The sequence below is a fragment of the Halomonas halodenitrificans DSM 735 genome (assembly GCF_000620045.1).
Lineage (GTDB): Bacteria > Pseudomonadota > Gammaproteobacteria > Pseudomonadales > Halomonadaceae > Halomonas > Halomonas halodenitrificans.
In genome coordinates this window covers 1-113,593 of record NZ_JHVH01000003.1, presented here as the reverse complement: position 1 = coordinate 113,593, position 113,593 = coordinate 1, and the positions used below count along the sequence as shown (strand labels likewise).

Below are 113,593 nucleotides of genomic sequence, written 5' to 3'. Positions count from 1 at the left end.
GATAAAGAACAGCAATTCCGAGATGGCAAATAGCCCCACGATGGCGATGATGAAATCCACCCCCTCGTAAAGCTCTAGCACGCCGAAGGTGTAGCGCTGCACACCGGTGTTATCGATGCCGACCGTCGCGATCATCAATCCGATACAGGCCGCTACCACCGTCTTCATGGGATTCTTGCCGGTAATGCCACCGAGGGTGGCGAAGGCCAGCAGAAACAGCGCGAAGTACTCGGCCGGCCCGAAGGTCAGCGCGAATCTTGCCAGCAGCGGCGCCAGCAGGATCAACCCGATAGTGGCGATCAGGCTACCGATAAAGGAGGCCACGGCGGAGATCGCCAACGCCTCGGAGGCCTTGCCCTGCCGGGCCATGGGATAGCCGTCCAGGCAGGTCATCATCGCCGGTTCATCGCCGGGAATATTGAGCAGAATCGAGGAGATGCGCCCACCATACATCGCCCCTGCGTACACCGACGTCAGCATGATCAATGCGGTCTCGGGTGCCAGGCCCAGGGTAAAGGCCAACGGGATCAGAATCGCGACCCCGTTGGCCGGCCCCAGACCCGGCAAGGCACCGATCAATGTTCCCAGGAAGGCTCCCAGCAACGCGAACATCAGGTTGTGTGGCGCGAGCGCTACTCCGAAGCCGTCAATCAAATAGCCGAGGGTCTCCATTAGCTCACCTCCAGAAACGCGAGCAGACCCAGCGGCAAGGCCAGATCCAGGGCAAAGGTAAACAGCACGAACACCACCACGCCGGAGGCCGCCCCGATGACAAAGGCGCGTACCGGGGCACTACCCATCCGCCAGCACAGGGTACCCACCGCCAATGTCGTGCTGAGGATAAAGCCCAGTGGTTGCAGCAGCGCGGCATAAAACACCAGCACCACCACGGCGATCACGAGCTCCAGGCCGGTGCGGCTCCACGGCCAGGCATTGTCGGGGTCGGGCCGCACGATGAGGTAGAGGCTGGAAAGGACCAGCACCGCCGAGAGCAACAGCGGGAAGGTCTCGGGCCCTACCGCCTCGCTGCCACCGAAGGGGACGGGTAACTGAGTGGCGCCCCAGCCGTACGCGACGGCCAGGGCGATCAGCAGGATGCCGAGGATGCGATCATTCATGGTGGTCACTGGATCAGCCCGATATCCTTGGAGAGTTGCTCGATATCCTCGACCTGTTCATGCACGAAGGTATCGAATTCCCCGGCCGTCATATGAAACGGCATCAGGCCATTGTTGACCATCAGCTCCTTCCACTCCTCGCTTTCATAGATGGTATCCATGGCATCGACCCAGTACTGGCGAGCCTCGTCGGAGACATCTGCCGGCATGTAGAAGCCGCGCCAGTTGGGGCCTACGGCATCGATTCCCTGCTCCATGGCGGTCGGGATATGATCGAACTCGCCGGGCAGCCTCTCCTCGGCAAGCACCGCAATGACCCTGAGGTCGCCGGACTCCATAAAGCCCTGGGCTTCGGAAATATCCCCGGTGAAGGCATCGACATGGCCGCCGACCACTTGCGTCATGGCCTCGCCGCCGTTGTTATAGGAGAGATAGGGAATACGCGGGAGCTCATCGACCCCGGCGGCATCGGCGGCGATCAGCACCTTGAGATGATCCCAGCCACCCTTGGCGCTACCACCGGCAAACTTGACGCTGCGCGGATCCTCATCGATGGCCTCCATCAATGCAGGGAGATCCTGAAATTCGGAATCGGCCGACACGGCAATCACGCCATAGTCGGCACCCAGCGCCCCGATCCAGTTGACCATGTCGGCGTTCATGCCCGGGAATTGCCCCTGGGCCAGGCGTGTGGTGGTGGCGGTCGAAGCCGCCACCAGTAGCTGGTCGTCGCCGGCACGCTTGCTCACCACATGGGCATAGGCCACGCCACCGCCGGCTCCGGCCATATTGAGGGTCTGGACGTTGCCAGGCACCAGCTCCAGGTCCTGCAGCACATTGCCCACGCTGCGGCAGGTGAAGTCCCAGCCACCCCCGGGGTCCGCGGGTGCGATGCACTCCACCTTGCCTTTCGGTTCAAAGGCCATGGCACTGCCCGCGCTGACGGTAAGCACGGCTACGGCAACCAGCCTGAGCGGCATCTTGATCGACATGGAAGGCGTCCTCTTTCTTGTATGACGTGTGGGCAAGAGTGAGCATCTTGCCGGTCGCTGGCTTCTGGCTTACAATTCTGTAAGGCAGAACTATATTCTCTACAACAGAAAGCTAGAGGTCACCGCACGGCGCGTCAATGCCGACCAGCCGAGTTGCGACTAAAGTTTAGACCGGGAATGATCCCCGGGAGGAGTCCCTGGAGTATGGCCCAAGATCGCGTGGAAGCCGTCGAGCGTGCCTTGACGGTGCTGGAGGCCTTCGACGCCGAGCGCCCCGCCATGAGCCTCGCCGACCTTGCCCAGGCCACGGGGTTCTACAAGAGCACCCTGCTGCGCCTGCTCGGCTCACTGGCCCGCTTCGACTATGTGCGCCGCGGAGCAGACGGCCTCTGGCAGCTGGGCGATAGCCCGAGACGCCTGGCACGGCGACAGAATCCCGGCCGGCTGCTGGCTATTCGCATCCAGCCTCTGCTCGACGAGATGGCGGAACACCTCGGCGAAACCGCCTCACTGCTGGAGCAGACCGGAACCCTGGTCGAATGTCGGCTGGTGGCCCTGCCGGCCACATCGCTACGTCACGACCTGCACCCCGGCATGAGCTGGCCCCTGGGCATGGCGGGTTCTCCCTGCCTAGTCTTTGCCGGGGGTATCATGGCTGCGAAGCCTCTGATCGATACCCCGGTCCAACCCCGGCAATGGCTGGCCCTATCCGGCCCCGAAGGGCGGCTGGACCCCACCGCAGCGAGCCGTGCCCTGGCCGATGCCCATCGCCGCCTGGGCGATGGCTCCTGGCAGCTCGGCGACGAGGTAATATCATGAAACTCCTGCTCGTGGAGGACGATGCCCTGCTGGCGGATTCACTGCTCGAGCTGTTGCGCGGCGGCGGGCATCGCGTCGAGCATCTGAACGATGGTGACACGGCACTGGCACGGCTGGCCTCTGCCGAACACGGCGTCGATCTCATTCTGCTCGACCTCAATCTTCCCGGCACCGGAGGCCTCGAGGTGCTTGAAGCCCTGCGCCAACATGATCCCGAGACGCCGGTACTGATATTGACCGCTCGCGGCGCCGTGGAGGACCGTGTGCGCGGCCTCGACCTGGGGGCCGACGACTACCTGGGCAAACCCTTTTCCCTGGATGAGCTGGAGGCACGTGTCCGGGCCCTGCTGCGCCGCCATTCACGTACCACCCGCCTGTCACTGGGGCCACTCGAACTGGACGTCACCACCCTTGGCTTTACTCTCGATGGCGACCCCTTTCCGCTCCCACCTCGCGAACAGCGGCTGCTGGCCTGCCTGCTTCGCCATGCCGGCGAACCGGTGGACAAGAGCCGTCTCGCCGAGCAGGCCTTTAGCGGCGAACCCATGGGCGACAACGCCATCGAGGTCTATGTCCACCGACTGCGCAAGCGTCTGCCCGCGGAACGACTGGCCCTCAGGACAGTGCGGGGTCTGGGCTACCTGCTGGAAGGTGATCCTTGAAGGCAGCCCACAGCCTTTACGGGCGCCTGCTTGGCTGGCTGACCCTGCCGCTGCTGACCCTCGGCGCCCTGCTGTTATTGCAGGCCTGGCTGGAGGCCCGGACCACGGCGGATCATGCCTATGATCGCCTGCTTGAAGCCGCCAGCCTGGCCATCGCCGAACAGGTGCAGCGCCAGGATGATCGCCTCTGGCTCGACCTGCCGCCTGCGGCCCTGGAGATGCTTGCCGGAGATGCCCAGGAGCGCGTCTTCTACAGCCTCAGCGACCAACAAGGGCGCCACATTACGGGCAATGCCAGACTGCCTCTACCCTCTGACAGGAGCGCCGCCGATGGCGGCCTCCTCTATCGCGATATCGACTGGCAGGGCCTGCGGCTGCGCCAGGGTATTCGCCGCTCGCGACTCGAGGGCTGGCAAAGCGGCGAGTCTTTCGACGTGAGCGTTGCCCACACCCGCGAAGGGCGCGATGCCCTACGCTTCGAGCTGCTGCGCGGCAACCTGGCGGGTATCCTGGGCATGGGGATGCTGGCGGTGGTGACTCTGCTGATGGCGCTGCGCGCCGCCTTGAGGCCGCTCACACGCTTGCGACACGCCATTCGTACGCGGGACCCACGGACCCTTGCCCCCCTGGACCTGGACCTACCCCGGGAACTGGCCGAGCTGCGCGAGACGCTCAATGGCCTGCTGTCGCGAATGCGTCGAGTACGCGCCAACCAGGAACGCTTTATCGGCGACGCCTCACACCAGCTTCGCACCCCCCTGGCCGGCATCTCGGCACGGGCCGAGCTGGCCCTGCGCCAGACGCAACCCGAGCGGTGGCGCGCCGCCCTGGAAACGATCCACTCTACCAGCGAGAACACCGCCCGGCTGGCCATGCAGCTGCTCTCACTGACGCGCCTGGCCAATCCCGAATACCGCCCCGAACTCATCCCCGTCGACCTCAACGACTGCGCGCGCCAGGCAGTCCGCGATCACTGGATGACCTGCCACCAGGCAGGCGTCGACCTGGGTGCCGACTGTCTGGCGTCTCCGGTTCATGTTGCGGCGGACTGGCAGCTCCAGGAGAGTCTGGCCAACCTTATCGACAACTCACGCCGCTATGGCGCTTCGCGTATCACCCTCGGCGTCATGACCCACCCTCCCCGGCTCGTTATCGAGGATGACGGCCCGGGCATCCCTGCCGATCAGCACCTGCTGGTATTGCGCCCCTTTCATCGCGGCCGAGACGACCATGAAGGCTCGGGGCTGGGGCTTGCCATCGCCGATGGCATTGCCCGCAACCACGGTGCACGCCTATCCCTTGGCGACAGCGCCATGGGCAGCAGCCTGCGGGTAGAAATACGCTTTCCGGAGGCTAGCCAATGAATCGCCACTCCCTCATCGACCAGATGCTCCTGGCGCTTCTTTGCCTGCTGCCGATCCATGCCATCGGCGGGCAGGCCCTGCACCTGCCCGCCGATGGCGACCCCGAACAGGCGCGCCCGCTGATCATTCATGCCGCCCTCGACCTGGCGCATGTGCGCCCGCTGCTCAACGCCTTCCACCGCCGCCATCCACGAGTCGATATCGTCTACCGAAACCTCACCACCCTGTCCCTGCACGAACGCTTCCTGGGCCGGCCGGAAGAGGTCGACGTAATGATCTCCTCGGCCATGCCCTGGCAGTTCGCACTGGCCAACGCCGGCCACGCCCGTCCCCTGGATGACGCTACCCTCGCCGACTGGCCGGCCTGGGCACACTGGCGTCGTGAGTTGATTGCCTTCACCTTCGAGCCCATCGTCATGGTGGTACACCGTGACCTCGCACAGATTGCTGCCACGCCGAACAATCATGGCGAACTGCTGGCGTTGCTTCTCGAACATCGTCAGGAGCTGAAGGGACGGGTGGCCAGCTATGACCCGATGCGAAGCGGCGCCGGTTATGCCTATGCCATGGAGGAGTCGCGACGCTCGCCGCGATATTGGGACCTGATAGCGGCCCTGGGTGGGGTCGATGCCCGCCTGATGGACACCACCGCCGAGATGCTCGATGGTCTCGAGGAGGGCCACTTGCTGATCGGCTATAACCTGTTGGGCAGCTACGCGGCTCCCATCGTCGAGGCCAACCCCGAGCTCACGCTGATCATTCCCGATGACTACGCGCTCGTGACCCGGCGACTGGCCTTCGTACCACGGCGAGCGCCACATCCGGATACAGCCACCTTGTTCATGGAGTATCTGATGAGCCGGCAGGGCCAGCGCACCCTGGCCGAGGAAACCTCACTGGGGGCGCTGCACCCCGCCCTGGAGGGCCCGGGAACCGCCACCGAACTGCGTGAACGGTTCGGTGATGCCCTGCACTCTCCCCGCCTGGGGCCCGGCCTGCTCGTCGGCCTCGACCGACTCAAGCGCCAGGCACTGCTGGCTCGCTTTCGACGCGAGTTTCAGCGCGAGTCCAGCGGTGTCATGGACGCCGAAACCGCCACGACCGCCGACTAGGGGCGATACCCGGTGGTCTCCCAACCGGTGGCGATGGCCTCGTAAGGGGCGAACCAGCCCAGGAGGTCATGCAGCGCCACCACGCCACCCACGATAATCAGGGTGGGCGGGTGCAGGCCACTCGCGGCGAGATCATCCGGCAGGCTCGCAAGGCTTCCGCGATGCACACGCTGGCGGGCAGTGGACCCCTGCTCGATCAGGGCCGCCGGCGTCGCCTCGGGTAGCCCATGAGCGACCAGCTGGTGGCAGATCTCGGGCAAACTGTGCAGCCCCATGTAGAACACCAGGGTCTGACCGGGGCTCGCCAGCGCCGGCCAGTCCAGGTCGGCGCTGCCGTTTTTCAGATGGCCGGTGATAAAGCGTACCGACTGGGCATGATCGCGGTGGGTCAGGGGAATGCCGGCATAGGCGGCACAACCCGAGGCCGCGGTGATGCCGGGTATCACCTCGAAGTCGACGCCCGCCGCCGCCAGCTTCTCGAGTTCCTCGCCGCCGCGACCGAAGATAAAGGGGTCGCCGCCCTTGAGGCGCACCACCCGCTTGCCCTGACGCGCCCAGTCGACCAGCGCCTGGTTGATCTCGGCCTGGGGCAGGCTATGGTCGGAGCGAGCCTTGCCGACATACAGGCGCCGCGCGGCGGGATTGGCCATGGCCAGCACCTCGGGGCTCACCAGGCGGTCGTGCAGAATCACCTCGGCCGCCTCGAGGCGCCGCAGCGCCTTGAGCGTCAGCAGTTCCGGGTCGCCGGGCCCGGCACCCACCAGGCTAACGGTACCGGCGGGCAGCGACGCCCGGCCACGAGGCGGTGGCAGCTCTTCTCTCATATGTCTAAATTACCCATAAAACACCTAAAATATATTCCATAAAGTAATTTAAGAAGGCGGCATTTTCTACTTCTCATTCCCTACAAGGTTATAACCCGCCCCACGACGCCGGCGAGTCATGGGGCGACCGGTCGCCGGGCGTCAGCCGCGCAGCGAACGCTTCAGGCGGGGGCTGCTCAGCTCTCCCACCAGGGTAATCACCACCAGCATGGCCAACAGCCAGGGCCAATGAACCCCGAACTCCACCTCGGCGATGCCGAGCGCATCAACGAAGATCACCAGAATGCCCAGCGGGCTGACATAGCGCACCATCAACAGCCACAGGGTATACCCGGGCGCGACCAGTCCCAGTTCTTCGCGCAGCAAGTCGGCACGCAGCACGAAACCGGCCAACAGGACCGTGCCCAGCCCCCCCAACGGCATCAGCCAGCGTGACGTCAGATAGTCGAGCCAGTCGAAGAGATGGCGCCCCGCCAGGGTCCAGTCGGCCCCGATGTTGAACGACAGCATCGCCAGGGTGCTGATCACCCACAGCAGGCTTCCCGCCCCCCAGGCCGCGGCACGCCGCGAGAGCCCGTGACGGTCACAGAGCCAGGAGACCGTGGCCTCCACCATGGATACCGAGGAGGTCAACGCCGCCATGGACAGCATGGTGAAGAACAGCACGCCAAACAGCGTGCCCAACGGCATGGCCTGGAAGGCCAGGGGCAGGCTCATGAAGATCAGGCCGGGCCCTTCGCCGGGGTCCATGCCGTTGGCGAAGATGGCCGGGAAGATCGCCAGTCCCGCCATCAGTGCCACCAGGGTATCGGCCACCGCCACCGTCAGGGCAGTACGCGCAATGGAGGCATCCGCCGGCAGATAGCTCCCATAGGTGAGAATGGCGCCGGAGGCCAGTGACAGCGTAAAGAAGGCATGCCCCAACGCCGCCAGCAGGCCCTCGCTGGAGAGTGAGCCGGCATCGAAGATAAACAGAAAGCCCAGGGCCTCGGCGAAGCCGCCCGAGAAAACGCCATAGACGATCAGTATCAACAGCATCACTACCATGCCCGGCATCATCCAGCCGACGCTTCTCTCGATGCCTCCCTGTACCCCCTTGCCGACGATGACCATGGTGATCACCGTCACCAGGGTGCTCCATAGCCCGAGATTCCAGGGGCTGGCATTGTTGGCCGCAAAGATCGCCACCATGTCGTCGACGCTGCCGGCCGCCAGGCCACCGCTGAGCATCTTCCCCAGATAGGAGAATGACCAGCCGGCCACGACCACATAGAAGCAGAGGATCAGGAAACCACACAGCATCGCCATCCAGCCGAGCAGCGACCAGGCGCCTGTCCTTCCCGATTCGGTGACCACCCGGCGTATCGCATCGACCGGACTACCACGGCCCCGCCGACCCAGCGCAATCTCGGCCATCATGACCGGCACCCCCACCGCCAGGATACAGGCCAGGTAGACCAGGACGAACGCGCCGCCGCCGTGTTCACCGGTCATGTAGGGGAACTTCCAGATATTGCCCAGGCCCACCGCCGAACCGGTAGCCGCCAGCACAAAGCCCCAGCGGCCCAGCCACTGGATACGGGGTTGCGTCGTTGTCATATCCTACTCGTTGCTAGAGGTATCGCTACCACGCCGCAAGGCAATGGCAAGGCGCTATATTGTGCCGAATTTTTCCGTCCCTGGCAGGCTCGGCTATGCTCTATACGCGAGACCATTGGACGCGGAGCCTGCCATGACCGGTGACCCTCGAATCAGCCCCATCGCCCTGCCCGACACCCGAGCACGCCGTGTGGTCGAGGCCCTGCTCGACGGCTCGGGCGTTGCTCTCAACGGCGATGCGCCGCATGACCTGCGAGTCTTTCATCCGGACCTTTTCTCCCGCGTGCTGCATCAGGGCACCCTGGGGCTCGGCGAGGCCTATATGGACGGCTGGTGGGAATGCGAGCGCCTCGACGAGATGGCCTTCCGGCTGTTGCGCCACGGCCTGGGTGAGCGCGCGCGCCCTCCCTCCGAACGCCTCATGTATCGCCTCCAGTCGGGCTTTCTCAACCTGCAGAGCAAGGCCCGCGCCTATATCGTCGGCGAGGCCCACTATGACCTGGGCAATGATCTCTTCGAGCGCATGCTCGACTCCACGATGTGCTACTCCTGTGGCTACTGGAAAAACGCCACGACCCTGGAAGACGCCCAGCGGGCGAAGCTGGAGCTGGCCTGCCGCAAGCTCGGCCTGGCCCCCGGCATGCGCGTGCTCGACATCGGCTGCGGCTGGGGCAGCTTCGCGGAGCATGCCGCGCGCCACCATGGCGTCGCGGTGACCGGCATCACGATCTCCAGGGAGCAGGCGGCACTGGCTCGGGAGCGGTGCGCAGGGCTTCCGGTATCCATCGAGATGATGGATTACCGCGACCTGACCGGCCGCTTCGATCGCATCGTCTCCATCGGCATGTTCGAGCATGTGGGCCACCGCAACTACCCGACCTACTTCGCCACCGTGGAGCGGCTGCTGGAAGCCGAAGGCCTCTTCCTGCTCCATACCATCGGTTCCAACCACTCCGAGATCAGCGCCGACCCCTGGGTCAACAAGTATATCTTTCCCAATGGCGTGCTCCCCTCGGCGATGCACACCGCGCGCGCCAGCGAGCCACACCTGCTGCTGGAGGACTGGCAGAACTTCGGCCCCGACTACGACCATACCCTGATGGCCTGGCTGGCGAACTTCGATGCCCACTGGCACGAGATCGCCGACCGCTATAACGAACGCACCCGTCGCATGTTCCGCTACTATCTCATGGTATGCGCCGGCGCCTTCCGGGCACGTCACCTGCAACTCTGGCAGATCGCCTTCTCGCGAGACCGCATGGAGCGCTACGACTCTCCGAGGTGATTGGCTGGGTCCAGGTGTTAATGGCCGAGCATTGGCATCGCGGCATCGAACAGACGGCTGAATCGAGAAGCAATACCCAACATAAACAGCTAAACTGAATATTCATCCATAAAGAAATGGCGCGCACCATGCTCGACGAGACCCTCCAGCGCCGCTTCGGCTACGCCGATTTTCGCCCCGGTCAGCGGCCGGTGGTCGAGGCGGTGATGGCCGGCCGCTCGGCGGCCGCCATCTTCCCCACCGGCTCGGGAAAGTCCCTCTGTTATCAGTTGCCCGCCCTGCACCTGCCGCACCTGACCCTGGTCATCTCTCCGCTGCTCGCACTGATGCAGGACCAGCTGGCCTTTCTCGAGCGCCACGGCATCAGGGCCGCCAGCATCGACTCCGGGCAGGGCCGCGAGGAGGCCGCCGCCGTGATGGCGGGGGTCGAGCGTGGCGAGATTCGCATCCTCATGATCTCGGTGGAACGCCTCAAGAACGAGCGTTTCCGAGCCTTTATACGCCGGGTGCCGATTTCCCTGATGGTGGTCGACGAGGCCCACTGTATCTCCGAGTGGGGCCACAACTTCCGTCCCGACTACCTGAAGCTGCCCGACTACCAGCGTGAATTCGCCATTCCCCAGGCATTGCTGCTCACCGCCACGGCCACCCCCCGGGTAATCGCGGATATGCGCGAGCGCTTCAGCATCGCGGCGCAGGACGTCACCACTACCGGTTTCTATCGCGACAACCTGGAGCTCACCGTGGCCCCGGTTCCCACAGAGTCGCGGCCACATGCCCTGGCGACCTGGCTGAGGCAGCAACGCGACGAGATGGCCCCCTCTCCCACCATCGTCTACGTCACCCTGCAACAGACCGCCGAGCGCCTGGCCGCCTATCTGAACAAGGCCGGCATCGGCGCCACTGCCTATCACGCCGGCCTGGGCGCCGAGAAGCGCGAGGCGATCCAACGCGATTTCATGGCCGGCCACAACGACTGCATCGTCGCCACCATCGCCTTCGGCATGGGCATCGACAAGGCGGATATCCGCGCCGTTGTGCACTACGACCTGCCCAAGTCGATCGAGAACTATAGCCAGGAAATTGGTCGAGCCGGGCGCGACGGCAAGCCCTCCCGCTGCCTGATGCTGGCCGGCCGCGACACCCTCGGCGTGCTGGAAACCTTTGTCTATGGCGACACCCCGGAGCACCACGGCATCCGGCGAGTCCTCGATGAGCTACAGGCCGGCGGGACGCGCTGGGAGCTGACGCTCAACGCCCTCTCCCTGCACGCCAACATCCGCCCGCTCCCCCTCAAGACCCTGCTGGTACAGCTGGAGCTGCGCGGCATCATTCGTCCGCGCCACGCCTATTTCGCCGACTACCGCTTCAAGCTGCTGTGCGACCCCGAGGAGCTGGTGACCCGCTTCCAGGGCGAACGCCAGGCGTTTGTCCGAGCGATCCTCGATGCGTCAAACAAGGCGCGTACCTGGTATGACCTGGACTTCCCCCGCCTCGAGGCGCTGGGCCAGGAGCGTGGCCTGGATACGACCCGCGGCCGGGTGATCACCGCCCTGGATTACTTCGTCGACAAGGGCTGGCTCGAGCTCCAGAGCCGCCAGCTCACCGAGGTCTACGAGGTACTGACGCCGGATGTCGACCCAGGCGCGCTAAGCGATGAGCTCCATGACGACTTCCGCGCCAAGGAAGCCGCCGAGATCGACAGGCTGCATGCCATGCTTGGGCTCTTTGAGAGCGAAAGCTGCCTGAGCCGACGCCTGGCCGGCTGGTTCGGAGACGACCGCGCCCCCGAGCATTGCGGCCACTGCTCGGCCTGCCGTGGCCAGCCGGCCCGGCTTCCCCAGGGGGCCGAGCGCGCCCCGCTAACGGCCCGACACCCTGATGAATGGCTGGGCCCGTTTCACCAGAGCCTGGCCCACCAGGGGGATGGCCACCCCCCGACACCCGATCTGCTGGCACGCTTCCTGTGCGGCATCACCACGCCGTTGTTCACCCGGATCAAGGCCAGACAACTGCCGGGATTCGGCGCCCTCGAGGGCTATCCCTACCGGGAGGTGCGCGAGTGGGTCGCGAAACACGCGGCTTGACGCCCCGTTCGGGGTGCACGACCTTGCATCATGTACCCATCCTTTCCAGGAGGTGACACCGTGAGCCAACTCTCCCAACAGGCCTGTGAGGCCTGCCGCCTCGATGCCCCCAGCGTTACCGAGACGGAGCGCAAGGAGCTCGGCGCGGAGGTGCCCGAGTGGCAGATCGTCGAGCGCAGTGGCATCATGAAGCTCGAGCGGGCCTTCACCTTTCCCGACTTCCAGCAGGCGCTGGCCTTCACCCAGCGCGTCGGCGAGATCGCCGAACAGGCGGATCACCACCCGGCACTGCTGACCGAATGGGGCAAGGTCACCGTGACCTGGTGGTCACACAAGATCCAGGGCCTGCACCGCAACGACTTCATTCTTGCCGCCAGAACCGACGAGGTAGCGAAATAAATGTTCGAACACATTGAGCGGGTTCCCGGGGACGCCATCCTCGGTCTGATCGAGGCCTTCAAGAAGGACACCAATCCCCAGAAGGTCGATCTCGGCGTCGGCGTCTACAAGGACGCTCAGGGCAACACCCCGGTGATGCGCGCCGTCAAGGAAGCCGAGGCCCTGCTGCTCAAGAACGAGACCACCAAGACCTACATCGGCTCCCATGGCGCGCCGGCGTATGGCGCGGTCATCCTGCCCACGGTGCTGGGCGAGGGGTCGCCGGTACTCGAAGCCGGCCGCGCCAGCGCCACTCAGTCACCCGGCGGCACCGGCGCCCTGCGCCTGGCGGCGGATTTCGTCGCCAAGAAACTGCCCGGCAAGGGCATCTGGGTCTCCGACCCCACCTGGCCCAACCATCACGGTATCTTTACCGCCGCCGGCATCGAGATCCACAAGTACCCCTACGTGGATGCCGAGAACCGCCTGGATTTCGACGGCATGCTCACGGCACTCAAGCAGATTCCCGAAGGGGATGTCGTCGTCCTCCACGCCTGCTGCCACAATCCCACCGGCTTCGACCTCTCCCGTGAACAGTGGCAAGTAGTGCTCGAGGTGCTCCGTGAGCGCCGCCTGCTCCCCCTGGTCGATTTCGCCTACCAGGGCTTCGGCGAGGGCCTGGACGAGGATGCCTACGGCGTACGCCTGCTGGCCGAGAACCTCGACGAGGTGATGATCACCAGCTCCTGCTCCAAGAACTTCGGGATCTACTGCGAGCGCACCGGCTGCCTCATCATGGTCGCCAAGGACGCCGAGCAGATGGAGAACGTGCGCTCGCAGATCGCCATCGTGGCCCGTGAAAACTACTCCAACCCGCCGGCCCACGGCGGCGCCATCGTCAGCGAGATCCTGCACTCCGCCGAGCTTGCCGCCAGCTGGCGCGAGGAACTGACCGAGATGCGCGACCGCATCAACACCCTGCGTCGTGACTTTGTCGAGGCGCTCAAGCCCTACGGGCTGGACCAGAAGTATGCCTGCGTGGCCGAGCAGCGTGGCATGTTCAGCTACACCGGCCTGACGCCCGAGCAGGTCGACCGCCTGCGTGACGAGTTCGGCATCTACATGGTGCGCTCCGGCCGCGCCAACGTCGCCGGCTTCTCCCACGAGAACCTGCCGTACCTCGCCAAGGCGATCGCGGCGGTCAACTGACCCACGCCTCACTCGCCAATCCAGACGCCCGGGCCCTGCCCGGGCGTCTGCGTTTGGGGTAGACTCGACGCCATTGCCGCCGGTGCCCGGGGCGCCGCGTGGCGTCCCGGGAACGGCCGGACTTGACCAGTCAGTCAACTCCAGGCGAGACGGTCCTCTGGCCCTGTTCTCCTCACTCGACAACCAAGAGGCTCTCCCATGGCGGCTCCCTCCGGGCACTCCCCTGTGCATTACCCCTGGTACAAGAAGGAAGACACGGACGCCTTCTTCGCCCTGTTCCAGAACAATATCGCCAACTTCGTGATCATCGCGATCACCATGCTGGGCATGGGCTTCCCCGCATCGATCGTTTTCGGCCAGGTATTGCCCGGCGCCGCCGTGGCGGTGATGGCGGGCAACTTCTATTACGCCTGGAGCGCGGCGCGCCTGGCGCGCAGGGAGAACCGGGTAGATGTCACCGCCCTCTCCTACGGCATCTCGACGCCCGTGATGTTCGTCTTCCTGTTCGGCGTGCTGCTGCCCGCCAAGCAGCTCACCGGCGATGCCCAGCTGGCCTGGAAGGTGGCGGTGGCGGCGTGCTTTATCAGCGGCGCCATCGAGGCGGCAATCAGCCTGATCGGTCGCTGGGTCCAGCATCATCTGCCCAGGGCAGCCATGCTGGGTGCCGTCGCGGGGGTGGCACTGACGTTCATCGCCGGAGAGATGCTGTTCAAGACCCTGGAGATGCCGGTGATCGGCTTGCTGGTGCTGGCGATCATTATCGTGGGCCTGGTCGCCCGCGTGGCCATGCCCTTCCGGCTGCCGACCTCCCTGTTCGCCATCCTGGTGGGCACCGCCATGGCCTACCTGATCGGTGACGCCGGTGGTGAACGCTTCAGCGATGCCTTTACCCACCTGGGTTTCTACCCGCTGTTACCCAACCTCGCCTGGTTCGAGGGCCTGGGACTGCTGTTTACCGGCATGCTGGCGGTGCTGACCGTGGTGCTGCCGATCACGCTGTATAATGCCATCGAGACCATGAACAACGTCGAGGCCATGGAGGCCGCCGGCGACAAGTATGACGTGCGCGAATGCCAGGCGGTGGACGGCGTGGGCACCATGATCGGCGCCCTGTTCGGGGGTGTTTTTCCCACCACCGTCTATATCGCCACCGTGGGAGCCAAGTGGATGGGCGCCGGACGCGGCTACAGCATTCTCAATGGCGTGGTCTACGCCGTGGCCACGATGTTCGGCCTGATCGCCGCCCTGGCCGCCATCATCCCGGTCTCGGTAGTCGCCCCGATTCTGGTGTTTGTCGGCATGTCGATGATCGCCACCGCCTTCCAGTCCAACGATACTCGCTACTACCCGGCGGTGGCACTGGCCATGCTGCCCTATTTCGCCAACTATGTGATGACCCGCTTCAACCGCGCCGCCGAGGAGACGGTAACCGGCATCTCGGCCGGCGTGGTTCCCCTGGGTCAGGGCGCCATGTTCACGGCGATCCTCCTGGGCGCCATGACCGTGGCGGTCATCGACCATCACTTCCGTCGCGCCGCCACCTTCGCCGCCGTGGCCGCAGGCTTCTCCTTCGTGGGGCTGATGCACGCACCGAAACTCGCCATCAATGCGGCGGGCGACTACACCCTTGGCTATCTGGTGATGGGTGTGCTGTTTCTCTACTTCGCCTGGCAGGAGCAGCGCCAGTCGGCGATCACCTCCGCCACCCGGCTAGGCTAGGCGGCATCACGGCCGCCGTATACGACTCGCCCCGCCAGATGGCGGGGCGAGTCGTGGGTGTCTGCCGGGTTCGTCGGCGAGGCGTTACTTCCAGAAGTCGCGAATCGACGCGACCCCCTGGGCTCCGACCGCGCGCGCATGATTGGCATCGTGGCGGGTCATGCCGCCCAGCGCGAAGACGGGCATGACGGCGCGCTCCACCAGTTCCTGAAAGTCGTGCCAGCCCACGGGCGGCACATCGGGATGCGACGGCGTGGTGCGCAGCGGTGAGAGGGTCACGAAATCACAGCCGAGCCTGCCCGCCTGAACCAGCTGATCTCGATTGTGGGTGGAAGCAGAAAGCCACTTCCCCTCGGCAATGGGGCGACGCTCAAGCTGCATCAAGCGCTCACTGGTCAGATGGATACCATCGGCATCTACCGCCTCGAGCCACTCGGGGTCGGCGTTGAGTATCAGGCGCGCGCCGAACTGCCGACAGCGAGTCAATGCGGCCTCCGCACGAGCCAGATAGGCGGCATCATCCAGCTGCTTGGCACGCAGCTGCACCAGGCGCACACCGTCTTCCCTCAACGCTCGCTCGAGACGCTCATCGAATCGCTCCGGATCCTCCTCCTCGCCGGTAATCAGATACTCGGTGGGCAGCATTACCGCGCGCAGGATGGGCAGATTGGCCGCCGGGAAGGGATAGTTGATCAGCTCCTTCATCGGCACCCAGCGCACTGCCTGACCCTCGCGACCGAAGGGCTCGCCGGAAAAGTCATGAACTTGCCATACATCGAGCAGGATATGCTTGTCGGGATACTCATGATGGATGCGGATCAACGGCTGGGCACGCCGAATCTCCACACCGAGTTCCTCATGGAGCTCACGCTGGAGCCCCCCCAACCCTGTTTCATAGGGTGCCAGCTTGCCACCGGGAAATTCCCAGAGCCCGCCATGATCGACATTGCTGGGGCGACGAGCGATCAATACCTCACCGCCGTCGGCGCTGATAATGGCCGCCGCCGCCACATGCACCCGTCTCTTCACCATTGCGTTCATCTACCCTTCCAACCTTTCCGCGCACGACGGCGCGGGATCTGTGTCTGACCGTATCATTCGGAGCTGACGCTAATGCCGACTAGCTGCGATAATCGGCGTTGATGCTGATATAGTCGTGGGAGAGGTCATTGGTCCACACCGTGGCGCTCTCCTCCCCGCGACCAAGCGTGATGCGAATGGCGATCTCCTCGCGTGCCATCACCGCGCTACCCGCCTCTTCGATATAGCTCGGGGCGCGGCTGCCGCCCTCCACGATCCGCACCTCGTCCAGATCGATGGTCACCCGCGAGACATCGAAGTCGGCCACCGGCGCGCGGCCTACTGCCGCGAGTATCCGCCCCCAGTTGGCATCCGAGGCATAAAGCGCCGTCTTGACCAGAGGCGAGTTCGCGACGGTAAAGGCCACATCCAACGCTTCCTGCCGACTGCTGGCACCGTCGACCCGCAGCGCCACGAACTTGGTGGCCCCCTCTCCATCACGAATGATCGACTGGGCCAGCTCCGTCATCACCCGCTGCAGGCCGTTGCGAAAGAGGGTCAACGCCTCTTCTCCTTCAATGGCCGGGCCACGCCGAGTGCTGATCAACATGCAGGCATCGTTGGTGGAGGTATCCCCGTCCACGGTAATACAGTTGAAGGAGCGCTCCACCGTCTCCTGCAGCACTCTGTCGAGCGTCTCCTGTTCGAGGCTGGCATCGGTGGCCACAAAGGCCAGCATGGTCGCCATGTTCGGCTGAATCATGCCCGAGCCCTTGGCGATACCATTGATAACGACCCTTTGCCCGGCGATCTCCAGGGCGACACTCGCCCCCTTGGGGCGAGTGTCGGTCGTCAGAATCCCCTCGCCTGCCCGATGCCAGGCGTCGGCGCCATCATCCAGGCTGTCCAGCGCGGCAGGCAGACCCGCCAGCAGTCTCTCCATGGGCAACGGCTCACCGATCACACCGGTGGAAAACGGCAACACGCTCTGGGCCTTCACACCGGCCAGGCGAGCCAGCTCGGCGCAGCTGTCGCGAGCATCGCGAAGCCCCGGATCACCGGTACCGGCATTGGCATTGCCGGTATTGATCACCAGGTAGCGAGGTGTTTCACCGCTTGCCAGGTGCTCACGAGCCACCGTCACCGGAGCCGCACAGAAGGCATTGCGGGTGAAGGTTCCCGCCATCCGGGCACCTTCGGGACTCTCGATCACCACCAGGTCTCGGCGGCCGGACTTCTTGATTCCCGCCATGGCGGTTCCCAGCCGAAGGCCGGGGATCGCCGACATGGCGGGAAAACTTGTATCACCCACTGCCATCGCGTCATCTCCTCTGGGTTGGGCGCCGGCCACGTTCAGCTCAGCTTGCCACAGCACTGCTTGTACTTCTTGCCTGACCCACAGGGACAGGGATCGTTGCGCCCTACCTTGGGCCCTTCGCGACGCACCGGACGCCCATCGGCTCCCGGCGCGGGTGCCATCGCCTCCGTGTCATCCGCGGTGGTGTCAGGCTCTTCATGGCGGCTCGCCGCGGTCGCCTTTTCGCGCTCCAGGGTTTCACGGCGCTGACGCTCCAGCTCCTCGACCTCTTCGGGGCGCCGCACCTGCACATGGCTCAGGATACGCGTCACGTCGGCCTTGATATTGGCGAGCAGGTTCTGGAACAGCTCGAAGGCCTCACGCTTGTATTCCTGCTTGGGGTTCTTCTGGGCATAGCCCCGCAGATGGATCCCCCGGCGAAGGTGGTCCATGGACTGAAGGTGCTCCTTCCAGCGGGTATCCAGCACCTGCAGCATCGCCTGCTTCTCGAAGCGGCGCATCAGCTCGGCCCCGGCCTGCTCCACCTTGGCCTCATAGGCCTCGCGGTGCAGGGTCTGCAGGCGCTCGCGCAGCTGCTCTTCATGGAAACGCTCGTCCTCCTCTGCCCACTGCACGATCGGCACGTCCAGGTTCAGTTCGGACCGGAGATACTCCTGGAGCCCGGCCAGGTCCCACTGCTCGGGCAGGCTCTGGGGTGGTACATAGTCGCTGATGGCCAGATCCATCACCTCTTCGCGAATACCGGCCACCGCGGCAGAAACCTCTTCCGAGGCGAGTACGTCATTACGCTGCTCATAGATCACACTGCGCTGATCATTGGCCACATCGTCATACTCGAGCAGCTGCTTGCGGATATCGAAGTTGCGGCTCTCGACCTTCTTCTGGGCCCGCTCCACGGCATTGGAGACCATCTTGTGTTCGATTGCCTCGCCATGTTCCAGCCCCAGGGCCTTCATCATGCGCTGTACCCGGTCCGACCCGAAGAGCCTCATCAGGCTGTCTTCCAGCGACAGGAAGAAGCGTGTCGAGCCCGGGTCCCCCTGACGACCGGCACGGCCACGTAGCTGATTGTCGATGCGCCGCGATTCATGCCTCTCCGAGCCGACCACATGGAGGCCACCGGCTGCCAGCACCGCTTCATGGCGCTGCTGCCACTCGGCCTTGAGCTGCGCGACCTGCGCATCGCTGGGATTCTCCAGCTTCGCCGCCTCGGCCTCCCAGTTGCCGCCCAGCACGATATCCGTGCCGCGACCGGCCATGTTGGTGGCGATGGTGATGGCCCCCGGACGCCCCGCCTGGGCGATGATCTCGGCCTCACTCTGGTGCTGCTTGGCGTTGAGCACATTGAAGTCGATGCCGCCCTTCTTCATGAGATCGGCCAGATACTCGGATGTCTCGATAGAAGCGGTGCCCACCAGCACCGGCCGGCCCGCCTGGGTCTCGGCCTTGACGTCCTCGATGATGGCCTCGTATTTCTCCTCGGCCGTCAGATAGACCAGGTCATTGAGGTCACGGCGAACCAGCGGCTTGTTGGTGGGAATCACCACCACATCGAGGCCATAGATCTGGCGGAACTCGAAGGCCTCGGTATCGGCGGTGCCCGTCATGCCGGACAGTTTCTCGTAGAGGCGGAAATAGTTCTGGAAGGTGGTGGAGGCCAGCGTCTGGCTCTCACGCTGCACCGTGACGCCCTCCTTGGCCTCCACGGCCTGATGCAGGCCCTCGGACCAGCGACGCCCCGGCATGGAGCGGCCGGTATGCTCGTCGACGATCACCACCTCGCCGTCGCTGACGATATAGTCGACGTCACGGTGATAGAGATGGCGAGCCCGCAGGGCCGAATGCATGTGCTGCAGCAGGTTGAGATTCTGGGCGGCGTAGAGAGAGTCCTCCTCACCCAGAAGTCCCTGCTCACGCATCAGACCCTCGACCTTGTGGTGGCCATTCTCGGTAATTTCCACCTGCTTGTGCTTCTCTTCCAGGGTGAAGTCACCGTCTATCGGGGCATCGGCGTCTTCCGACACTTCCCCCTGAACCAGATTCAACGCCAGTCGATCGACCACCCGGTAGAGCTCGGTATTCTCGTCAACGGCCCCGGAGATGATCAGCGGCGTGCGCGCCTCGTCGATCAGGATCGAGTCCACCTCGTCGACGATGGCGTAGTGCAGCCCACGCTGGACCTTGTCTTCCAGGGAAAAGGCCATGTTGTCGCGCAGGTAGTCGAAACCGAATTCGTTGTTGGTGCCGTAGGTAATGTCGCAGGCATAGGCGGCACGCTTCTCTTCGGGGGTCTGGCCGGCATAGATAACGCCCACGTCGAGCCCGAGATATTCATAGAGCGGCTGCATCCACTGGGCGTCACGGCGTGCCAGGTAATCGTTGACCGTCACCACATGCACCCCCTTGCCGGGCAGGGCGTTGAGGTAGACGGCCAGTGTCGCCACCAGGGTCTTGCCCTCACCGGTCTTCATCTCGGCAATGCGACCGTTATGCAGTGTCATGCCACCGACCATCTGAACATCGAAGTGGCGCATGCCCATGATGCGCTTGCTCGCCTCGCGCACCGTCGCGAAGGCCTCGGGCAACAGGGCGTCCAGTGCCTCGCCACCCTCGAGGCGCTCGCGGAATGCCTCGGTGCGTGCCTTCAGGGCCGCATCATCGAGCTCGCCGAGCTCATTCTCGAGGACATTGACGCGCTCGACCTGGCGGCCCATGCGCTTGACTTCGCGGTCATTCTTGGAGCCGACGACCTTGCGTAACAGGGAATTGATCATGAAGTATCCGTCATCTACGTGTGGCATCTCGCCAACCGCCCGGGGCGGCTGACCATGGTCAGGAATCAAGCTGGCCACACAGGAGGAGGACCACGGCGGGTCAAGACATCATGGGCGGCGGTGTCTTGTACCGCCGCCACGGAAACCAGAGCAGGAGTGCCGACAGGCGCCAATACCGTACGCCGCACCCAGGGCCACCAGCCCCGCCTCCGCCGGCGTGCCTTGAGGCGCGAACTGGCGCGAATGAGTGCCGGCGCCAGGATACATACCTGGACCAGCCGCTCGGCCTGTCGTGTCACATCGCCCTGGGCCAGGCCCGCGGGCAGCAGACACCCCACCAACAGGCCGGCCAGCCACCAACGGGCGTGTCGCCGTATTGGAGCGGGTCTGACGGATACGGCAGGCGAGTGGCTGAGGGTCACGGCCATGCTGTCGAGGGGCTCCCGGGCGTGCTAGTCTGACAGGCGTTTCAGGCCCATCGCGTTATCGTCTGGCCCGCCTGGTGCGGGACGAGAGAGTCAAGCCCATGAGTATAAAGGTTAAGCGCTTTCGCGCCCAGCCCATGTCCCGGCTACTGGGTGGCCAGGGCGAGCTCGGGTCGCTGATGCGAATGGCCCGGTTGATCGACCTCGCCCAGGGACACCTGCGCGCGAACCTCCCCGAGGAGCTGGGGGAGCATCTGCACGTTGGCGGCTTTCGCGACGGGAAGTTGACCCTGATCGCCGATGGCGCCGCCTGGCTGACGCGGCTGCGCTATGAACAACCCAGGCTCCTGGAGCTGTTGCACGAGCTACCGGGGTTCGAAGCGGTTCAGGGCTTTCACCTCAAGGTCAGGCCGGTGCGCCCTCCCAAGGCCCCCCTGCGCCAGGTGCGCCACCTGCCGACGGAGGCCGCCGATGAAATCAGCAGCTGCGCCGCCGACACCGAGGATCCCCGGCTCAAGGCGGCCCTGGAACGCCTGGCCTCCCATGCCGAGCGTGAAGTATAAGCCGTAAGCCGTAAGCCGTAAGCCGTAAGCCGTAAGCCGTAAGCCGTAAGCCGTAAGCCGTAAGCCGTAAGCCACGAACAGCCTCAACCGAAACGCCCCCAAAGGCCAGGCCAAGGGGGCGTTTCTCTTACAGCGTAAAGCTTGTGACTGACAGCTCACGGACGCGGTCCGTGCGGTCAGGCCATGGCGGGCGCAGAAAACGAGATCGGGGCCACCTCGCTTTCATCCTCGAAGGTAACAATCTCGTAGGCGTCGGGCTGCTCCATCAGGGCGCGGCACAGCTGATTGTTCAACGCATGACCCGACTTTACGCCGTGAAACTCGCCGATCAGGCTGTACCCAAGCTGATAGAGATCGCCTATGGCATCGAGCACCTTGTGCTTGACGAATTCATCGTCGTAGCGCAGCCCACCCTCGTTGACGATGTGATAGTCATCGACAACGATGGCATTGTCCAGGCTGCCACCCAGCGCGAGATTATTGGAGCGCAGGTACTCCAGGTCACGCATGAAGCCGAAGGTACGCGCCCGCGACACTTCCTTGACGAAGGAGGTGGTGGAAAAGTCCACGGCGGCGGTCTGGGTCTGACTCTCGAACACCGGATGATCGAAGTCGATGGAAAAGCCCACCTTGAATCCCTTGTGGGGGCGGAACGTCGCCACCTTGTCGCCATCCTGAACCGTCAGCTCGCGCTTGATGCGAATAAACTTCTTGGGGGCATTCTGCTCGCTGATACCGGCCGACTGGATAAGGAACACGAAGGGACCGGCGCTGCCATCCATGATCGGCACCTCGGCGGCACTCAGGTCCACATAGGCATTGTCGATGCCGAGGCCCGCGAGCGCCGACATCAGGTGCTCGACGGTAGCGACCTTGGCGCCATCATGGGTCAGGGCGGTGCACAGGGTCGTATCGGTCACCAGCGCCGCGCGTGCCGGAATCATCACCTCCGGCTCCAGGTCGGTGCGCACGAAGACGATACCGCTATCCACGGGCGCCGGCCTCAGGGTCATGTAGACCTTCTTGCCGGAGTGCAGGCCGACGCCGGTGGCGCGGATGACATTCTTCAGGGTGCGTTGTCTGATCATGAGCAGTGGCCAGGCGGTTGTCGGGTTATCAAACACCGTTCACTATAGCACCGAACAAGCGTTTCAACAAAGAAGACTTGTCCGGTGCAGCGCATGGCCTCGATAGTTCGCCTCAATCGGCCTGACGGCGCAGGAACGCCGGAATATCGAGGTAATCATCGAGCTCCTGGGAGCGACGCTTCTCGGGACGCGGCTTGGGCGCCTCCTCGGGCTCCGCCCGCGGTGCCGTGGCAGCAGACTGACGCGCCGCAATACCCGGCTGGGCACCACCGCGACGATAGTCGCTAGCCGGCTCGGCACGCTTGGCACCCTCACGCCCGGCAGACTTCTGCTGTCGGTCGTCGAGGCCGGCGGCCACCACGGTTACGCGCAGCTCGTCGGTCATCTCCATGTCGATGGAGGTACCGACCACGATGGTGGCGTCCTGGGAGGCAAACTCCTGAACGGTGGCACCGACGTCGTTGAACTCGCCGATGGAGAGATCCGGCCCAGCCGTGATATTGACCAGAATGCCCCGTGCGCCGTGAAGGTCGATATCCTCCAGCAACGGGCTGCGGATGGCCTTCTCGGCGGCCTCACGAGCACGGTTCTCACCGGTGGCGCCACCGGTACCCATCATGGCCATGCCCATTTCGGACATCACGGTTCGCACATCGGCGAAGTCGACGTTGATGATGCCGGGGCTGGTGATCAGCTCGGCAATGCCCTGAACCGCACCCAGCAGAACGTCATTGGCCGCACTGAAGGCGGTCAGGAGGCTGGCACTCTTGCCCAGCACCGAGAGCAGTTTCTCGTTGGGAATGGTAATCAGCGAGTCGACATGCTCGGAGAGCTCACGCATGCCCTCCTCGGCGGAGCGCATGCGCTTGGGGCCCTCGAAGGGAAAGGGCCGCGTGACCACTGCCACGGTGAGGATGCCCAGTTCCTTGGCCACCTGGGCCACCACGGGGGCACCACCGGTGCCGGTGCCACCGCCCATGCCGGCGGTGATGAACACCATGTCGGCACCCTCGAGCAGTTCGGCGATGCGCTCGCGATCCTCCATGGCCGCCTGTCGACCGACGTCCGGATTCGCACCGGCCCCCAGCCCCTTGGTAATCTCGTTGCCGAGCTGCAGCACGGTCTTGGCCGCCACGCGCTTGAGTGCCTGGGCATCGGTATTGGCGCAGATGAACTCGACGCCCTCGATGCTGCTCTCGACCATATGGTTGACGGCATTACCGCCGCCGCCACCCACTCCGATCACCTTGATGACCGCGCTGCTTGAGGGCGCGCTATCTACTAGTTCAAACATTTGCCCCGTCTCCTGAACCGCCGCTGGCGATCCTGTCAAAAATTGCCTTTCAACCAGTTTTTTAGCCTCGCCAGCGCCGAGGAATCGGCCTTGTCGCCGCGCCGTGCAGCGTCCTCGCGCCGGGGCTGTGCGGACATCATGTTGCCCTGTGCCTGATGACCATGTCCCTGTCGTGTCTCTTGTAGAGCGTAATGTAACAAACCGACGCCGGTCGAATAAATCGGGTTGCGCACCACATCGGCCAGCCCACGCACGTTCTGGGGGCAGGCGATGCGCACCGGCATATGGAAAATCTCCTCGGCCAGCTCCACCACGCCCTCCATGCGCGCGGTCCCCCCGGTCAAGACCACGCCAGCCGCCACCAGATCCTCGTAGCCGCTGCGGCGCAGCTCATCACGAACCAGGGTAAACAATTCCTCGTAGCGCGGCTCCACCACTTCGGCCAACGCCTGGCGAGAGAGGTCCCGCGCCGGCCGATCACCGACGCTGGGTACCTTGATCATTTCATCACTGGCGGCCAGCTGAGTCAGCGCACAGGCATACTTGACCTTGATTTCCTCGGCGTGCTGCGTCGGCGTGCGTAACGCCATGGCGATATCATTGGTAACCTGGTCGCCGGCGATGGGAATCACCGCGGTATACCGAATTGCCCCTTCGGTGAAGACGGCAATATCGGTGGTGCCCCCGCCGATATCGACCATGCATACCCCGAGCTCGCGCTCATCCTCGGTGAGCACCGCCATGCTGGAGGCGAGCTGCTCGAGAATGATGGCGTCGACTTCCAGTCCACAGCGGCGCACACATTTCTCGATGTTCTGCACCGCATTGAGGGCGGCGGTGACCAGATGGACCCGCGCCTCGAGGCGGACACCGGACATGCCCAATGGCTCCCGGATGCCGCCTTGAGCATCGATGGCAAACTCCTGGGGCAGCACATGCAGTACGCGCTGACCCTCGGAGATAGCCCGCGCACGGGCCGAATCGATCACCCGGTCGATGTCCGAGGGCGTCACCTCACGATCCTTGATCGCGACAACGCCGTCGGAGTTCATCGAACTGATATGGCTGCCGGCGACCCCGACATACACGGAGTGGATATCGCAACCGGCCATCAGCTCGGCCTCTTCCACGGCACGCTGGATCGATAGCACCGTGGACTCGATATTGATCACCACTCCCTTCTTCATGCCGCGAGAGGGATGCGAGCCGATACCGGCGATCTCGATGCCGCCGTCATCGGTGGGCTGCCCCACGATCGCCACCACCTTGGACGTTCCGATATCCAGCCCGACTACCATATTGGACGCGTTGGATGGACCTGCCATGAGTCGGGGAGTCTCCTCGAACCTGGGCCACTAACTAGATGGGCCTAATCATGAAAATTAACCTGGGGCCAATTATAGGAACAACTAAGCACATTCCTCCACCCCGGGACAAAAAAGCCCCTCCACGATACGGCGATTTTGCCACGAAAGAAACAGGCGCATGCCGTTTGCCATGCGTGTTTCACCGGAAAAAGGCCTCAACCCTCATCCTGGCCATCCTCGCCAAGCGGGTCGGTTTCGCCGTGCCATGCCACCGCGACACCATTGGAGTACCGAAGATCAATGTAGCGAATATGCGACACCTGCTGACCGAGCTGCCGACGCCAGGCGGCAGACAGTCGCGCCAGCCTTCCCTCTCGATCACCGCGGCCCAGCATCACCCAGACCCCTTCATCGAGCTGGAAGCGCCAGGCGCCGCGCGGCTCCAGGCGCAGCTGCGTCAGCCCATGCCCCAGCTCGGCGAATCGCGTCGCGAGGCGCTCATGGTAGGCCAGCACCTCGGGGCCGCTGCCCCGGGGGCCGGCGAGGTCGGGCAAGTCGTCGGGGGGCGACACCGAACCGATGGCGAAGGGCTCCCCCTTCGGGTTGAGCAGGGAATCATCATTCCAGCGAGCCACCGGTACCTGTTCCACCAGCTCGAGGGTCAGGGCATTGGGCCATTCACGACTGACTCGCGCCTCGGCGACCCAGTCTATCGTCAGGGCCTGGTCACGCAATTCGGCGACATCCACCGACAGCCAGGTGTGACCGCGCAGCAGCGGCGATAGCTTGTCACGCAGATAGTCGGCACTGACGTGCTCCAGGTCGCCGCCGATCGATACCCGCTCGAGAGGTCGGTCGAGCCATATCCACAGCGCCCTGCCGCCGGCGCCGAACAACGCCACCAGCAGCAGCACACCCAACCATCCACTGCGCTGACTCATGCCGGGCGGTTCTCCAGGGTGCAGGCGAGAATGCGCAGAACCAGCGTCTCGAAGTCCATGCCGACGTGGGCGGCCGCCTGGGGCACCAGGCTATGGTCGGTCATGCCCGGCGAGGTGTTGACCTCGATCAGCCAGAAGCCACCTTCGGCATCGCGCATTACATCGACGCGGCCCCAGCCCTCGCCCCCTACGGCGAGATAGGCCCGGCGACACAGCTCGCCCAGCTCGGCCTCATCGGCTTCCTGGAGCCCGCAGGGCAGGTGGTATTGGGTCTCGTTGGAGAGGTACTTGGCTTCATAATCGTAGAAGCCACCGGCCGCCTCGACGCGGATCGCCGGCAGGACGTCGTCTCCGACAAGCGACACCGTGTATTCCTCCCCCTGCACGAAGCGCTCGGCCATCACTCGCGCATCGAACTGCGCCGCCTCATGATAGGCCGTCGCCAGCGACTCGGCGCTATGAACCACGCTGATGCCGAGTGTCGACCCCTCATGGACCGGCTTGACGATCAGGGGCAGTCCCAGGCGCCTGGTCACGTCCTGCCAGTCGGCATTCGGCCCCAGCATTTCCGCCTCGGGGGTGGGTAGCCCCATCGCCTGCCACACCAGCTTGGTGCGTTGCTTGTCCATGCCCAATGCCGATCCCAGCACGCCGCTGCCGGTATAGGGGATACCCAGCAGTTCGAGCGCGCCCTGCAGGGTGCCATCCTCACCGCCACGCCCGTGCAGGGCAATGAACACACGATCCGGCGCCAGGGCCTCGAGTCCCACCAGGCCACCCTCGGCGGGATCATAGCCGACGGCATCAACGCCGGCGCGAGCCAGCGCCGAGAGGACCGCCTGGCCACTGTTCAGAGACACCTCGCGCTCGGCCGAACTGCCGCCAAAGAGCACGACAACACGCCCGAGCTTCGCCACTAGACTCATAACTCCACCTCGTCGAGAGCCAGGGCCGCCCCGGCCAGCGCCTGGGCAATGCCGCCGATATCACCGGCACCCTGGGTAATCAGGATATCGTCTGGCCGCAGTACACGACTCAGCAACTCGGGCAACTCGGACTTCTCCTGAACGAAGATCGGGTCGACGGCGCCTCGCTGACGGATCGACCCGGCCAGGGTGCGCCCCTCGGCGCCGGGGATCGCCACCTCACCAGCGGTGTACACATCCAGCAGCAGCAGGGTATCGACGCCACCCAGTACGCGCACGAAGTCCTCGTAGAGATCACGAGTACGAGTGTAGCGATGGGGCTGGTAGAGCATCACCAGGCGTCGTTCGGGCCAGCCGGCACGCACCGCCCGGATCACCATCTCCACCTCGCGTGGGTGGTGACCATAGTCGTCAACCAGCATCACCTCCCCCTCGCCCCCCGGGGCCGGGAAGTGACCATGAACCTGGAAGCGCCGCCCCACCCCCTGGAAGCCTGCCAGGCCTCGCAGGATGGCGGCATCGTCCACGCCGGCATCGCTGGCGACGGCGATGCCGGCCAGGGCATTCAGGGCATTGTGGCGGCCCGGCATGGCCAGCCTCACCTCGAGGGGCGCCAGTGCCCCGGGGCGCCGAGCGGTGAAGTGCACCTCGCCCTGCGCCTGCACGAAGTCCTCGATGCCATAGTCGGCATCCTCGCTGAAGCCATAGGTGACGAACTGGCGGCTGACGCGATCGAGCAGGCCGCGCACATGGTCGTCATCGATGCAGAGGATGGCCAGGCCATAGAAGGGCAGGTTATGCAGGAACTCGACGAAGGTGTCCTTGAGCCTCTCGAAGTCGCCACCATAGGTGCTCATATGATCGGCATCGATATTGGTCACGATGGACACCAGGGGCTGCAGATGCAGGAAGGAGGCATCGGACTCATCGGCCTCGGCCACCAGGTAGTCGCCCTCCCCCAACCGGGCATTGGTGCCGGCACTGGTCAGCCGGCCACCGATCACGAAGGTGGGGTCGAGTCCGCCCTCACCGAGCAGCGTCGCGGTCAGACTGGTGGTGGTGGTCTTGCCGTGAGTGCCGGCCACGGCGATGCCATGACGAAAACGCATCAGTTCGGCGAGCATCTCGGCGCGTCGCACCACCGGTACTCGATGCTCATGGGCCCAGATGATTTCCGGGTTGGTCTCGTCCACCGCGGTGGAGACCACCACGACATCCGCGCCGGCAACGTGTTCGGTGGCATGACCGATGGCCACGCGAATACCGCCGCGCCGCAGCCTGTCAACCACCGGCGATTCACGCAGATCGCTGCCACTGACCAGATAGCCCTGGTTGGCGAGCACCTCGGCAATGCCGCACATCCCGGCACCGCCGATACCCACGAAATGGATATTGCGGATACGCCGCATGCCCAGGCCACGCCCCCGGGAGGCGACAGTGGTCTGGCCGGTATTCTGGTGTGGTCTGCTATCGCTCAAAGCCTGTCTCCATGCAGCCGGCCACCAGGCGTTCGACGGCGTCGAGATGGGCGCAGGCACGGGCCCGCGACGCCATGGTGGCGAGGGTGTAGGGGTCTAGCAGCACCGCCAGCCGGTCGGCCAGCGTTGCCGCGGAAAGTCCTGATTGGGGTAGCAGTTGGGCGGCGCCTTCCTCCACCAGCGCCCTGGCATTGGCGGTCTGGTGGTCGTCCACCGCATGGGGAAAGGGCACGAACAACGCCGGCTTGGCCCCGGCGGCAAGCTCCGCTACGGTCAAGGCCCCCGCTCGGCACACGACCAGATCGGCCCAGGCATAGGCACCGGCCATGTCGCCGATAAAGGCCGCCACCTCTGCCTCGATGCCCTGCGCCGCATACGCCTCTCGCGTCGCCGCATCCTTGTCACGCCCCGCCTGATGCCACACGGCCGGCCGCCGGCCTTCGGGCAGGCGCGCCAGGGCCAGCGGCAACCCCTCGTTCAATGCCTGGGCGCCCAGGGAGCCGCCGACCACCAGCAGACGCAACGGGCGCCCGGCCATCTCGCCTTCACCGCGGGGCGTCTCCCCCAGGCTCGCGATCTCCTCGCGCACCGGGTTGCCGACCACCTCCCCACGACCTTGAAAGGCCTGGGGAAAGGCGGCATAGACCCGCGTCGCCAGCCGCGCCAGGGCGCGATTGGTCAACCCCGCCACGGCATTCTGCTCGTGGATCACCAGCGGACGCCGCGCCAGCCAGGCGGCAAGCCCTCCGGGCCCACTGGCGAAGCCACCCAACCCCACCACAAGCTGCGGGTCGAAGGTGCGAATGACTCGCCACGCCTGCCACACCGCCCGGACCAGCTTGAAGGGCGCCAGCGCCCAGCCGGCGGCCCCGTTACCGCGCAGGCCGGCCACGGCAATCCGGTGGAGAGGAATGCCTGCCTCGGGCACGAGGCGGTTCTCGATGCCACGCGGGCTCCCCAGCCAGGCCACCTCCACACCGCGTGCCTGCAGGCCGCGGGCCAGGGAGAGTGCCGGAATCACATGGCCGCCGGTACCGCCGGCCATGATCAATGCTCGACGCGGAGAAGATGGCGTCATTGGTCGGCTCCTTGTCCGATCGTTGGGGGCGAACCGCCGGTCGCCGCTCGCGGGGCGGTCGATGACGGGCGTTGCCGTTCGCGGCGCGTCTCGATATCGACGCGCAGCAGCATCGCTACCATGCAGGTACAGACCAGCAGGCTGGAGCCTCCATAGCTGAGCAACGGCAGGGTCAACCCCTTGGTGGGCAGCATGCCGCTGCTCACCGCGATATTGATAAAGGCCTGGGCGCCGATCACCAGGGCGATCCCATAGCTGAGGTAGGCGGAGAATGAGCGCCCCGCCAGCTCGGCACGCCGCCCTACCGCCATGGCACGCCATACCAGCAGGGCGAAGAGCCCGATGACGCAGACCGCCCCAAGCAGGCCCAGTTCCTCGGCGAGCACGGCGAAGACGAAGTCGGTATGCGCTTCGGGCAGGTAGAAGAGCTTCTGTACGCTGTTGCCCAGCCCCACGCCCAGCCAGCCACCGCGCCCGAAGGCGATAAGCGCCTGGGTCAGCTGATAGCCGCTGGCGAACTGGTCCGCCCAGGGGTCAACGAAGCTGGTCAGTCGCGCCAGTCGGTAGGGTTCGGCGATGGCCAGCAGGGCGCCCCCCGCCACCACTAGCACCGCCAGGATCAGGAAGCGTCCCCAGGGGGCACCGGCCATCAGCAGCATGCCCATCACGCAGCCGGTCATTACCACGACGGCCCCGTAGTCGGGTTCCAGAATCAACAGGAACCCGAACAGGCCGAGCACTAACAGGGGGCGCAGGAAGGCGCCCCAGTGGCGGCGAACCTGGGGCAGAAAACGTTCGAGATAGCCCGCCAGATAGATGATGAAGCACAGCTTGGCGACCTCCGAGGCCTGGATATTGAAGGGCACACCGGGGATCGACAGCCAGCGCTTGCTGCCATTCACCTCGCGCCCCACCACCAGGACCAGCCCCAGCAGCAAGAGCCCCAGCAGCAGCAGCAACGGTCCGTTGGCCCGCCACCACCCCAGGGGGACGCGCAGCACCGCGGCCGCGACCAGCACCGCGACGACCAAGAAGACGCCATGCCGAATGCTGAAGTACCAGGGATTGCCGGTCAGGCTCGCCGCCACCCCGGTGGAGGCCGACGTTACCATTACCCAGCCGATCAGCAGCAGCCCCAGCGCGGCCACCAGCAGCCAGCCATCGAAGGCGTGGTCACGGGTCGAGAGTCCCGCTCGGAGTCGTGCCAGGCGGCTCATGTCCCCTCCTGCGCCAGGTGGTGTTGGACCCAGTCACGAAAGGCATCGCCCCGGGCCTGGTAGTTGGTGAACTGATCGAGGCTGGCACAGGCCGGCGACAACAGCACGGCGTCCCCCGGCTCGGCGATGGCCGCCGCGCGCTCCAGGGCCGCCGCCAGATCATCGACGCGGGTGACCGGCAGCCTCGCACCAAGAGCCGCCTCGAGGCGACCCGCATCGGTGCCAAACACAATCGCCTCGCGGCCGAAGCGGCCCAGCGGCTCGGCCAGGGGGGCAAAGTCGGCGCCCTTGCCAAGCCCCCCGGCCAGCAGGATCAGCCGACCATCGAGGACGGGGCCGAGACCGGCAATGGCCGCCAGGGTCGCCCCCACGTTGGTCCCCTTCGAGTCGTTGATCCAGCGCACGCCACCCGCCTCGGCGACCAGCTCGCCGCGGTGGGCCAGGCCCGGAAAGCGTTCGAGCACCGCACACATGGCGGCCGGTGAGAAGCCGAGGCGCCGGCCCATGGCCAGGGCCGCCAGGGCATTGGCCTGATGATGACGCCCTGCCAGGCGCATGGCGGCGATCGGCATCAGGGGGGTTTCGCCCTGCACCAGCCAGTCGGCACCCGCGTGGCCGGCCACGCGCCACTCCCCGTCCCGCGCCGGCTCCGTGGTAAAGCGGTCGATGGCGGGAGGTGCCGCCTCCGGCCAGGTCAGGGGGTCGTCGGCATTGATCACGGCATGCCGGACACCATGGAACACCGCCAGCTTGGCGGCTCGATAGCCGGCCATGTCACCGTGACGGTCCAGATGGTCCTCGGAGAGGTTCAGGAAGGCGGCGCACTCGGCGCCCAACCGCGGTGTGGTCTCGAGCTGAAAGCTGGAGAGCTCCAGCACGAAGAGTTCGGCATCCGGCACCTCGACGAGCAGGTCGAGGGCCGGCGTACCCAGGTTGCCCCCCACGGCCACCCTCACGCCCGACTCACGTGCCATCTCCCCCACCAGGGTGGTCACGGTGGACTTGGCATTGGAGCCGGTAATGGCGGCGATGGGCGCGGATGCCGCACGCACGAAGAGCGCCATTTCCCCCACCAGGCGCGGCTCGCCGGTGAGCGGATTCGTCTGGCCGGCCAGCGCCACGAGCCCCGGGGCATGCGGATCGATGCCGGGGCTCAGCACCACCTCCTCGGCCGCTTCCAGGTCGAGGGCCTCGAGATGGCCGAGGTAGACCGCAACGTCGGGATGGGCGAGGCGAAAGTCATCCAGCCCGGGGGGCGACTCCCGGGTATCGGCCACCATGAAGGGCACGCCCTGGCGTGCCAGATGGCGACAGATCGCACGCCCGGAGAGCCCCAGGCCCACCACCAGCGTGGTGCCCGAGGGCACTCGGTTATCGACGGATCGGGTGGTGACGGTGTCGCCCTTCATCAGCGGACCTTGAGGGTAGCCAGCCCGATCAGCACCAGCACCACGGTAATGATCCAGAAGCGCACGATGACCCGCGGTTCCGGCCATCCCTTGAGTTCGTAGTGGTGATGCAGGGGGGCCATGCGAAAGATACGCCGGCCGGTGAGCTTGTAGGATGCCACCTGCAGAATCACCGAGACGGTCTCCATCACGAAGATTCCGCCCATGATGAACAGCACGATCTCCTGTCTCACGATCACCGCCACCACCCCGAGGGCCGCCCCCAGGGCCAGCGACCCCACATCGCCCATGAATACCTGGGCCGGATAGGTGTTGAACCACAGAAAGCCCAGGCCGGCACCCGCGATGGTGGCGCAGAACACGGCCAGCTCTCCCGCTCCCGGAATGCCCGGAATCTGCAGATAGTCGGCGAATACCGCATTGCCGCTGGCATAGGCGAAGATCCCCAGCCCCATGGCTACCAGCACGGTAGGCATGATCGCCAGGCCATCGAGCCCATCGGTCAGGTTGACCGCATTGGAGCTGCCCACGATCACCAGATAGGTGAGCACGATATAGAAGAGACCCAGCGGCAGCACAAATTCCTTGAAAAGCGGCACGATCAGGCTGGTTTCCACCGGCGAGGCGGCGGTGACGTACAGCAGCACCGCCGCCGCCAGGCCGATCGCCGACTGCCAGAAATACTTCCAGCGTGCCGGCAGGCCGCGAGGATTCTTCTCCACCACCTTGCGGTAATCATCGATCCAGCCGATGGCGCCGAAGCCCAGGGTCACGGCCAGCACGATCCACACATAGTGGTTTGCCAGGTCGCCCCACAGCAGGGTGCTGACGGCAATCGCCATCAGGATCATGGCGCCGCCCATGGTCGGAGTGCCCGCCTTGGAGAGATGCGACTGGGGGCCATCATCGCGAACCGCCTGGCCTATCTGCCCCTCGACGAGGCGGCGGATCATCACCGGCCCCAGCCACAGACAGAGGACCAGGGCGGTAATGGTAGCGAGGATCATCCTCAGCGTGAGGTATTCGAAGACGTTGAAGGCGCTGAAGTACTGCGCCAGAAACTCAGCCAGATAAAGAAGCATGTATCACGTTCACCGTGTTGTGTCCTGGCGCAGTGCCGTCACCACGTTCTCCATGGCGGCACTGCGCGACCCCTTGACCAGCACGCTGGCGCCGGGGGGAAGATGATCCAGCGCGTGGCGCACCAGCGCCTCGCGGTCGTCGAAATGGCACCCGCCTTCGCCGAAGGCATGGCTGGCGGGGCGCGCCGCCTCGCCCAGGGTGCCCAGGAAGTCGATCCCCAGTTCCAGTGCGTGGCGTCCGATCTCGGCGTGCAACGCCGCGGACGCCTCTCCCAACTCTCCCATGGCGCCCAGCAGGCACCAGCGAGGACCCGGCAGAGTAGCCAGGAGCTCGAGCGCGGCCTTCACCGCGCCGGGGTTGGCGTTATAGCTATCATCGATGATTCGAGACCCGCCGATGCCGGCCACGACATCCTGGCGGCCGGGCATCGCTTCGGCCGCCGAGAGGCCCGCCAGCACATCCCCCGCGGTCGCCCCCATGGCCAGGGCCGCCGCCGCCGCGGCCAGGGCATTGGCCACGCCGTGCCGCCCCATCAAACGCAGCCTGACGTCACCCAGCCGGCAGCCGTCGACGACAAGCGTGAAAGCATAGCGTCCGAAGGCGTCGGGGACCAGCGAACACGCCGTGACCCGGGCCCCCTCGCCCAGCCCGAAGTCCAGCACCTCTCTCGGCGTCGCGAGGCGAGCCCAGGTGGCGAAATAGGCATCGTCACGATTGAGCACCGCCACGCCATCGGCGGGCAGGCTCGCGAGAATCTCGGCCTTGGCCTGGGCAATCTGCCCCATGCCCCCGAACTCGCCCACATGGGCGCCGGTCACGTTGGTGATCAGTCCGACCCGGGGCTCGGCCAGCTGCGCCGTCCAGGCGATCTCGCCCAGATGATTGGCGCCCAGCTCGATCACCGCCTGTCGATGGGTCGGTGCCAGCTCGAGCAGGGTCAGGGGCACACCGAAATCGTTGTTGAGGTTGCCCCGGGTGGCCAGGGTCGGCCCCTGCCGATTGAGGATGGTGGCCAGCAATTCCTTGACGGTGGTCTTGCCGCTGTTGCCCGTCACCGCGACCACGGGGCCACCCCAGGCGCGACGCCAGGCACGGCCCAGCAGCCCCAGGGCGAGACGGGTATCGGCCACGATCAGCTGGGGCAGCGAGTCCTCCACCGCCCTCTCGACCACGGCGGCCACGGCGCCCGCCTCCCGCGCCCTGGCCACGAAATCATGGGCATCGAATCGCTCGCCGCGCAGGGCGACGAACAGCGCCCCCGGCGACACGCGGCGTGTATCGGTGACCACCGCCGCCACCGGCGCGTCACCGCCAGAAGGCTCGACACCCAGGGCCTCGGCTATCGCGGCGAGGGTCGTCGGTCCCGGGCCCGTCATGCGCCCTCCCCCTGACCACGAGCCTGAAGCGCCCGGACGGCCACTTCACGGTCGTCGAAGGGATGGCGGACACCGGCAATCTCCTGATAGGTCTCGTGGCCCTTGCCGGCGATCAGCACGACGTCGTCGGAACCCGCCTCGGCCAGGGCCTGGCGGATAGCCTCGGCGCGCCCAGGAATATCCCGGGCCCGGGGCCTCGCCGCCTCGCTCACCCCGGCCAGTACCTGCTCGCGGATCGATGCCGGGTCCTCGCCACGCGGGTTATCGTCGGTGATCACCAAACGGTCGGCATGGCGTTGCGCGGCGGCGGCCATGGGGGCTCGCTTGCCGGGGTCGCGATCACCGCCACAGCCAAACAGGCACCAGAGCGCCCCGCGCCCGGGGAGATGATCACGCAGCGCCGCCAGGGCGTTGTCGAGGGCGTCCGGCGTGTGGGCATAGTCCACCACGACACTGGGCGCCCCGGGCGGCCTGGCCAGGACTTCCATGCGGCCGGGTACCGGCGACAGGGTCGCCGCCGCCGCGAGCAGCGCCTCGAGGTCGTGTCCCAGGCCGAGCAGCGTGGTCATGGCCAGCAGGACATTGTCGAGGTTGAAGCGCCCCACCAGGGGCAGCTCCAGTTCGCGCTCGCCCCGGGGAGTCGCGATCAGGGCCCGCTGCCCACTGGCATGGGGCCGGCACTCCAGCACACGCAGGGTGACGGCCTCATCGCGACCGGTGGCCAGCACCCTTACCCCCTCAGGCAGGCCGGCCAGCATCAGCCTTGCCAGGGGATCATCGCCATTGACCACGGCGAGATCGAGTTCGTCCCGGCGAAACAGCCGTGCCTTGGCGGCCGCGTAGGCGGCCATGCTGCCGTGGTAGTCGAGATGGTCGCGAGTCAGATTGGTGAAGACCGCGGTCCCGACCCGGCAGCCATCGAGGCGCCCCTGCTCCAGGGCATGGGAAGAGACTTCCATGGCCACGCGGGCCACGCCATCGCGGGCGAGCTCGGCGAGTGCGGCCTGCAGCGCCAGGGGGCCCGGCGTCGTCAGGCCGGCGTCGACCAGCTCTCCCGGGCGGCCGTTACCCAGGGTGCCGACCACGGCGGCATCGACGCCGAGCGCCCGACTCAACTCCGCCAGATAGAAGGTCACCGAGCTCTTGCCGTTGGTACCGGTAACGCCGACCAGCTCCAGGGAGTCAGGCACGCCATGGAGCAGGCGGCCGAGCTCTCCCAGGCGCTCGCGTAACCCCTCGAGTGGCACCACGCGAGGGTCATCGGGGCCCTCGCGATCGTCACCCGAGTGGCAGAGCACGCGTGATGCGCCGCCCGCCAGGGCCCTGTCGATAAAGTCGCGCCCGTCCACCATCACACCGGGCACTGCGACGAAGACATCGCCGGCGGCCACCCGCCGGCTGTCGGTCTGCAGTCGAGTATCTCCCTCTGGCAGCGAGGCGAGCTTACAGCCGGGCCAGAGCCGGGTCAGGATAGCGTCAAGATGGGACATGGCGATGGTCATGAAAGGACTCGCTTCAAGCCGTCGTTGATCGGGAAGGGTAGCGTCATTCGGTCTCCGCGACGTCATGTTGGTCAGGCGGGACATCCAGCAGCCGCAGCGCACTGCCGGCAACGCTGGAGAATACCGGTGCGGCCACCGCACCGCCGTAATAGGAGTCACCGCGGGGATGGTCGATCATCACCGCCATCACGATGCGCGGATTGCTGACCGGGGCAATCCCCACGAAGAAGCCACGATAGGCGTTCTTTTGATAGCCGCTGGCGTTGGTCTTGCGCACCGTGCCTGTCTTGCCGGCAACCCGGTAACCCGGCACCTCGGCGCGCCGGGCGCCGGTGCCCGGCTCGACGACCTGATCCATCATGTCCAGCACTCGGCGCGCCACCTCTGGAGAAATGACCGGCTCCCCCGCAACGGGCTCGTCCAGACGCAACAACGACGGCGGCAGCAGGCGCCCCTCGTTGGCGATGGCGGTATAGGCGCTGGCCAGCTGCAGCGGCGTGACCGACAGGCCATAGCCGTAGGCCAGCGCCGCCCACTGGCTGCTCGACCAGCGTACCGGAGCCGGCACCTCGCCGGTGGATTCGCCGGGAAAGCCGGTTCCCGGCGCCTGCCCGAAGCCCAGGCGACGGTAGAGCTGGGGAACGATCGGCTCATCGAAGCGCAGCGCCAGCTTGGACATGCCGATATTGGAAGACTTTATGAGGATACTGGGGAGGTCGAGATCGCCATAGTTGCGAAAATCACGGATGGTAAAGCGATCGATACGCATCCAGCCGGGGGATGTATCCACCACCGTGTTAGGCGAAAGCCCGCCGGCATCGAGCATCGCCGCCATCGCCAGGGGCTTGACCACCGAACCCGGCTCATAGGGGTCAACAATGGCGCGATTGCGCAGCCCCTGGGGATCGAGGCCGGCGCGGTTGTTGGGGTTGTAGGAAGGCTGATTGGCCATGGCCAGCACCTCGCCGGTGCGGGCGTCCAGCATCACCACGACGCCACCGTCGGCATCATGCTCCGCCACCGCGGCCTTGAGCTCACGATAGGCCATGTACTGGAGTCGCTGGTCGATGGCGAGCGTCAACTCACCGCCGGGCTTGGCCGGGCGAAGTACCTCGAGGTCGCGCACCAGGCGCCCGCGCCGGTCCTTGAGTACACGACGCCGCCCAGGAGTGCCCGCCAGGTACGGCTGGTAAGCGAGCTCGAGTCCCTCCTGCCCCTTGTCATCGACGTTGGTCACCCCGAGTAGCTGGGCGGCCACCTCACCGGCCGGATAATAGCGCTTGTATTCATCCTGACGATAGACACCGGGCACCCTCAGATCCAGGACTCGCTGGGCCGCCTCGGGTGTCAGCTGACGACGCAGGTACATGAATTCGCGTTCGGCGTAGCGCGCCAGGCGTTCATTCAAGGCCTCCAGGTCCATGTCCAGCGCCGAGGCCAGCTGGACACGTTGAATGGGGTCCTCGGGCACATCCTGGGGATTGGCCCACAGGGTCACCACCGGCGTGGAAATGGCCAGCGGCTCGCCATGGCGGTCGGCGATCATGCCGCGGTGGGCGGGCAGCGAATCCGTGCGCAGCGTACGGGCGTCTCCCTGCCCCTTCAGGAAGGGTCGATCGACCACATGAAGGGTGACCACCCGCCCGACCAGCAGGCCCAGGCCAAGAAGGACCAGCCCCAGCATCACGCCGTAGCGTAGCCGTCCCATGGGGCTGCCAGGGGGGCGACGGCGAGATGAAACTCCGCTGCGAACCTCGGTACTCATGGTCGAATCACCTCGACCTCGTCCACGCCGGGCAGACGCATTTCCAGGCGCTCCATGGCCAGCCGCTCGATGCGCGCCGGCGACGACCAGGCGCTCTCCTCGAGCAGCAGCTGCCCCCACTCGGTCTGGAGTTGCTGCTGTTCACGCTCGAGGCGCTGCAACGCGGCATATTGCTCGCGAGTCAGGTGACTGACCGTGATGACCGCCAGGGCACTGCCCAGGCAGGCCACCACCAGCAGCACCACCAGCAACGCACGCAGATTCAGGCGCAGAGCCGTGGGCCAGGCGAGACGAGCGGTAAAAGACCTTCCCTGTGTCATGCCGATTCCTTCAATAGCGCTTGCGAGCCACCCGCATCACCGCACTGCGGGCACGAGGGTTCTCCTTGACCTCCGCCTCCCCGGGCCGCCGGGCCTTGCCCAGCGCCTCGAGGCGACGCTCGAGCTGCTCGTCGCGAATCGGCATGCCCCGGGGCAGATGGGTATCACCACGCACATGGTGGCGAATGAAGCGCTTGACCCGGCGATCCTCCAGGGAGTGGAAACTGATGATCACCAGATGTCCGCCTGGCGCCAACGCCTCCAGGGCCGCTTCCAGGGCCGCATCGAGCTGGTCGAGCTCGCCGTTGACCTGGATACGCAGCGCCTGAAAGACCCGTGTCGCGGGGTGCTTGTGCTTCTCCCAGGCGGGGTGTGCCGTCTTGACCACCTCCGCCAGATCGGCAGTGCGCTCGAAACGACGCTCACCGCGGCGCTCGAGAATCGCCCTGGCCAGACGCCGGGCGTAGCGTTCTTCACCATATTCCTTGAACACTCGCACCAGCTCGGCTTCGCCGGCCCGGGCGATAAACGCCGCGGCGCTTTCTCCCCGGGTCGGATCCATGCGCATATCCAGCGGACCATCGCGCAGGAAGCTGAAGCCACGCTCGGGGTCATCGAGCTGCGGGGAGGAGACGCCGATATCGAGGAGCACCCCGGCCAGGTGCCCATGCCGCCCATGAGCACGGGCCACCTCGGCGAGGCGGGCGAACTCGGCCTGTTCGATGGTAAAGCGCGGATCATCGATGGCGGCGGCTTCGGCGATCGCCTGAGGGTCGCGGTCGATGGCCAGCAGGCGGCCCGCGGACGAAAGGCGCGCGAGAATTTCTCGCGAGTGGCCGCCACGACCGAAGGTGCCATCGAGATAGACACCATCGGGGTCATGGACCAGGGCATCGACCGCACCGTCGAGCAGGACGCTGGCGTGGCAAAACCCCCGCGGGGGTGTATCAGGGGCGTAGCGCATGCGATTCTCGATCCACGGTGAAGCGACGGAAGGCGCCGTCGCCGGTCTGAAATCCGGTGTCTTCCTGAAAACGGGGGGAGCCGGCCGATAAGCCGGGTTCTGTCGAGAACAGTCATTCATCTAGGGGTCGCGTCACCACGACCCTCGAGCAACCTACCCGAACCCAGCGCGGGCCACGCCAAGGGGTTCCTATTTGGTCTTGCTCCGAGTGGGGTTTACCTTGCCACGCACTGTTACCAGGCGCGCGGTGCGCTCTTACCGCACCCTTTCACCCTTACCGGCCTCCCGTGGGAGACGTAGGCGGTCTACTCTCTGCTGCACTTTCCGTCGACTCACGCCGCCCAGGCGTTACCTGGCACTCTGCCCTGTGGAGCCCGGACTTTCCTCCCCCGGATCTCTCCGGCGGCGACTGTCTGGCCGACTCCCGCGGCAAGGATACCAGCGGCCCGGCACCCTCTCAACAACTCCCTCTCAGGGATAGTCCCCGGCTAGGCTAGCCGGCATCCTTCAGCGCCTGGGCGCGGGCATACCAGGCCTTGCGGGCTCCGCCCAGCACCCGGGACGCCACGCCCGCCGCCTGCTTGACGCCGGCACCCTCGGCCAGCAACGCCGCCAGCAGGACCTCTCCCTCCACCTCACCGCCGCTCCCCTTCTCGCGGCGCGGCGCACCGGCTACCATCACCACGAACTCGCCGCGCGCCTGGTTCGGATCATCCTCCATGCGCGCGACCAGCTCGAGGGCGCTGCCCTGCAGAAAGGTCTCGAAGGTCTTGGTCAGCTCCCGCCCCAACACCAGGTCTCGCTCGCCGAGCGCCGCCCCGATATCCGCCAGGGTGTCACGGATGCGATGAGGGGACTCATAGAACACCAGGGTCTCCGTGCGCGCCGCCAACGCCTCCAGTTGCGCCCGGCGCGCTCCGCTCTTGGCCGGCAGAAAACCGTGGAAGGTGAAGCGATCGGTCGGCAATCCGGCGGCCGAGAGGGCCGCCACCAGCGCACAGGCACCGGGGATCGGCACGATGCGCCGCCCCCGATCACGCAGTTCACGCACCAGCACGAAGCCGGGGTCGCTGATCAGCGGCGTCCCCGCATCACTCACCAGGGCCACCGACTCGCCGGCGGCCAGGCAGGCATCTATCTGCTCGACTCTTGCCGCCTCGTTGTGCTCATGGAGCGACAACATGGGCACCTGCAACCCCAGATAACGCAGCAGGCGGGCAGTGTGCCGAGTATCTTCGGCGGCGACCCGCGACACCTCGCCCAGCACCGCGACCGCGCGCGGGCTCAGGTCCTGCAGATTCCCAATCGGCGTGGCGACCACGTACAATACGGCCAAGTTCTGTTCTGACACGTCGCCTCCTCGGCGGGCTCCCGATACGACGGATGAAAAAAGGAAGGGTTCATGCGCACACTCTCACGCGGCCTCTTGGCCACTGCGCTTCTCGCGCTATTGCTGGCCGGCTGCGCCTACCAGCCGGGGGTCGTCCAGCGCGTCCTGGATGACGATCCCGCCACGCTGCTGGAACAGGCCCAGCAACAGGAACCCGCCCAGGCCGCCCGCTCACGGCTGGACGCCGCGGACATCCTAGCACGCCAGGGTAATCGCACCCAGGCCCTCGAGATCGCTCGCCAGATCGACAGCACCCGCCTTTCCGGTGATCAGCTCGCACGCTGGGCACTCCTGCTGGCCGACCTCGGCGAGAGCCAGGGCAACCCCCAGGCGGTGATCCAGGCCACCCAGAACCTCGATGACCTCGCCCTCAACCGCGGCCAGACGCTGGCCATGCGCGAACAGCGCGGGATGGCACTGCTCCAGGTCGACGAGCCCCTTGCCGCGGCCCGGGCTCTGTTGAGGGTCCAGTCAGCAGCCGACGACGAAGCGCTCAACGACCCGATCTGGAGTGCCCTGGGCAATCTCGGCAGGCCTGCGCTCGCACGACTCGGCGAACAGGGAGACGCCCTGACCCGCGGCTGGGTCGAACTGAGCGAGACGGTACGCAACGGAGACGGCAACATCGAGCGTCTGTTTGTGCGCCTGGATGAGTGGCGCGATCGCCACCCGCGTCATCCGGCGGCTCGACGCCTGCCGGCGGACCTTATCGCCCTGCGTGAGCTGAGCGGCCAGGAGGTGCAGCGCATCGCCGTACTGCTGCCCGAATCCGGCCCACTCTCGCGCATTGCCGAAGCCATCAGAGCCGGAATTCGGACTCGGCACGACCTTTCGGATGACACCAACATTCGCCTCAGCTTTATCGATAGCGCCTCCGGCAACCTCGAATCGCTCTATCAAAAGGCCAAGAACCGTGACGCCCAGGTCGTGATTGGCCCCCTCGACAAGGACCGGGTCAGTGAGCTGGAGCAGCATGGTCAGGTGCCACTGCCTACCCTGGCCCTCAACTACGGCAGGGCCGCCACCAACGAGGCCGATGGGCTTTTCGAGTATGGTCTGTCCGCCGAGCATGAAGCCGAGCAGGCCGCCCGCCGCGCCTGGGCCGACGACCATCGCCGCGCCGCCCTGCTGGTGCCTGATAACGATTGGGGGCGCCGTGTCGGCGAAGCCTTCTGGAACGAATGGCGCGCCCTGGGAGGCGAGGTCACCAAGGCGGTACGCTACAATCCGGGGGCTGCCGCCACCGAGAGCACTCGACGCGCCATCGCCGAGACCCGCCCCGACCTTCTCTTCATGCTGGCGCTGCCCGAGTATGCACGCCAGGTGCCGCCGACCCTGGACTACTACGGAGCCGGCAACCTGCCGGTGTATGCGACCTCACACCTGTTCAGCGGCCGCCTCACCCCCCGTCTCGACAGTGACCTGGATGACGTACTCTTCCTGGATATCCCCTGGCAGATCCCCGACGCCGCGGCAGGTGGCGAGGACGCCCTGGCCTTTACCGCCAGTTACCACGCGCTACATGAAGAGACGGATCCCAACCTGTTCCGCCTGAGTGCCATGGGGGTCGACGCCTTCGAACTGGCACGCCGACTGCCTCAGTTCCAGCTGGTGTCGGGTAGCGAGCTGCGCGGGGCTACCGGCACCCTGCGCCTGGGGCAAGATGGTCGCCTCCAGCGGACCTTGCCCTGGGCACGCTTCGTGGATGGCGTCCCCCAGCCGGTACTGACTCTCGGCGTCTTCGGTGATGAACGGGCCCCGTGACGCCCGCGCCCGCGGCGAGGCTGTCGAACGCCTCGTCGCGAACTGGCTGGCCGACCGTGGCCTGAAAGCCGTGGCCGCCAACCAGCACGCCAAGGGGGGCGAACTGGATCTGGTGATGCGCGACGGCGAGACCCTGGTCTTCATCGAGGTGCGCCACCGCGCCGACACCCGCCACGGCCACCCCCTGGAGACCATCACCGCCACCAAGCAGCGGCGCCTGGTGCGAGCCGCGCGTTTTTATCTCCACCGCAACCGGCTATCATGTCCCTGCCGCTTCGATGTGGTTGCCGTCACCGGCACGTCACCCGAACTCGACATCCAGTGGGTGGTCAATGCCTTCGATGCCTACTAACTCGCCACAGGAACCCGACTCAGCATGGATTTCCAGCAGCGCATTCTCGGCCACTTCAACGCCAGCATCGACACCAAGACCTATGCCAGTGAAGTGCTGCCGCCCTTTATCGAGGTCGCCAGCCAGATGATGGTCCAGTGTCTGGTCAGTGAGGGCAAGATCCTGGCCTGCGGCAATGGCGGCAGCGCCGGCGACAGCCAGCACTTCTCTTCGGAGCTGCTCAACCGCTTCGAGCGAGAGCGCCCCAGCCTGCCCGCCCTGGCCCTGACCACCGACACCTCGACTCTGACCTCCATTGCCAACGACTACAGTTACAATGAGATATTCTCCAAGCAGGTACGCGCCCTGGGCCAGCCCGGCGACATCCTGCTGGCGATCTCTACCAGCGGCAACTCGGCCAACGTCATCCAGGCCATCCAGGCCGCTCATGACCGTGACATGACGGTAGTGGCACTGACCGGGCGCGACGGCGGCAACATGGCCTCGCTGCTCGGCCAGGACGACTGCGAAATCCGCGTGCCTGCGACCTCTACCGCACGCATCCAGGAGGTGCACCTGCTGGTGATCCACTGCCTCTGCGACCTGATCGACGAACAACTCTTTGGAGCAAGTGAATGATGACACGTCCCTCCCTGAGCGCACTGCTATTGCTCGCCACCCTGGGTCTCGCCGGTTGCTCCACCGTCACCAGCGTGACGCATCAGGGCACCATCGATGAAAACTACGGCGAGCGAACCAGCGGTGACCAGGTCGAAGACCAGAGTATCGAGACCAAGATCTCCCACAACCTGGGTCGCATCGACGCCCGCCTCGATGACGCCCGAATCAACGTCGACAGCTACAGTGGCCTGGTACTGCTCACCGGCCAGGTACCCAGCGAAGCGCTGAAGGACAAGGCCACCGACATCGCAGACCGGGTACGCAACGTTCGCACTGTCCACAATGAGCTGACCATCGCCGGCAACCTGCCCGCCAGCCAGCGGCTTTCCGATACCTGGCTCAACACCCGCATCCGAACCCACCTGGCGGCCAACGAGGCAATCGATTCGAGCCGCATCAGAGTGGTCACCGAGAACGCCACCGTCTACCTGATGGGCATCCTGACCCGCGCCGAGGCCGACCGTGTCGTCCAGGCGGTCTCACAACTGGGCGGCATGCAGCGCATCGTCAAGGTATTCGACTACCTGGACTGATGCACTTGTGTCATGTGGCAAACTCACAACGCAAAAACGGCAGGCCTCGAGCCTGCCGTTTTGCGCTGTACAACGCCCGATGCCGACCTACTTGATGACCCGCAGGGAAGGCCTGCCCTTGTTCGGGCGACGGGGGCCCTCTCCCTCTTCGCCTGCCCCTTCTTCCGGTGCAGGATCCTCATCGGTCTCGACCTCGGAAAGCGCCGGAGACGCTTCGTCGCTCGCCTCCTCAGGCTGGGGCATCACCGGCTCATGACCAAAGACCATGCCCACACCGTTCTCACGACCATAGATGGCCACCAGGGCATCACTCGGCACCATCACCCGCATGGGCTGGCCACCGAAGCGAGCCTCGAAGCTGATCGCATCGTTTTCCATGGCGAGATCACGGATAGCACTCGGCGACAGGTTGAGAACGATCTGGCCGTTCTGTACAAACTGCCGGGGCACCTCTACCTGAGGATGCTCGGCATCGACCACGAGATGTGGCGTGAGGTCGTTGTCCAGTAACCACTGGAATAGGGCTCTGGCCAGGTAAGGACGACTGGATAGGCTAGGATGACGGGAGTCCATCGTCTGACCCTCTTGCATTGTCCGACCATACGATCGACGGCCGGGGAAGTGTATCAGCTGCGAATCTCGCGTTCGCGCTCGCTCAGCGAGGCCTTGAAGCCATCACGCTCGAAGACGCGCTCCATATACTCGAGCAATGGCGCCACCTGTTTCTCGGGCAGCTCGATGCCCAGCGCCGGCAGACGCCACAGGATCGGTGCCAGGCAGCAGTCCACCAGGGTAAACTCCTCGCTCATGAAGTACGGCATATCCTCGAAGATGGGGGAAATACCCACCAGGCTTTCACGCAGCTCCTTGCGCGCCTTGTCCGCTTCCTTCTTGGGGCCTTGCTCGATCTTCTCCACCAGCGGGCACCATTCAAGCTCGATACGATGCATCCAGAGCCGACTCTGGGCACGCGCTACCGGGTAGACAGGCAGCAAGGGAGGGTGCGGGAAGCGCTCGTCCAGATACTCCATCATCACCTTTGACTCATACAGGACCAGGTCACGGTCCAGCAGGGTCGGCACACTGTTGTAAGGATTGAGATCGGCGAGCTCCGCCGGGGGCTGATCCGGCGTGACCTCCACGATGTCCACCGCCACCCCCTTCTCGGCGAGCACGATACGCACACGGTGGCTGCAATGATCGGCGCCACCGGAATAGAAGATCATCGACGACCGCTTGGCCACTACACCCATGAAACAATCCTCGCATCAAATCGAACAACCATGGTAACACGCGGGACCCACTCCGCGGGGAAGCGTTTTACCCGATACAAACAACACGGGGGCGCATGGCCGATGGCCCTGCGCCCCCGCAGTCACTCACCCGGGTCGGGTCAGTGGATGTCGCGCCAGTACTCGCGCTTGAGCAGGTAGGCTATGACACCGAAGATGAAGATGAAGATCAACACCTTGGGCGCCAGGGCCTGAGCCTGAAGCTTGGATGGCTCACCGACATAGGCCAGGAAGTTGGTCAGGTCGTAGACCGCCTCCTCGAACTCATCCGGCTCCAGCTCACCCGGCTGAGTCACCTGCAGCACGTCACAGGACTGGTACTTGCCGGTCAGCGGATCGAGCTCGGCACCCTCTACCGGGCGGTCGGTCTCGGCGCATACCATCTCCTGGACGCCCTGCAACGGCTCGAGCACGTTGGGCATGGACACCAGATCGAACACGGCATTATTCACACCGGTACCGGTGCTCGGATCCTTGTAGAACGAGAGCAGGTAGGAGTAGATCCAGTCGGTACCCCGCAGGCGCGATTCCAGGGTCAGGTCGGGCGGTGCCGCACCGAACCAGGCCTCGGCATCGCCCTCGCCCATGGCGATATGCATCTGGTCGTTAAAGGCCAGATCCGAGGAGAAGATCAGATTCTCCTCCACCAGGTCCTGGGGCATGTTCAAATCGTCGGCGGCACGCGCGAAGCGCTGGTGCTCCAAAGAATGGCAGCCCATGCAATAGTTGGTATAGAGCTGCATGCCACGCTGCAACGACGCCTTGTCATCGAGGTCGGGCGTCATGGAGTACGGGACGCTTGCACCTCCGGCGGCCATGGCCGTGAAGGGCACCAGCGCGAGGAGCAGTGCGAACAGTTGCTTTTTCATTAGCCAGTCACCCTCTCCGGAACGGGTTTGGTCTTCTCCAGCCGCGTATAGATCGGCATCAACAGGAAGAAGGCAAAGTAGACGGCGGTACATAGTTGGGCAACGACGGTGCGGCCATCGGTCGTCGGCAACACCCCCAGGACCCCGAGGACGATAAAGCTGACCGCGAACAGCACCAGCATCACCTTGGAAATCCAGCCCTTGTAGCGAATGGAGCGCACCGCACTGCGGTCGAGCCAGGGCAACACGAAGAGCACCGCGATGGCCGCCCCCATGAAGATCACGCCGAGGAACTTCGCATCGAGTCCGAATACGGAGAAGTTGATGGCACGCAGTATTGCGTAGAAGGGCGTGAAGTACCAGACAGGCGCAATATGGTCGGGCGTCTTCAGCGGGTTGGCGGGCTCGAAGTTCGGTTTCTCGAGGAAATAGCCACCCCCCTCGGGGAAGTAGAAGATCACCACGGCAAACACGAACAGGAAGACGGCCACGCCGACGACATCCTTCACCGTGTAATACGGATGGAAGGGAATGCCGTCCAGCGGCTTGCCGGTCTCGTCCTTCTTCTTCTTGATATCGATGCCGTCGGGGTTGTTGGAGCCGACCTCATGCAGGGCAATGATATGCAGCACCACCAGCGCCAGAATCACGATAGGCAGCGCCACCACGTGGAGTGCAAAGAAGCGGTTGAGGGTAATCCCCGAGATCAGGAAGTCGCCCCGCACCCACTGGGTCAGGTCGGGACCGATGACCGGGATGGCGGAGAACAGCGAGATGATCACCTGAGCCCCCCAGTAGGACATCTGCCCCCAGGGCAGCAGATAGCCCATGAAGGCCTCGGCCATCAACGCCAGATAGATCGCCATGCCGAAGATCCACACCAGCTCACGAGGGGCCTTGTAGGAGCCGTAGAGCAGGCCGCGGAACATGTGCAGATAGACCACCACGAAGAAGGCCGTGGCACCGGTTGAGTGCAGATAGCGGATCAGCCACCCCCACTCCACATCACGCATGATGTACTCGACCGAGGCGAAGGCACCCTCGGCGGAGGGATTGTAGCTCATGGTCAACCAGATGCCGGTAAGGATCTGGTTGACCAGCACCAGCATCGCCAGTGAACCGAAGAAATACCAGAAGTTGAAGTTCTTGGGGGCGTAATACTTCGACAGGTGTTCCTGCCACATCTGCGTCGCGGGGAAACGCTCATCCACCCAGCGCATGATCCCCTTGTCCGCCATCGCCTTGTTCGGATTACCCATCAGGCAGTCTCCTCATCTTCGCCGACGACGATGATATCGTCAGACTCGAAGCGGTAAGGCGGCACCTCCAGATTGGTGGGAGCCGGCACGTTACGAAACACTCGACCCGCCAGGTCGAAGCGCGAGCCGTGACAGGGGCAGAAGTAGCCGCCGGGCCAGTCGTCGGTGCCAACATCATCCGCATCCGGCTCGGGACGGTATAGCGGCGAACAGCCCAGATGGGTACAGATGCCGATCAGCACGCCGATCTCCCGCTTGATGGAACGCAGGGAGCCGTCGATATAGGCCGGCTGCTGCGGGACCTCTGACGCAGGATCGGCAAGCCGCGACTCATCGAAGCCTTCGATCCTCTCGATCATCTCCGGGGTCCGGTTGACAATCCATACCGGCTTGCCACGCCACTCCACTGTCATGCGCTGCCCGGGCTCCAGCTTGGACACATCCGCCTGAACCGGCGCACCCGCCGCTCTCGCCCTGGCACTCGGCTGCCAGGAAGCCACAAAGGGGACCGCAACCCCGACGGCACCAACCCCACCAACCACGGTGGTAGCACCCACGAGGAAACGGCGCCGACCCTTGTTCACGCCGTTATCTGCCATTTCAAGGTTTCTCCCATCAGCTTACCCGTTGACCTATCGCAGGTATCATCCCCGCGAACACGGACACTAAATGCGGTACATGTTAAGAAATCAAGCCGCCGCGCACAAGGAAAAGGACCCTGACCAAGGCAGCATAACGCACACAAATCGTTGACCCAGAACAAGAAACGCCCGGGTTAACGAACCCGGGCGCTGCGTACTCCAAGGCGGCTGACGATCAGCGCTTGGAGAACTGCGGACGGCGACGCGCCTTGCGCAGGCCGATCTTCTTACGCTCGACCTCACGTGCGTCACGGGTCACGTAGCCCGCTTCGCGCAGCGGCGCACGGAAGTCTTCGTTGTAGGCCATCAGGGCACGCGTGATGCCGTGACGGATCGCGCCGGCCTGGGCGGAACCACCGCCACCCTTGACCGTCACGTAGACATCGAACTGACCCAGGGTATCGGTCAGCTCGAGCGGCTGGCGCACCACCATGCGGCCGGTGACGCGTCCGAAATACTGGTCCAGCTCACGGCTGTTGACGGTGATCTTGCCGGTGCCCGGCTTCAGGAAAACACGGGCCGTAGAGGTCTTGCGGCGCCCGGTACCGTAATATTGCTGTGTCATGGCGAAGATTCCCTCAGATGTTCAGTTCTTGCGGCTGCTGGGCGGCGTGCGGATGTTCGGCACCGGCGTAGACCTTGAGCTTGGTATACATGGCGCGCCCCAGGGGACCCTTGGGCAGCATGCCCTTCACGGCGCTCTCGATGATACGCTCGGGAGCGTGGTCGAGCATCTTGTCGAAGGTCATGGAACGCAGGCCACCGGGATAGCCGGTGTGGCGATAGTAGGTCTTGGCCTTGGCCTTGTTACCGGTAACCTTCACCTTTTCGGCATTGATCACGACGATATAGTCGCCAGCATCAACGTGCGGGGTAAATTCGGGCTTGTGCTTGCCACGCAGGCGACGGGCAATCTCTGTGGCCAGACGACCGAGCGTCTTGTCCGTGGCGTCGACGACGTACCAGTCGCGCTCGACGGACTGCGGTTTGGCAGTGAACGTCTTCATGAAATCTCACCAATCAAGTGTGTTGGGTTCTGCCGTCGGCGGACCGACATGGAACCGTCCCTATTCTTCTTGGTTGTCCCCGGCGGGCGAGGACAACGAGTAGAGCGCGCGAAGTCTACACGAAGGCGGGCCCGGTGCGCAACGTAAGCGCCGGGCAAAGCCCGGTCAGGGCCTGCGGGGAAGCGCCAGGTATTCCCGAGACTGCATCTCCTGCAGCCGCGACAGCGTCCTCTGGAACTCGAACTCGAGCCGCCCGTCTCGATAAAGCCGCTCGGCGGGCACCTCGGCGGACATCAGCAGCTTGACCCCGCGATCGTAAAACTCGTCGACCATATTGATAAAGCGCCGGGCCTGGTCATCGGTGGCCCCGTTCATTCGCGTCACATTGGAGACGAGCACGGCGTGAAACTCCCGCGCCAGTTCGATGTAGTCGTTCTGGCTGCGCGGTCCATCGCAGAGTTCCATGAACTCGAACCACACCACATCGTCGTGGAGTCGACGGGCATGGAGCATGCGGTGGTTGACCTCGAGCGGCACATCGGCCTCGCCATCCTGACCGGCAATCTCGCGGAAGCTTCGCGCCAGCTCGGCCTCGGCGGCCTCGTCCAACGGCGAATGAAAGATCTCGGCGCGCTGGAGAGCACGCAGCCGATAGTCGATCCCCGAGTCGACATTGACCACCTCGCAGTGGCGCTCCAGCAGGTCGATGGCCGGCAGGAAGCGCGCCCGCTGAAGACCATCCTTGTAGAGTTCCCCGGGCACGATATTGGAGGTCGCCACCAGCACCACTCCCCGCTCGAACAGCGCCTCGAGGAGGTTGGCCAGGATCATGGCATCGGTGATGTCCTTGACGAAGAACTCATCGAAGCAGATCACTCTGGCCTCGGCGGCAAACTTGGCGGCAATCAGCCGCAGCGGGTTTCGCTCACCCTTGTAGTGCTCGAGTTCGTTGTGCACCCGCTGCATGAAGCGATGGAAATGGGTACGCATCTTCTCGGGAAAAGGCAGAGACTCATAGAAGGCATCGACCAGGTAGGTCTTGCCGCGCCCGACGCCGCCCCAGAAGTAGAGCCCACGGATCGACGGCACCACCGGCTCATCGGGTTCACGGGGCGCCCGCTTGCCGAACAGCCCCGCGACACGAGACGCCAGCCCGCTGCCGGGAGAGGCGTCCCGCGAGGGTGGCGAAGGCTTGGCAAGCAGGTCGTCATAGAGGCGCTGCAGGTGTTCGACGGCCTGGGCCTGGGCGGCGTCATACTGGAAGTCATCGCGCTCCAGGTCGGCATGGTAGCGGGCCATGGGGGTCGGACGAGTGTCTCGGTTTGCGGCGCTCATGGGGACGTTAGTGGCCTGTTTCGGCTTCGACAGGCGCCACATTATACGCATCTGAACCACGAAGCGCATCGCCGCCGACGCCGCGCGTTGACCCACGGCCCACGCTCGGCTCTATAATGGTGCGCGCCGGGGCGATTGCCCCAACACAGGATCCGCCCGCCGTAACGCCGGCCGCTGGATCGTTCATCGCCGCAGGGAGATCGACGTGGACGAGAGCAACATCAACTGGATTCTGGCCGTCGCTTGCCTGCTGGCCGGCATCGGCCTGGGGGCCTTGGGCTACCACCTTCTCAATGCCGGTGCCGACGGCAGGCAGCGCCTTCGCCAGCGCCTCGCCGAGCGCGACAGGGAGCTTTCGGCCCTGCGTGACGGCCTGGACGAGCACTTCGATGAAGTCGGCCGCCTGACCGAGGCGCTGCGCCACAGCGGAGAGGCGCTAACCGCCCGCCTGGCCGCGGATGCTGCCGCCCTCGGCGGACACACCCAGAGCCGCCGCGGCCTGGCCGTGGACGCGGCCGCGCCCTCTTCCGACGGATCCGAAGACGAGGCGGTGCCGACCCCCAGGGACTACGCCGACGGCTCCGGCGGAACCCTGTCCGAGGACTTCGGCCTCAAGGAGTCCGATAACCAGGAGCCCGAAACACCTCGCTACTGAATCGACATACGCCAGGCCGGCTCCCGACGCCCCGCTCCACGAGCGGGGCGTCGGCGTTCATGGCCTCAGGCCGGGTTATCGATATCCACGAAGCGATGCTCGAGGGCGAACTCCGTGGCCAGCCAGTCGCCCAGCGCCCGAACGCCGTCGCGCTCGGTGGCGTGATGGCCGGCACACAGGTAGTGAATACCCAGCTCACGGGCCAGGTGGGTGGTACGCTCGGAGATTTCTCCGGAAATGAAGGCATCGGCCCCCGCCTCCCAGGCCGCGGCAATCATGTCCTGGGCGCCGCCGGTACACCAGGCCACGCGCTGAACATCCCCCCTGCCGGGAGCCTCGACCAGCAGCGTCTCTCGCCCCAGACATTCACCGACGTGAGTGGCGAGCGCCTGGGCCGGCATCCTCGATGGCGGCGCCCCTAGCCACAGGAGCCCCTCCCCCGGCTCGCCATCGACACAGCCTTGTGCCGTGAAACCCAGCCGCCGTGCCAGCTCGGCATTGTTGCCCAGCTCGGCGTGGGCATCCAGCGGCAGATGATAAGCCAGCAGATTGATATCATTAGCCAGCAGGGTCCGCAGCCGCCGGCGCTTCATGCCGGTCACTGCCACCGGCTCGTTCTTCCAGAAATAGCCGTGATGCACCAGCACCAGGTCGGCGCCCCAGGCGACCGCCTCATCGAGCAGCGCCTGGCTGGCGGTGACGCCGCTGAGCACCCTCGTGACGTCCTCTCGCCCCTCCACCTGCAGACCATTGACGGTATAGTCGTTAAAGCGTCCCGCCTGCAGCTTGCGCTCGCAGGCCGTTACCAACGTATCGCGATGTGCCATCGTCTCCTCCGGACGGGGTCGAATGAAGGTGTTACCATGCGCCGATTGTAACCGCCACCACCCAGCTCCGACGACCGCCCAGACAAGGACCGAGCTCCGCATGTCGTATCGATTGCCGCGCCTTCGCTCTCTTGCCCCCTACCTGCTGCCTGTTCTGGTCGGGGCCCTGCTCGCCGTGGCACTGCTCAATGCGTTCCCGCAGCTATCCGGACGTCAAGCGCCCGACTCGTCGGCAAACGCCCCCACTGCGGTCCAACGCGAACCCCTGGCGGTTTCCCCCGACGTGATGGAGTCTCGCGACACCATCGAGCGCCCAGCACCGGAGCTGCAAGAGGCGCCACCACTCTCCCGGGAACAGGGCCCCGCCAGCTACGCCGCCGCGGTGGAGCGCGCCGCCCCTGCCGTCGTCAATATCTACTCGTCTCGAGTCGTCGACAGCGACCAGCACCCGCTGATGTCGGACCCCTTCTTCCGCCAGTTCTTCGGCGATGACATGCCGGCCCGCCAGCGGATGCTCTCGAGCCTCGGTTCGGGGGTCATCGTCAGTGACGAGGGCTATGTGCTGACCAACCATCATGTCATCAGCGGCGCCGACCAGATTCAGGTTGCCCTGCGCGACGGCCGCGAAACCCTGGCCAAGGTCATCGGCACCGACCCGGAGAGTGACCTCGCCGTGCTGCGCATCGAGCTCGATGAGTTGCCGGTCATCGAGCTGGCAGACTCCACCCAGGTGGCCATCGGCGATGTCGCCCTGGCCATCGGCAACCCTTTCGGCGTCGGCCAGACCGTCACCATGGGCATCATCAGCGCCACCGGACGCAGCCACCTGGGGCTCAACGCCTACGAGGACTTCATCCAGACCGACGCCGCCATCAACCCCGGCAACTCAGGGGGCGCACTGATCAGCCCCGAAGGCGCCATGGTCGGGATCAATACCGCCATCTTTTCACGCTCCGGCGGCTCCCAGGGCGTCGGCTTCGCCATCCCCGCCAACCTGGCGCGCAATATCCTCGAGGAGCTGGTCACCCAGGGGCGGGTGATCCGCGGCTGGCTGGGGGTGGAAGCCCAGGAGCTCAACCCCGAACTCGCCGCTTCCTTCGGCCTCCAGGCACTGCGTGGCGTCATCATCGCCGGCGTCGTGCCGGGGGGACCGGCCGATCAAGCCGGCCTGCGGCCCGGCGACGTGCTGCTCTCGATCGATGGCCGCCAGATCCTCGATGCCCGGGAGACGATGTCCGATATCGCGGCGGTGGAGCCCGGCGACAGCCTGCCCCTCACCGTGGTTCGCGGGGGCAAGGAACTGGAGCTGGTAGTCGAGGTCGGCGAGCGCCCCTCCCCCGAACTCCAGAGTCCCGAATAGCGGCTCCTGTCACGCCTTGATACGGTACTCGGCGCTGCGCGCGTGGGCCGTCAGTGACTCGCCGCGGGCCAGCACCGATGCCACCCTGCCCAGGGTCGACGCCCCGTCATCCGAGCAGTTGATGATCGATGAGCGCTTCTGGAAGTCATAGACACCCAGGGGCGACGAGAAGCGCGCGGTTCCCGAAGTGGGCAGGACGTGGTTGGGCCCGGCACAGTAATCACCCAGCGCCTCGGCGGTATAGCGCCCCATGAAGATGGCGCCGGCGTGGCGTACCTCGGGCAGCCACTCCTCTGGGCCGGCCACGGAAAGTTCGAGATGCTCGGGGGCGATGCGGTTGATCAGCGTGATCGCCTCGGCTCGATCGCGGCAACGGATCAGCGCCCCCCGCCGAGAGAGCGATTCCCGCACGATCTCATGACGCTCCAGGGTCGGAAGCAGCCGGTCGATGGCCGCCTCCACGGCATCCAGGTGCTCGTCGTTCCAGCCGACCAGAATGGCCTGGGCATCCTCGTCATGCTCGGCCTGGGAAAAGAGGTCCATGGCCAGCCAGTCGGGGTCTGTCTCGCCATCCGACACCACCAGGATCTCCGAAGGCCCGGCGATCATGTCGATGCCTACCTGCCCGAAGACCGCCCGCTTGGCGGTCGCCACGTAGATATTGCCCGGCCCGACGATCTTGTCGACCCGCGGCACTGTCTCGGTACCGTAGGCCAGGGCGGCGATGGCCTGGGCGCCGCCCACCGTGAACACCCTGTCGACCCCGGCAAGGTGGGCGGCGGCCAGTACCAGCTCGTTGAGCACGCCATCCGGCGTGGGCACCACCATGATGATCTCGCGGACACCGGCCACATGAGCGGGAATCGCATTCATCAGCACCGACGAGGGATAGGCCGCCTTGCCCCCCGGCACATAGATGCCGGCACGATCCAGCGGCATGACCTGCTGGCCGAGGACGGTGCCGTCCTTCTCGGTATATTGCCAGGACTCGGGCTTCTGACGCTGGTGGTATAGCCGAATGCGCTCGGCCGCCTGGGCCAGCGCCTCGCGCTGCTCGACGGGCAGCTCTTCATAGGCGCGGCGCAGGCGAGGCGCCGTCAGGGTCAACTCCACCATGCTCGCCGCCGAGAGGCGATCGAAGCGGTTGCTGGCCTCCACCAGGGCCGCATCGCCACGTCCCTTGACCGCCTCGAGGATCTCGCTGACGCGCGCCTGAACCTCACCATCCGAGACCCCTTCCCAGGCCAGCAGATGATCAAGCCGCGCCGCAAAATCGGCATCGGTCGTGGCGAGGCGGGAGATTCCGGAAGAGGCGTTGGTCTCGGTCATGGCTGCATCTCTATGGTGTCGGGCCTGTTGGTATCGGGCCTGTTGGTATCGGGCTGGTCGAGTCTGTCGGCAGGCACCTCAGTCGGCACACGGCTCAGCCGGCAACGCCTTCACGGCGAGCGGCGACCGCTTGCTCGAGGCGCTCGAGCAGCGGCTTGATGCGCGCATGCTTCATGGTCATTGCCGCCTTGTTGACCACCAGGCGGGTGGAGATAGACGCAATCAGCTCACCAGGCTCCATCCCGTTGGCACGCAGGGTGTTACCGGTATCGACGATATCCACGATCTCGTCGGCCAGGTTCATCAACGGCGCCAGCTCCATGGCGCCGTAAAGCTTGATGACCTCGGCCTGGATGCCCTGTTGGGCATACCAGCGCCGGGCGATATTGACGAACTTGGTGGCCACCCGACGCCTGGCGAGTGCCGGCTCGGCGCCGCGAACTCCTGCGGTCATCAGCTTGCAGCGGGCGATCTCGAGGTCCAACGGCTCATAGAGCCCCTCGGCGCCATGCTCGAGAAGCACATCCTTGCCCGCCACCCCCAGGTCGGCGGCCCCCAGCTGCACATAGGTCGGCACATCCGTGGCCCGAATGACCACCAGCTTGACATCGGGCAGGTTGGTGTCGAACAGCAGCTTGCGGCTCTTGCCCAGGTCCTCTAGCGGCTCGACGCCGGCATCGGCCAGCAGCGGCAGGGTCTCGTCGAGGATACGGCCCTTGGAAAGGGCCACGATCAGTTGTTTGCTCATGCTTTCGCCTTGGTCATCTCATTGATCAAGATAGAGGCTAGCCCGGCACACGACGGATGCGTGCGCCCAGCAGTTGCAGCTTCTCCTCGATGCACTCATAGCCGCGATCGATATGATAGATGCGGTCGACCAGGGTTTCCCCCTCGGCCATCATTGCCACGATCACCAGCGACGCGGAAGCACGCAGATCGGTGGCCATCACCGGGGCACCGGAGAGCCGTTCGACCCCCTCGATCACCGCGGTATTGCCCTCCAGGGCGATCTGCGCCCCCATGCGATTGAGCTCCTGGACGTGCATGAAGCGGTTCTCGAAGATGGTTTCCACCACCCGGGAACTGCCCTCGGCCACCGCGTTCATGGCCACGAACTGGGCCTGCATATCGGTCGGAAAGGCCGGGTAGGGGGCGGTACGAATATTCACCGGCCGCGGGCGCTTGCCGTGCATGTCCAAGGCAATCCAGTCATCGCCGGTGGTGATCTCGGCACCGGCCTCCTCGAGCTTGGCCAGCACCGCCTCGAGAATGTCGGCACGGGTACGACGCACCTTGACGCGCCCCCGCGACAATGCCGCGGCAACCAGGAAGGTCCCGGTCTCGATGCGGTCGGGCATCACGTCATGGTAGGCGCCATGCAGGCGCGGCACGCCCTCGACGGTAATGGTGTCGGTGCCGTGGCCACGAACATTGGCCCCCATCTTGATCAGCAGCTCCGCCAGGTCGACCACCTCGGGCTCCCGGGCGGCGTTCTCGAGCACCGTGGTGCCGTCGGCCAGGGCCGCCGCCATCAGCAGGTTCTCGGTGCCGGTGACGGTAACGGTATCGAAGAAGATGGTCGCCCCCTTCAGCCTGCCGTCCACGCGGGCGCGAATATAACCGCCCTCGACGCGAACTTCCGCCCCCATGGCTTCCAGGCCGCGCAGGTGCAGGTCCACCGGGCGCGAGCCGATGGCGCAGCCCCCCGGCAGGGACACATCGGCGTGGCCGAAGTGAGCCAGCAGCGGCCCCAGCACCAGAATGGAGGCACGCATCTTCTTGACCAGCTCGTAGGGCGCATCACAGTGCGCCACCTGGGCTCCATCGAGCTGAATGGTCATCTTCTCGCCCATCACCGGTTCCACCCCGAGATGGCCGAGCAGCTCCAGGGTCGTCGTGATGTCCTGCAGATGCGGTAGATTACCGATGGTGACCGGCTCGTCGGCCAGCAGGCAGGCGCAGAGAATAGGCAGGGCGGCATTCTTGGCGCCACTGGCCCAGACCTCGCCGTCGACCGGCCCATTGCCGGTAATGATCAACTTGTCCATGGGGGCTGGGGTCTCAGGCGCCGGAATTCTCCGGCGCACCTTGCCACTGCGCCGGGGTATAGGTCTTGATGCTTACTGCATGCAGCGCGCCGGATGCGATCTCGTCGGACAGCGCGCCATAGATCAACTGCTGACGCTTCACCGGTGACAGCCCCGCAAAGCGTTCGCCCACGGCGACCACCTGGAAGTTGCAGCCCTCGCCCTGAATATGGAACTCGCAGTCATCGATACGCGACTCGAGCAGCCCCTTGACGTCATTGGGTTGCATGGTCAGGCACTCCTTATGTAGTACTGAATGTCGTACTGAAACGGTGATCAACGTCGGGGTCGACGACGGATGCGCCTCCTGTCGACGGCCGACATGGAGACCCCATGGTAATGAAAAGCCTCCCGCTTGGCGATCGCCCCGCCAGCCGAGCTAGTCGCCCGCCGCCTCGAGGGGGAGCAGGCGCTCGAGACCGGCCAGATCGGTCAGGGGTGTCAGCGCCGGAGAGAGGGACACCCGCTCGAGGGTCAGCCCGGCACGCCGGGCCGCGCGGGCCCACTCCAGCAACACCGAGAGTGCCGCCGTACTCACGTCCGCGACACCGCTCAGATCAAAGCTGACGACCTCCCCCGACGGGTGCTCCGCGAGCCAGCGACTCCCTGCATCGGCGAGCTCGGCAGCACGGTCAAAGCCTACCTTACCGGAAACCATCAGGCATTGAGCAGCGGCCTCCAGGCGGAGGCCATCACGCCTAAGCAGCTGGCTCATGCCCCCTGCTCCAACTCATCGACGCCGACATCGGGCGACCAGCCATCGATGACGGCATCATAGTCACGCCCATGGTTGCGCATCGCCTGGTCGAACTGGTTGCGGAAAGTCAGCCCCAGATTGATGCCATTCACGATGACGTTGACCACACGCCAATCACCATCGGCGAGACGCAGCGAGTAGCTCACCGGATAAACGGTACCGTCCTTGGCTACCACTTCCATATCGACACTGGCCTGGTCTTCATGGCGTCTCTCTCGCTGACCATCGAGCACGCGCAGTTCACGGTAGTCGAAGGTGACCAGTCCCTTGGCATAGGTATCGATCAGGGTCTGGCGGAAGGTATCGACGAAACGCGAGCGCTGCCGGGGCGTGGCATTGGCGAAGTAACGCCCCATCACGCTGGCCCCGATATAACGGAAATCGGCAATATTTTCGAGGCTGTCATCCACGAGCGCCTCGAGTTCGGGCATGTTCTGGGCGAAGTGATCGCGCCGGCCCTCGATCTTGCCGGTCAACGTTTCGACGCTGTGGCGAATCACCTCGTCGGGGCTGCGCTCGGGCGCCGCCTGGACGGTCAGACTGATCATCAGGCTCAGCACCAGGGTCACCAGGGCCAGTGGAATACGGTTCATGGCAACGTCTCCATGTCGGAATCAGTAAGAGGCAGACAGCACCAGACGGCCAGCGTCTTAGTCGCTGACCATGTTTGACACAAATTGCTGAATGAGTTCTTCGAGTACCAGGGCCGACTGGGTATCCCGGAGGGTATCGCCATCGGCCAGAGGCTCGGGATCACCGCCCACGGTAAGCCCCACATACTGCTCGCCGAGGAGCCCCGAGGTCAGAATCGACGCCGTGGTATCCCGGGACAGCTGCCCTTCCAGCTCGTCATCGATCTCGAGGACGACTCGGGCATCGTACCAGTCGGTATCGAGCTCGATAGCCACCACTCGCCCGACGGTAACACCGGCCATGGTCACTCGCGCCCGCGACTTCAGGCCACCGATATTGGCGAAGTTGGCCTCCAGGCGAAAGGTATCGCTGGGCGCCTGCATTGTCATGCCACTGACCCGCAGGCCAAGAAATACCATGCCGAGGATGCCGGCGAGCATGAACAGCCCCACCCCCAGCTCCATGGTTTTACTGCGCTTCATCTAGAATCTCCACACATCTGGGCAATCGCTTGCCGCTCAGGCGAGACCGCCGAACATCACGGCGGTCAGCACGAAATCGAGGCCAAGCACGGCCAGCGAGGAATAAACCACGGTACGGGTGGTGGCCCGCGAGATACCTTCCGACGTCGGCACCAGGTCATAGCCCTGGAATACGGCAATCCAGGTCACCACCAGGGCGAACACGAGACTCTTGATGATGCCGTTCCCCACGTCATCGACGAAGTCAACGCTGGCCTGCATGTTGGACCAGTAAGAGCCCTCGAAGACCCCCAGCCAGTCGACTCCCACCAGATAGCCACCGTAGATGCCGACGACGCCGAACCCCACCGTCAGCAGGGGGAGAGCCACGAAGCCTGCCCATAGCCGCGGCGCCACCACTCGACGCAGCGGATCAACGCCGATCATCTCCATGCTGGTCAACTGCTCGGTAGCCTTCATCAGCCCGATTTCGGCGGTGAGCGCCGATCCGGCACGCCCGGCAAACAACAGTGCCGCCACCACCGGGGCCAGCTCTCGCAGCAGGGAGAGTGCCACCATCTGCCCCAACGCATCCTCGGCACCGAAATCGACCAGAATGGTATAGCCCTGCAGCGACAATACCATGCCGATGAAGAGCCCCGAGACGAGCACGATGGCCAATGACAGCACGCCGATGAAGTGCATCTGGCGCAGCCAGAGGTAGAGCCCTTCGCGACTCGGCATCCCCATGGCGGACTGCATCAGGAAGATGCTGGCCCGCCCCAGAGACTCGAGCAGATCACAACCCCGGCCTCCCAGGCGACGAATTCGCTGGATCATCGTGGGTCTCCGGTACTTAGCATATCGCTGACGAAGTCCATGGCCGGATAATGAAACGGCACGGGGCCATCCGGCTCGCCGTGGACAAACTGGCTGACTCGAGGGTCCTGATCCACATCGAGGCTCTCCGGCGTGCCATGGGCCATCACCCGGCCATCGGCGATGACGTAGACGTAATCGGCGATGGACAGGGTTTCCTTGATATCGTGGGAGACCACGATGGACGTCAGCCCCAGGGCCTGGTTAAGGCGCTTGATCAGCTGTACCAGCACGCCCATGGAGATCGGATCCTGACCGACGAACGGCTCGTCATAGAGGATCAGCTCGGGATCCAGGGCAACGGCCCTGGCGAGCGCCACCCGGCGTGCCATGCCACCGGAAAGCTCCGAGGGCATCAGCCCCCGGGCGCCACGCAGGCCCACCGCCTCGAGTTTCATCAGTACCAGGTCACGGACCATGGCCTCGGGCAGATCGGTATGCACTCGCAGCGGGAAAGCCACATTCTCGAAGACGCTCAAATCCGAGAACAGTGCCCCGCTCTGGAAGAGCATGCCCATGCGCCGACGCATGGTGAAGAGGGCCCGCCGGGATTGGCGGTGCACGTCCTGGCCGTCGATCAGCACTCGTCCCGCATCCGGAGTGAGCTGGCCGCCGATCAGCTTGAGCAAGGTGGTCTTGCCGCTACCGCTGGGGCCCATGATGGCGGTAACGCCACCACGCTGGATCGTCATATCGACGCCGCGAAAAATTTCCTTGTCGCCACGCACGAAATGCAGCCCCTCCACCGCCACGAAGGGAGTGTCACTCATCGGCTCAACCATACCTGTAAAATTAACGAACATCGTATCCTAACCACCCCACCAGGTACCAGCCCGCCGCCGTCCATGGGTTGCACCCTATCCGGTCAACACGTTTAATAGCGGCCTTTCCGACACTGACCGCCTGAGTGAGTCGTCCCATGCTGTTACCCCTTATTGCCGTACTGCTCGGTCTTGTCGCCCTGCTGTGGAGCGCCGACCACTTCGTCGGCGCGGCCGCCGCCACGGCGCGCCGCGCAGGCATGAGCACCATGCTGGTCGGCATGACCATCGTCGCCCTGGGCACCTCGGCGCCGGAGATCGTGGTATCGCTGATGGCCTCTCTCGACGGCATTCCCGACCTGGCCACCGGCAATGCCCTGGGATCCAACATCGCCAATATCGGTCTGGTGCTGGGCATCACCGCAGTCGTCGTGCCGATCCCGGTACGCTTTTCCATGGTGCGCCGGGAGCTGCCCCTGCTGCTGGGCGCCACCGGCCTCGCCGGATATACCCTGGCCAATGGCCACCTGGGCCGCCTGGACGCCGCCCTGCTTATCGCCTTGCTGGTATTCAGCCTGTGGTGGCTGTTTCGCGCCGACACCCCGGACGCCGAAGAGGCCGTAGCAGGCGACATCCCGGACATGCTGCTGCCTCGCGCCCTGCTGTGGCTGGTGGTAACGCTCGCCGTGATGGTGGCCGGCTCTCGCGGACTGGTATGGGGGGCCAGCGAGATCGCCCGCGGCATGGGAATCAGCGAGCTGACCATCGGCCTGACCATCGTGGCCATCGGCACCAGCCTTCCCGAATTGACGGCCTGTGTGGCCAGCGCCCTCAGGCGCCATCATGACCTGGCCATCGGCAACGTGATCGGCTCCAACCTCTTTAATCTTCTGGCCGTGCTGCCGGTGCCCGGACTGCTTGCGCCGGGAGCGATTGATTCCGCCGCCGGCGAGCGCGACTACCCCGTGCTGCTGCTGCTCACCCTGGCCCTGGGCGCCATGCTGCTCTGGCACCGCCGCAATCATCTCGGCCGACTCCCGGGAATGGCCCTGGCCGCTGCCTATGCCGGCTACCTGGCCTGGCTCGGCATGACCAGCCTGGGCAGCGGCGCTTGAGTCGAGACTCGCAACAGGCAACAATCGACGCCATGACATCCGATACTCCTTCGGCCGGCTCGGCCCTTCGTGACAGTGCCCGACGCACCCTGCGCCTCGAGCAACACGCCATCGGCGCGCTGGTGGCGCGCCTCGACGACGCCTTCGACCGCGCCTGCGAGCTGGCCCTGGCCTGCCGCGGCCGCCTGGTGGTGACCGGCATGGGCAAGTCCGGCCATGTCGCGGGCAAGATCGCCGCCACACTTGCCAGCACCGGCACACCGGCCTTCTTCGTTCATCCCGGCGAGGCCAGCCACGGCGACCTGGGCATGATCACCCCCGGCGACGTCGTGCTGGCACTCTCCAACTCCGGAGAAACCGCCGAGGTGACGGCCCTGCTGCCACTGCTCAAGCGCATGAAGGTCCCCCTCATCAGCATGACCGGGCGCCCCACCTCGAGCCTGGCACGCCACGCCGAGGCACACCTCGACACCGGCGTCGAGCGCGAGGCCTGCCCCCTCGATCTGGCGCCGACGGCGTCGACCACCGCCGCCCTGGCCATGGGCGATGCCCTGGCCGTGGCCCTGCTCGAGTCGCGGGGCTTCACCGCCGAGGATTTCGCCCTCTCCCACCCCGGCGGCAGCCTGGGCAAGCGCCTGCTCCTCCGAGTCAGCGACCTCATGCACAGCGGCAGCAGACTGCCCCGGGTGCCTCTGGGAAGCCCGCTTCGCGATGCCCTGCTGGAAATCACTCGCCAGGGCCTCGGTTTCACCTGCGTGGTGGCACCCGACGGCCGCCTCGCCGGGGTCTATACCGACGGCGACCTGCGCCGCACCCTGGACCAGCATAGTGACCTCAGCGGCCTGGTCGTGGACGACGTGATGACCTGCCCAGGCAAGCGAACCTCTCCGGAGACCCTCGCCGCCGAAGCGGTAAGCCTGATGGAAGACCACCGCATCTCTGCCCTGGCCGTGGCCGACACCGAAGGCCGCCCGGTGGGCGCCCTGCATATGCACGACCTGCTCGCCAGCGGCGTGATCTGATCTCAACAACGAGGAGCCCTCCATGCCCCACACCTCGCCCCTTCAGGACCCCCAGCTCAACGCCCGCCTGCGCCGGATTCGCCTGCTCGCACTGGACGTCGACGGCGTACTCACCGATGGCCAGCTCTACTTTCAGGCCGACGGCATCGAGATCAAGGCGTTCAACGTTCAGGACGGCCACGGGCTGAAGCTGCTCAAGCGGGCCGGGATCCAGGTAGCGCTGATCACCGGCCGCGAGTCGCCCACGGTCACTCACCGCGCGGCCGCCCTGGGCATTTCCCATGTCTTTCAGGGTATCGAGAAGAAGCTGCCGGTCCTGCGGGAACTCACCTCACGCCTGGGGCTGGAGTTCGACCAGGTGGCCTACTGCGGCGATGACATGCCCGATGTCGGCGCCATTCGCCGCGCCGCCGTAGGCATCAGCGTGCCCAACGCCCCGACCTATATCCAGAAGCACGCGGACTGGGTCACCGAGCGAGGCGGTGGCCAGGGCGCTGTTCGAGAGATCGCCGACACCCTGCTGCGCTCCCAGGGCCACTGGGACGCGGTCGTCGATACCTACCTGCACGGGGCCGGCTGATATCATGGCACTGCCGCGCCCCGGTTTTCGTACCTGGCTGGCTCTGCTGCTGCTGGCACTGGGCGCAGGCCTGGCGCTGCTTGACCTCCATGAATCCGGCACCCCCGGACAGGCGCCGGGCGCCACCGTTGGCGAGCCCGACTTCTATCTCGAGTCCGCCCGCCTCACCCGCTATGACGCCGAGGGACGCCCTCACCAGCGGGTGACCACACCACGCCTGACGCATACCCCCGAGGATGATGTGACGCGCCTGGAGGCACCACGCATCAGGCTCCATGATGATGCCGGGCGACTCTGGCTCGCCGAGGCCGACAAGGGAACCCTGGGGCCCGGCGGCAACCCGCTGAGCCTCGATGGCAACGCCCGCCTGGACGCCCCCGCCGAGCGCTGGGAGCTCGAGACCCAGGCGCTGCACTACGATGCCGACACCGGCCACGCCTGGAGCACGACCCCTGCCACGCTGCGCCAGCCGCCCCAGCGCATGAGTGGCGATCGCTTCGACGCCTGGCTCAATGACAACCGAGCACGCCTGACCGACAATGTTCGTGGCCACCACCCGCCCGAGACACTCGAGGAGTCTTCTCCATGAAGCGCCCCCACCTTCCCCGCCTCGCCTGTGGACTCCTGCTGGCACTGCTGGCGGTCGCCCCGGCGAGCCAGGCCCAGGACTCGTCTCAACAACAGGATGCCAACGCCCCCATCCTGGTGGAGGCGGATCGCCTCGACCTCGATGATCGCGCCGGCACCGCCGTCTATACCGGCAATGTGGATATCCGCCAGGGCAGCATGCGCCTGACCGGCAACCGCGTCGAGATACGACGCAATGCCGCCGGCGAGCTTTCCCTGGCGACCGCAACCGGCGACCGCGCCTACCTGGAACAGCAACCCGACCCCGCCGAGCCGGTCATCAAGGGCTGGGGGCGCACCATCGTCTACCATGTGGCCGAGCGACGCGTGGAGCTGATCGACCGCGCCGAACTCCATCAGGGAGGCGACACCTTCGAGGGCGGCTACCTGGAGTACTTCCTCGATCGCCGCGTGGTCCAGGCCCGCGCCGATGCCGAGGGCGTCGAAGGCAGCCAGCGCATCCGCATGACCCTCCAGCCAGAGCAACAGTAGGGGAGCCATGAAGACCCTTCACGCCCGCCACCTCGCCAAGAGCTACAAGCGACGCCGCGTGGTCCAGGACATCGGCCTGTCGATCCGCCAAGGCAGCATCGTCGGCCTCCTGGGCCCCAACGGCGCCGGCAAGACCACCTCCTTCTACATGATCGTGGGGCTGGTGCGCGCCGACGCCGGCTCGGTGTCCATCGACGAGCAGGACCTCTCCAATGCCGCCATGCACGAGAGAGCCCGGGCGGGAATCGGCTACCTGCCCCAGGAGGCATCGATCTTTCGCAAGCTGTCGGTGGCCGACAACATCATGGCGATTCTCGAGACCCGTCGCGACCTCGACCGTAACGGCCGTCGAGCGAGACTCGAACAGCTGCTCGAGGAGTTCCATGTCACCCATATCCGTGACAACCCGGGGATGAGCCTCTCCGGCGGCGAACGCCGCCGGGTGGAGATCGCCAGGGCCCTGGCAACCGAGCCCGCCTTCATCCTCCTCGACGAACCTTTCGCCGGGGTCGACCCGATCTCCGTGGGCGAGATCAAGGGCGTCATCCGCCAACTGAAGGCACGCGATATCGGGGTCCTGATCACCGACCACAACGTCCGCGAGACCCTCGACATCTGCGACACCGCCTACATCGTCGGCAACGGCAAGATCATCGCCGAGGGCGGCGCCGAGGCGATCCTGGCCAACCAGAAGGTCCGCGAGGTCTACCTGGGCGAGGACTTCCGACTCTGACGACCTCCGGCGGCACGACGCTTCCCTCACACTCGGATAACGTCACGAGCATCGGGATGATGCGACGTCCCTCGCCAACGGCATCGACCCTTGCCTGAATGGCATGGTCATCGCGAGAGTGGCATGATTGTTGCTTAACCCGCATTGCGCGACGTCACGCCAGAGGCTAGGGTGTGGTGTCACGCTACGCCAGGAGAACGCCCAACATGGTCATGAAGCCATCTCTGCAGCTGCGGGTCGGCACTCAGCTGACCATGACGCCTCAGCTACAACAAGCCATTGCGCTGCTGCAGCTCTCCACCCTGGACCTACGCCAGGAAGTCCAGCAGGCCGTGGAAAGCAACCCGCTGCTCGAACTCGACGACGACTTCGGCGAGCAAGCCACCCTGCAGCAGGCCGATGACGACTGGCCGAGCGAGATCCCCGAACAGCTTGCCACCGACAGCGACTGGTCAGACACCTACCAGGACCTGGGAGCACCCGCCGGCGGCGAAGGCCCCGACTTCGAACGCCAGGCAGAGGGGCAGAGCCTGCAGGGCCATCTCACCTGGCAGCTGGCAATGAGCGATCTTGGGCCACGGGAGCGACAGATCGCCGAGAGCCTGATCGATGCAGTGAGCGATGCCGGCTACCTCGCCATTCCCCTCGACGACATTCAAGACGGACTCAGGCAGCAGGGGCTGACCGACCTGCATTGCCGGGAGATGGAGCGAATACTGCAGCGCCTGCAGCAGTTCGAGCCCACCGGTATCTTCGCCCGCGACCTGAGCGAGTGCCTGCTGCTACAGCTCGCCCTCCTCCCCGATGATACGCCGTACCTGCCCCAGGCTCGGCGCCTGGCCCGCCAGTTTCTCGAAGCCCTGGCCGGCGATGACCGCCGACTGCTCAAGCGTCGCCTGGGGCTGGATGATACCGCGCTCGACGCGACCATCGCCCTGGTGCACCGCCTGGACCCGCGCCCCGGCAGCGCCTTCTCCAGCCAGTCCGATCACTATGTGATCCCCGACCTGGTGGCCTATCGTGATCACCGAGGCTGGCATGTCGAGCTCAACCCCGAGGCTCTCCCCCGCCTGCGCATTCAACCCGATTACGCGGCACTGGTCCGTCGCGCCGACAAGAGCGATGACAACCAGTTCCTCAAGGAACATCTCCAGGAGGCGCGCTGGCTGATGAAGAGCCTGACCAGCCGCAACGACACTCTGCTGAGGGTCGGTCGCGAGATCATGGCACGTCAGCTCGACTTCCTGGAGCAGGGTGAGGAAGCCATGAAGCCGCTGGTTCTGGCCGATATCGCCCAGGCGATAGAGATGCATGAATCCACCATCTCGCGGGTTACCACCCAGAAGTTCATTCACACGCCCCGCGGCGTCTTCGAGCTCAAGTTCTTCTTCTCCAGCCATGTCGGCGGGGAAGGCGAGGCCGACGCCCATTCCAGCACCGCCATCCGGGCCCGTATTCGCAAGCTGATCCAGGAAGAGCCTCCCCGCAAACCCCTATCCGACAGCCGCCTGGTCACCCTCCTCGACGAGGCCGGCATCCCGGTAGCCAGGCGGACGATCGCCAAGTATCGCGAGGCCATGGGCATCCCCTCCTCCAGTGAGCGCAAGCGACTGCGCTGACCGGAACGTTCCGGACCGTGATGCACCACCGAGCCGAAGGAGAGCCCCGGACGTACCGGTCGGCCAGGATGTCACCCCCGGGAGTCGTCAGGGGGTATGCAAGGCAGGAAAAAGGGTTACAATCGAATCACCATCAACGAGCAAGGAGCGTGTCATGCAAGTGAATATCACCGGCCATCATGTGGAACTGACCGATGCCCTGCGTGACTATGTCAACGAGAAGCTGACCCGCGTGGAGCGCCACTACGACAATATCACCACCGTGCAGGTGATCCTGTCAGTAGAGAAGGAGCGTCAGTCTGCCGCTTGCACCATGCACGCCGCCGGCGCCGACCTGCACGCCGAGGCTCAAGAAACCGACATGTATGCCGCCATCGACGCGCTCGCCGACAAGCTGGACCGACAGCTGGTGAAGCACAAGGAAAAGGCCCAGGCCCGCGCCCAGGGCGCCGGTGCCCGCTAAGTCAACGATGGCGTCTCTCGAAACCATCCTGCCCCCCGAGCGCACGCTCTTCGACGTGCCCGGGGGGAGCAAGAAACGGGTGCTGGAATTCTTCAGCACCTTTATTGCCCAGAACACGCCCAGCCTCGACAGCCAGGAAGTCTTCGCGCGGCTGATTGCCCGTGAACGACTCGGTAGTACCGGCATCGGCAATGGCGTGGCCATTCCCCATGCCCGTAGCCCCCATTGCAAGACGCCCATCGCCGGCTTTCTCAAGTTATCCGAGCCGATAGACTTCGATGCCATCGATGGCGAGCCCGTCGACCTGGTATTCGTGCTGCTGGTTCCCGAAGAAGCCGATGCCGCCCACCTGACTCTACTGGCGCAACTGGCGGGTATCATGAACGACGTCGGTACGCGCACTCGCCTGCGGCGTAGTTCGAGCCAGCGCGACCTTCACGAGAGCCTTATCGAGGCCGTTCGACGACAGGGCTGAGTGACGCCATGCCGCTCACTCGGCCCCACGGAATGACCAGGAGACCCCCATGCAGCTCGTGATCATCAGCGGCCGTTCCGGCTCGGGCAAGTCGATCGCCCTGCAGGCACTGGAGGATCTCGGTTATTATGCCATCGACAACCTGCCGGCCATGTTGCTGGGCTCGCTGGTGGACGAACTCGGCAACCCCGAGTCCCAGCGCTCCTCCATCGCCGTCAGCGTCGATGCCCGCAACCTGCCCCAGGCCCTGAAACGCTTCCCCAGCCTGCTCGAGGAGGTTCGTGAACGCGGCATCGACTGTCGGGTGATCTACCTGACCACCGATGCCCGCATCCTGATCGAACGCTATTCCGCCACGCGACGGCGCCATCCGCTGACCCGGGATAGCGAGATGACCCTCGCCGAGGCGATCGATTCCGAGGAGCAGGCACTGGCCGAGATCCGCGACCTGGCGGACCTGGTGATCGATACCTCACGCCTGTCGGTACATGACCTGCGCGGTCGTATCGCCGACCAGGTAGCGGGGCATCGTCCCGAACAGTTGACGCTGACCGTGGAATCCTTCGGTTTCAAGCGCGGCGTGCCCCTGGATGCCGACCTGGTATTCGATGCCCGCTGTCTGCCCAACCCTTACTGGGACCCACGCCTGAGGCCCTTTACCGGCCAGGACCCGGAGGTCATTGCCTTTCTCGAGGACTACCCTCTGGTACAGGCAATGCTCGCGGATATTCATGCCTGGCTGACGCGCTGGCTGCCCAGCTATGCCGCCAGCCATCGCAGCTATCTCACCGTGGCCATCGGCTGCACCGGCGGACAGCATCGCTCCGTCTATCTCGCCGAGCGCCTGGCAACGCAGCTGGCCCAGAGCCGGCGCCATGTCCGCCTGCGCCACCGCGAACTGGGCACCCAGGACACCCTTCCCGCCCCCGACGACATACCTCATCAAGGACGTTGAGCGTGCCGCAACGCAAGCTGACCCTTTCCAACAAGCGCGGGCTCCATGCCCGCGCCGCCACCAAGCTGGTACAGTGCTGCCAGCCCTTCGCCGCCCGAGTCCGCGTGGCCAATGGTGACCGGCAGGGTGACGCCGACAACATCATGTCACTGCTGATGCTGGCCGCCCCCTGCGGCACCGAGCTCACCGTCAGCGCCGATGGCAGCGACGCCGAAGCGGCCCTCGAAGCCATTCAGGCGCTCTTCGAGTCCCGCTTCGAGGAAGACGACTAACCGCCGGCCACGGTCATCTCGTCGATCAGCCAGCTACCGGTGTGGATACTGCCGCGGGTGTCGATATCACTGCCCACGCCGGCGAGTCCCCGGAACATGGTTTCCAGGTTGCCGGCGATGGTGAACTCCTCCACCGGATGCTGGATCTTGCCGTTCTCTACCCAGAACCCGGCAGCACCGCGCGAGTAGTCGCCGGTAACGCCATTGACCCCCTGCCCCATCAGCTCGGTCACCAGGACCCCGCGGCCCATGCGCTCGAGCAGCTCATCACGGGATGCCAGCGGCGCCGTGATCCGCAGGTTACGCGCGCCCCCGGCATTGGCGGTGGTCGACATGCCCAGGCGCCTCGCGCTGTAGGCGGAGAGCATGTAGCTGGACAGACGCCCCTTGTCGATAAACACATTGTCACGCGTCTGCACGCCGTCATTATCGAAGGGCGAGCTGGCCATGGCGCCGATCTCCATGGGTCTCTCCTGAAGGCCGAACCACTCCGGGAAGAGGGCGTCGCCCAGGCGGTCGCAGAGAAAGGAGGACTGCCGAAACAGCGCACCGCCGGCGATGGCCCCCATCAGTGAACCGACCAGCCCGGCGGCAAGATTCGAGTCGAAGAGAACCGGCATCCGTCCGGTGGCCGGGCGCCGAGCACCGAGACGGCGCAGGGTCTTCTCGGCGGCACGCTCGCCGACGCGCTCGGGCGCCCATAGATCGCGGGGGTCCCGGGCACTGGTAAAATCATAGTCGCGCTGCATGCCGGCGGCGTCTTCGGCGATCAGCATGCAGGAGAGGGAATGGCGGCTGCCGCGCTGGCTACCCAGAAAGCCGTGGCTATTGGCATAGACCCTCACCCCCTCGCCGCTGGACAGCGAGGCCCCGTCCGAACTCTTGATTCCCGCCTTGCCGCGCCCGGCCGCCTCGCAGGCCAGGGCCAGGTCGATCGCCTCTTCGGTGGTCAGGGGCCAGGGGTGATGCGCCTTCAGGTCGGGCAGATGGGTGGCCATCAGCTCGGCGTCGGCCAATCCGGCGGCGGCATCCTCGCCGGTGTAACGGGCGATGGCGATGGCCTTCTCGACCACGGCGCGAATGGAGGCCTCTCCGGCATCGGTGGACGAGGCACTCCCCTTGCGCTTGCCGAGATAGACGGTCACCGCGATGCCCTGGTCCCGTGAGAGCTCGACGGTCTCGACCTCCCCCTCGCGGACACTGACGTCGACACCCTGGTCGACGCTGGCACCCACTTCACAGGCATCGGCCCCCAGCCTCCGAGCCAGTTCCAGGGCCTGTCGGGAACGGTGCTCCAGCTGAGCCTGCTGGGTAGCGGCATCGAAAGCCTGAGTCATCTGTATCCTCCTTCGGCGGGCCTGCTGGCCACGCCTGTAATGTTCATTCTCAGCCTGATGTAACAGGCTGGTATACTGTCGGGACACCCAGCCTCAACCAATGGAAGCGGCATGTCCCAGGAATCTCCCCGCGAACTGCTCGATCAGATCCTTCAGCAGCCGGACAACGACGAACGCCCCAGCAAGTCCCAGCTCAAGCGGGAGATGCAGGCACTGCAGACCCTGGGCGAACAGGTCATCGCCATGACGCCCGGTGAGCGGGCGCGCTTTCCCCTCTCCGACGATATGCTCGCCGCCGTGGAGGAGACCTCGCGCATTCGCTCCCACGAGGGGCGCCGCCGGCACATGCAGTATATCGGCAAGCTGATGCGCCGCGAGGACCTCGCGGCCATCCGCGACGTCCATGACGAAATCGAGCAGGAAACACTGCGCCGCGACCACGCCTTTCACCGTCTCGAGACGTGGCGTGACCGCCTCGTCGACGAAGGCGACCCGGCGGTGGAGGCCTTCATTGCCGACTATCCCGATGCCGATCGCCAGGCCCTGCGCCAGCTGATCCGCAACGCCCGGCGCGAGCATGCGAAGGGCAAGCCCCCGGCCAGCGCCCGCAAGCTGTTCAAGCTGATCCGCGAGATGGCCGGCCTCTAACGCCAGAGTCTCAGGACTGGGTGCCACCCACGGTCAGCTCGTCCAGCTTGAGGGTGGGCTGGCCGACGCCTACCGGGACGCCCTGCCCCTCCTTGCCGCAGACGCCGATGCCGGGGTCCAGCGCCATATCATGGCCGATCATCGATACCTGCCCCATGGCCTCGGGGCCATTGCCGATCAGGGTGGCTCCCTTCACCGGCGCGGTGATTCGACCATCCTCGATCAGATAGGCCTCGCTTGCCGAGAACACGAACTTGCCCGACGTGATATCCACCTGGCCACCGCCGAAGCTCACCGCATAGAGGCCACGCTTGACGCTCTTGAGGATGTCACCGGGGTCGTCCTGCCCGGCAAGCATCACGGTGTTGGTCATGCGCGGCATGGGGAGATGGGCGAAGGACTCACGGCGGGCGTTACCGGTGGGCGCCATGCCCATCAGCCTGGCATTGAGCTTGTCCTGCATGTAGCCGGTGAGAATGCCGTCCTCGATCAGCGGCGTTCGCTGACCCGGAGTGCCCTCGTCATCGACGCTCATCGAGCCACGCCGGTCGTCCAGGGTGGCATCATCCACCACCGTCACGCCCGGCGCCGCGACACGCTCGCCCAGGCGCCCCGCGAAGGCGGAGCTTCCCTTGCGGTTGAAATCCCCCTCCAGGCCATGTCCGACGGCCTCATGCAGCAGGATGCCCGGCCAGCCCGGCGCCAGCACCACCGGCATCTGCCCCGCCGGAGCGTCGACCGCGTCCAGGTTGACCAGCGCCTGACGCACGGCTTCCTTGGCGAAGCGCTCGGCCACTCCCTCGTCGCGCAGCCGAGACATGGGGTAGCGCCCCCCGCCCCCGGCACTGCCACGCTCGCGACGACCATTACGCACGCTGATGACGCTGACGTTGAAGCGCACCAGGGGACGAATATCGGCCGCCAGGGTCCCGTCGCTGGCGCGTACCAGCACCACCTCGTGTACCCCGGAAAGCGAGGCGCTGACCTGGCTGACCGACGGGTCGGCGGCCCGGGCCACGCGGTCCGCCTCCTTGAGCATGGCGACCTTCTCCTCGGCGCTCAGCCCGGTGAGCGGGTCGACACCCGCGTAGCGGGCCGCCGGCCCCACCGCGACCGGCGCGCCTAGCGTCGGGCGCTTGCCGCTGCGTACGATGCCCGCGGCGGTGCGCCCCGTTTCGCTCAGGGCATCGACGCTGATCTGATTCGAGTAGGCAAATCCGGTCTTCTCTCCGGCCAGGGAGCGTACGCCCACCCCGCCGTCGATGTTGTAGCTGGCCTCCTTCACCTCACCGTCTTCCAACACCCAGCCCTCGTGCCAGCTGCGCTGAAAGTAGAGATCGGCATAGTCAATGCCCGGTCCCATGGCATGCCCGAGACCGATGTCCAGGTCATCCAGGGAGAGCCCGCCGGGAGTCAGCAGGATGCCGGCGGCTTCGTCTAGCAGTGCGTGTCTCGCTTGAGTCATTCGGCGCTTTCCACTGAAATTGTCGGCTCGGTCAAGGGGCCGAGCACGCGATAATGAATTCGGGTAACACTGTCGATGACATCACCGAACAGGCGGTCGGCGACAAACAGGGCGCCACCCACCATCGGGGCGCCGGCGATGACCGCCGCCAGCGGCAGGTTGCGACTGACGGGGACTGTGACGCCCAGCAGCATATCGAGTTCCCGCCGCGCCAGCTCGACGCTGCCATCGAGAGTGAAGCGTGTGGCAGGCCCCACGACCTCGACCGGCCCACGCGTTTCGAGACTGCCACCATACAGGGTCGCGGCACCACTGACACGATCGAAGGCCGTTCCCTGACCGGTCACATCGGAGAAGTCCAGGCGCAGTCGACGCACCAGGTTATCGATATTGAGCAGGCCCACCAGACGGGCCGGGACCGACTCCAGATTGACGAAGCTTCCGTCACGCAGCTCCGTCTCGATGCTGCCTCGGGAGCGCTCCAGGGCGAACTGCCAGGGGGCCCCCGGCCAGGCCAGCTGGCTCTTGACCCGAGTCTCGGCGCTGCGCACCGCCGCCGCCAGTCCCAGCCGCTCCAGGGCCGTTCCCGCATCCCGCCCGTCCAGGTCGAGACGCGCACGGGTCAGGCTGGCCTCGGGACCCGCCGCCTCCCAGACCAGCTCACCACGGGCGCTGAGCTCGCCCAGGGTCAGCCCCAGGGGAACGATACTGAGACGCTCGGGCGTGGCCTGCCAGCGAGCGGTCAATGGCCCGAGACGCTGGCCGTCGCGCTCGATATCGGCGATGCGCAAACGCCCGTCAGGCACGTCGGCTACCCAGGCGGGGAATGGCCGAGGCGCCGGAGGGGTGGCGATCTCATCGATCAACGAGCCCACCTCGCTGTCGGACGGCATCAAGGCATCCAGCGAGAGACGCTCCAGGCCGATATCCAGCGGCTCGGGGAGCCGGGGCCGGTAATCGAGTTCCCCCTCGAGCAGGCTGCCATCCAGCACCAGCCGCCAGCCGCCAGCCGCCTGTGGACGAGCCGTCGTATAGAAGGAGCCGAGACAGCGACCCTCGTGCTCCAGGCAGTCGCTGGCCAGGCGCACCTCGCGTAGACTCGGGGCCGCGCCGCCCGTATCACTCCTCCGCGTATCGCTCTCCCTTGCCAGGCCGGTGAACGCCTCGCCCCATGACCGGGGAGACAGCCGCGGCAGATAGGCATCGAGCCACCACCCCGACCCCGTGGGCCAGGCACCGCCGGGCTGACGCCCCAGCCAGACCTGCCCCTGGCTGGCGTCGCCACCGGGTAGCCCTCGCCAGCGCCATGCCACGGCCTCGCCCAGACGCCCCTCGAGGCGCCCCGCCGTCAGATCCATGTCGAGCCGCAGGGGGCGCGGCTCTCCCGCCGGCTTGTCCAGTGGCTCGGGCAGGTCGGCCGCCAGCCCCTGTAGCGAGCTCTCCAGGTGCAGGGAAATCGCCTCGTCGACCCCGAGTCGGCCCCGCCAGTCGAAACGCCCCGTCAGGCGCTCCTCGAGAGCCGAGACACCCCCCAGTTCGAGCAGCGGCCCCGCCTCGGCGGTGCCGGCAAGCTCGATCCCGCCGTTTCGGGTGTCGATATCGGCGCGCAGTGGCCCGCCCAGCAAGCGTCCCTCGAGCCGCCCCGAGAGCCCCCCCTCGCTGCCCTGTTGATGCCAGGTCAGGGGGCCGCGAACCTCCCGAAAGCCCAGGCCCAGCGGTCGATACTCGAGCAGCGGCAAGGCGACCTGGGCCTCGACCTCGAGATCCAGTGCCTCGGGACGATCCAGCGGCAGTTCCAGGCGCAGGTCGCCATCGACACGGCCCTCCTGCGCCTGCCACTCCTCCACGAGTTCCATGCCCTCTACCGGCATGTCGAGCAGGAAACGGCGCAGCGCCGAGGCCTCGGCGGCCAGCCTTCCCTCCACTTCCAGGCGCTCATCGATCAGTCGAACCTGCCCCTCGCTGCCCGCCACACCGAGACTCTCGGCATGACTTATCTCGGCTGCAAGCGTCTCATCCTTGAGCCGCAGGCGTCCCTCGACCCCCTCCAGCACCGGCCAGTCAGGGGCGATGGGCAGACGCCCGTCACGAATGGCCAGGTCGAGATCAAAGCTCGGCATGATGCTGTCATCGTCGCCACCCGAGAGCGGCACATGCAGGCGCAGGGAGCCCTCGGAGGCCCGGCCGGCCACGCCATCGGCGAGCCAGTCGTACAATTCATCGTCGAGGATGCCCACCGGCAGCCACTCCACGAGCGGCGTCTGTACGGCATCGACGTCTTTCAGGGCCAGGGTCAGGCCGAAGCCGCCCCGGTCGCCCTGTCCGGCAGACAGGCCGAAGCCACCGCTGACCTCGGCGCCATTCCACCCGACCCGCAGGTCACGACCACTGACCAGGCTACGCGGTCCATCATAGACCCAGCGCACCTCGCCCGAGGCGTGTTCGAGATCCATGGGGCCGGCGAAGAGTTCGGGAAAGTGCAGCGAAGCCGTCTCGTCACCGACGAAGCGCACCCGTCCCTTGTCGCCGCGGGCATCTACCCACATGTCCAGTGGCCCTCCCCCCGGCGCCTCCTCCCAGGGTGACACCTCCACGCCTCCCAGGGAGGCGCGCGCCTGCCATTGCCCTTCCCGAAACCCCAGCCCGAAGCCTGTCACGCTGCCACGCGGGTCGAGGCTGTCCACGACCCGTGCCAGGGCCTCGGGTAGCGGCACTCGGTCGCGCCAGGCGGCCAACGACCCCAGGTCGAAGGCGCTGGTATTGAGCCACCATTCATCGGCACCGCCCTTCAGGTGCCAACGATAGGGCAAGGCGGGGCCCCAGTCAGGCGACGCGGCGTCGGGTCTACTCGCCTCCGGACTCTCCGCATCCCCCTGGAACCACGCCTGCCAGCCGGCGTCTTCCTTGCGCCACTGACCGCGTCCGGTCACGCTGTCGAGCGCCAGAGTCTGACGCTCTCCCCCCGTGTCACGGTGGCTGACGACCAGCTTCTCGACGTTCAACGCCAGGCGGGCATCGGCCAGGCTGCCGCGATGCCAGCGCCCCCACAGGCGGGACTCACCGCGCGCCTCGTCGAGGTGCAGCGGTTGATTACGGCCCAGTACCGCGGCCAGCTCCACCAGGCTATCGAGGCGCATCTCGGCCTGCAGGGCGGCGCTGAAGTCGCGGAACCCGGCCTGGCCCGTCAGCACTTCCAGGGCTACCTGCATGGCGATATCCGAGTCGCCCTCCAGGCGCAGCCGACCCTCGAAGTGGGCGCGTCGGGAATCACCGGTCATCAGCAGGCGCGGCGCCTCGAAGGCCACGCGACGCTCACGCCCATGCAACACCACGCGTACGTCTTCGGCCCAGGCACGCTGGCGCAACAGCACCCCGACCCAGAAGCCGAGCCGCTCCAGGTCGAACTCGCCCTCGGGCTGGAGTTCGGGGGGGAGGTCCGCCGGGTCGGGCCAGTGCCAGCCTCCCTCCGGCGTCTGATAAAGGTGCAGGGTCAGGCCCTGGAGGCGCGCTCCCTCCACCACCGGCAGCCCCTCCCGCAGGCTCCGCCAGGTATCCAGGCGCAACCGTCCCTCCTGAACATCCAGCAGTGGCCTTTTACCCTCGCGTGTCTGCAGGCTCAGGCCATTCAGCGTGATATAGGGATCGAGGCGCGCAAGCCCCCCTTCCAGGGAGGCAATCTCCACCTGCGCCGCGAAGCGTGCCGAGAGCAAGGCTTCCACCCGCGGCACCAGGCCATCGGTCAGGCCCAGCATCAAGCGCGCCACCAGGGTCAGCAAGGCAACGACCGTCAGCCCGACGGCCAGCAGGGTCAGAGTCCAGCGAATCACCAGACGGGTAACGGCCATGGGCTCACATCAGCACGATGTCGTACTGCTCCTGGGAGTAGTGGGTCTCCACCTGGAAGCGGATGGGCTTACCGATAAACTCCTCCAGATCGGCCACCGCCGCCGACTCCTCGTCGAGCAGTCGGTCCACCACCGCCTGGGAGGTCAGGACCATGTAGGTTTCGGCACTGTAGGCACGCTCCTCGCGCAGGATCTCGCGGAAGATCTCGTAACAGACCGTCTCGGGGGTCTTGAGGGTGCCCCGCCCGCTACAGGTGGGGCAGGCCTCGCAGAGGGTCTGTTCGAGACTCTCGCGGGTGCGCTTGCGTGTCAGCTGGACGAGGCCGAGCTCGGTGACGCCGGTGCACTTGGTCTTGGCGTGATCACGCTCCAGCGACTTCTCGAGCATGCGCAGCACCTGGCGCTGATGCTCGGTATCCTCCATATCGATGAAGTCGATGATGATGATGCCGCCGAGATTACGCAGCCGAAGCTGGCGGGCGATGGCGGTAGCCGCCTCGAGGTTGGTCTTGAAGATGGTTTCCTCGAGGTTGCGGTGCCCCACATAGCCGCCGGTATTGACGTCGATGGTCGTCATCGCCTCGGTAGGGTCGATCACCAGATAGCCCCCGGACTTGAGCTGTACCTTGCGTCCCAGGGCCTTGTGGATCTCGTCCTCGACGCTGTAGAGATCGAATATCGGCCGTTCACCGGCATAATGCTCGATGCGCTCCACCGCATCGGGCATGAACTCCTCGGCAAACTCGATCAACCTGAGATGGTTTTCCCGGGAGTCGATGCGCACCTTCTCGATATCATCACGCATCACATCGCGAAGGATGCGCATGAACAGCGGCAGGTCATCGTAGATCACGCTGGGCGCCGCTGCCGTCACCTTGCGCTCGCTGACCTTGCGAAACAGCCGCAGCAGGAAGTGCATGTCGGCGGCCAGTTCCTGGACACCCACGCCCTCGGCGGCGGTACGCACGATGAAGCCACCGGTCACCTCCAGGCTCTGCTGGGCCTGGGCCTCCTCGATCAGGCCGCGAAGGCGCTCGCGCTCACGCTCGTCCTCGATGCGCTGGGAAACTCCGTGATGGGGAGCATCCGGCATATAGACCAGGTAGCGCGATGGCACCGAAAGATGGGTCGTGAGGCGTGCCCCCTTGGAGCCGATAGGATCCTTGGTCACCTGCACCACCAGCGCCTGACCCTCGTGGAGCAGATGACCGATGGAGAGCTGCTCCTCGGCCGGAGTACCGGGCGGCATCAGCTCGTGGGCATGGATAAAGGCGGCGCGGTCGAGACCGATATCGACGAAGGCCGCCTGCATGCCGGGCAGTACCCTCACCACCCGGCCCTTGTAGGTATTGCCGACGATCCCCCGACGGCAGGAGCGCTCGATGAAGGCTTCCTGCAGCACGCCGTTCTCCACCACGGCGACTCGGGTCTCCATCGGCGTCAGATTGATCAGTACTTCGCCGCTCATACGGAAGTCCTTGTCCAGAATGCTTTGCAGCCATTATGACATAGTGTCGGCGACTCAAGGCGTTGATCCGGGATGCGGGTCAGCGCAGGGCACCGTCCCATAACGCCACACCCTGCTGACGCAGCAGCTCGGCGGTCTCGTAAAGCGGCAGACCCACCACCGCGGAATGACTGCCGGCGATGCGCTCGATAAATACCGCCGCGCGCCCCTGGATGGCATAGCCACCGGCCTTGTCGGCGGGCTCCCCGGTCGCCCAGTAGGCATCGATCTCGGCACCGGAGATCTCACGCATGGCTACCCGAGTCGCGACACAGCACTCGAGCAGGCCGGCAGGACCGACCACCGCCACGGCGGTGAGCACCCGATGCTCGCGACCGGCCAGGGAGCGCAACATGCCGGCGGCGTGCTCGGGACCCTCGGGCTTGCCGAGAATCTCGCCATCGCGAACCACCGCGGTATCGGAGCCCAGCGTCGGCAGCTGCGTCAGCCGCGAGCCGGCCAGGGCCTTTTCGCGGGCCAGGCGCATGACATAGGCCTCGGCCCCCTCGCCGGGAAGCGTGGATTCGTCGATATCCACCGGGCATGGCTGCAAGGGCACACCGATGGAGGCCAGCAGGTCACGCCGCCTCGGCGAGGCAGAGGCCAGGCAAAGCACGGGAGAAGCGGTCACGGACATGAGAAAACTCCGATCAGCTACCGGACAGGCGCCGCCCCAGGGCGTTCAAGAGGGTGGCAAACCAGGGCCAGAGCAGAGCACCGATCAACGACGGCGCCAGAAAGGAAAGATGAATGGCGAAGGGCCCCAGCAGGGTGCGAAGCCACTGCTCGAGAAGCTGCACACAGCCCAGCAGCACCAGGACCATCAATGCCTGCTGAAGCAGTGAATAGGCACGGAAGCGTGGCTGGATCAGGGCGCACAGGAAAGCCAGTAACGACAGTAACAGGGCATTCTGTCCCAGCACCGCTCCATCGATGAGGTCAAGTAGTATGCCCAGCACGAAGGCATGGAGGACACCGACCCGAAAGGGTGTCTTCATGCACCAGTAGACCAGCATCAATCCCAGCCAGTCGGGTCGCCATACCTGCCAGCCCTCCGCCAGCGGCATTACCTGCAGACAGAGAGCCAGCAACAGGGAGAACCAGATCCAGGGGAGTGCCAGGTTGGCGGCGGAGGGAGCGGCCATCAACGTGTCTCCTCGTGGTCACCAAGGGTAGCGGCCTGCCGGGCATCTTCGTCATCGACCACCGCCAGGGCCGACTCGATGGCTGCCACACTGATGTCGCCCTCCCAACCGAGGGCATCGAAACGGGGCCGGCTGGGCGGATACAGCAGGAGGAAGTGCCGAGAGCGCTGTAGCTGGGCCACCGGGGCGGCGGTGACCCTGGCGAAGGGCTCGCCGGGGTCATGGACCACGGCGTCGACCCGCCCTACCGGATAGCCCGGGGGAAAGCGGCCGGCGAGACCCGATGTCACCAGCAGATCACCCTTACGGATATCGGCGGTATCGGGGACGTGCAATACATTGAGGCTATCGTAGCGCCCGCCGCCCTGCAGGATAAAGCGCAGGCCGTTACGGTTGACCCGCACCGGCAGCGCATGACTGGCATCGGCCACCATCAGGACACGACTGGAATAGGCCAACACCGAGGTCACCTGTCCCACCAGGCCCGCGGCATCCATTACCGGCTGTCCCACCTGCACGCCATCGCGGCGACCGCGGTCCAACACCATCTGATGGGCGAAGGGGTCGGGATCCAGCGACAGCAGCTCGGCGGTAATGAAAGGCATGTCATGCTGGCGGGCGGCGAAGAGCAGCTCGCGCAGACGCACGTTCTCGGCGGTAAGGTCCGCCATGCGCTGCACACGATGGGACAGGGTCAGGATCTGTTCGCGTAGCCGACGGTTTTCATCCACCAGGACACGCTGGTCGGATAGCACCAGGGTCCCCCAGCTCAACACGCTGCTGGGGAGACTGACGACCCACTGGATGGGAGCCACCGCCGTGCTGAGCTGGGCACGCACCTCTTCCATGCGGGACAGCCGCAGGTCGGCGACCATCAGCGCCACCGCGACGGTTGCGCACACCAGCAGACGATAGACGGGCAGCGACCCTTGCGAGAACAGCGGCTTGATGGCGCGTCTCCCGGGTCAGTCGCTGGAGAGCAGCTCGAAGGTGTGCTTGTCGATCATCTCGAGGGCCTTGCCACCACCGCGTGCCACGCACGTCAGCGGGTCCTCGGCAACGATCACCGGCAGGCCGGTCTCCTCGGCAACCAGCTTGTCCAGATCGCGCAGTCGCGCCCCGCCACCGGTCAGCACCAGGCCACGCTCGGCGATGTCCGACGCAAGCTCCGGAGGAGCCTGCTCCAGGGCATTCTTCACCGCGGCGACGATGGAGGCCAGGATCTCCTGCAGCGCATCCAGAATCTCATGGGAGTTCAGGGTAAAGCTGCGTGGGATGCCTTCGGCCAGGTTGCGGCCCCGCACGTCGATCTCGCGCAGCTCACCGCCCGGATAGGCACAGCCGATCTCTTCCTTGATCCTTTCGGCGGTGGCCTCACCGATCAAGCTGCCATAATGGCGCCGCACATAGCCGATGATCGCTTCGTCGAAGCGGTCCCCGCCGATGCGGATTGACTCGGAGTAAACGACGCCATTCAGTGAAATGATGGCGATCTCGCTGGTGCCACCGCCCACATCCACCACCATGGAGCCCTGGGCCTCCTCCACCGGCAGGCCGGCGCCGATGGCAGCCGCCATGGGTTCCTCGATGAGAAACACCTCGCGGGCGCCGGCGCCCTCGACGGACTCCTTGATGGCCCGGCGCTCCACCTGGGTCGACATGCAGGGCACACACACCAGAACGCGGGGGCTGGGAGTCAGGAAGGTACTCTGATGAACCTTGCGGATGAAGTGCTGGAGCATCTGCTCGGTAACGGTAAAGTCGGCAATCACGCCATCCTTCAACGGCCGGATGGCCGTGATATTACCGGGGGTGCGGCCCAGCATGCGTTTGGCATCGGAGCCAACGGCGGCCACGCTGCGCATGCTGCCGGACTGGCGAATGGCCACGACCGATGGTTCGTCGAGCACGATGCCACGGCCGCGAACGTAAATCAGCGTATTGGCCGTTCCCAGGTCGATCGATAGATCGCTGGAAAACAGCCCCCTCAAGCGTTTGAACATGGAAGTCGATACCTAGTGCAGTCCGGGAACCCTGTGCGGAGGCAAACGGTATCACCGCACCCCCTCTGCAGCAAGCAAATCCCCTCGGCCACCCCGCGTCGAAGCCCTGCCCGGACGTCGCCGAATATGGTAACTTCTAGGCCCTGATTTTCTCCACCGAGGACACCCGACTCATGGCGCTTGAACACGCTGACGTGCTCAGGGCGGCGCATCTTGCCCGCCTCGGCCTCTCCGACGACGACGCCACCCACTACCTGGATGACCTCGGCCGCATCCTCGAGATGGTCGACCGCCTCCAGGCACTGGACACCGAGGGCATTGCCCCCCTGGCCCACCCGCTTGACGCCACCCAGCGCCTGCGCGCCGATAACGTTACCGAGCCTGACCGGCGTGACCACTTCCAGCGCTGCGCCCCGGCGGTGGAAAACGGCCTTTATCTGGTACCCCGCGTCGTCGAGTAAGCCACTGCCTACGGAGCCTTTGGCCCATGCATGACAAGACACTGACCGAACTCTCCGCCAGCCTCGCGGCGGGCGAGTTCACCAGCCGCGAGCTGACCGAACATCAGCTCGGGCGTATCGAGCGCCTCGATGGCGCCCTCAACAGCTTTATTACCGTCACGCCCGACGCGGCACGAGAGGCGGCAGACCACGCCGATGCCGCTCGCGCCCAGGGCGACGCCGGGCCGCTGACCGGCCTGCCGGTGGCGATCAAGGACCTGTTCTGTACCGACGGCGTGCTGACCACCGCCGGTTCCAGGATGCTGGCCGACTTCGTCGCCCCCTACGATGCCGGCGTCGTGGAACGGCTCAAGGCCGCCGGTACGGTAAGCCTCGGCAAGGCCAATCTGGACGAGTTCGCCATGGGCTCCTCCAACGAGAACAGCGCCTTCGGCGCGGTCAAGAACCCCTGGGACAGCACTGCCGTGCCCGGCGGCTCCTCCGGGGGCAGCGCCGCCGCGGTGGCCGCCGGCCTGGCCCCCGCCGCCCTGGGCACCGACACCGGTGGCTCGATCCGCCAGCCCGCCGCCTTCTGTGGCATCACCGGATTGAAGCCCACCTATGGCCGGGTCTCCCGCTGGGGCATCATCGCCTACGCCTCGAGCCTCGACCAGGCCGGCCCCATGGCACGCACCGCCGAAGACTGCGCGCTGCTGATGAACACCATCGCCGGCCACGACGCCCGGGATTCCACCTGTGTGGCACGCGGCGTACCCGACTACACCGCGGAACTCGCCGCACCGCTGACCGGCCTCAAGATCGGCCTGCCGAAGGAGTACTTCGGCGACGGCCTCGACCCCGCGGTGGAAGCCGCCGTACGCGAGGCGATATCGGTCTACGAGTCGCTGGGTGCCACGGTACGCGAGGTCAGCCTGCCCCACACCCACTATGCTGTCCCGGCCTACTACGTGATCGCCCCGGCGGAGGCGTCCTCCAACCTGTCGCGCTACGACGGCGTGCGCTTCGGCCATCGCTGCGAGAATCCCAGCGACCTGGTCGACCTCTACAAGCGCTCCCGCGCCGAGGGCTTCGGCGAGGAGGTCCAGCGGCGCATCCTGATCGGCACCCACACCCTTTCCGAGGGCTTCTTCGACGCCTACTACAAGAAGGCCCAGCAGGTACGCCGTCTGATCCGTCAGGACTTCCTCGATGCCTTCCAGGACGTCGATGTGCTGATGGGCCCGACCACCCCGACCCCGGCCTTCGACCTCGGGGCCCAGAAGGACCCGGTCTCCATGTACCTGCAGGATATCTACACCATCGCCGTCAACCTGGCCGGGATCCCCGGCATCAGCGTGCCGGCCGGCTTCGTGGGCAAGCGCCCCGCGGAGGGCCGCCCCGTAGGCCTGCAGATTCTGGGCACCCACTTCGCCGAACAGCGCCTGCTGAATGTCGCCCACCGCTTCCAGCAGGCCACCGACTGGCACCTGCGTCGCCCCGAGCTCGCCGAGGAGAACGCCTGATGCAATGGGAAACCGTGATCGGCCTGGAAGTTCACGTCCAGCTCGCCACCCAGTCCAAGATCTTCTCCGGGGCCTCCACCGCCTTCGGCGCCGAGCCCAACACCCAGGCCTGTGCCGTGGACCTGGGCCTGCCCGGTGTGCTGCCCGTACTCAACGAGCAGGCCGTGGCCATGGCGGTGCAGTTCGGCCTGGCGATCCACGCCGAGATCCCCGAGGTTTCGGTGTTCGATCGCAAGAACTACTTCTATCCCGACCTGCCCAAGGGCTATCAGACCAGCCAGATGTATGACCCGATCGTGGGTCCCGGCGAGGTCGAGATCACCCTGGAAGACGGTGCGGCCAAGCGTATCCGGGTGCACCACGCCCACCTCGAGGAGGATGCCGGCAAGTCCCTGCATGAGACGTTCACCGACGATACGGGCCGTGCCATGACCGGCATCGACCTCAACCGCGCCGGCACCCCGTTGCTGGAGATCGTCTCCGAGCCGGACATGCGCTCGGCCAAGGAGGCCGCGGCCTACCTCAAGTCCATTCACTCCATCGTGACGTATCTCGGCATCAGCGACGGCAACATGGCCGAGGGCTCGATGCGCTGCGACGTCAACGTCTCGGTACGCCCCAGGGGGCAGGCCGAATTCGGCACCCGCGCCGAGATCAAGAACGTCAACTCCTTCCGCTTCGTGGAGCGTGCTATCGAGTTCGAGGTGGAGCGCCAGATAGAGCTGATCGAGGATGGCGGCAAGGTGGTCCAGGAAACCCGCCTGTTCGACCCCGATCGCGACGAAACACGCAGCATGCGCACCAAGGAAGAGGCCAACGACTACCGCTACTTTCCTTGCCCGGACCTGCTGCCGGTGGTTCTCGACGCCGCCTATGTCGATCATCTGCGCGAGACCCTGCCGGAGCTTCCCGACGAGAAGCGCGCCCGCTTCCAGGACGAGCTGGGGCTCTCCGCCTATGACGCCGGCGTCCTCGCCGCGAGCCGCGAAATGGCCGAATACTTCGAGGCGGTCAAGGCGACCTGCGGAGACGCCAAGCAGGCCGCCAACTGGGTACAGGGAGAACTCTCGGGGGCGCTCAACCGCGAGGGGCTGGTGATCCAGGACAGCCCGATCTCCGCCCCCCGGCTCGGCGAGCTGATCTGTCGCGTCATGGACGACACCATCAACGGCAAGGCGGCCAAGCAGGTATTCCAGGCGCTCTGGAGCGGCCAGGGCGCCAGCGCCGATGAGGTGATCGAGGCCAAGGGACTCAAGCAGGTCACCGACACCGGCGCCATCGAGGCGATGATCGACCAGGTGATCGCGGACAGCCCCACCCAGGTGGCCCAGTACCGCGACGCCGAACCCGACAAGCGCGGCAAGATGATCGGCTACTTCGTGGGGCAGGTCATGAAGGCCTCCCGCGGCACCGCCAACCCCCAGCAGGTCAACGCGCTGCTCAAGAAGAAGCTCGACGCCCTGTGCTGATGCCGGGCGCGCCGGCCGACTCCCCCGCCCGGGCCCTCTAGGTCCCGGGCTCACTCTCCTGCTTGTACTTGTCGATCTGCGCGCGCAGCGCCTCCGCCTCCTCGGTGAGGGAGGCGTTGGCGCGCATGTCGCCATTGCGGGCGGCCTGCATCGCCTGCTCGAGCTTATACTCGTAGGCCTTCTGCAGCTTCTTCACCGGATCCGTCTTGAAGAGTCCGAACATGGGGCACCTCCTGTGAAAGCGAATCATCACAGGCTACCCCTCCCCGACCGAAAAATCGATACAACTCCATTACAATAAAACAAGTTTATAAAAGAAAACGAGACCGACGGCCTGGTGCCATCCCTGGCTTGCCCGTCCAGGGCCTTAGGCCTCGGTCGACTCGGCCTCCCCGCCTTCGGATCCCGCCTGCCATTGCACCTCACCGTCGATCACCGGCAGGCGCTCGGCCTGGGGAGCCGACTCCAGACGCCGGGAGAATTCCTCGCCATCGAGGCGATAGGTGACGTCGTAGCCAAGCGTCTCCTCATGCGCCTCCATATGCGTCTCGCACTGCTCCTCGATCACCACCCGCTCGCGGGTCTCGTAACGCGTCTCGTACTGAACCTGTGAGCCGGCCTGGGCATGCTGGCGCGCCTCGACGCGTTCCTGCACTTCTCGTCCGGCCAGGGCGCCGCCGATGGCGCCGGCCACGGTGGCGATCTTCTTGCCGCTACCGCCGCCGACCTGGTTACCCAGCAGGCCACCGACGATGGCACCGGCCGCACTGCCGGCGATGCGATGCGGGTCATGACTGGCCGCCGAGCCGGAGGCAGGCGTGTTGACAGGCGCCTGAATCGGTACCTGTTCACTCACCACCCGCTCCACGTCCTCGCAGACCTCACGTGGACGCTCCACGCTATGGGTCGCGGGCTGTACCGCCAGGATCTCCGCGTACTCGGGTCCACGCGACTGCTGGATCTCCCAGGCCCCAAAGGCCATGCTACCCAGCCCCAGTACGGCCAGTGTCGTGCCGACCGCTAGCGACTTGTTCATCTGTCATCTCCTTAAATCACGCTCGAGCCCCAGGTACGAATGACCATGACGGCCTGTGGCAATGAGACGGGGCGCAACCCGTCGCTATCCGACGAGCCACAGTATAGAGAGATGAGCACTATCGAAGCGGTATCGGCGACGACTTCCACATACCTTCCCCGGGCGTCGTCAGATAACGACAGTCGAGGCGTGGGTCATGCCAGGGGCTCGCCGGCTGACGCCTCGACACCAGCAGCCGACGCATCGCCCGCCCCACCGCAAATCAGGTCCCGCCGCGCCTCCAGCCAGCGCAGGGTGGGCTCGACTCGGTTGAAGGTGTAGACATGCAGGCCGGCAAAGCCGGCGGAGTCATCGTGCAGAAGCGGCGCCACGCCCTCCAGCAGGGCGTCCGGCTGGAAGGCCGAGGGCCGCAGCAGCCGCCCCAGCCAGCCCGTCTGGCGACGCAGCGTGCGCACCGAGGGGCCGAGCCCCAGGCGCATGGCGATGGTTAGCAGCCGCCGGGGCTCTATTACCCCGGGGATGCCGGCATATATCGGCAAGGAAAGCCCGAGCCGTGCCTGGCGCCTGCGCCAGGCCAGTAGCGGGTCGGCCTCGAAACACATCTGGGTCACGGCATAGTCGGCCAGCTCCGCCTTGGCGACGAGGTCACGCGCCAGGGCCTCATCGGCGATGGCATGATGCCCCTCGGGATAGGCAGGAATCCCCACCCGCGCCGGCCGCAGTGCCAGGCCATCCATGGCCTGGAGCAGTGACAGTCCATGGGGATAGTCTCCCACCGGGCGCTCCACGTCGCCGCCCACCACGAAGGCATCATCGACACCCAGCGCCGCCAGGCGCTCGAGTGACTGCTGCAGATGGTCGGCGTCGCGTACCCAGCGGGCCGCCAGGTGTGGCACCGCACGGAACCCCGACGCGACCAGCCATTCGGTGGCCTCGAGGGTACGCTCGAGGCCATGGCGCGGCGAGCAGGTCACGGTCACCGTGGCGCCTGCCGGCAGGGCCAGGGCCGCCTCCTGCATGCCGGCGATAGGCATCAGCTCGAAGCGGTTCGACATCATCACGCCTTACTCCTTGGGAATGATCTTGGCCGGGTCATGGAAGGGCTTCTCCACGACGACGGCATCCTGTAGGCCGGTATTGGCCTCGATGCGCAGGGGGGTGCCCAGCTCGGCCTGCTCGATGGGTACCATGGCATAGCCGATATTGCGCTCCTGGCGAGGCGACCAGGTGGCCGAGGTGACCCGACCGATACGCTCGCCGTCCGCCGCCAGGACCGGGAAGACGTCGATCATGGCGCCATCGGTAAAGTACCCCACACTGGGCCCGTCGATCTCCACCCCCACCAGCTTGCGCGTCACCCCTTCGGCCTTGATGCGCTCCAGGGCGGCGCGGCCGATAAAGTCATCGTCTCCCCGCAGATCCACCATCCAGTCATACCCCATCCCCACCTCGAAGGGATTGGTGTCGTACCAGATGTCGCAGCCGAAGGCGAGGATACCGCCCTCGATGCGACGAATATGACAGGGGCCGATCACCTGCATGCCGTGGGGGCGGCCGGCCTCGAAGACCCGCTGCCACAGGGCTTCTCCGAAGCGGCTGGCCTCGCGCAGATAGATCTCGTAGCCGATCTCGCCCGAGTAGCCCGTACGCGAGATCACCACCGACATGCCGTCGAGCTGCGCCTCCATCAGGTGGTAATAGGCCATGGCGAGCACGGCTTCACCGAACAGGTCCACCATGACGGCCTTGGCCTTGGGGCCCTGCACCTGTACCGGCGCCACATCCACCTCGCGCAGGGTGACGTCGAGCCCCGAGTTGACGGCGAGGCCCTGGCACCAGAGCAGGATGTCACTATCGGCCAGGGATAACCAGAAGCGGTTCTCCTCGATGCGCAGCAGCACCGGATCGTTGAGGATGCCGCCATCCGGCGCCGTGACGAAGACATACTTGCACTGCCCGACCTGGCAGTGACGCATATCCCGGGGGACCAGTCGTTGGGTGAAGGCGAAGGCATCGGGTCCCGCGATCTCGATCTGACGCTCGACCCCGACATCCCACAGGGTCACCCCCTGCACCAGGGCCCAGTACTCGTCCACCGGGTCGGTATAGAGGCGTGGATGATAATGATGATTGTAGACGCTGTACTTGCGTACCCCATGGCGCCGCGACGCATAAAAGAAGGGGGACTTTCGGATGCGCGGATAAAGCAGAATCTCCGGCGCTTCCCGGGTGTGCTCGACGCTTTCCATGACCTGGGACATGACGCTCTCCTCCCCTGCCGCTGTGACGGGCACCGGCCCTTCGCCGGCCCCATGCCTTCGACACTAGACCGGCCATCGACGACTCATCTCGCCAGGGGCGGCCGACTCTTTGGTGCGGGCGACAGACGCGGCGCCCCCTGTCGCCGCCGGGCAAGGAGGCGTCGTCCCGGGACAGCGTGATAGCCGGGGGCTGCCTTATGCTGCCAGAAACACACCCACTCCCGGGAGTTGGACCATGGCGACTCTACCCTCGCAGGCAGACGCGGTGATCATCGGTCTGGGCGGCATCGTCGGTGCCTCGGTGGTCCACCACCTCATCGAGCTGGGCTGGACCAACCTGGTGGGCCTGGAGACCGCCGCCCTGCCCTCGGACATCGGCTCGACCGCCCATGCCTCCGACTTTTGCTACATGACCTCCCACGACCGCCTGACCTGCTATACCACGACCTACAGCCAGCACTTCTTCGAGGCGCTGGGTCGCTACCGCAAGGTAGGCGGCCTGGAAATCGCCCGGGTCGGCGACGAGGCCCGCCTGGCCGAGCTACAGCGCAAGGTCGCCTCGGGCAAGGCGTTTGGTACCCGCGCCAGCATGATCGACGCCGACGAAGCGGTGGCACGCTTCCCGCTGCTGGAGCGGGACCAGGTGCTGGGGGCCCTCTGGGACCCCGACGCCGGCCTCGTCGTGCCACGTTCCCAGCGCGTGGCCGGCGAGCTGATCGAGAAGGCCGTTGCCAGCGGCCATCTACACGCCTTTGCCGAGACACCGGCGCTGGATATCGATGTCCGCGACGGGCGCATTCACGGCGTCGAGACGCTGAAAGGCTATGTCGCGACGCCGCGGGTCATCGTTACCGCCGGCATCTGGGGGCCGATCCCCGCCGCCATGGGCGGTGCCGCCCTGCCCTTGATGCCGCTGGAGCATCCGTTGATATTCTTCGGCCCCTTCGAGACCTTCGCCGGCAGCGGCAAGGAGATCGGCTATCCCTTGCTGCGCGACCAGGGCAACTCCGCCTATCTGCGCGATACCGGTGACCCGGCCAGCACCGAGGGCGGGCAGCTCGAACTGGGCCACTATGAGCCGCGGGAACCGCGCCTGGTCGAGCCCCACGCCATCCTCGACCGCCACCGCGCCCGGCTGTCACCCTCGATGCGCGACCTGGAGATCGATCAGGTCGCCGGGGCGCTGGAACGCGCCCTGGCCCTCACCCCGGTGCTCGGCGAGCTGGGGCTGGACGAGAAGCACTCCTTCAATGGCCTGCTCTCGGTCACCTCCGACGGCGGCTCGCTGGTGGGCGAATCGCCGGAGACCCGCGGCCTCTGGTTCTGCGAGGCGGTCTGGGTCAAGGATGGCCCCGGCATGGGCAAGCTACTGGCCGACTGGATCACCCTGGGTCGGCCCGGCATGGATCCCTGCAGCATCGATATCGCCCGCTTCTATCCGGTACAGAAGACGCCCCTCCACGTCCGCGGGAGATGCCGGGAAATCGCCCAGAAGATCTATGACCCGCCGGTGCATCCCCGGGAGCCCTTCGCCAGCGGCCGAAATCTCAGGCGCGGCCCGTTCTGGTCGCGGGAGCAGGAACTGGGTGGCTACTTCATGGAGGCCGCCGGCTGGGAGCGCGCCCACGGCTATGCCGCCAACGAGACTCGCCTGGCCGCCTACCTGGAGCGGGTGCCACAACGGCCCGCGGAGTGGGACGCCCGCCATTTCTGGCGGGTCGCCAACGCCGAACAGCTCGCCATGAGCGATGACGTGGGCATGATCAATCTCTCCCACTTTGCCATCTACGATATCTCGGGACACGACGCCGAAGCCCTGCTGGAACGACTCTCCGTGGCCCGAGTGGGGGGCGACACCGCCATCGGCAAGGGGGTCTACACCCACTTCCTCGACGCCGCCGGCGGCGTGCATTCCGACCTCACCATCGTGCGCCTGGCAGCGGACAGCTGGCGAGTGATCTGCGGCGGCGATACCGGCCACCGCGACCTGGTGTGGATCACGCGCCGCGGCGAGGAGTGGGGGCTGACCCGCTGGCACCTGGAAGATCGCAGCGATAGCCTGGCGACCCTGGGCCTCTGGGGCCCCAACGCCCGACGCGTTCTACAGACGCTGGCCGATACGCCAGAGGCCCTGGACGATACCGCCTTCCCCTTCGCCACCGCCCGCGAGATCCGCGTTCAGGGCTTGCCGGTCTGGGCCTTCCGCATCTCCTATGTGGGCGAACAGGGATGGGAGCTTTATGTGCCCTTCAGCTACGGCCTGGCCCTCTGGGACCGGCTGTTCGAGGCCGGGGTGATGCCGGTGGGAATCGAGACCTACGCCAACAGTCGTCGCCTGGAGAAGAGCCTGAGGCTGCAGAACGTCGACCTGCTGACCGACTACAACCTCGTCGAGGCGGGGCTGGCACGCCCCAGGGTGAAGGCCGCGGCGTTTCACGGCAAGAGCGCCTATCTCGAACAGCGTCGTCGTGAACAACAACCGGCCAGCCTCTGCACCCTGGTGATGGAGGATCATCACGATAGCCACGGCACACCACGCTTTCCCGTCGGGCAGGCACCGCTGCTCGACCCGGAGAGCGGCGAGGTGCCGGTGGACGACCTGGGCCGGCGCTCCTATACCACCAGCATCGCCTTCGGGCCTTCGCTGGCATGCAATATCGCCCTGGGCTATCTGCCCGCGGCCTACGCCGAAGAGGGCCGTCGACTGCAGCTGGAATACGTTGGCGAGCACTACCCGATGCGGGTGGCCGCCGTGGGTTACCAGGCGCTCTACGACCCTCGGGGCAGCCGTCCCCGCGGCTAGGCGCCTAGCGCCCAGTCCCGCGCACCTCCGGCGTCAACTCGGCCTGGCGCAGTGAGCGCCGCTTGCGTTCGCCGCTGGGCGAGTGGCCGAAGTGGTCGTGATAACACTTGGTAAAGTGGGGCGGCGAAATAAAGCCACAGGCCAGTGCCACCTCGGTAATCGGCATATGGGTCTGCTGCAGCAGCAGACGCGCCCGGGCCAGGCGCATCGCCAGGTAGTACTTGAGCGGTGGCGTCTCCACATAGCGCTGAAACAGCCGCTCGAGCTGGCGCCGCGACAGGCCGGCATAGCTGGCCAGCTCGTCCAGGGGCAGCGGCTCCTGGAGGTTGGCCTCCATCAGGGTGGCGACCTCCTCGAGCTTGGGGTGGCTATGCCCCAGACGCACCCGCAGCGGGGTACGCTGGCGGTCGTCGACCCCGCGGATACGCTCATGAATAAACTCCTCGGCGATTTCCTCGGCCAGGCCCAGGCCCTCATGGCGACCGATCAGGTTGAGCATCATGTCCAGGGGGGCGATGCCTCCGGAGCAGGTGAAGCGGTCCCGGTCCATGACGAACAGTTGCGAGGTAAAGGTCACCTTGGGGAAGCGCCGTGCCTCGTGGAGACTCCCGATATGTTCCCAGTGCAGGGTACAGCGATAGCCGTCGAGCAGGCCCGCCATCGCCAGTACGTATCCCCCGGTACACAGCGCCCCCAGCGGCGTGCCGTGCTCCGCCAGGCGGCGCAGCCAGATGAGCACCGAGCGCTCACAGTGCGCCTGCACGCCCACCCCGCCGCAGACCAGCAGCAGGTCGAGCGCCGGCATCGGCTCCAGCGCCTGATCCACCAGGGTCGCCAGGCCATTGCTGGCGCTCACCGGGCCACCATCGCGGCTTACCCGGTGCCAGGTGTAGAGCCGATGGCCGGCCAGATGATTGGCCATGCGCAGCGGCTCCAGGGCCGACACGAAGGCGAGCTGGGAGAAGCCCGGCAGCAGCAGGAAGCCGATATCATGATGACCACTGGCCGAGGCGACTGTCTGCATGCACGGACTCCCGAAAGACACGACAACAGATAATGGCCCTTCATAGATACCCCATCTCGATGGCCATGGGCAAGGACGCGCCGCTGGCCGGCGTGTCGCTGTGCCCAAGACCCTCGACGCCACCAGGCAAGAGGCGCCGCCGGGGCGGGCGATACTGAAGCCGACAGCCGACGATTCCCTCAGGAGCATCCGCCATGGCGATTCAAGCGACCGACACGACCCCGCCGCCCCCCCGCGACAACCTGAGCATCGCCCGCGCCGCGCGGCTCTGGCCCATCGAGGAGATCGCGCATCGCCTGGGCCTGCCCGGCGAGGCGGTGGAGCCCTACGGTCGCGGCATCGCCAAGCTCGACCCGATGGCCATGGCCTCCCTGGCGGAGCGCCCCCGGGGGCGCTATGTGGTGGTCACCTCCATGACCCCCACCCCGCCGGGCGAAGGCAAGACCACCACCGCCATCGGCCTGGTCCAGGGGCTACAGTGTCTCGGCCACCGGGCGGCGGTGGCCCTGCGCCAGCCGTCCATGGGGCCGACCCTCGGGCTCAAGGGCGGTGCCACCGGAGGCGGCTACAGCCAGGTGCTGCCCATGGAGCGCATCAATCTTCATCTCACCGGTGACCTGCATGCCGTTGCCGCGGCCCACAACCTGCTGGCGGCCATGGTCGACAATCACCTTCATCACCGCCTCACGCCGGAACTCAGCCCCCGGGATATCCGCTGGCAGAGGGTCATCGACCTCAACGACCGGGCGCTTCGCCACCTGGTGATGGGCCTCGGCGGACGAGGTGACGGCGTGCCGCGCCAGGGTGGCTTCGAGATCACCGCCGCCTCGGAGGTCATGGCGGTGCTGGCACTGGCCGATTCGCTGGCCGACCTGCGCCGGCGCCTGGGACGGCTGATCGTCGGCCTCGACCGCGACGGCGAGCCGGTCACCGCCGAGCAGATCGGCGCCGCCGGGGCCATGACGGTACTCCTCAAGGAGGCGCTCAAGCCCAACCTGCTGCAGACCCTGGAGCACGCCCCGGCCCTGATCCACGCCGGCCCCTTCGGCAACATCGCCCACGGCAACTCCTCCATCGTCGCCGACCGCATCGCCCTGCAGGCCGCGGATTTCGTGGTCACCGAGGCAGGCTTCGGCGCCGACATGGGAGGCGAGCGGTTCTTCAACATCAAGTGCCGTGCCTCGGGCCTGGTCCCCGACGCCGCGGTGCTGGTGGTGACGGTGCGCGCCCTGAAGTATCACAGCGGCGCGCACCGGGTGGTCTCCGGTCAACCGCTACCGGCCTCGCTGCTCGCCGAGGCCCCCGAAGACGTCATGGCCGGGGGCGCCAACCTGCTGAAGCAGATCGATAACGTGCGCGCCCATGGCCTGACGCCCATCGTGGCGATCAATGCCTTTCCCGGCGACCATCCCAGTGAGCATGCCGCCATCCGCGAGCTGTGCGCGACACAGGGCGTGCACGCCGAGGTGTCCCAGCATGTGCGCGATGGCGGCGAGGGCTCCCTGGCCCTGGCACAAGCCCTGATAGAGGCGATCGACCAGACCGATGCTGGCGGGAACGGCTTCCACTACCTCTACCCTGCCGAACTGCCGCTGGCGGAGAAGATCGAGTGCATCGCCACCCGGCTCTACGGCGCCGACGGGGTCGACTTCGCGCCCGGGATCCGCGCCCGGCTCGAGGCCTGGCAACACCAGGGATACGGGGCCTTCCCCGTATGCATCGCCAAGACGCATATGTCGCTGTCCCACGATGCCGGCCGGCTCGGTGCCCCGGCTGGCTGGCGCCTGCCGGTGCGCGAGGTGCGCCTCTCGGCGGGTGCCGGCTTCGTCTACGCCCTGGCCGGCGATATCCGCACCCTGCCCGGGCTCAACGCCTCACCCGCCGCCACCCGAATCGATATCGACGAGGATGGCCATACCCAGGGGCTATTTTAAGCGGCCCCGCCCTGAAGCCCGGGTTCATCGTCACCCGGCCCCTGGACCAGGCATCCGCGGCGGCGTCACGGGCCGGGCATTGGCGCCATGCGGCGTACCGGCGCCCGGTCGCCGCAGGTGGCACAGGCCGGGTCGCGGGAGACCCCGAAGCGGCGCCATTCACCGCTCAAGCCATCGAAGGTGGAGAGGCCCTGGTGAGTCGCGCCTGCACCACTCAGCAACTTGATCGCCTCCAGCGCCTGGAAGCTGCCGACCAGCCCCACCAGGGGAGCCACGACGCCGCTCTCCGAGCAGGAGAGCGCTTCATCGCCCTGGCCATCCGGCGGATAGAGGCAGGCATAACAGGGACAATCGGGGTCGCGGGGATCGAAGACGGCAAGCTGGCCGGAGAAGCGGATGGCCGCACCGGAGACCAGCGGTACGCCGGCCGCGCGACAGGCATCATTGATCGCATAGCGGCTGGAGAAGCGGTCGGTGCAATCGAGCACCACATCGGCCGTTGCGACGGCGGCGGCCATGCTCTCTCCCTGCAGGTGGTCGGTCAGCGTTTCGATGCGACACCCGGCGTTGAGCGCCAGGGCCGCCTCCCGGGCCGACTCGGCCTTGTTGCGCCCCAGGTCCGCCTCGCCGTGGGCGATCTGTCGCTGCAGGTTCGAGAGCTCGACCTCATCGGCATCCGCCAGGGTCAGCCGCCCGACCCCGGCGGCGGCCAGGTAGAAGGCCACCGGCGAGCCGAGCCCGCCGGCGCCAACCACCAGGGCATGGCCGGCGAGCAGACGCTCCTGACCCTCGATATCGAGGGATTCCAGCATGATCTGTCGGCTATAGCGCAACAGTTCCCGGTCATTCATGGCACGGCTCACTTTTCGTCAAACGCCTCGATATCGGGCACATGGAGGGAGAACTCTTCCTTGACCTCCTCCATTACCACATAGCTCTTGGACTCCTTCACCCCCGGCAGGGTCAGCACCACATCGCCGAGCAGCTGACGATAGGCGGACATCTCGGGTATCCGACACTTGAGAATATAGTCGAACTGCCCCGAGACCAGGTGGCACTCCTGGATCTGTGGCAGGCGGGCCACGGCGCGGCGAAACTCATCGAACACCGCCGGCGACTGGGTCTCCAGGCTGATCTCCACGAATACCAGCAGGTTAGCCTTGAGCGCCTGGGGATCGAGCATGGCACGGTATCCGCGGATCACCCCGGCTCGCTCCAGGCGCTTGACCCGCTCCAGGCAGGGGGTGGTGGAGAGCCCCACCTGGCCGGCGAGGTCAACATAGGAGATGCGAGCATTTTCCTGCAGGCAACGCAGGATCTTGAGGTCGATGCGATCGAAGGAACGAGTCTTGGCTTTCATTATAGCGAAGGGCACCGGTCGGAAGAGTCATTAGCGCCGCCGCACCAGCAGAATCGACTATGAATCACCCTGCACCACGACAGCTAACGGAAATATCATCTGCAGAAGGTGTACCACAGCCCCGCATCGGCGGCCATCAACGCGGCGCCTTTTTCCCCAGGCTGACGCGCTCATGGCCACCGAGGTCACGGCGGCTGGCCACCTCGTCGTAGCCTGCCGCCACGAGCGCCTCGCGCACCGCCGCGGCCTGGCCCCAGCCATGCTCCAGCAGCAGCCAGCCCCCGGGTTGCAGATGCTGCCGGGCCCTCTGCACCAGGTAGCACAGATCGGCCAGGCCCGCGTCGTCGGCCACCAGCGCCGAGCGCGGCTCGAAGCGCACGTCTCCCGCGGCCAGATGGGGATCATCCTCGGCAATATAAGGGGGGTTGGAAACGATGATGGCAAAGCGTTGCGTGTCGCCCGGCTCGTCCGTCAGGGCGGCGAACCAGTCGCTCTCGCCAAACTCGGCATTGGCGAGGGCCAGCCGTTCGGCATTGCGCTGCGCCAGGGCCACCGCCTCGGGGCGAATATCCAGGCCCAGCACCCGCCAAGCCGGCCGCTCGCTGGCAAAGGCCAGGGCGATGGCCCCGCTACCGGTGCCCAGGTCGAGCAACCGCCCACCAGGCCCCTGGGCCAGGGCCAGAGCCAGGGCGGCCTCCACCAGCGTCTCCGTATCGGGGCGCGGAATCAGGGTGCTGGGGTCGGTCGCCAGGCGTAGCCCCCAGAACTCTCGCTCGCCGGTGAGGTAGGCCACCGGCTCGCCCGCCGCGCGGCGCGCGACCAGCACCCGCAGCCGACCCACCGCCGTGTCATCGGCCTCGCGGTCGCCCCAGGTATAGAGCCAGGCGCGCTCGACCCCCAGCACATGACAGAGCAGGACCTCGGCGTCGAGGCGCGCCGAGGGCGAGCCGGCGTCGGCCAGGCGCCTCGCGGACTCGATCAGCAAGGCATCGAGGGTCATCAGGCCTCCTGCTGCAGGGCGGCGAGCTGTTCGGCCTGGTATTCATGAATCAGCGGCTCGATCACCTCGTCGAGGTGATCACCGCCGACGACCTCCGAGAGCTTGTAGAGGGTCAGGTTGATGCGATGGTCGGTGACACGCCCCTGGGGGAAGTTATAGGTGCGAATACGCTCGCTGCGATCCCCGGATCCCACCAGGCTGCGGCGCGTGTCGGCCTGCTGCTGACGCTGGCTGTCCACGGCATGCTGCTTGAGGCGCGCGGCCAGCAGCGACATCGCCTTGGCGCGGTTCTTGTGCTGGCTACGCTCCTCCTGGCACTCCACCACGACGCCGCTGGGCAGGTGGGTAATGCGGATGGCCGAGTCGGTGGTGTTGACGTGCTGGCCACCGGCGCCACTGGAGCGAAAGGTGTCCACGCGCAACTCGCTGGCATCGAGGTCGACATTGCCAACGGCATCCACCTCGGGCATCACCGCCACGGTACAGGCCGAGGTATGGATACGCCCCTGGGACTCGGTGGCCGGCACCCGCTGTACGCGGTGGGCTCCGGACTCGAACTTGAGTCGGGCATAGGCGCCCTCGCCCTTGATGCGCGCGATGATCTCCTTGTAGCCGCCCTGTTCGCCATGGCTGGCACTGACCACCTCCACCTTCCAGCCGTGCTTCTCGGCATAGCGCGAATACATGCGGAACAGGTCGCCGGCGAACAGCGCCGCCTCATCGCCCCCGGTACCCGCCCGCACTTCCAGAAAGACACCGCGGCCATCATCGGGGTCCTTGGGTACCAGCAGGCGCTTGAGATCCTCCTCCTGAGCGTCGCGCTTCTCGCGGCTCTCGACCAGCTCCAGCTCGGCAAGCTCGCGCATGTCGGGATCGCTGTCGGAAGCGAGCTGCTCGGCATCATCGATATCGCGCTCCACGGCACGATATTCGCGCCATGCCTCCACCAGCGCCTCGAGCTCGGCGTATTCACGAGAGTAGTCGCGGAAACGAGCCTGGTCGCCGATCACTTCGGGGGCCGCCAGCAGGGCGGCGAGCTCCTCGAAGCGCTCGTCGAAGGTATCGAGACGCGCACGCAGGGAAGCTTTCATTAATCGGTCCTATCGGGTCTTGTCGGGTGTCGCTTCGAGCAGCAGCACGCCGGCCGCCTCGAGCAGGTCGTGGCGCTCGGCGGAGGCGGCCTCGCGCAGCGCCACGGTGGGGCCGTGCATCAACCGGTTGGTGAGCTGGTGGGCGAGACGTCGCACCACGGCCTCCGGGTCCTCGCCACGCTCCAGCCGCGTCAGCGCCTGCGCCAGGGAATGTTCACGGTGTGCCTCGCCACGCGAGCGGTAGTCGTGGATCAACTCGCCGCCACTGCGTATGCGAAGGTCATGCAGCCAGGCGCCCACGCCATGTTCGATCAGCGACTCCGCCTGGTCGGCGGCCACCTGGCGATGACGGCGATTCTCCGCGATCACCTCCTGGAGGTCATCCACCGTATAGAGGAAGATATCGGCGAGCTGGCCCACCTCGGGCTCGATATCCCGAGGCACGGCGATATCGACCATGAAGATCGGCCGGTGGCGGCGCTTCTTCAGCGCCCGCTCCACCATGCCCTTGCCCAGGATCGGCAACGGCGCCGCGGTCGAGGAGATGACGATATCCGCCTCCACCAGGGCATCGGGGATGGCGTCCAGGGTAATCGCCCGGCCTCCCAGGGGCGCGGCCAGCAACTCCCCCCGCTCACGGGTACGATTGGCCACGGTCAGCTGGCTGACGCCGGCTTCCACCAGGTGGCGGGCCACCAGTTCGATGGTCTCGCCGGCACCGATCAACAGCGCGCGGGCGCGGCCGAAATCATCGAAGATACGGCTCGCCAGGCTCACCGCCGCATAGGCGACCGACACCGGGTTGCGGCCGATGCCGGTTTCCGTCCGCACCTGCTTGGCCACGGCGAAGGTGTGCTGAAACAGGCACTCCAGCTCCTTGCCGATCCCGTTGCCCAGACGGCTGGTCTGGTAGGCCTCCTTGAGCTGACCGAGGATCTGGGGCTCACCCAGCACCATGGAATCCAGCCCTACCGCCACCCGCATCAGATGACGGGCGGCCTCGTTATCGAGATAATGATAGGCGCAGGTGGCGAGATCATCGACCGGCAGCCCATGGAAGCGACCCAGCCATTGCAGGATGGCCGCCTCCCCGTTGGCTTCGGCCTCGGTCACGCAGTAGAGCTCGGTGCGATTGCAGGTCGAGAGGACAGCCGCCTCCCTGACTTCGGGCAAGCCACGCAGCTCAGCCAGCGCAGCCTCCAGCTCGGCGGGGTCGAAGGCCACCTGTTCGCGCACCTCCACGGTGGCGGTTCGGTGATTGATTCCAAGGGCAATCAGCGTCATGCGTCGGGCATCTTGAACGTGGGGGTGTGCGGCCATTACCGCCTCGCTATCGAGGCGCCAGGATTCTATCACAGCCGACAGGCAATGGCCGCACCTCGGCGCCGCACCTTTGCCCACGACGGCCGAGCCGTTATGCTGAGGCCACCGCATCGCAAGCGAGACCCCCATGGCCCGCGTCCCCTTCTCCCTGTTAACCCCGCCGCTGGTGGTACCGGTACTGGCCCTGCTGTTGACCGGCTGTCAGTCGTGGCCGCTGGACAAAGGCCCTTCCCCGGCGATGGAGGACCCGCTGGCCGGAGCCCCACCCATCGAGAAGGGCCTCGATGCCGAGGGCCTCGCCGACTTGCTCACTGCGGAGCTGGCCGGCCAGCGCGGCGACTACCAACGCGCGGCCGAGGGCTATCTCATGGCTACCCGGCGCTATCGCAGCGCCGGCCTGGCGGAGCGTGCCGCACTGGCCGCCAGTTTCGGCAACGACCAGGAGCTGCTCGACCGTGCCGCCAGGGAGTGGCAGGGGCTGGCTCCCGACAGCGTCGCACCGGCCCGCCTGCTGGCCGGTCTCTCCGTCCAGCGTGGCGATTGGGACGAGGCTCTTCGCCAGCGGCTGGCGCTCGTCCGGGAAGGCGGCGACAGCGAGATTTCCTCGCTAGTGGAAGCGGCCCTGGCCGATGACGCCGATCCCGCGCCGCTACTGGCCGAACTGCGTGATTACCTGACCACGGCGCCGGAAGATGCACGTCGCCATGATGCCGAACTCGCGACCGCGATGCTCGAAGTGGCCGTCGGTGACGCTGCCGCCGCCGAACGCCGCCTGGAGCGCCTCGGCGCCCGGGCACCGGAGCTGCCGGCCCTGTGGCTGACTCGTGCCCGACTGGCCCAGGAGGCGGACGACCCGCGCGCCGCCCGCGCCGCCGCCCGTCGAGGCCTCACGGTCTCGCCCGGTGACCCACGCTTTATTCTCCTGCTGGCACAAAGCGAACTACGCCTGGGCAATGTCACCGCGGCCGAGGCCCGGACCCAGGCCCTGCTCGAGAAGCACACCGGTGATGCCGCCCTGCCTCTTGGGCTGGCGCGCCTCTACCTGGATGAAGGCCACCATGAGCCCGCTCGGCGCCTGCTGCTGCCGCTGACCGAGCTTCCCGACCCCCCACCCGAGGCCTTCCTGCTGCTGGGCGATATTGCCCGAGGCGAGGATGAGGTCGACAACGCCCTGCTTTATTATCGCCAGGTGCCGCCCGAGGAAGGCTTCCTGCTCAGCCGCCTGCGAGCGGCCGAGATGCTGATAGACAACGACCGCCTGAGCGATGCTCGCGATTTCCTGCACGGTGAACGATTGCGCCACGCCGAGCAGTATGGCGACCTGGTGACGCTGGAAGTGGAACTCCTCAACCAGGAAGGCCTCGACCAGGAGGCCGACACCCTCCTCGACCGAGAGCTGGCACGCACACCCGACGACGAACAGCTGCTTTATCTGCGCGGCATGCGTGCCTGGGAGGCAGGCGACCTGCAAGGCATGGAACGTGACCTGGGGCGCATCATCGAGCGCAATCCCGACAACGCCATGGCGCTCAACGCCCTGGGCTACACCCTCGCCGACCAGGGCCCGGCGTCACGACTCGACGAGGCGCGTGAGCTGATCGAGCGGGCTCACGCCCTCGAGCCCGACAATCCGGCGATCCTCGACAGCCTGGGCTGGGTGCGCTATCTCCAGGGTGACCCTCAGGAAGCCCTGCCCTGGCTCGAGCGCGCCTATCGTGACATGCCCGACCAGGAAGTCGCCGCCCACCTCGCCGAGGTGTTGTGGTCACTGGGCCGACACGATGAGGCCCGCGACCTGGTGCGCGAGGCCTTCAGGCGCCTCGACGAGCACCCGCAGCTCGACGAGCTGCTCCAGCGTACTCCCGAGCTGGCTCCCGCCGACACATCCCACTGACCACGAGACCATCATGCGACGCCACCCCTCTCTGCTTATCACGGCTGCCATGCTCCTGACATTGATCGCCGGCTGCGCCCGCCAGGCACCGCAGCCCGAGGGAGAGCGCACCCCTGGCCAGTGGCAGGACCAGCAGGCACGCCTGGAGTCACTGGATACCTGGCAGATCGCCGGCAAGGCCGGCCTACGCACCCCCGAAGACTCCACCAGTGCCAACCTGGACTGGAGCCAGTATCCCCACTATTACCGCCTGTTGATCAGCGGCCCCTTCGGCAGCGGTCGCAGCACCCTCGAGGGCCGCGAGGGCCGCTTCTCGATGACCACATCGGAAGGACGCTTCGAGGCCGAAACCCCCGAGGCCCTGATGGAGCAGCAGCTGGGCTGGTCGCTGCCACTCGGCGCACTCGCCGACTGGATTCGTGGCCTGCCCGGCGAAGACAGCGATTATCGACTCGAGGAGGACGCCCTGGGATTCCCGGCACGGATCACGCAGGCCGGCTGGGAGATCGACTACCGAGACTGGACCTATACCGACCGCTTGTGGCTGCCGCGCCGCCTGGTGATGCACTACGGTGATCTACGCGTCACCCTGGTGGTCAACGAATGGCGACCGGAGCTCGGCAATGACTGAACACGGGACGCCCCGGGCGAGCCTTGACCTGCCGGCCCCCGCCAAGCTCAATCGGATGCTGCATATCACGGGGCGACGGGCCGATGGCTACCATGAGCTGCAGACCCTGTTCCAGTTCCTCGACCACGGCGACACCCTGCGGCTCGCCCTGCGCCAGGACGGCGAGATCTCCCTGACACCGGACATTGCCGGCGTGCCCCATGACCAGAACCTGATCGTGCGCGCGGCGCACCTGCTCCAGTCCCGCCACGGCGGTACGCTAGGCGCGGACATTCACCTGGAGAAGCACCTTCCCCTGGGGGGCGGCCTCGGCGGAGGCAGCTCGGACGCCGCCACCGCCCTGCTCGGCCTCGCCACCCTCTGGGGACTGGAGCTATCCCTGGAACACCTCGCCGAACTGGGCCTCGCCCTCGGCGCCGATGTCCCCGTCTTCGTTCACGGGCGCGCCGCCTGGGCCGAGGGGGTCGGCGAACGCCTCACTCCGGTGGAGCTGGACACCCCCTGGTTCGTGGTGGTCCACCCCGGCATCGAGGTGGCCACGCCCACGGTGTTCCAGGCCCCCGAATTGACACGTCACACCCCCCCTATTACCATGGCGCGCGCCCTGCAGGGGGGAGCGCCCGATTGGCGCAACGACTGCGAGGCGACGGTCAGGTTGCACTATCCGCCGATATCCACGGTACTGGACTGGCTGGCTCGACGAGCCCCTACCATGCTGACCGGCACGGGTGCCTGCGTCTTTGCCCGCCTGGCAGACGAACAACAGGCCGATCGACTGTTGACCGAGATCGACGGCCGCTGGCGGGCCTTCAAGGCGCGCGGGCTGAACCGTTCTCCGCTGCATGACGTTCTGGATCGCTGATCACAGCCGATCCTCCCCCCCAGATGACCCAACACACTGCATAGGTGGCTGCGCGTGTCAAAATTGATGGTTTTCGCCGGGAATGCCAATCCCGAACTCGCTCGCAAGATCGCCGAGAGTCTGGACACCCGCCAAGGCAATGCCACGGTTGGCCAATTCAGCGACGGCGAGATCGCGGTCGAGATCAACGAGAACGTGCGCGGCAAGGACGTATTTGTTCTGCAGTCCACCTGTGCACCGACCAATGACAACCTGATGGAGCTGATCCTGATGATAGATTCCCTGCGCCGGGCATCTGCGTCACGGATCACCGCCGTGGTGCCCTACTTCGGCTACGCCCGTCAGGATCGTCGCGTGCGCTCCGCTCGCGTGCCGATCTCCGCCAAGATTGTCGCCGACATGATGGTCAAGGCCGGCGTCGACCGGGTGATGACCATGGACCTCCATGCCGATCAGATCCAGGGCTTCTTCGACGTGCCGGTAGACAACGTCTATGGCTCGCCGATCCTGCTCGACGACATCGAACGCCAGAACTACCAGAACCTGGTCGTGGTCTCCCCCGACGTGGGCGGCGTGGTACGCGCCCGTGCCATCGCCAAGCAACTCAATGCCGACCTCGCCATTATCGACAAGCGTCGTCCAGCGGCCAACCAGGCCCAGGTGATGCACATCATCGGCGAGATCGAAGGGCGCAACTGTGTAGTGGTGGACGACATGATCGACACCGCCGGCACCCTGTGCAAGGCCGGTGAAGCCCTCAAGGATCACGGGGCCGAACGCGTCGTCGCCTACGCCACTCACCCCATTCTTTCCGGGCCGGCGGTGGACAACATCGTCGACTCGGTGCTCGACGAAGTGGTTGTCGCCGATACCATTCCGCTCTCCGAGGCTGCATGCCGCAGCGGAAGAATCCGCCAGCTGAGCGTCGCCGGACTGATCGCCGAGGCGATTCGCCGGGTAAGCAACGAAGAATCCGTCAGCGCCATGTTTCACTGAGAGAGTTCCATTGAGGCTCATCTCAGGATAACAGGCGCCGGAAAGCGCCCTTCGGGGCACCCGAAAGCGTCAGGGCTCTGGTCGCGGTCCCTGACGTTTTCCTACTTCAAGCAAGAGGCAATTCCATGTCAGATTTCACTCTTAACGCCAGCGTTCGCAACGACCTGGGGAAAGGTGCGAGCCGCCGCCTGCGTCGTGCGAACGAGCAGGTTCCCGCCATCATCTATGGTGGCGAGAAGGAACCCCAGCCGATCGCCATCGAGAAGCCCGCCTTCTACAAGGCGATCGAGGAAGAGGTCTTTTTCTCCTCCGTCATCAATCTGGTTGTCGACGGCAAGAGCGAGCAGGTCGTTGTGCGTGACCTGCAGCGCCACCCCTACAAGCAGCTGGTGACCCACGCCGACTTCCTGCGCGTGGCAGCCAACCAGGAATTCACCACACGCGTGCCGCTGCACATTGCCGGTGAAGAGCACTGTGTCGGCATCAAGGATCAGGATGGCGAGCTTTACCATCTGGCCACCGACGTCGAGATCAGCTGCCTGCCCAAGGATCTGCCCGACTACCTGGAAATCGACATCAGCGACCTTGAGGTCGGCGCCATCAAGCACCTCTCCGACCTGGTGCTGCCGGCCGGCGTCAGCATCCCGGCGCTGGCGCTGGGCGAGGACCACGACGGTCCGGTCCTTAACATCGTCAAGGCCAAGGTGCGCTCCGCGGATGATGACGCGGAAGACGCCGAAGGCGAGGAAGGGAGCGAGTCGGGCGAGGAGTGATCCTCAACCGCTCCGGGGCCGCACCATGTGCGGCCCTTCTGCTGATGATCAAGCGCCCCGGCGCTTGATTTTTTTTGGAGCTGACACATGAGTCAGGTGAGAGCGATCATCGGACTGGGCAACCCCGGCGCCGACTACGAGGCGACCCGCCATAATGCCGGGGCCTGGCTGGTGGAGGCCGTCGCGCGCCGTGCCGGCAGCGGGCTGCGCGCCGACCGCAAGTTCCTGGGCCTGCACGCCAGGGTCCAGCTCGAGGGGTACGACCTCCATCTTCTCAATCCCACCACCTTCATGAATCGCAGCGGCGGTGCGGTAGCGGCGCTCTGTCAATTCTACAAGCTGACACCCGATGAGCTGCTGGTGGCCCACGATGAGCTCGACCTGCCTCCGGGCAGTGCCCGCTACAAGACCGGCGGTGGCCACGGCGGGCACAACGGCCTGCGGGATATCATCAGCGCCCTGGGTAACACCCGCGATTTCCACCGCCTGCGCATCGGCGTGGGGCATCCCGGGGACTCACGCCAGGTCACGAATTACGTCCTGGGCCGCCCCGGCAAGGCCGAGCATACGGCGATAGAGGCCGCCATCGACGAATGCCTGGCGACCCTGCCCGAGGCCCTCGACGGCCAGTGGGCCAAGGCCATGAACCGGCTGCATGGTTTTTCAGCCTCCGGCTGAAAAACAAGCTGTAAGCTTGAAGCCATGAGCTGGAAGAAAACCCACGTGCGCCATCACTCGGCGAGGCAATGGTTTGCCGTTTAGGGGTTACTTCAAGCTTCCAGCTTCAGGCTTCAGGCTTATAGCTCATGCCATGGGCATCTCTTAGAATGGCGAGCGGCTCTGCTCTCACCTTCTGGCACACCATTTTCAGGTACATCTTATGGGTTTCAATTGCGGTATCGTCGGCCTGCCCAATGTCGGCAAGTCGACTCTCTTCAACGCACTCACCAAGTCCGGCATTGACGCAGAGAACTTCCCCTTCTGCACCATCGAGCCCAACGTGGGCATCGTGCCCATGCCCGACCCTCGCCTCGACAAGCTGGCCGAGATCGTCAAGCCACAGAAGGTCCTGCCGACCACCATGGAGTTTGTCGATATCGCCGGCCTGGTCGCCGGGGCCTCCAAGGGTGAGGGGCTGGGCAACAAGTTCCTGGCCAATATCCGTGAGACCCAGGCCATCGCCCATGTGGTGCGCTGTTTCGACAACGACAACGTGATCCACGTCGCCAACCAGGTCGATCCGCGTGCCGATATCGAGATCATCAACATGGAACTCGCGCTGGCCGACCTCGACACCGTGGAGCGTGCCATCCAGCGCCTGGTGCGCGTGGCCAAGGGCGGCGACAAGGAAGCCATCGCCACCAAGGCGATCCTCGAGCGCATCCAGCCTCACCTGGCCGAGGGCATGCCGCTGCGGAGCTTCGGATTGGACGACGATGACCGGCATCAGCTCAAGGGCTTCGGCTTTCTGACCCTCAAGCCCACCATGTACATCGCCAACGTCAACGAGGACGGCTTCGCGTCCAACCCCTACCTGGACGTGGTCCGCGAGATCGCCGAGGAAGAGGGCGCCGTCGTGGTACCGGTGTGCAACCAGCTGGAGGCCGAGATCGCCGAGCTGGACGACGAGGAACGCACCATGTTCCTCGCCGAGATGGGCATGGAAGAGCCCGGGCTCGATCGCGTTATTCGTGCCGGCTACGCCCTGCTCGGCCTGCAGACCTACTTCACCGCCGGGGTCAAGGAAGTGCGCGCCTGGACCGTGAAGGTGGGCGCCACCGCCCCGGAAGGCGCCGGCGTGATCCACACCGACTTCCAGAAGGGCTTTATCCGCGCCGAAGTCATCGCCTACGAGGACTTCGTCTCGCTGGGCGGTGAACAGGGTGCCAAGGATGCCGGCAAGTGGCGCCTTGAGGGCAAGGAATACATCGTCCAGGACGGCGACGTGATCCACTTCCGCTTCAACGTCTGAGCCCCGACTCGGATGACAGGCGCCCCCGCACTCCCGGGGGCGCTTGCGTTGAGGGGCCGTGTGCGCTCCTGTAACGAGGTCTCCCCCGACCCACCCGGTGCATGCCACAATAGGGACATCACCCAGTGACAAGGAGAGCCACCATGCCCTGGAAGATCGACAGGCCCGACGCCGAATGGCGTGACATGCTCACTCCGGAGCAGTACCGCGTCACCCGGGAAAAGGGCACCGAGCCCCCCTTCAGCGGTGATTGCCGAGTCACTCGTGAGCACGGCATCTATCACTGTGTATGCTGCCATGCGCCATTGTTCGAGAACGAGCACAAGTTCGATGCCGGCTGTGGCTGGCCGAGCTTCGATCGGCCCATGACGCCGTCGTGTGTCGAGGAACACCTCGACACCACCCACGGCATGCGTCGCATCGAGATAAGCTGTGCACGCTGCAGTGCACATCTCGGTCATGTTTTTCCCGACGGCCCGGTCGATACCACCGGGCAGCGCTACTGCCTCAACTCCGTGGCGCTGGACTTCCGCCCCGGAGAATAACCCGACAAGGATCCTGCCGCGGCCGTGCATCTGCTAAGATGGGCGGCCGTTTTATTGAAGGCAGGAGAGGCCCATGCTCGGCTGGTTCCCGGGACACATGAACAAGGCACGGCGCCAGATCACCGAGGCGTTGCCGGAGGTCGATGTGGTGGTCGAGGTCCTCGACGCCCGCCTGCCCTACTCCAGCGCCAATCCCATGCTGGCCGAGCTCACCCGCCACAAGCCGGTGCTCAAGATCCTCTCCCGAGCCGACCTCGCCGACCCCGAGCGGACAAGGGAGTGGGTGGCCCATTTCGACGCCCAGCCCGATATGCGCGCCCTCGCCGTGACCACCACCAACGCTCGGGAGCTCAAGCGCATCCCTCGGCTCTGCCACGAGCTCGCGGGTCAGGTCCGCGCCGACCGTGACGTGCGCGTGATGGTGATGGGCATCCCCAACGTGGGCAAGTCGACCCTGATCAACGGCCTCGCCGGCAAGAGCATCGCCAGGACCGGCAACGAGCCGGCGGTCACCAAGCGTCAGCAGAAGGTTCGCATCAACGGCCGGGTGGCCCTTATCGATACCCCCGGAGTGCTGTGGCCCAAGATCGAGGATCAGGCCAGCGCCTACCGTCTGGCGGTCAGCGGCGCCATTCGCGACACTGCCATCGACTATGTGGACGTGGCCATGATCGGCGCCGCCGAGCTGGCCAGACGCTACCCCGAGGCCCTCAAGGCGCGCTATCGGCTCAAGGCCCTACCCGGCTATCGGGCCAACCCCGACGCCGCCCGGGTAGAGGCCGACGGCCCGGAACGGGTTGACCTGCTCGCCATCGCCGGTTTCGATGGCCACGCCATCCTCTCCGAGATCGCCGGCAAGCGCGGCGGCCTGCGCCCCGGTGGCGAAGTGGATCTGCACCGCGGTGCCGAGGTGCTGCTCCACGAGCTGCGCGACGGCAAGCTCGGCCGCCTGACCCTGGAAACGCCTGCGGATATACCGCCGGAGCCGGCACCCGAGCCGGACGGCAACGATGCCGCGCCCTCCTCGCACAACGCCTAAGCCTATCGCCCCCGCCGACCAGGACACCGAACGACATGGACACCCCCCTCCGCAAATCCCACAAGCTGCACAACGTCTGCTACGACATCCGCGGCCCGGTGCTCGACCACGCCAAGCGACTGGAAGAGGAAGGTCAGCGCATTCTCAAGCTCAATATCGGCAACCCCGCCCCCTTCGGGTTCGAGGCCCCCGAGGAGATCCTGCAGGACGTGATGCACAACCTGCCGACCGCCCAGGGGTACTGCGACTCCAAGGGGCTCTACTCGGCACGCAAGGCGATCATGCAGGAGTGCCAGCGACGGGAAATTCCGGGCGTGGGTGTCGAGGATATCTACATCGGCAACGGCGTCTCCGAGCTGATCGTGATGACTCTCCAGGCTCTGCTCAACGACGGCGACGAGGTGCTGATCCCCGCCCCCGACTATCCGCTGTGGACCGCCGCCGCCAATCTCTCCGGCGGCCATGGCGTGCACTATCTGTGCGACGAACAGGCGGACTGGGCGCCGGACATGGACGATATTCGCGCCAAGATCACCGCCCATACCCGGGCCATCGTGATCATCAACCCCAATAATCCCACCGGCGCCGTCTATCCGCCCGAGGTCGTGCGTGAGCTGCTGGAGATCGCCCGCCAGCACGACCTGGTAGTGTTCTCCGACGAAATCTACGACAAGATCCTCTACGACGACGTCGAGCATGTCTCCACCGGTGCCCTGGCCGGCGAGGACCAGCTGGTGGTGACTTTCAACGGCCTCTCCAAGAGCTATCGCTGTGCCGGTTTCCGCTCGGGCTGGATGATCCTCTCCGGCAATATCGCCAAGCAACGGGCCGCCGATTTCATCCAGGGGCTGACCATGCTCGCCTCCATGCGCCTGTGTGCCAACGTGCCGGCCCAGCATGCCATCCAGACCGCACTGGGCGGCTACCAATCGGTCAATGACCTGATCCTGCCCGGCGGCCGCCTGCGGGCCCAGCGCGATATCACCTTCGAAAAGCTCAACGCCATTCCCGGCGTCTCCTGCGTGAAGCCGAAGGGAGCGCTCTACGCCTTCCCGCGCCTCGACCCCAAGGTCTTCGATATTCAGGATGACCAACAGATGGTGCTGGACCTGCTGCTGCAGGAGAAGATCCTGCTGGTACAGGGGACCGCCTTCAACTGGCCGGATCCCGACCATGTGCGCATCGTGACCCTGCCCTGGGCCGACCAGCTCGGCGACGCCCTGGATCGCTTCGCCCACTTCCTGTCGCGCTATCGCCAGTAGCGCGTCACGGGCCCGGCGACCCCGAAGCTTGAAACCCACACCGCCCGGCCGTATCTAAGCAATAGCTTGAACACGCCGCCCACCCCGGGCGGCTCCTTTCGATGATCGATGGAGATCCACCGACATGATGCGCATCCTGCTCTTTCTGGCCACCAACCTGGCGGTACTGCTGGTGGCCAGCGTCACCCTGCGCCTGCTGGGCGTGGACAGCTACCTCAGCGACCAGGGCATCAATTTCCAGAGCCTGCTGATCTTCTGCTTTATCTTCGGCATGGCCGGCTCGATGGTCTCGCTGTTCATCTCCAAGTGGATGGCCAAGCGCAGCACCGGCACCGTGCTGATCGACACGCCCTCCAATGCCACCGAGAAGTGGCTGGTGGACACCGTGGCGGAGCTGGCCCGGGACGCCGGCATCAAGACCCCGGAAGTGGGCATCTTCCCCGCCCAGCAGTCCAACGCCTTCGCCACCGGCTGGAACAAGAATGACGCCCTGGTGGCGGTCTCCGCCGGCCTGCTCAATCGCATGCGCCCCGAAGAGGTGCGTGCGGTGCTGGCCCACGAGATCGGCCATGTGGCCAACGGCGACATGGTGACCCTGGCCCTGGTCCAGGGCGTGGTGAACACCTTCGTGATGTTCTTCGCCCGGGTGGTCGCCCAGCTGGTCGACCAGTTCCTGCGCGCCCGCAGCGATGGCGAAGGCGGCCTGGGGTTCATGGGGTACTTCGCGGTGGTGATGGTCGCCGAAATCGTCTTCGGCATCGCCGCCTCGGCCATCGTCGCCTGGTTCTCGCGCTTTCGCGAATATCGCGCCGACGCCGCCGGCGCCAAGCTGGCCGGCTCCGGCGCCATGATCAACGCCCTGACGCGGCTCAAGGCCGAGACCGAGCTGCCCGACCAGATGCCCGACACCCTGCGCGCCATGGCCATCACCAAGGGCCAGACCCGCTCGCTGGTGGAGCGCCTGTTCGCCAGCCACCCGCCTTTGGATGATCGCATCCGTGCGCTCAAGGAAGCGGCCTACCGGCAGTAGGACCGATCCACAGCGGGCCACCCGCCCCTGCTCTCGGTACCGGCAGTAGGACCGATCCGCAGCGGACCACCCGCCCTTGCTCTCGGTACCGGCCGCATCCGTGCCTTCAAGGAAGCGGCCTACCGGCAGTAGCCTTTCCTCAAGTCAGACAACGCAAGGGGCCCGCCATTGGCGGGCCCACTGCGTCTCGGCTTGTCTTCAAGGCTCAGGAATTCGTGATCCGAAACCCCGCTCCCGCCAGCAGCGCGGCCAGGTGCCGGTCCTCTGCCGCCTGGGCTATTTCCAGGGTGGCGAATTCTCGGCGCAGCGGGTAGTTGGCCCGACAGGCATCGAAGCCTTTGGCCATGCCCTGCCGACGGCTCGCGCGCCCCAGGGAGTCGTGGTCGCGGCGTGGATCGTAGACGGCGCGCATGACCAGGCGCAGGGCGTCCTCGGGCTCGAGCCCGCCACCCAGCTCGAGGGAGCGCAGCGGCGGAGCCGGCAGGAGTTCTTCGAGGGTCTCCCGGCATGGCAGGCCAACGTCACGGCACAGCGCCCGGTAGATCTGATGGGTGCCACGCAGCTTGCCGTCGAGGCTATAACCGGCGATATGCGGCGTGACGATCTCGGCAAGCTCCCCCAGCGCCGTATCGATGCCCGGCTCGTCCTCGAAGACATCGAGAATCGCGCTGATATCACCCTCGCCGGCCAGGCGAGCGCGCAGGGCCTGACCGTCGACACAGTCACCCCGCCCCGCATTGAGCAGCACCGTGCCCGGTGTCAGGGCCGCGATGCACTCGGCATTCAGCAGGTGGTGGGTGGCATGGGCTCCCTCGCGCACCAGCGGGGTATGCAGGCAGAGAACGTCGCACTCCGCGATCAGGGTATCCAGGCTCACGAAGCGGGCCGGGGCCTGTCCCCCGGCGCCCGCCTCCTGGGTGCTCTCTCTCTCAGTGCTCTCTGCTTCAATCCGGGGCGGGTCGCAGGCCAGGCAGTCGATGCCCATGGCCGCAAGGCGCGCCAGCAGGCGCCCGCCCACGTTGCCGGCCCCGACGACCCCAATCCGGCGGTCGGCGAGCCGCCAGCCTTGCCGCTCGGCCAGCGTCAGCAGGCTGACCAGCACATAGTCGACCACCGCCTCGGCGTTGCAGCCCGGGGCGCTGGCGAAGGCGATGCCGTACTCGGCCAGCAACCGGGTATCGATATGGTCGGTCCCGATGGTGCAGGTGCCAACGAAGCGCAAGCGCGAGGCCTCGGCGAGCAGCGCCTCGTCGACACGGGTAATGGAGCGTACCACCAGGGCATCGACGCCACGCAGCGCTTCGGCATCGATCGCGCGACCCGGCAGGCGAACCACCTCGCCCAGCGCCGCGAAACACGCCTCGGCGGCAGGCACATTGGCATCGACGAGTATTTTCATAAGGCGTTGTTCCGCTCCGGCAAGGCATTACAATACGCACTACCTTATCACCTCGCCGTCCAGGCCGGCACAGAGCAGTTCGGGGGCTTCATGATCATTCGCTGGGAAACCAACCATGACTATGTCCTGGTGCATATCCACCAGGACATGTTCGGCGACTGGATCTTCAGCCGCGCCTGGGGGCAGATCGGCACCCAGTTCGGGGGGTTGAAGCACCAGCTGGCCGATGACCGCGACCAGACGCTGATGTGGCTGGCGGATGAGGCCACCATCCAGGCGTCACGGGGCTTTCACAAGGTGTTGGAAGTGGAAGACAACAGCCCCGAAGGGCGCGAGGCTGTCAGCCAGCTATCACTGCTGGATGGGATATGAGCCCTCTAGTTCCCGGCCCCCCGCGTGGCGGGATAGCTGCCCCGACCGAAGGGTGACGAGGGGCCTCCGCCGGCGATGGAGCGCTGACGGTGATAGAGAAAGACGAGTGCGAGAAGCGGCAGGCCGACCACGTCGGTCAGCAGTCCCGGCTTGATCATCGCCAGGGCGCATCCCAGTATCAGCAGGCGCTCATACCAGAGCATTCGGGTTACCAGATAGCCCTGAGTCACGGCAACGAAGGCGAACATGCCGACCGCCGCAGTGAAGATGACCCAGACACCGCGAAGCCAGCTATCCACATGCAGGATCAGCTCCGGATTAAAGAAGAACATGAACGGCAGGATGACGGTGCGCAGATCATAGGTAAAGCCCTGGACGCCGGTACGCACCGGGTCGGCCCGAGAGATGGCCGAGGCGGCATAGGCGGCCAGCCCCACTGGCGGCGTGTCATCGGCAAGAATGCCGAAGTAGAAGACGAACAGATGAATCGCCACGATGGGCACCTCGAGGCCGACGTCGCCGGCCAGATTGGCCACTACCGGCGCCACCAGTGCCGCCATCACGATATAGTTGGCCGTGGTGGGCAGGCCGATACCCAGGATCAGCGAGGTGGTCGCGGCCAGAATCAGCACCAGCCAGATATTGCCCATGGATAGCACACCGATGACCTGGGTCAGGCCATAACCCAGGTTGGTCATGGTCACCATGCCGACGATGATGCCCGCCGCAGCGGTAGCGACGGCGATGGTCGTCATGTTGCGGGCCCCCTTCTCGAGCCCGTCGAAGACCAGCCTTGCGCCCTGCCACAAGCCGGTGACGAGCCCCCCCAGCCTGCGGGTATCACGCAGGCAACGCCAGGTCTCCTGGAGCAGAATCACGACAATCAACAGGATCAGGGCGTTCAGCGCACTGCGCTCGGGAGTGAGCTGAACCCACATCAGCTCATAGAGCAGAAACGCCACCGGCACCAGGTAGTGCACGCCTTTAATGAAGGTTGCCCAGAACGGCGGCAGTTCGCTGCGTGGCATGCCGACCAGATTCAACTTGAGTGCCTCCAGGTGCACGGTAAACACCAGCCCCATATAGGACAGAAGCGCCGGCACCAGGGCATAGAGGATCAGCTCGGAATAGGGAATATTCAGGAAGGTTGCCATGATGAAGGCGGCGGCCCCCATGATTGGCGGCATCAGCTGGCCATTGGTGGATGCCGCGCATTCGATGGCGCCGGCCTTGATCGGCGGATAACCGATCTTTTTCATCAGCGGAATGGTGAAGGTGCCGGTCGTCACGGTATTGGCGGTGGAGGAGCCGGAGATGATACCGGTCAGCAGGCTCGCGACCACCGCCGCCTTCGCCGGGCCACCACGGTAGGTACCCAGGCCGCTATAGGCGAGATCGACAAAATACTGGCCCGCCCCGGCTCGGTCGAGCAGCGCACCGAACAACACGAACAGGAACACGAAGGAGGCCGATACCTGAATCGGTGTTCCCCAGATGCCTTCCGTGGTGATATACAGCTGCTGGATGATCTGGTCCCAGCCGTAGCCGTTGTGCAGGAAGATCACGTCCGGCGGGGTCACCGGGATGATGCCGGCGGGACCGGTAATGCCATACAGGATGACGATGCCGGCGATGATCGGCAGGGCAATGCCGACGATGCGCGCGGCCGCCAGGGCCAGGACAATCAGCAGGGCCGACCCCATCCACACATCGCGCGCGATGGGTAAGCCGCCCTGCACCGCCACCAGGTTGTAATAATTGATAACGACATACAGCGCCGTCACCGCCCCGACGCCGGCCTGCAGCCAGTCATACCAGGGAATGCGCTCGCCGGGGCCATGCTTGCCGGGGTAGGACAGAAACGCCAGGGCGAAGCCGAAGGTCAGGTGGAAGGCGCCGAGCTTCTGCGGACTGAGAGACCCGAAATAGGTCGCATAGAGCTGAAACAGGCTCCAGCCGACGGCGAGCAGGACCAGTAGCCAGCGCTGCCAGCGGCCATGTGGCATCCGTGCGCCATAATCGCTTTCGGCGACGATCCGCTGCGCCTCGCCACCATTGCCTTCGGCCCCATTGGCAGTCGCCCTAGCGTCCGGATCCTTGACGGGCTGATCGGCCATGGTGTTGCGCCCCTATGACAGTGTGCTGGCTAAGGCCCTGCGCCGGCCTCCTGCTCTTCAGGCGAGATTGCGGGCTTCGGGCGTGATGCGCTGACTGGCCGCCCGAAGCTCGCGGGACCGACACTCACTGCTCGGGCTTGAGGCTGTCGGAAACCTCCACATCCTGTTCTTCGAAGAACTTGACCGCCCCTGGATGCAAGGGAATGGACATGCCATCCAGGCCCGCTTCGACGGTAAAGAACTTTTCGAGATTGGGGTTCTGGATATCACTGTAGAAAGTATCCAGCTTCTCGTTGAACACCGTGTTCATGAAGGTATAGACCGTCTCCTCGGACAGGTCGGCGGAGGCGCCCAGCATGGCCTTGAGGGTGACCGTCTGAACGTCCTCATCAGCACCGGGATAGGTCCCGCCCGGAATGGTGAAGGGCGTGTAAAAGTCGAATTCTTCCTGGAGTTGATCGAGCGGGTCCTGGTCGATGGATATGACGGTGATGGATGCCGTCTGGGCCGCCTCGACGATCGCCGAGGAGCCCAGGCCCACGGTATAAAACATGGCGGCAATCTTGTCGTCTCGCAGCAGCCCCACTGCATCGCCAGAGCTTCCCCGCACCGTCGCCTTCAGGTCATCGAAGGCGACATCGAAGGCACCCATGATATTCATGGCATCCTGCTCGGTGCCGGAGCCCACATCGCCGACATAGACTCGCTTGCCGGCCAGGTCATCGACGCTATCGATATTCGCGTCCTCCCGGGCCAGGATATGGATGGCCTCCGGGTACAGGCCGACCAGCCCGCGCAGATTGTCTATCTTGTTACCCTCGAACGCCTCGACCCCGGTGCCATGGTAGGCGTAATAGGCAATATTGTTCTGCATCAGCCCCATCTGCAGCGAGCCCTCGCCGATGGCATTGGCATTGAATACCGAGGCCCCCGTGGAGCGAGCGTTGGCGCGTAGCCCGACATCGGACTCGCTGAGAATCTTGGCCATCCCCACCGCCGTGGGGTAGTACAGGCCCGACGTGGAGCCGGAGCCGATGGTGAGAAAAACCGTTGACTGGGCCGAGGCGACGCCCGTGCACAGGGCCATGCCCAGGGTCGCCGCCGTCAATCGCTTGCCGAATTTCCAGCACATGATTGCCACCCCCATCATTGTCTGAATGCCGCAATTTTCAGGTTCTTCGTCGTTTCATGTGGATTTGGCCTGATCGAACAGGCGGCCTACCGGGCTGCCAATCAGGTAGATCATGGCGATGAAGTTGGCCTCATT

At 65.7% G+C, this 113,593-nt stretch carries 108 protein-coding genes and 1 other RNA gene (1 of these 109 cut by a window edge); 45 read left to right on the top strand and 64 right to left on the bottom strand.

Annotated elements, in window-relative coordinates:
- The 3 genes in view from Q358_RS0104140 to Q358_RS0104130 are tightly spaced (at most 5 nt apart) and all read right to left on the bottom strand, a layout consistent with a single transcriptional unit that may run on beyond the window.
- Positions 1-672: the start of a tripartite tricarboxylate transporter permease gene (locus Q358_RS0104140; RefSeq protein WP_027960895.1), read on the bottom strand. It extends 858 nt beyond the left edge of the window; the window shows 672 of its 1,530 coding nt (coding positions 1-672); it begins with the start codon at positions 670-672; its stop codon lies off the left edge, out of view.
- Positions 672-1,118: a tripartite tricarboxylate transporter TctB family protein gene (locus Q358_RS0104135; RefSeq protein ID WP_211248309.1), complete on the bottom strand. Its 447-nt coding sequence runs from the start codon at positions 1,116-1,118 to the stop codon at positions 672-674. Before Q358_RS0104135 ends, Q358_RS0104140 begins: the two co-directional genes overlap by 1 nt.
- Positions 1,119-1,123: 5 nt before the next feature.
- Positions 1,124-2,110, bottom strand: a complete 987-nt coding sequence (locus Q358_RS0104130) for a Bug family tripartite tricarboxylate transporter substrate binding protein (RefSeq protein WP_027960893.1) — start codon at positions 2,108-2,110, stop codon at positions 1,124-1,126.
- Between the two features lie 204 nt (positions 2,111-2,314).
- Here Q358_RS0104130 and Q358_RS16505 point away from each other — a divergent pair, with 204 nt between their 5' ends.
- From Q358_RS16505 to Q358_RS16500, 4 genes are read left to right on the top strand one after another with little or no spacing between them, the layout of a single operon-like run.
- On the top strand, positions 2,315-2,929 hold the full coding sequence (locus Q358_RS16505; protein ID WP_051530170.1) for a helix-turn-helix domain-containing protein: 615 nt from the start codon (positions 2,315-2,317) through the stop codon (positions 2,927-2,929).
- Entirely contained in the window at positions 2,926-3,591 is a 666-nt protein-coding gene (locus tag Q358_RS0104120) for a response regulator transcription factor (RefSeq protein ID WP_027960892.1), read from the top strand. Before Q358_RS16505 ends, Q358_RS0104120 begins: the two co-directional genes overlap by 4 nt.
- Positions 3,588-4,955, top strand: coding sequence for a sensor histidine kinase (locus Q358_RS0104115; RefSeq protein WP_027960891.1), 1,368 nt, complete (start codon positions 3,588-3,590; stop codon positions 4,953-4,955). Before Q358_RS0104120 ends, Q358_RS0104115 begins: the two co-directional genes overlap by 4 nt.
- Positions 4,952-6,067, top strand: coding sequence for an ABC transporter substrate-binding protein (locus Q358_RS16500; protein WP_084286432.1), 1,116 nt, complete (start codon positions 4,952-4,954; stop codon positions 6,065-6,067). The genes Q358_RS0104115 and Q358_RS16500 overlap by 4 nt, the downstream gene beginning before the upstream one ends.
- Here the strand turns inward: Q358_RS16500 and cobA are convergent.
- Both cobA and Q358_RS0104100 read right to left on the bottom strand, forming a co-directional pair.
- Positions 6,064-6,891, bottom strand: a complete 828-nt coding sequence (cobA, locus tag Q358_RS16495) for a uroporphyrinogen-III C-methyltransferase (RefSeq protein ID WP_051530169.1) — start codon at positions 6,889-6,891, stop codon at positions 6,064-6,066. The genes Q358_RS16500 and cobA overlap by 4 nt on opposite strands.
- A gap of 141 nt (positions 6,892-7,032) precedes the next feature.
- Positions 7,033-8,490 carry a sodium-dependent transporter gene (locus Q358_RS0104100; protein WP_027960890.1) on the bottom strand — a complete coding sequence of 486 codons (1,458 nt, stop codon included), beginning with the start codon at positions 8,488-8,490 and terminating at the stop codon, positions 7,033-7,035.
- A 133-nt stretch (positions 8,491-8,623) separates the two neighbouring features.
- Here Q358_RS0104100 and cfa point away from each other — a divergent pair, with 133 nt between their 5' ends.
- The 5 genes from cfa (at position 8,624) to Q358_RS0104075 (ending at position 15,168) form a co-directional block, all read left to right on the top strand.
- Positions 8,624-9,775 carry a cyclopropane fatty acyl phospholipid synthase gene (gene cfa / locus Q358_RS0104095; protein ID WP_051530168.1) on the top strand — a complete coding sequence of 384 codons (1,152 nt, stop codon included), beginning with the start codon at positions 8,624-8,626 and terminating at the stop codon, positions 9,773-9,775.
- 128 nt (positions 9,776-9,903) lie between these two features.
- Positions 9,904-11,862: a RecQ family ATP-dependent DNA helicase gene (locus tag Q358_RS0104090; protein ID WP_027960888.1), complete on the top strand. Its 1,959-nt coding sequence runs from the start codon at positions 9,904-9,906 to the stop codon at positions 11,860-11,862.
- 60 nt (positions 11,863-11,922) lie between these two features.
- Positions 11,923-12,261 (top strand): 4a-hydroxytetrahydrobiopterin dehydratase, encoded by a 339-nt coding sequence (locus Q358_RS0104085; RefSeq protein WP_027960887.1) that lies wholly within the window; start codon positions 11,923-11,925, stop codon positions 12,259-12,261.
- Positions 12,262-13,449, top strand: a complete 1,188-nt coding sequence (locus tag Q358_RS0104080) for an amino acid aminotransferase (RefSeq protein ID WP_027960886.1) — start codon at positions 12,262-12,264, stop codon at positions 13,447-13,449. It abuts the gene before it with no gap.
- Positions 13,450-13,647: 198 nt separating this feature from the next.
- The gene (locus Q358_RS0104075; RefSeq protein WP_027960885.1) at positions 13,648-15,168 is read left to right on the top strand and encodes a uracil permease; all 1,521 of its coding nucleotides are present in this window, start codon (positions 13,648-13,650) and stop codon (positions 15,166-15,168) included.
- Between the two features lie 84 nt (positions 15,169-15,252).
- On the opposite strand, the gene Q358_RS0104070 is transcribed toward Q358_RS0104075, so the two are convergent.
- The 3 genes from Q358_RS0104070 to secA all read right to left on the bottom strand — a co-directional run bounded on the left by Q358_RS0104070 (position 15,253) and on the right by secA (position 20,280).
- Entirely contained in the window at positions 15,253-16,209 is a 957-nt protein-coding gene (locus tag Q358_RS0104070; protein WP_245598267.1) for a Nudix family hydrolase, read from the bottom strand.
- Between the two features lie 79 nt (positions 16,210-16,288).
- A complete protein-coding gene (argJ, locus tag Q358_RS0104065; protein WP_027960883.1) occupies positions 16,289-17,506 on the bottom strand; it encodes a bifunctional glutamate N-acetyltransferase/amino-acid acetyltransferase ArgJ in 1,218 nt (405 codons plus the stop codon).
- Positions 17,507-17,541: 35 nt separating this feature from the next.
- On the bottom strand, positions 17,542-20,280 hold the full coding sequence (gene secA, locus Q358_RS0104060) for a preprotein translocase subunit SecA (RefSeq protein ID WP_027960882.1): 2,739 nt from the start codon (positions 20,278-20,280) through the stop codon (positions 17,542-17,544).
- Positions 20,281-20,806: 526 nt separating this feature from the next.
- Here secA and Q358_RS0104055 point away from each other — a divergent pair.
- Complete coding sequence (locus Q358_RS0104055) at positions 20,807-21,268, top strand: DUF721 domain-containing protein (protein ID WP_043487624.1); 462 nt, start codon at positions 20,807-20,809, stop codon at positions 21,266-21,268.
- A 176-nt stretch (positions 21,269-21,444) separates the two neighbouring features.
- Here Q358_RS0104055 and lpxC read toward each other — a convergent pair whose 3' ends face one another.
- The 17 genes from lpxC to rsmI form a co-directional block, all read right to left on the bottom strand.
- Positions 21,445-22,356, bottom strand: coding sequence for a UDP-3-O-acyl-N-acetylglucosamine deacetylase (gene lpxC / locus Q358_RS0104050; protein ID WP_027960880.1), 912 nt, complete (start codon positions 22,354-22,356; stop codon positions 21,445-21,447).
- Positions 22,357-22,468: 112 nt separating this feature from the next.
- Positions 22,469-23,650, bottom strand: coding sequence for a cell division protein FtsZ (gene ftsZ, locus Q358_RS0104045; protein ID WP_027960879.1), 1,182 nt, complete (start codon positions 23,648-23,650; stop codon positions 22,469-22,471).
- Between the two features lie 35 nt (positions 23,651-23,685).
- On the bottom strand, positions 23,686-24,975 hold the full coding sequence (gene ftsA, locus Q358_RS0104040; RefSeq protein WP_027960878.1) for a cell division protein FtsA: 1,290 nt from the start codon (positions 24,973-24,975) through the stop codon (positions 23,686-23,688).
- Between the two features lie 197 nt (positions 24,976-25,172).
- Entirely contained in the window at positions 25,173-25,898 is a 726-nt protein-coding gene (locus tag Q358_RS0104035) for a cell division protein FtsQ/DivIB (protein ID WP_027960877.1), read from the bottom strand.
- Positions 25,895-26,824 carry a D-alanine--D-alanine ligase gene (locus Q358_RS0104030; RefSeq protein ID WP_027960876.1) on the bottom strand — a complete coding sequence of 310 codons (930 nt, stop codon included), beginning with the start codon at positions 26,822-26,824 and terminating at the stop codon, positions 25,895-25,897. The genes Q358_RS0104035 and Q358_RS0104030 overlap by 4 nt, the downstream gene beginning before the upstream one ends.
- Entirely contained in the window at positions 26,821-28,233 is a 1,413-nt protein-coding gene (murC, locus tag Q358_RS0104025) for a UDP-N-acetylmuramate--L-alanine ligase (protein WP_051530182.1), read from the bottom strand. The genes Q358_RS0104030 and murC overlap by 4 nt, the downstream gene beginning before the upstream one ends.
- Positions 28,234-28,291: 58 nt before the next feature.
- Positions 28,292-29,380, bottom strand: a complete 1,089-nt coding sequence (murG, locus tag Q358_RS0104020) for an undecaprenyldiphospho-muramoylpentapeptide beta-N-acetylglucosaminyltransferase (RefSeq protein ID WP_027960874.1) — start codon at positions 29,378-29,380, stop codon at positions 28,292-28,294.
- Positions 29,377-30,597, bottom strand: coding sequence for a putative lipid II flippase FtsW (gene ftsW, locus Q358_RS16490; RefSeq protein WP_051530167.1), 1,221 nt, complete (start codon positions 30,595-30,597; stop codon positions 29,377-29,379). Before ftsW ends, murG begins: the two co-directional genes overlap by 4 nt.
- On the bottom strand, positions 30,594-32,006 hold the full coding sequence (gene murD / locus Q358_RS0104010; protein ID WP_051530166.1) for a UDP-N-acetylmuramoyl-L-alanine--D-glutamate ligase: 1,413 nt from the start codon (positions 32,004-32,006) through the stop codon (positions 30,594-30,596). Before murD ends, ftsW begins: the two co-directional genes overlap by 4 nt.
- Positions 32,006-33,088 carry a phospho-N-acetylmuramoyl-pentapeptide-transferase gene (mraY, locus tag Q358_RS0104005; protein ID WP_027960872.1) on the bottom strand — a complete coding sequence of 361 codons (1,083 nt, stop codon included), beginning with the start codon at positions 33,086-33,088 and terminating at the stop codon, positions 32,006-32,008. Before mraY ends, murD begins: the two co-directional genes overlap by 1 nt.
- Before the next feature lie 9 nt (positions 33,089-33,097).
- Positions 33,098-34,465: a UDP-N-acetylmuramoyl-tripeptide--D-alanyl-D-alanine ligase gene (locus tag Q358_RS0104000; RefSeq protein ID WP_027960871.1), complete on the bottom strand. Its 1,368-nt coding sequence runs from the start codon at positions 34,463-34,465 to the stop codon at positions 33,098-33,100.
- Entirely contained in the window at positions 34,462-35,967 is a 1,506-nt protein-coding gene (locus tag Q358_RS0103995; protein WP_027960870.1) for a UDP-N-acetylmuramoyl-L-alanyl-D-glutamate--2,6-diaminopimelate ligase, read from the bottom strand. The genes Q358_RS0104000 and Q358_RS0103995 overlap by 4 nt, the downstream gene beginning before the upstream one ends.
- A gap of 43 nt (positions 35,968-36,010) precedes the next feature.
- Positions 36,011-37,732, bottom strand: a complete 1,722-nt coding sequence (locus Q358_RS0103990; RefSeq protein WP_027960869.1) for a peptidoglycan D,D-transpeptidase FtsI family protein — start codon at positions 37,730-37,732, stop codon at positions 36,011-36,013.
- The gene (gene ftsL, locus Q358_RS0103985) at positions 37,729-38,052 is read right to left on the bottom strand and encodes a cell division protein FtsL (RefSeq protein ID WP_027960868.1); all 324 of its coding nucleotides are present in this window, start codon (positions 38,050-38,052) and stop codon (positions 37,729-37,731) included. Before ftsL ends, Q358_RS0103990 begins: the two co-directional genes overlap by 4 nt.
- 10 nt (positions 38,053-38,062) lie before the next feature.
- The gene (rsmH, locus tag Q358_RS0103980) at positions 38,063-39,016 is read right to left on the bottom strand and encodes a 16S rRNA (cytosine(1402)-N(4))-methyltransferase RsmH (protein WP_027960867.1); all 954 of its coding nucleotides are present in this window, start codon (positions 39,014-39,016) and stop codon (positions 38,063-38,065) included.
- Between the two features lie 72 nt (positions 39,017-39,088).
- Positions 39,089-39,441, bottom strand: an RNA gene (gene rnpB, locus Q358_RS17920) — RNase P RNA component class A.
- A gap of 68 nt (positions 39,442-39,509) precedes the next feature.
- Positions 39,510-40,367 (bottom strand): 16S rRNA (cytidine(1402)-2'-O)-methyltransferase, encoded by an 858-nt coding sequence (gene rsmI, locus Q358_RS0103975; protein WP_027960866.1) that lies wholly within the window; start codon positions 40,365-40,367, stop codon positions 39,510-39,512.
- 51 nt (positions 40,368-40,418) lie between these two features.
- Between rsmI and Q358_RS0103970 the strand changes: the two genes are divergently transcribed.
- The 4 genes from Q358_RS0103970 to Q358_RS0103955 are packed head-to-tail and all read left to right on the top strand — an operon-like array spanning position 40,419 to position 43,715.
- Positions 40,419-42,170 carry a penicillin-binding protein activator gene (locus tag Q358_RS0103970; protein WP_027960865.1) on the top strand — a complete coding sequence of 584 codons (1,752 nt, stop codon included), beginning with the start codon at positions 40,419-40,421 and terminating at the stop codon, positions 42,168-42,170.
- Positions 42,154-42,522, top strand: coding sequence for a YraN family protein (locus Q358_RS0103965; protein WP_027960864.1), 369 nt, complete (start codon positions 42,154-42,156; stop codon positions 42,520-42,522). The genes Q358_RS0103970 and Q358_RS0103965 overlap by 17 nt, the downstream gene beginning before the upstream one ends.
- Before the next feature lie 24 nt (positions 42,523-42,546).
- On the top strand, positions 42,547-43,140 hold the full coding sequence (locus tag Q358_RS0103960; protein ID WP_027960863.1) for a phosphoheptose isomerase: 594 nt from the start codon (positions 42,547-42,549) through the stop codon (positions 43,138-43,140).
- Positions 43,140-43,715, top strand: a complete 576-nt coding sequence (locus tag Q358_RS0103955; RefSeq protein ID WP_027960862.1) for a BON domain-containing protein — start codon at positions 43,140-43,142, stop codon at positions 43,713-43,715. Before Q358_RS0103960 ends, Q358_RS0103955 begins: the two co-directional genes overlap by 1 nt.
- 87 nt (positions 43,716-43,802) lie before the next feature.
- Here Q358_RS0103955 and Q358_RS0103950 read toward each other — a convergent pair whose 3' ends face one another.
- The 8 genes from Q358_RS0103950 to zapE form a co-directional block, all read right to left on the bottom strand.
- Positions 43,803-44,288, bottom strand: a complete 486-nt coding sequence (locus Q358_RS0103950) for a ClpXP protease specificity-enhancing factor (protein WP_027960861.1) — start codon at positions 44,286-44,288, stop codon at positions 43,803-43,805.
- 53 nt (positions 44,289-44,341) lie between these two features.
- A complete protein-coding gene (gene sspA, locus Q358_RS0103945; RefSeq protein ID WP_027960860.1) occupies positions 44,342-44,968 on the bottom strand; it encodes a stringent starvation protein SspA in 627 nt (208 codons plus the stop codon).
- Positions 44,969-45,108: 140 nt separating this feature from the next.
- Positions 45,109-45,876 carry a cytochrome c1 gene (locus Q358_RS0103940; protein WP_027960859.1) on the bottom strand — a complete coding sequence of 256 codons (768 nt, stop codon included), beginning with the start codon at positions 45,874-45,876 and terminating at the stop codon, positions 45,109-45,111.
- On the bottom strand, positions 45,876-47,135 hold the full coding sequence (locus Q358_RS0103935) for a cytochrome b (RefSeq protein WP_027960858.1): 1,260 nt from the start codon (positions 47,133-47,135) through the stop codon (positions 45,876-45,878). The genes Q358_RS0103940 and Q358_RS0103935 overlap by 1 nt, the downstream gene beginning before the upstream one ends.
- Positions 47,135-47,734 (bottom strand): ubiquinol-cytochrome c reductase iron-sulfur subunit, encoded by a 600-nt coding sequence (gene petA, locus Q358_RS0103930; protein ID WP_027960857.1) that lies wholly within the window; start codon positions 47,732-47,734, stop codon positions 47,135-47,137. The genes Q358_RS0103935 and petA overlap by 1 nt, the downstream gene beginning before the upstream one ends.
- 217 nt (positions 47,735-47,951) lie before the next feature.
- The gene (gene rpsI, locus Q358_RS0103925) at positions 47,952-48,341 is read right to left on the bottom strand and encodes a 30S ribosomal protein S9 (RefSeq protein WP_027960856.1); all 390 of its coding nucleotides are present in this window, start codon (positions 48,339-48,341) and stop codon (positions 47,952-47,954) included.
- A 13-nt stretch (positions 48,342-48,354) separates the two neighbouring features.
- Entirely contained in the window at positions 48,355-48,783 is a 429-nt protein-coding gene (gene rplM, locus Q358_RS0103920; RefSeq protein WP_027960855.1) for a 50S ribosomal protein L13, read from the bottom strand.
- A gap of 165 nt (positions 48,784-48,948) precedes the next feature.
- Complete coding sequence (zapE, locus tag Q358_RS0103915) at positions 48,949-50,118, bottom strand: cell division protein ZapE (protein ID WP_027960854.1); 1,170 nt, start codon at positions 50,116-50,118, stop codon at positions 48,949-48,951.
- 205 nt (positions 50,119-50,323) lie between these two features.
- Here zapE and Q358_RS0103910 point away from each other — a divergent pair, with 205 nt between their 5' ends.
- On the top strand, positions 50,324-50,773 hold the full coding sequence (locus Q358_RS0103910) for a Z-ring associated ZapG family protein (RefSeq protein WP_027960853.1): 450 nt from the start codon (positions 50,324-50,326) through the stop codon (positions 50,771-50,773).
- A 65-nt stretch (positions 50,774-50,838) separates the two neighbouring features.
- Here the strand turns inward: Q358_RS0103910 and Q358_RS0103905 are convergent, their stop codons facing one another.
- Positions 50,839-51,600, bottom strand: coding sequence for a Nif3-like dinuclear metal center hexameric protein (locus Q358_RS0103905; RefSeq protein ID WP_027960852.1), 762 nt, complete (start codon positions 51,598-51,600; stop codon positions 50,839-50,841).
- 100 nt (positions 51,601-51,700) lie between these two features.
- On the opposite strand from Q358_RS0103905, the gene Q358_RS0103900 reads away from it, so the two are divergent.
- A complete protein-coding gene (locus tag Q358_RS0103900; RefSeq protein WP_027960851.1) occupies positions 51,701-52,960 on the top strand; it encodes a S1C family serine protease in 1,260 nt (419 codons plus the stop codon).
- A 9-nt stretch (positions 52,961-52,969) separates the two neighbouring features.
- On the opposite strand, the gene hisD is transcribed toward Q358_RS0103900, so the two are convergent.
- The 9 genes from hisD to Q358_RS0103855 all read right to left on the bottom strand — a co-directional run bounded on the left by hisD (position 52,970) and on the right by Q358_RS0103855 (position 59,876).
- The gene (gene hisD, locus Q358_RS0103895) at positions 52,970-54,289 is read right to left on the bottom strand and encodes a histidinol dehydrogenase (protein WP_027960850.1); all 1,320 of its coding nucleotides are present in this window, start codon (positions 54,287-54,289) and stop codon (positions 52,970-52,972) included.
- A gap of 94 nt (positions 54,290-54,383) precedes the next feature.
- Positions 54,384-55,037 carry an ATP phosphoribosyltransferase gene (hisG, locus tag Q358_RS0103890; protein ID WP_027960849.1) on the bottom strand — a complete coding sequence of 218 codons (654 nt, stop codon included), beginning with the start codon at positions 55,035-55,037 and terminating at the stop codon, positions 54,384-54,386.
- A 37-nt stretch (positions 55,038-55,074) separates the two neighbouring features.
- The gene (murA, locus tag Q358_RS0103885) at positions 55,075-56,337 is read right to left on the bottom strand and encodes a UDP-N-acetylglucosamine 1-carboxyvinyltransferase (protein ID WP_027960848.1); all 1,263 of its coding nucleotides are present in this window, start codon (positions 56,335-56,337) and stop codon (positions 55,075-55,077) included.
- A gap of 13 nt (positions 56,338-56,350) precedes the next feature.
- Complete coding sequence (locus Q358_RS0103880; protein ID WP_027960847.1) at positions 56,351-56,605, bottom strand: BolA family protein; 255 nt, start codon at positions 56,603-56,605, stop codon at positions 56,351-56,353.
- 150 nt (positions 56,606-56,755) lie between these two features.
- Positions 56,756-57,091, bottom strand: a complete 336-nt coding sequence (locus Q358_RS0103875) for an STAS domain-containing protein (RefSeq protein ID WP_027960846.1) — start codon at positions 57,089-57,091, stop codon at positions 56,756-56,758.
- Positions 57,088-57,726 carry an MlaC/ttg2D family ABC transporter substrate-binding protein gene (locus tag Q358_RS0103870; RefSeq protein WP_027960845.1) on the bottom strand — a complete coding sequence of 213 codons (639 nt, stop codon included), beginning with the start codon at positions 57,724-57,726 and terminating at the stop codon, positions 57,088-57,090. The genes Q358_RS0103875 and Q358_RS0103870 overlap by 4 nt, the downstream gene beginning before the upstream one ends.
- Positions 57,727-57,783: 57 nt before the next feature.
- Positions 57,784-58,248: an outer membrane lipid asymmetry maintenance protein MlaD gene (gene mlaD / locus Q358_RS0103865; RefSeq protein WP_027960844.1), complete on the bottom strand. Its 465-nt coding sequence runs from the start codon at positions 58,246-58,248 to the stop codon at positions 57,784-57,786.
- Between the two features lie 36 nt (positions 58,249-58,284).
- Entirely contained in the window at positions 58,285-59,067 is a 783-nt protein-coding gene (mlaE, locus tag Q358_RS0103860) for a lipid asymmetry maintenance ABC transporter permease subunit MlaE (protein ID WP_027960843.1), read from the bottom strand.
- A complete protein-coding gene (locus tag Q358_RS0103855) occupies positions 59,064-59,876 on the bottom strand; it encodes an ABC transporter ATP-binding protein (protein ID WP_043487621.1) in 813 nt (270 codons plus the stop codon). The genes mlaE and Q358_RS0103855 overlap by 4 nt, the downstream gene beginning before the upstream one ends.
- A 149-nt stretch (positions 59,877-60,025) precedes the next feature.
- Between Q358_RS0103855 and Q358_RS0103850 the strand changes: the two genes are divergently transcribed.
- From Q358_RS0103850 to Q358_RS0103800, 11 genes are all read left to right on the top strand, one after another.
- Positions 60,026-60,982, top strand: a complete 957-nt coding sequence (locus Q358_RS0103850) for a calcium/sodium antiporter (protein ID WP_027960841.1) — start codon at positions 60,026-60,028, stop codon at positions 60,980-60,982.
- Between the two features lie 32 nt (positions 60,983-61,014).
- Positions 61,015-62,004: a KpsF/GutQ family sugar-phosphate isomerase gene (locus tag Q358_RS0103845; RefSeq protein WP_027960840.1), complete on the top strand. Its 990-nt coding sequence runs from the start codon at positions 61,015-61,017 to the stop codon at positions 62,002-62,004.
- 22 nt (positions 62,005-62,026) lie between these two features.
- Positions 62,027-62,584 (top strand): KdsC family phosphatase, encoded by a 558-nt coding sequence (locus Q358_RS0103840; protein WP_027960839.1) that lies wholly within the window; start codon positions 62,027-62,029, stop codon positions 62,582-62,584.
- A gap of 4 nt (positions 62,585-62,588) precedes the next feature.
- Positions 62,589-63,173, top strand: coding sequence for an LPS export ABC transporter periplasmic protein LptC (gene lptC / locus Q358_RS0103835; protein WP_027960838.1), 585 nt, complete (start codon positions 62,589-62,591; stop codon positions 63,171-63,173).
- Positions 63,170-63,703 carry a lipopolysaccharide transport periplasmic protein LptA gene (lptA, locus tag Q358_RS0103830; RefSeq protein WP_027960837.1) on the top strand — a complete coding sequence of 178 codons (534 nt, stop codon included), beginning with the start codon at positions 63,170-63,172 and terminating at the stop codon, positions 63,701-63,703. Before lptC ends, lptA begins: the two co-directional genes overlap by 4 nt.
- A 7-nt stretch (positions 63,704-63,710) precedes the next feature.
- Positions 63,711-64,436, top strand: coding sequence for an LPS export ABC transporter ATP-binding protein (gene lptB, locus Q358_RS0103825; protein WP_027960836.1), 726 nt, complete (start codon positions 63,711-63,713; stop codon positions 64,434-64,436).
- A gap of 206 nt (positions 64,437-64,642) precedes the next feature.
- A complete protein-coding gene (locus Q358_RS0103820) occupies positions 64,643-66,055 on the top strand; it encodes an RNA polymerase factor sigma-54 (protein WP_027960835.1) in 1,413 nt (470 codons plus the stop codon).
- Positions 66,056-66,209: 154 nt separating this feature from the next.
- Positions 66,210-66,518, top strand: a complete 309-nt coding sequence (gene hpf / locus Q358_RS0103815) for a ribosome hibernation-promoting factor, HPF/YfiA family (RefSeq protein ID WP_027960834.1) — start codon at positions 66,210-66,212, stop codon at positions 66,516-66,518.
- Between the two features lie 7 nt (positions 66,519-66,525).
- Entirely contained in the window at positions 66,526-66,993 is a 468-nt protein-coding gene (ptsN, locus tag Q358_RS0103810) for a PTS IIA-like nitrogen regulatory protein PtsN (RefSeq protein WP_043487620.1), read from the top strand.
- A gap of 49 nt (positions 66,994-67,042) precedes the next feature.
- Positions 67,043-67,948 carry an RNase adapter RapZ gene (gene rapZ, locus Q358_RS0103805; protein ID WP_027960832.1) on the top strand — a complete coding sequence of 302 codons (906 nt, stop codon included), beginning with the start codon at positions 67,043-67,045 and terminating at the stop codon, positions 67,946-67,948.
- A gap of 2 nt (positions 67,949-67,950) precedes the next feature.
- The gene (locus tag Q358_RS0103800; RefSeq protein WP_027960831.1) at positions 67,951-68,220 is read left to right on the top strand and encodes an HPr family phosphocarrier protein; all 270 of its coding nucleotides are present in this window, start codon (positions 67,951-67,953) and stop codon (positions 68,218-68,220) included.
- On the opposite strand, the gene pmbA is transcribed toward Q358_RS0103800, so the two are convergent.
- Positions 68,217-69,557: a metalloprotease PmbA gene (pmbA, locus tag Q358_RS0103795; protein ID WP_027960830.1), complete on the bottom strand. Its 1,341-nt coding sequence runs from the start codon at positions 69,555-69,557 to the stop codon at positions 68,217-68,219. The genes Q358_RS0103800 and pmbA overlap by 4 nt on opposite strands.
- 111 nt (positions 69,558-69,668) lie before the next feature.
- Between pmbA and yjgA the strand changes: the two genes are divergently transcribed.
- The gene (gene yjgA, locus Q358_RS0103790) at positions 69,669-70,205 is read left to right on the top strand and encodes a ribosome biogenesis factor YjgA (protein ID WP_051530165.1); all 537 of its coding nucleotides are present in this window, start codon (positions 69,669-69,671) and stop codon (positions 70,203-70,205) included.
- Between the two features lie 10 nt (positions 70,206-70,215).
- On the opposite strand, the gene tldD is transcribed toward yjgA, so the two are convergent.
- From tldD to Q358_RS0103755, 7 genes are all read right to left on the bottom strand, one after another.
- Positions 70,216-71,670 carry a metalloprotease TldD gene (tldD, locus tag Q358_RS0103785; RefSeq protein ID WP_027960828.1) on the bottom strand — a complete coding sequence of 485 codons (1,455 nt, stop codon included), beginning with the start codon at positions 71,668-71,670 and terminating at the stop codon, positions 70,216-70,218.
- On the bottom strand, positions 71,667-75,515 hold the full coding sequence (locus Q358_RS0103780) for a YhdP family phospholipid transporter (RefSeq protein ID WP_027960827.1): 3,849 nt from the start codon (positions 75,513-75,515) through the stop codon (positions 71,667-71,669). Before Q358_RS0103780 ends, tldD begins: the two co-directional genes overlap by 4 nt.
- 4 nt (positions 75,516-75,519) lie before the next feature.
- The gene (rng, locus tag Q358_RS0103775; RefSeq protein ID WP_027960826.1) at positions 75,520-76,983 is read right to left on the bottom strand and encodes a ribonuclease G; all 1,464 of its coding nucleotides are present in this window, start codon (positions 76,981-76,983) and stop codon (positions 75,520-75,522) included.
- Positions 76,984-77,062: 79 nt separating this feature from the next.
- Positions 77,063-77,659, bottom strand: coding sequence for a Maf family protein (locus Q358_RS0103770; protein ID WP_027960825.1), 597 nt, complete (start codon positions 77,657-77,659; stop codon positions 77,063-77,065).
- A gap of 13 nt (positions 77,660-77,672) precedes the next feature.
- Positions 77,673-78,167: a rod shape-determining protein MreD gene (gene mreD, locus Q358_RS0103765; protein ID WP_027960824.1), complete on the bottom strand. Its 495-nt coding sequence runs from the start codon at positions 78,165-78,167 to the stop codon at positions 77,673-77,675.
- Positions 78,167-79,075 (bottom strand): rod shape-determining protein MreC, encoded by a 909-nt coding sequence (gene mreC, locus Q358_RS16485; RefSeq protein ID WP_245598273.1) that lies wholly within the window; start codon positions 79,073-79,075, stop codon positions 78,167-78,169. The genes mreD and mreC overlap by 1 nt, the downstream gene beginning before the upstream one ends.
- A gap of 57 nt (positions 79,076-79,132) precedes the next feature.
- Positions 79,133-80,170 (bottom strand): rod shape-determining protein, encoded by a 1,038-nt coding sequence (locus Q358_RS0103755; protein WP_027960823.1) that lies wholly within the window; start codon positions 80,168-80,170, stop codon positions 79,133-79,135.
- Between the two features lie 173 nt (positions 80,171-80,343).
- Between Q358_RS0103755 and gatC the strand changes: the two genes are divergently transcribed.
- The 3 genes from gatC to gatB are packed head-to-tail and all read left to right on the top strand — an operon-like array spanning position 80,344 to position 83,602.
- Positions 80,344-80,631 carry an Asp-tRNA(Asn)/Glu-tRNA(Gln) amidotransferase subunit GatC gene (gatC, locus tag Q358_RS0103750; RefSeq protein WP_027960822.1) on the top strand — a complete coding sequence of 96 codons (288 nt, stop codon included), beginning with the start codon at positions 80,344-80,346 and terminating at the stop codon, positions 80,629-80,631.
- A 26-nt stretch (positions 80,632-80,657) separates the two neighbouring features.
- Complete coding sequence (gene gatA / locus Q358_RS0103745) at positions 80,658-82,133, top strand: Asp-tRNA(Asn)/Glu-tRNA(Gln) amidotransferase subunit GatA (RefSeq protein ID WP_027960821.1); 1,476 nt, start codon at positions 80,658-80,660, stop codon at positions 82,131-82,133.
- Positions 82,133-83,602: an Asp-tRNA(Asn)/Glu-tRNA(Gln) amidotransferase subunit GatB gene (gene gatB / locus Q358_RS0103740; RefSeq protein ID WP_027960820.1), complete on the top strand. Its 1,470-nt coding sequence runs from the start codon at positions 82,133-82,135 to the stop codon at positions 83,600-83,602. The genes gatA and gatB overlap by 1 nt, the downstream gene beginning before the upstream one ends.
- A gap of 37 nt (positions 83,603-83,639) precedes the next feature.
- On the opposite strand, the gene Q358_RS0103735 is transcribed toward gatB, so the two are convergent.
- From Q358_RS0103735 to Q358_RS0103720, 4 genes are all read right to left on the bottom strand, one after another.
- The gene (locus Q358_RS0103735) at positions 83,640-83,825 is read right to left on the bottom strand and encodes a DUF6435 family protein (RefSeq protein ID WP_027960819.1); all 186 of its coding nucleotides are present in this window, start codon (positions 83,823-83,825) and stop codon (positions 83,640-83,642) included.
- A gap of 144 nt (positions 83,826-83,969) precedes the next feature.
- Positions 83,970-84,638, bottom strand: a complete 669-nt coding sequence (locus Q358_RS0103730; protein ID WP_027960818.1) for a glycine zipper 2TM domain-containing protein — start codon at positions 84,636-84,638, stop codon at positions 83,970-83,972.
- A 194-nt stretch (positions 84,639-84,832) separates the two neighbouring features.
- Entirely contained in the window at positions 84,833-85,696 is an 864-nt protein-coding gene (locus Q358_RS16480; protein WP_051530163.1) for a methylenetetrahydrofolate reductase, read from the bottom strand.
- 6 nt (positions 85,697-85,702) lie between these two features.
- On the bottom strand, positions 85,703-86,899 hold the full coding sequence (locus Q358_RS0103720) for a glycine cleavage T C-terminal barrel domain-containing protein (RefSeq protein WP_084286429.1): 1,197 nt from the start codon (positions 86,897-86,899) through the stop codon (positions 85,703-85,705).
- Positions 86,900-87,134: 235 nt separating this feature from the next.
- Between Q358_RS0103720 and Q358_RS0103715 the strand changes: the two genes are divergently transcribed.
- Positions 87,135-89,702 carry a GcvT family protein gene (locus Q358_RS0103715; protein ID WP_027960816.1) on the top strand — a complete coding sequence of 856 codons (2,568 nt, stop codon included), beginning with the start codon at positions 87,135-87,137 and terminating at the stop codon, positions 89,700-89,702.
- Between the two features lie 4 nt (positions 89,703-89,706).
- Here Q358_RS0103715 and Q358_RS16475 read toward each other — a convergent pair whose 3' ends face one another.
- Positions 89,707-90,726 carry a GlxA family transcriptional regulator gene (locus Q358_RS16475; protein ID WP_051530162.1) on the bottom strand — a complete coding sequence of 340 codons (1,020 nt, stop codon included), beginning with the start codon at positions 90,724-90,726 and terminating at the stop codon, positions 89,707-89,709.
- 194 nt (positions 90,727-90,920) lie between these two features.
- On the opposite strand from Q358_RS16475, the gene Q358_RS0103705 reads away from it, so the two are divergent.
- Positions 90,921-92,660, top strand: a complete 1,740-nt coding sequence (locus Q358_RS0103705; protein WP_051530161.1) for a formate--tetrahydrofolate ligase — start codon at positions 90,921-90,923, stop codon at positions 92,658-92,660.
- Between the two features lie 65 nt (positions 92,661-92,725).
- Here the strand turns inward: Q358_RS0103705 and Q358_RS0103700 are convergent, their stop codons facing one another.
- The 5 genes from Q358_RS0103700 to hemA all read right to left on the bottom strand — a co-directional run bounded on the left by Q358_RS0103700 (position 92,726) and on the right by hemA (position 97,395).
- Complete coding sequence (locus tag Q358_RS0103700; RefSeq protein ID WP_027960814.1) at positions 92,726-93,511, bottom strand: HesA/MoeB/ThiF family protein; 786 nt, start codon at positions 93,509-93,511, stop codon at positions 92,726-92,728.
- Positions 93,512-93,519: 8 nt separating this feature from the next.
- A complete protein-coding gene (locus tag Q358_RS0103695; protein ID WP_027960813.1) occupies positions 93,520-94,020 on the bottom strand; it encodes an Lrp/AsnC ligand binding domain-containing protein in 501 nt (166 codons plus the stop codon).
- A gap of 136 nt (positions 94,021-94,156) precedes the next feature.
- A complete protein-coding gene (prmC, locus tag Q358_RS0103690) occupies positions 94,157-95,020 on the bottom strand; it encodes a peptide chain release factor N(5)-glutamine methyltransferase (RefSeq protein ID WP_027960812.1) in 864 nt (287 codons plus the stop codon).
- A complete protein-coding gene (prfA, locus tag Q358_RS0103685) occupies positions 95,020-96,111 on the bottom strand; it encodes a peptide chain release factor 1 (protein WP_027960811.1) in 1,092 nt (363 codons plus the stop codon). The genes prmC and prfA overlap by 1 nt, the downstream gene beginning before the upstream one ends.
- Before the next feature lie 9 nt (positions 96,112-96,120).
- Entirely contained in the window at positions 96,121-97,395 is a 1,275-nt protein-coding gene (hemA, locus tag Q358_RS0103680) for a glutamyl-tRNA reductase (RefSeq protein WP_027960810.1), read from the bottom strand.
- Positions 97,396-97,561: 166 nt separating this feature from the next.
- Between hemA and Q358_RS0103675 the strand changes: the two genes are divergently transcribed.
- The 11 genes from Q358_RS0103675 (at position 97,562) to htpX (ending at position 108,438) form a co-directional block, all read left to right on the top strand.
- Positions 97,562-99,328, top strand: a complete 1,767-nt coding sequence (locus Q358_RS0103675) for a tetratricopeptide repeat protein (protein ID WP_043487616.1) — start codon at positions 97,562-97,564, stop codon at positions 99,326-99,328.
- Positions 99,329-99,341: 13 nt separating this feature from the next.
- Positions 99,342-99,959 carry a lipoprotein insertase outer membrane protein LolB gene (gene lolB / locus Q358_RS0103670; RefSeq protein WP_027960808.1) on the top strand — a complete coding sequence of 206 codons (618 nt, stop codon included), beginning with the start codon at positions 99,342-99,344 and terminating at the stop codon, positions 99,957-99,959.
- Positions 99,952-100,821: a 4-(cytidine 5'-diphospho)-2-C-methyl-D-erythritol kinase gene (gene ispE / locus Q358_RS0103665; protein WP_027960807.1), complete on the top strand. Its 870-nt coding sequence runs from the start codon at positions 99,952-99,954 to the stop codon at positions 100,819-100,821. Before lolB ends, ispE begins: the two co-directional genes overlap by 8 nt.
- A gap of 54 nt (positions 100,822-100,875) precedes the next feature.
- Positions 100,876-101,817, top strand: coding sequence for a ribose-phosphate pyrophosphokinase (locus Q358_RS0103660; RefSeq protein ID WP_027960806.1), 942 nt, complete (start codon positions 100,876-100,878; stop codon positions 101,815-101,817).
- 125 nt (positions 101,818-101,942) lie between these two features.
- A complete protein-coding gene (locus Q358_RS0103655; protein WP_027960805.1) occupies positions 101,943-102,590 on the top strand; it encodes a 50S ribosomal protein L25/general stress protein Ctc in 648 nt (215 codons plus the stop codon).
- 87 nt (positions 102,591-102,677) lie between these two features.
- Positions 102,678-103,268 carry an aminoacyl-tRNA hydrolase gene (pth, locus tag Q358_RS0103650; protein WP_027960804.1) on the top strand — a complete coding sequence of 197 codons (591 nt, stop codon included), beginning with the start codon at positions 102,678-102,680 and terminating at the stop codon, positions 103,266-103,268.
- A 202-nt stretch (positions 103,269-103,470) separates the two neighbouring features.
- Entirely contained in the window at positions 103,471-104,562 is a 1,092-nt protein-coding gene (ychF, locus tag Q358_RS0103645; protein WP_027960803.1) for a redox-regulated ATPase YchF, read from the top strand.
- Between the two features lie 143 nt (positions 104,563-104,705).
- Positions 104,706-105,107: a peptide-methionine (R)-S-oxide reductase MsrB gene (gene msrB, locus Q358_RS0103640; RefSeq protein WP_027960802.1), complete on the top strand. Its 402-nt coding sequence runs from the start codon at positions 104,706-104,708 to the stop codon at positions 105,105-105,107.
- 73 nt (positions 105,108-105,180) lie between these two features.
- Entirely contained in the window at positions 105,181-106,146 is a 966-nt protein-coding gene (gene ylqF, locus Q358_RS0103635) for a ribosome biogenesis GTPase YlqF (RefSeq protein WP_027960801.1), read from the top strand.
- Between the two features lie 35 nt (positions 106,147-106,181).
- Complete coding sequence (locus Q358_RS0103630) at positions 106,182-107,408, top strand: pyridoxal phosphate-dependent aminotransferase (RefSeq protein ID WP_027960800.1); 1,227 nt, start codon at positions 106,182-106,184, stop codon at positions 107,406-107,408.
- Positions 107,409-107,532: 124 nt separating this feature from the next.
- Positions 107,533-108,438: a protease HtpX gene (htpX, locus tag Q358_RS0103625; RefSeq protein WP_027960799.1), complete on the top strand. Its 906-nt coding sequence runs from the start codon at positions 107,533-107,535 to the stop codon at positions 108,436-108,438.
- Between the two features lie 205 nt (positions 108,439-108,643).
- On the opposite strand, the gene pdxB is transcribed toward htpX, so the two are convergent.
- Positions 108,644-109,837 carry a 4-phosphoerythronate dehydrogenase PdxB gene (gene pdxB / locus Q358_RS0103620; RefSeq protein ID WP_027960798.1) on the bottom strand — a complete coding sequence of 398 codons (1,194 nt, stop codon included), beginning with the start codon at positions 109,835-109,837 and terminating at the stop codon, positions 108,644-108,646.
- Between the two features lie 90 nt (positions 109,838-109,927).
- Between pdxB and Q358_RS0103615 the strand changes: the two genes are divergently transcribed.
- The gene (locus Q358_RS0103615; protein ID WP_027960797.1) at positions 109,928-110,209 is read left to right on the top strand and encodes a hypothetical protein; all 282 of its coding nucleotides are present in this window, start codon (positions 109,928-109,930) and stop codon (positions 110,207-110,209) included.
- Between the two features lie 5 nt (positions 110,210-110,214).
- Here Q358_RS0103615 and Q358_RS16470 read toward each other — a convergent pair whose 3' ends face one another.
- Positions 110,215-112,326, bottom strand: a complete 2,112-nt coding sequence (locus Q358_RS16470; RefSeq protein ID WP_084286428.1) for a TRAP transporter permease — start codon at positions 112,324-112,326, stop codon at positions 110,215-110,217.
- Between the two features lie 124 nt (positions 112,327-112,450).
- The gene (locus Q358_RS0103605) at positions 112,451-113,458 is read right to left on the bottom strand and encodes a TAXI family TRAP transporter solute-binding subunit (protein ID WP_027960796.1); all 1,008 of its coding nucleotides are present in this window, start codon (positions 113,456-113,458) and stop codon (positions 112,451-112,453) included.
- Between the last annotated feature and the right edge of the window lie 135 nt (positions 113,459-113,593).

Coding starts and splice junctions, on each gene's coding strand:
- ftsA (WP_027960878.1), bottom strand. CDS start 24,975: ATGGCAGGTCCATCCAACGCGTCCAATATGGTAGTCGGGCTGGATATC.
- hemA (WP_027960810.1), bottom strand. CDS start 97,395: ATGACGCTGATTGCCCTTGGAATCAATCACCGAACCGCCACCGTGGAG.
- sspA (WP_027960860.1), bottom strand. CDS start 44,968: ATGGGTGTAGTGGCCAAGCGGTCGTCGATGATCTTCTATTCCGGTGGC.
- yjgA (WP_051530165.1), top strand. CDS start 69,669: ATGTCCCAGGAATCTCCCCGCGAACTGCTCGATCAGATCCTTCAGCAG.
- Q358_RS0103940 (WP_027960859.1), bottom strand. CDS start 45,876: ATGAAAAAGCAACTGTTCGCACTGCTCCTCGCGCTGGTGCCCTTCACG.
- zapE (WP_027960854.1), bottom strand. CDS start 50,118: ATGAGCGCCGCAAACCGAGACACTCGTCCGACCCCCATGGCCCGCTAC.
- ftsL (WP_027960868.1), bottom strand. CDS start 38,052: ATGACACAGGGAAGGTCTTTTACCGCTCGTCTCGCCTGGCCCACGGCT.
- ptsN (WP_043487620.1), top strand. CDS start 66,526: ATGGCGTCTCTCGAAACCATCCTGCCCCCCGAGCGCACGCTCTTCGAC.
- Q358_RS0103990 (WP_027960869.1), bottom strand. CDS start 37,732: ATGAGTACCGAGGTTCGCAGCGGAGTTTCATCTCGCCGTCGCCCCCCT.
- Q358_RS0104070 (WP_245598267.1), bottom strand. CDS start 16,209: ATGAACGCAATGGTGAAGAGACGGGTGCATGTGGCGGCGGCGGCCATT.
- Q358_RS0103870 (WP_027960845.1), bottom strand. CDS start 57,726: ATGAACCGTATTCCACTGGCCCTGGTGACCCTGGTGCTGAGCCTGATG.
- Q358_RS0104075 (WP_027960885.1), top strand. CDS start 13,648: ATGGCGGCTCCCTCCGGGCACTCCCCTGTGCATTACCCCTGGTACAAG.
- Q358_RS0103770 (WP_027960825.1), bottom strand. CDS start 77,659: ATGTCCGTGACCGCTTCTCCCGTGCTTTGCCTGGCCTCTGCCTCGCCG.
- tldD (WP_027960828.1), bottom strand. CDS start 71,670: ATGACTCAAGCGAGACACGCACTGCTAGACGAAGCCGCCGGCATCCTG.
- lptC (WP_027960838.1), top strand. CDS start 62,589: ATGGCACTGCCGCGCCCCGGTTTTCGTACCTGGCTGGCTCTGCTGCTG.
- rplM (WP_027960855.1), bottom strand. CDS start 48,783: ATGAAGACGTTCACTGCCAAACCGCAGTCCGTCGAGCGCGACTGGTAC.
- murD (WP_051530166.1), bottom strand. CDS start 32,006: ATGAAGGGCGACACCGTCACCACCCGATCCGTCGATAACCGAGTGCCC.
- Q358_RS0103630 (WP_027960800.1), top strand. CDS start 106,182: ATGGACACCCCCCTCCGCAAATCCCACAAGCTGCACAACGTCTGCTAC.
- rpsI (WP_027960856.1), bottom strand. CDS start 48,341: ATGACACAGCAATATTACGGTACCGGGCGCCGCAAGACCTCTACGGCC.
- prmC (WP_027960812.1), bottom strand. CDS start 95,020: ATGACCCTCGATGCCTTGCTGATCGAGTCCGCGAGGCGCCTGGCCGAC.
- hisD (WP_027960850.1), bottom strand. CDS start 54,289: ATGACCGAGACCAACGCCTCTTCCGGAATCTCCCGCCTCGCCACGACC.
- gatC (WP_027960822.1), top strand. CDS start 80,344: ATGGCGCTTGAACACGCTGACGTGCTCAGGGCGGCGCATCTTGCCCGC.
- pmbA (WP_027960830.1), bottom strand. CDS start 69,557: ATGACTCAGGCTTTCGATGCCGCTACCCAGCAGGCTCAGCTGGAGCAC.
- lpxC (WP_027960880.1), bottom strand. CDS start 22,356: ATGATCAGACAACGCACCCTGAAGAATGTCATCCGCGCCACCGGCGTC.
- Q358_RS0103605 (WP_027960796.1), bottom strand. CDS start 113,458: ATGTGCTGGAAATTCGGCAAGCGATTGACGGCGGCGACCCTGGGCATG.
- mlaE (WP_027960843.1), bottom strand. CDS start 59,067: ATGATCCAGCGAATTCGTCGCCTGGGAGGCCGGGGTTGTGATCTGCTC.
- Q358_RS0104055 (WP_043487624.1), top strand. CDS start 20,807: ATGAGTATAAAGGTTAAGCGCTTTCGCGCCCAGCCCATGTCCCGGCTA.
- hisG (WP_027960849.1), bottom strand. CDS start 55,037: ATGAGCAAACAACTGATCGTGGCCCTTTCCAAGGGCCGTATCCTCGAC.
- Q358_RS0103880 (WP_027960847.1), bottom strand. CDS start 56,605: ATGCAACCCAATGACGTCAAGGGGCTGCTCGAGTCGCGTATCGATGAC.
- Q358_RS0103820 (WP_027960835.1), top strand. CDS start 64,643: ATGGTCATGAAGCCATCTCTGCAGCTGCGGGTCGGCACTCAGCTGACC.
- murG (WP_027960874.1), bottom strand. CDS start 29,380: ATGACGCCATCTTCTCCGCGTCGAGCATTGATCATGGCCGGCGGTACC.
- Q358_RS0103935 (WP_027960858.1), bottom strand. CDS start 47,135: ATGGGTAATCCGAACAAGGCGATGGCGGACAAGGGGATCATGCGCTGG.
- Q358_RS0103615 (WP_027960797.1), top strand. CDS start 109,928: ATGATCATTCGCTGGGAAACCAACCATGACTATGTCCTGGTGCATATC.
- Q358_RS0103715 (WP_027960816.1), top strand. CDS start 87,135: ATGGCGACTCTACCCTCGCAGGCAGACGCGGTGATCATCGGTCTGGGC.
- Q358_RS0103735 (WP_027960819.1), bottom strand. CDS start 83,825: ATGTTCGGACTCTTCAAGACGGATCCGGTGAAGAAGCTGCAGAAGGCC.
- rsmH (WP_027960867.1), bottom strand. CDS start 39,016: ATGCGCTACGCCCCTGATACACCCCCGCGGGGGTTTTGCCACGCCAGC.
- Q358_RS0103780 (WP_027960827.1), bottom strand. CDS start 75,515: ATGGCCGTTACCCGTCTGGTGATTCGCTGGACTCTGACCCTGCTGGCC.
- lptA (WP_027960837.1), top strand. CDS start 63,170: ATGAAGCGCCCCCACCTTCCCCGCCTCGCCTGTGGACTCCTGCTGGCA.
- hpf (WP_027960834.1), top strand. CDS start 66,210: ATGCAAGTGAATATCACCGGCCATCATGTGGAACTGACCGATGCCCTG.
- Q358_RS0103900 (WP_027960851.1), top strand. CDS start 51,701: ATGTCGTATCGATTGCCGCGCCTTCGCTCTCTTGCCCCCTACCTGCTG.
- Q358_RS0103995 (WP_027960870.1), bottom strand. CDS start 35,967: ATGACCATCGCCATGTCCCATCTTGACGCTATCCTGACCCGGCTCTGG.
- Q358_RS0104100 (WP_027960890.1), bottom strand. CDS start 8,490: ATGACAACGACGCAACCCCGTATCCAGTGGCTGGGCCGCTGGGGCTTT.
- secA (WP_027960882.1), bottom strand. CDS start 20,280: ATGATCAATTCCCTGTTACGCAAGGTCGTCGGCTCCAAGAATGACCGC.
- murA (WP_027960848.1), bottom strand. CDS start 56,337: ATGGACAAGTTGATCATTACCGGCAATGGGCCGGTCGACGGCGAGGTC.
- Q358_RS0103970 (WP_027960865.1), top strand. CDS start 40,419: ATGCGCACACTCTCACGCGGCCTCTTGGCCACTGCGCTTCTCGCGCTA.
- Q358_RS0104120 (WP_027960892.1), top strand. CDS start 2,926: ATGAAACTCCTGCTCGTGGAGGACGATGCCCTGCTGGCGGATTCACTG.
- Q358_RS0103655 (WP_027960805.1), top strand. CDS start 101,943: ATGTCAGATTTCACTCTTAACGCCAGCGTTCGCAACGACCTGGGGAAA.
- Q358_RS16480 (WP_051530163.1), bottom strand. CDS start 85,696: ATGATGTCGAACCGCTTCGAGCTGATGCCTATCGCCGGCATGCAGGAG.
- ispE (WP_027960807.1), top strand. CDS start 99,952: ATGACTGAACACGGGACGCCCCGGGCGAGCCTTGACCTGCCGGCCCCC.
- Q358_RS0103700 (WP_027960814.1), bottom strand. CDS start 93,511: ATGAATGACCGGGAACTGTTGCGCTATAGCCGACAGATCATGCTGGAA.
- Q358_RS16505 (WP_051530170.1), top strand. CDS start 2,315: ATGGCCCAAGATCGCGTGGAAGCCGTCGAGCGTGCCTTGACGGTGCTG.
- gatA (WP_027960821.1), top strand. CDS start 80,658: ATGCATGACAAGACACTGACCGAACTCTCCGCCAGCCTCGCGGCGGGC.
- lptB (WP_027960836.1), top strand. CDS start 63,711: ATGAAGACCCTTCACGCCCGCCACCTCGCCAAGAGCTACAAGCGACGC.
- pth (WP_027960804.1), top strand. CDS start 102,678: ATGAGTCAGGTGAGAGCGATCATCGGACTGGGCAACCCCGGCGCCGAC.
- cfa (WP_051530168.1), top strand. CDS start 8,624: ATGACCGGTGACCCTCGAATCAGCCCCATCGCCCTGCCCGACACCCGA.
- Q358_RS0103855 (WP_043487621.1), bottom strand. CDS start 59,876: ATGAGTGACACTCCCTTCGTGGCGGTGGAGGGGCTGCATTTCGTGCGT.
- murC (WP_051530182.1), bottom strand. CDS start 28,233: ATGCGGCGTATCCGCAATATCCATTTCGTGGGTATCGGCGGTGCCGGG.
- msrB (WP_027960802.1), top strand. CDS start 104,706: ATGCCCTGGAAGATCGACAGGCCCGACGCCGAATGGCGTGACATGCTC.
- Q358_RS0103950 (WP_027960861.1), bottom strand. CDS start 44,288: ATGGACTCCCGTCATCCTAGCCTATCCAGTCGTCCTTACCTGGCCAGA.
- cobA (WP_051530169.1), bottom strand. CDS start 6,891: ATGAGAGAAGAGCTGCCACCGCCTCGTGGCCGGGCGTCGCTGCCCGCC.
- htpX (WP_027960799.1), top strand. CDS start 107,533: ATGATGCGCATCCTGCTCTTTCTGGCCACCAACCTGGCGGTACTGCTG.
- Q358_RS0103840 (WP_027960839.1), top strand. CDS start 62,027: ATGCCCCACACCTCGCCCCTTCAGGACCCCCAGCTCAACGCCCGCCTG.
- Q358_RS0103955 (WP_027960862.1), top strand. CDS start 43,140: ATGACACGTCCCTCCCTGAGCGCACTGCTATTGCTCGCCACCCTGGGT.
- Q358_RS0103845 (WP_027960840.1), top strand. CDS start 61,015: ATGACATCCGATACTCCTTCGGCCGGCTCGGCCCTTCGTGACAGTGCC.
- Q358_RS0103755 (WP_027960823.1), bottom strand. CDS start 80,170: ATGTTCAAACGCTTGAGGGGGCTGTTTTCCAGCGATCTATCGATCGAC.
- Q358_RS0104035 (WP_027960877.1), bottom strand. CDS start 25,898: ATGAGTCAGCGCAGTGGATGGTTGGGTGTGCTGCTGCTGGTGGCGTTG.
- Q358_RS0103965 (WP_027960864.1), top strand. CDS start 42,154: ATGAACGGGCCCCGTGACGCCCGCGCCCGCGGCGAGGCTGTCGAACGC.
- argJ (WP_027960883.1), bottom strand. CDS start 17,506: ATGGCAGTGGGTGATACAAGTTTTCCCGCCATGTCGGCGATCCCCGGC.
- Q358_RS16500 (WP_084286432.1), top strand. CDS start 4,952: ATGAATCGCCACTCCCTCATCGACCAGATGCTCCTGGCGCTTCTTTGC.
- Q358_RS0103730 (WP_027960818.1), bottom strand. CDS start 84,638: ATGAACAAGTCGCTAGCGGTCGGCACGACACTGGCCGTACTGGGGCTG.
- petA (WP_027960857.1), bottom strand. CDS start 47,734: ATGGCAGATAACGGCGTGAACAAGGGTCGGCGCCGTTTCCTCGTGGGT.
- Q358_RS0104030 (WP_027960876.1), bottom strand. CDS start 26,824: ATGAGTCTAGTGGCGAAGCTCGGGCGTGTTGTCGTGCTCTTTGGCGGC.
- Q358_RS0104000 (WP_027960871.1), bottom strand. CDS start 34,465: ATGACGGGCCCGGGACCGACGACCCTCGCCGCGATAGCCGAGGCCCTG.
- mraY (WP_027960872.1), bottom strand. CDS start 33,088: ATGCTTCTTTATCTGGCTGAGTTTCTGGCGCAGTACTTCAGCGCCTTC.
- lolB (WP_027960808.1), top strand. CDS start 99,342: ATGCGACGCCACCCCTCTCTGCTTATCACGGCTGCCATGCTCCTGACA.
- Q358_RS0103905 (WP_027960852.1), bottom strand. CDS start 51,600: ATGGCACATCGCGATACGTTGGTAACGGCCTGCGAGCGCAAGCTGCAG.
- Q358_RS0103850 (WP_027960841.1), top strand. CDS start 60,026: ATGCTGTTACCCCTTATTGCCGTACTGCTCGGTCTTGTCGCCCTGCTG.
- ftsZ (WP_027960879.1), bottom strand. CDS start 23,650: ATGTTTGAACTAGTAGATAGCGCGCCCTCAAGCAGCGCGGTCATCAAG.
- Q358_RS0103875 (WP_027960846.1), bottom strand. CDS start 57,091: ATGAGCCAGCTGCTTAGGCGTGATGGCCTCCGCCTGGAGGCCGCTGCT.
- Q358_RS0104080 (WP_027960886.1), top strand. CDS start 12,262: ATGTTCGAACACATTGAGCGGGTTCCCGGGGACGCCATCCTCGGTCTG.
- Q358_RS0103675 (WP_043487616.1), top strand. CDS start 97,562: ATGGCCCGCGTCCCCTTCTCCCTGTTAACCCCGCCGCTGGTGGTACCG.
- gatB (WP_027960820.1), top strand. CDS start 82,133: ATGCAATGGGAAACCGTGATCGGCCTGGAAGTTCACGTCCAGCTCGCC.
- Q358_RS0104090 (WP_027960888.1), top strand. CDS start 9,904: ATGCTCGACGAGACCCTCCAGCGCCGCTTCGGCTACGCCGATTTTCGC.
- pdxB (WP_027960798.1), bottom strand. CDS start 109,837: ATGAAAATACTCGTCGATGCCAATGTGCCTGCCGCCGAGGCGTGTTTC.
- rng (WP_027960826.1), bottom strand. CDS start 76,983: ATGAGCGGCGAAGTACTGATCAATCTGACGCCGATGGAGACCCGAGTC.
- Q358_RS0103960 (WP_027960863.1), top strand. CDS start 42,547: ATGGATTTCCAGCAGCGCATTCTCGGCCACTTCAACGCCAGCATCGAC.
- Q358_RS0104130 (WP_027960893.1), bottom strand. CDS start 2,110: ATGTCGATCAAGATGCCGCTCAGGCTGGTTGCCGTAGCCGTGCTTACC.
- Q358_RS16475 (WP_051530162.1), bottom strand. CDS start 90,726: ATGCAGACAGTCGCCTCGGCCAGTGGTCATCATGATATCGGCTTCCTG.
- prfA (WP_027960811.1), bottom strand. CDS start 96,111: ATGAAAGCTTCCCTGCGTGCGCGTCTCGATACCTTCGACGAGCGCTTC.
- Q358_RS0104135 (WP_211248309.1), bottom strand. CDS start 1,118: ATGAATGATCGCATCCTCGGCATCCTGCTGATCGCCCTGGCCGTCGCG.
- Q358_RS0103720 (WP_084286429.1), bottom strand. CDS start 86,899: ATGTCCCAGGTCATGGAAAGCGTCGAGCACACCCGGGAAGCGCCGGAG.
- ylqF (WP_027960801.1), top strand. CDS start 105,181: ATGCTCGGCTGGTTCCCGGGACACATGAACAAGGCACGGCGCCAGATC.
- Q358_RS0103695 (WP_027960813.1), bottom strand. CDS start 94,020: ATGAAAGCCAAGACTCGTTCCTTCGATCGCATCGACCTCAAGATCCTG.
- mreD (WP_027960824.1), bottom strand. CDS start 78,167: ATGGCCGCTCCCTCCGCCGCCAACCTGGCACTCCCCTGGATCTGGTTC.
- rapZ (WP_027960832.1), top strand. CDS start 67,043: ATGCAGCTCGTGATCATCAGCGGCCGTTCCGGCTCGGGCAAGTCGATC.
- Q358_RS16470 (WP_084286428.1), bottom strand. CDS start 112,326: ATGGCCGATCAGCCCGTCAAGGATCCGGACGCTAGGGCGACTGCCAAT.
- Q358_RS0103705 (WP_051530161.1), top strand. CDS start 90,921: ATGGCGATTCAAGCGACCGACACGACCCCGCCGCCCCCCCGCGACAAC.
- ychF (WP_027960803.1), top strand. CDS start 103,471: ATGGGTTTCAATTGCGGTATCGTCGGCCTGCCCAATGTCGGCAAGTCG.
- mlaD (WP_027960844.1), bottom strand. CDS start 58,248: ATGAAGCGCAGTAAAACCATGGAGCTGGGGGTGGGGCTGTTCATGCTC.
- ftsW (WP_051530167.1), bottom strand. CDS start 30,597: ATGAGCCGCCTGGCACGACTCCGAGCGGGACTCTCGACCCGTGACCAC.